The organism is Xanthomonas sp. DAR 80977, assembly GCF_041240605.1.
Classification (GTDB): Bacteria; Pseudomonadota; Gammaproteobacteria; order Xanthomonadales; family Xanthomonadaceae; genus Xanthomonas_A; species Xanthomonas_A bundabergensis.
The window spans coordinates 56,715-168,421 of the sequence record NZ_CP162487.1 but is presented as its reverse complement, the minus strand read 5'-3'; the positions used below and the strand labels follow the sequence as shown (position 1 = coordinate 168,421).

Below are 111,707 nucleotides of genomic sequence, written 5' to 3'. Positions count from 1 at the left end.
CAGGACAGAGTAACTTTATAAGCGAAAACAACCGGTTCAAAATGAACCATTACCTAAACAGACGAGAAATCAAATGTCCTATACAAAAATAACGTTATTCAACAACAAAGGGGGAGTTGGAAAGACTACCATCGCCTTGAATCTTTCTACCGCGATTGCTGAAAAGGGCAAAAAAGTTCTAATGGTCGATGCAGATCCCCAGTGCAATTTATCGGCATTCTGCCTTGAGGAAAACCAACTTGATGATTACCTTAGGAAGAGCGAGGCAGACAAAGGCTCGACAACTATCTGGGACGGGATAAAGCCCATTGTTCTTGGCCGCGGCGATGTTGCGGATATTAGCATTCTAAAAATTTACGATAATGTATTGCTTTTGGTGGGAGACGTTCTAATTTCGCAGTACGAGGAAGAACTTCCCTCAGCATGGACCGACTCCTTCGCGCGTAAATCGCGCGGCTACGATGTAATGAGCGCCCTTTCAAAACTAGTCGACAAAGTTGCCCGAACATATGCCATAGATATTGTTATATTTGATGTAGGCCCTAACGTCGGGCCATTGAATAGAGCGGTACTTCTTGACTCAGATTATTTCTTAGCACCCGTAGGATCCGATCTATTTTCTCTCCGAGCATTAGGCGCCGTTGGAAAGTCCTTACACCGTTGGATTTCAGACTGGAATACGGTCAGATCACTTGCATCAGACTCCGCCAGGTCAACACTACTTCATGGACGCCCCAAATTCGCGGGATACGTAGCCTCTGCCTACAAAGTTAAAACCGGGGGCAAGAGCGCTAAGCCGCATGAGCATTGGGAAGCTAAAATTGGACCGCGGGTGAAACAGAGGGTAGTAGATGTTTTGGCGACACTAGGACCTGATTTTCACGTAGACCCCCCATACAAGCTTGGAGAGGTCAAGCATTTTCAATCTTTGGCGGCTGATGCACAGAAGCTCAAGCTTCCTTTTAGAGACCTAAAAGGCAGGGTCAACCCCGGTCATAACTCGCAGATCCTTAAAGCCGGGCAAGTCTTTGACAAAATTGCTGATGAACTTCTTGCCCGCGCCGGGGGGAAAAAATGATTTCAAGAGCGCACAAATCTGCGTTGGATGCATTTTACGAACAAGAGCACAGAATAAAACTTTTTGCCAATACCGTTCTTCAATTCTTTGTATCGCATCCCAGCTTATCAGCAGATGTTCATTCGGTAAAGTTGAGGGTTAAAGGACGAGAAAATTTGCTTCTAAAACTTCAACGCAAACAAAAAGATGGCGTCACCGTAGACAACTTGAATATATTTAATATAGTGACAGACCTTGCTGGTGTGCGCGTTTTCCATATCCATGCCGCACAATTCGGAGGAATTCATGATGCGATAATGAGTCAAGTTAGAACCGGGGACTGGGTTCTAGGCGAAGATCCGAAGGCATTCAGTTGGGATCCAGAATCTGTGGAATTTTTTAGGGGCTTTGGCTTTGAGCCTGAAATTAGGCCAACCTTTTACACCTCAATCCATTATCTAGTACGACCTAGTGCTGGCTCTGATTTATGTTGTGAGATTCAAGTCCGCACACTTTTCGAAGAGATTTGGGGCGAAGTCGACCACTCTATGAACTACCCTACCCCAGTTAAAAGCATTGCATGCAGAGAACAGTTGAGGGCTCTTTCTAAACTTGTCGGAACGGGAGGAAGGTTAGTTGATTCAATTATCCGATCAAGAGCGGAGGCTGATGAAAATTCAAACGCTACAAATGGCCTGATTAAGAAAGCCATTAAGGCGCCCCCTACGAAGCGTCTGGGAACAGCTAGCAGGCAAAAAAAGTAGGAAAACCTGTGTCATTGTCCACTGCTCCGAAAACCGGGGTCAGAGTGAACTTACGCGGACGACCCCACCACTTTCAGCTGCCCGTCCGCTATACAGATCGCGCCGCTCGCCTGCGCTGCCGAACCACCTGCCGCCACGCGCCACACGGGCTGGTGGAACGGATTCGGGTAGTGCCTCTGGAGCCGGGATGCACGCGACGATCAGCAAGGCGATGGCCAGCGCCCAGGGGATGGGCCATCAGAGCCTGTCGGCCAGCAGCCCAGGGGGTCGGCAGCGGGAGGGGAATGCGCCCAGCGCCAGCGCCGCACCGCGCTTTCCGACATCCAGGGTGTGGGCGATTCACGCCTCCACCTCTGGCGCTCAATCCCCATGTGCTAATGTGGGTTTGTGTGTTTTTGGAGGCCTCCATGAGCCGGTTGACCATCGATCTCAGCGATCAGCAGCACCAGAGCCTCAAGGCGCTGGCCGCGTTGCAGGGCAAGACCATCAAGCAATACGCGCTCGAACGCTTGTTCCCCGGCGATGTGGATGCCGATCGGACGTGGCAGGAATTGAAAGCCGTGCTGGGAGCGCGCATCGACGAGGGACTTGCCGGCAAGGTGTCCGCCAAGAGCGTCGGCGACATACTCGATGAAGAACTGGCCGAGGGCCGCCGCGTTTGACCAAGCGCTACGTCCTCACCGAGGCGGCGGAGGCCGATCTGCGCGGGGTCGTCCGCTACACGATGCAACGCTGGGGCGAACCGCAGGTGCGCCGTTACATCGCAGAGCTGGAACAGGGTATTGCTCGCCTCGCAGAGGGCGACGGACTTTTCAAGGAGCTTGGCGCGCTCTACCCGGCGCTGCGGGTGGCGCACTGTGCACACCACTACGTCTTCTGCTTGCCACGTGAGAACGCCCCGGCGTTGATCGTGGCGATATTTCACGAACGCATGGACTTGATGGCTCGCCTGGCCGACAGGCTGTAGCTTCACTTCCAGGCCGCACCGCTTAGCCCGCGCCCCATCGCCCGAACCGAGCCGACATTTGCCGCCGCCGGCCAACTTCTCGCCCTGTGTGCCAGCAGCCATGCGCATGCGCTGCAGACAGAATTTGGTGCGACTTGCCAAGCGACGTCGCGGTGGCGGATGACAGAAGCCTCTAGCGCGCTTCTGCCCCTGCATACGTCCCCGAGACGGCGCCCAGTGTCCGATTGTGGCCGAGGCCATAGGCAACGTGCTCCCCCTTGAACGCCGTGCCTTCGAGTTTCCCAACATAGGAGTCGTAGCCGTCGCAGACTCCATTGACCAGCAGAAGTTCCAGGTTTTTGCCTTGGAGCTCGTACGCAGGCTTGCGGGTATATCTGGCGGGGTCTTCCAATACCTTGGCCGCCCTCCAGTCTCCGGATAGACACGTTTTTGCCGGCGCATCGGTAAGGCCGATTTTCAGCGTCCGCACCTGGCCCTTGTCCGACGACTCGACGAAGGTGATGACCCCGTGTTTCGGGGCGGCAAAGACGGCGCAGCCTGCCGCGACAGCGAACAGCGCGGTGAGGACGATGAGCTTACGCATGCCGAATACCATCTGAGCAATCCTTTCTGCAGGGTGGCTGGTGTGGATGTGCTATCGGCGCTCAAGTCAGAGAGCGGGCGCGACAGGCGGATGGTAAGACGAAGCTTGGGGTCAGCGCGCACTTCTCCCGGCCGCCATCCACTGCCCGAGCGGTATGGCGATCGGCGCCAGTCCACCAGTTGCGTTGTCCGATTGACGAGTCGCCGGAGCCCGCCACAGAATCCGTTCCCGCCCCACAGTGGGTTCTCTTCGCCGTTGCGCCTCATGCAGCACGCTCCCCCCGGGTACGACTGTCCGTTCTGCGGTATCGCCGCCACGCTGCCCTCCCCTGCGCCGGAATCGGCTGTTGTCCTGGTGGATGCCAACGTGTACGCCTTGGTGCCGACGCACCACTACGCCGGCATCCAAGGCAACTGCCTGGTGATCCCGCGCGGCCACTACGAGAACGTGCTGGACATGCCGGACGAGCTGGGCCACGAGGTCTTCCGCGCCACGCGGCGCCTGGCGCACGCGATGCTGGCGGCCTTCGGCTGCGAGGGCATCTCCACGCGCCAGCACAACGGGCCGGCCGGCAATCAGGATGTGTGGCACTACCACCTGCACGTGTTCCCGCGCTACGCGAACGACGGGCTGCATGCGGGGCAGAAAGTGCCCTACGCCACCGAGCAGCGCATTGCGCTGGCCGCCCGTCTCCGGGCTGCGTTGCCGTAAGCGTGTCCTTCCTTGTGGTGCCGGTCTTCGTGGCGCTGTGCCGGCGCGTGCTGGAACATCAGGGCTACGCGGTGACGCCGCCTGCCGGCTGACGCCGCGCAGGGCGTACCCCTCCGCAACCGGCGGGCCACGTGTACAGCAGTGCGCCCTTCTAATGGCCGGTTGCCGCCGGTTCCGACGTAATGGCAATGCGCCAGGAGCGGCCCTTGCGCGCGCTCCGGCGCTCGGCACCGCTGTGCGCGCTTTGGGTTCGGGCGCTGCTGCCTGCCAGGTGCACCGCGATGGACTTTCGAGCAGGACAGGGGAAAGATGCGCCGAGCTCCGTCTCTCAACGGCCAGGTGTCATGCGCGCCAAACGCTTTCTCGCCGCTTTTCTCCTGGCAGCCCTGGTGGCGGCCGATGCCTCGGCGCACGACGCCATGCACGACCATGCCGCGATGGAGCGGCTGGGCAGCGTCCACTTCTCGACCTCGTGCAATGCGGCGGCGCAGCCGCGTTTCGATCGCGCGGTGGCGTTGATGCACTCCTTCCAGTTCGGCCCGGCGATCGAGGGCTATCGCGCCGTGCTGGAGGCCGACCCCGGCTGCGCCATCGCCTATTGGGGCATCGCGCTGAGCAGCTGGAGCAATCCGTTCGCCGGCTTCAAGTCGCCCGCACAGCTGCAGCAGGGGTTGGACGCCGTCGACGCGGGGCGGGCGCTGAAGGCCAAGACGCCGCGCGAGCGCGCCTATCTCGAAGCGGTGGCCCATCTGTATGTGGACGCCGACCGGCTGGACCAGGACGCGCGCACCTTGGCCTACGAGCAGGCGATGGCGCGGCTGGCCGCCGACTACCCCAAGGACACCGAAGCGCGCATCTTCTACGCCCTGGCGCTGGCCGCCGCCGCCGACCCCGCCGACAAGACCTATGCGAAACAACTGAAGGCAGGCGCGATCCTGGAGACGCTGTTCGCCAGGTATCCCGATCATCCCGGCCTGGCCCACTACATCATCCACGCCTACGACGAGCCGGCCCTGGCATCGCGCGCCGCCGCCGCCGCGAAGCGCTACGGCGCGATCGCGCCGTCCACGCCGCACGCGCTGCACATGCCCTCGCATACCTTCACCCGGATCGGCGACTGGCAGGCGTCCATCGACACCAATCGGGCCTCGGCCGCGTCGGCGCGCGCCGCAGGTCAGCCGGCCGACGAACTGCACGCCAGCGACTACATGATCTACGCCTATCTGCAGACCGGGCAGGACCAGGCCGCCGGGCAATTGGCCGAGGCGTCGGCACAGGTCTTCGCGCGGTTCGATCCGGCCAAGGCGAACGGCGCGGCGCCGGCCTCGGCCGCCTACTTCGCCCGCGCCGCGATTCCGGCGCGCTACGCGCTGGAGCGCCGCGATTGGGCGCAGGCGGCCAAACTCGCACCCGTGCCGAGCCGCTTTCCCTATGCCGATTCGATCACCTATTTCGCCCGCGGCCTGGGCGCGGCGCATCTTAACGACGGCGCCGGCGCACGCGCGGCGCTCGCGGCGCTGGACCAACTCCACGCCACGTTGGCCAAGCAGGGCGAGGACTATTGGGCCGAGCAGACGGACATCCAGCGGCGGGAAGTCGCCGCGCTCCTGGCCCTGCAGGAAGGGCATGTCGCCGACGCGCTGGCGGGCATGCGCCAGGCCGCCGACCTGGAGGACAAGACCCAGTTGGCCTCGGTCACGCCCGGGCCGCTGGCGCCGGCCCGGGAAATGCTGGGCGAGATGCTGTTGGCCCAGGATCAGCCGGCCGACGCACTGACGGCGTTCGAAGCCTCGCTCGTGCAGGAGCCCAACCGCTTCTGGTCGCTGTACGGCGCAGCCGCATCGGCCAGGCAGGCGGGCGGCGGTGCCAAGGCCCACGCCTATTTCCAGAAGCTGCTGGCCATGGCGCAGCACGCGGATCGCCCCGAACGCCCGCAATTGATCGAGGCGCGCCAGCAAGCCCGGCAGTGAAGGCGCCGCGCTGGTGCAACGGAAACGCAGGCCATTGATCCGCGCGCCGATGGCGATCAATCAGCGCCAACTCGCCAGCCATCCGCGGCCTGGCACATGGGGTCGCCATTCCCGCGGGACGCATCGGGCGGTGATGGGACGACGCCCGGTCAGGTTCACCGCCCGCCGCCAGCCGACCTCGCCCGGGTCACGACGTGGCGATGCCCATCTGCCGGCGATGCCGGCTCAGTTCGTCACCGCCTTGCCTGGTTCGCCCTGCTTGGTCGGATAGGTCAGCAGGTAGAGAAGGACCAGGATGCCTGCGACCGGCGCCAGGCTGATCAGCTGCCACCAGGGGCTGAGTCCCGCGTCGCGCAGGCGGCGGGTGCAGGCCGCAAGCCAGGGCAGCAGCACCAGCAGGCCGGCCAACTGCGCCGGCAGTGGGCCGGTCGCGTCGGCGAGCAGCTGCGCGAAGGCCAGCAGCATGGCCACGGCGAGCGCGAACCACCAGAAATCCGCCCGAGCGGTGGTGCCGCCGAAGTCCAGGCCACGCAGCACGCCCTCGCGGATCGCGCCGAGGGCCGGTTGGCCAGGCATCGGGCGGCCCGCCAGCAGGCTCTCCGCAGGCACCTCGAACACGGCCGCCAGCGCCCGCACCGACTCGGCCGAGGCCTTGGCGCCCGATTCGAGCCGCTGGATGGTGCGTAGATTCAGGCCGCTCAGCGTGGCCAGTTGCTCCTGCGACCAGTGGCGGGCGGTGCGCAGCGCGCGCAGTCGGGCAGCATCGAGGAACATCGGCGTCTCGGCATCGGGCTTGGGTGCAGCCATCATCCTGCCGCATCGCGCCATCCCGTGACGACAGCGATGCGACACGGGCACGACAGGACCCCGACAGTGCGCTGTCGGGCGTGCCGTGGACGAGGCCGACGGGGTGGCAGGGCGGCCGGCCTAACTGGGCGGCGCAGTGCCATGGGCGGCGTTCGGCGTGCTCCCGGCATTTTGACCTCCCATACATCCGGCACTGCGCATCCTTGCCCCGACTTCAATACCGGAGCGCTGGAGATGACGAAGTGGATGGGTGCCGCGCTGGCCGCGGCGATCATGATGACTGGCTGCGCCAAGGTGGAGGGCGAGAAGTTCGTCGGCCATTGGGTCATGGGTCAATAACCGCACACTCACCTTGAGTGATATTAGGCACGGATAGACTGCAAAAGCTGACCTGCAGAGCACATCCACCGTCAGGTCGTCCACTCAGATCGCCTGCTGCAGCGCGGAGCCGTAAGCACCGTCGTTGCCCAGCCAATGCCCGTTCTCATCGTGCAGCGTGTAGGTGCTGGTCTTCTCCACCTCGACGCACCTGCTCACCGTGGCCGCTGTAGCCGCTGTAGCCGCTCTTCATCAAAACCGTGCCCGCACGCCTGGCTTGGCTCCTCCGACCCGCGGCGTCGCATGATTAGCGAATGGAGTCCAGAAGCGTCTGAGCTGCCTGCCTTACATGAGCAGCCGGATCATCGAGATAAGGCGTTATTAGGTGAGCTTCATCAGCTGAGATAAGTCCGTCCAATTCATCGATTGCGTTTTCTCGAACGATTGAATCCTCGTCACCTAGCCCACTCATCAACAATGGCAAAGCATCCTTGCCAAGCACTTCCTTTGCATATCGCAGAACAGCGCCGCGAACGTAGGGAGAGGGATGCTTTAGTTGCGACGAAACAGCTTGCCATTCCTTGGCGCCGATATGCCTTAGCCCATCAATCGCAGCAGCGACAACCAAAGCCTCATCGTGATGAAGGAAACTCTTTATTACTGATTCACTCTCGATGGAAGATGCCATTCCCAAACCGCAGATGCCTGAGCGCAGACGCTTACTGGAAAGATCGCCTAATATTGCCTCCAATGCTTGCCTGTGCTCCTTCGCCAACTCCGTAGCTACGACATCATAGAAATCATCATCCCCAAGAACTTCACAGAAGAAAAGGCCCATCAACTCATCGAATGATTTTCCCACTATATTAAGCAATGCGGACATTACCCTCTCCTGTAGATACGACGAATTTCATTTAAACGGCAGGGCGCTACCGAAGGCTTCGCACTTCAGTTCCCAGGCCCGGATCGCCAAGTCGCGTATCGGTTCAACCACCATGCTTGGCGTGCCAGTAATTCCGGCTGCATCATCTCCCCCTAAGTCTAAACTTCCGAAGACTTAATAATTTCAGCCAATCGGCTGCCAATTTCCGGCGGCAAAGAGTGGTTCCACACGTGTTTAATAACACTTATAAATTCTTCATTTTCGGAAATATACAATGACACAAGAGGCAACACGGTCTGGCCATGCGTTCGCAACATCGTTTCTACCGGACCAGCCCCCAAGTTTTCAGTGATCCATGCATCAGATCTATTTGCTTCGTAGATAGACTCGACTACATGCCAAGCCTGTATTGGCTCCAGCGCGATAAGCACTCCAAATTCATGCAGTACCCATTCGCACTCCGAATATTCAGCTGTGTTCTCTGGAGCAGACTGGAGCCTTTTCCATGCCAAAGCGATATCATTAAGGTTATTTTTATTATTCATGGCTTCGGAAATGGTTTTTCAAGAGAAGGCATTTTTGTCCATGTCCAGAGCCCAAAGGATACGCCAAACACCCTTTTGCTTCTGCACTTTGTAGCGCTGCGCGAAGATTTCCTTGCGCTTGTTTGAATTTTTGCTGATGTCCGCGCCAAGACATAGGAACGGTAGCCTAGTCCTAAAAAGATCGAGATGATCTACTTTCATCGCCCAGAAACGATCCTTAACGTTCTGTAGCCAGAATCGAACCAGTTTGTATCGGGCGAAGGCGCAGCGCCCGTCCTCGAGGCGGCGGCGCGAGTCTCGCAGTGCGTTGAAGCGGCGGTCAAGGTGCGGTGGGAGGTGTGAGGCGCATGCACATCCGCCGCGACAGTATCCACCGCCGGCCCCTGGCCTCTTGACCTTCCATACATCCGGCATTCCTCATCCTTGCCGGGACTTCCAAACCGGAGCGCTGGAGATGACGAAGTGGATGGGTGCCGCGCTGGCCGCGGCGATGCTGATGACCGGCTGCGCCAAGGTGGAGGGCGAGAAGTTCGTCGGCCACTGGGTCAATGTGGAATCGCAGGACGACGTGATGGACATCGAGCGCAACGGCGACTCCTTCATGGTGCGCAACACCACGCCGCGGTTCTTCAGCCGCAAGCCCAAGACCGAGAGCTACCCGGCCATCTACAAGGACGACGTGCTGCAGGTCTCCAACGACGGCGAAACGGTGAACTTCGCCATTGACCAGGCCAATGGCCACCTGCGCACCGGCAGCGACGAGTACCAGCGCGTTCCGGCCAAGTGAACGCGAGCGAACAGGGACGCAGGCAATGACTCCGCCTGCGATCCCCCCGCGGCCGAGGATGAACGAGCACGGGCGGTAGGGTGCACGTTCCCGCCTGCCGCCATCATCCCCCGGGCCACAGCCTTGCGAAGTCGAACGACAGCTGCCGGTGGTGCCGGATGGAGAGCAAGTACACCGTGGGGTTGGTCGAAGCGGACGCCTCCACCACCGTGTAGAGCATCAGGGAGTCGCCATGCGGGTAATTGCGCAATGCATCGGGCGCGCCCACCGGCAACGCGGCCAACTGCGCCAACGCCTCGGCCGACTGCGGTGGGTTGTCCAGATGGCGCCGGCCTATGCGTGGGAAACGCCGCAGGTGCGGGATGACCGTGGCGCGCAACTCGGCGAGCAGGTCATCGAAGGCAACACCGGCATCGGCTTCAAGCAAGAATGCCTGGGTGGCGTCCAGGCACGCGAGGAAGCTCGCGGGCAGTTCGACCCGTTACAAGGGTCAGCTGCGCTCCTTGGCCGCGCGCTTGCCAGCGCTTGCCGCGTTGGATGCACTGGTTGCCGCGCGTCGCTGCTGCAGCTGGCCGATGGCCGCGTCCGCTTCGACGGTGCGACCGGCGGCGATGTCGGCCAGGCCGCGCTTGGCATCGTCGATCACCAGCAGGTGGATGCGCTCGCGCTCCAGCCGGTGGTAGTAGTCCAGCCGGTCGGCGTCGATCAGCGCAACGTAGCTCTCGCCGTTCTTGGTGATGATCTTCTCGGCGCCGGCCTTCGCCTGGTCGGCCAACTCGGAGAGGTTGGCGCGTGCAAGGGTGAAGGGCACCACATCGCTGGCGGAAAAGCCCATGGCCGACTCCTGAAATCCGGATTACAGAATTCTGTACGGTCCATCTTGCCATCGCCCCCTGCAGGCCGGCGAGGCGAATTTTTCGCCACCGATGTCTCCTGCGCCGGCGATATCGCGTAACCACGCTTTCTTCGCCCACGATGCTATCCGGCCCGGCCGGGGGATCGCGATAGGCAAACGTGCCGTCCTGCCGTAGGTGATCACGCCATCGCTCCGGTTCGCCTCCATCAGAACAACGCCCCCTGCACGGGCGCGACCGTGGGTGTTTCCGCTGCTTGCGCGGCGGGTGCCGCCTCTTGCTCCCCACCCAACCGCCACGCCAACCCCGAGATCCGCGCGGCATGCCTTGCCAGCGCGCCACGCAACACGGCTTCGCTGGCGGCCAGATGCAACGTGCGCCGCGCGCGGGTGATGCCGGTGTAGACCAGTTCGCGGCTGAGCACGCGGGCGTCGCGCGTGGGCAGCTGCAGCCAGACCTCGTCGAACTCGCTGCCCTGCGCCTTGTGCACGGTCATGGCGAAGGCGCTCTCGTGCGCGGGCAGTGCGGCGGGGTGGAAGCCGCGGACCTGGCCATCGCCCTCGCCTTCGAACCAGGCCACCAGGGCGCCCTGCGCGTCGCGCAGGCAGATGCCGACGTCGCCGTTGAACAGGCCGTGGCGGTAGCTGTTCTCGGTGACCAGCAGCAGGCGGCCGTGGAACCAGGGCGAGGCGGCGCCGAGGCGGCGTGCGCCGGCGCCGCTGTCGGCCAGCAGTTGTTCGATGCGGGCGTTGAGGCCGCGCGCGCCCTGTGCGCCCGCGCGCACGGCGGTGAGCAGGCGCAGGCGCGCGGCGTCGCGCAGGGCGGCGGCCGGGTCTGCGGCATCGGCCAGTGCGCGCCAGTGCGCGAGCAGGGCGTCGCGGCGCGCGGCGAGCGGGTCGTCGCTGTCTTCGTGGAAGTGCACGCCGGCCAGTTCGCCGCTGCGCAGCAGGGCCAAAGCAGTGTCGGCATCGCCGGCGCGCACGGCGTCGGCCAGCGGGGCGAGGGCGAAGCCCTGCGCCTGGCGGTAGCCGCGCAGCAGATGCACGCGATGGCCGGCCAGGCCGCCGCGGTGGGCGTCGCTTTGAGTGTGGCCGAGCAGCGGCTGCAGCGCTTGCGCGTCGTCCGGCTGCAGCGCGTCGCCGGGGCCGGCGGCCTGCAGGATGGCGGCGAGCACGTCGCCGGCTTCCACCGAGGGCAACTGGTCGGCATCGCCAAGCAGGATCAGTTGGGTGCCGTCGGCCACCGCTTCGACCAGCTTGCACATCAGCGGCAGGTCGACCATGGAGGCTTCGTCGACCACGATCAGGTCGAACGGCAGCGGGTTGTCAGCGTCGTGGCGGAAGCGCGGCAGGTCGGGGATCACGCCGAGCAGGCGGTGCAGGGTGCTGGCGCCGGCGGGTAGCGCGGCGGCCAGGGCCGGGTCGATGCCGTGGTCGAGTGCGCGTGCCACCGCCGCACGCAGGCTCTCGGCCATGCGCTCGGCGGCGCGGCCGGTGGGGGCGGCCAGGGCGATGCGCGGGGCGGTGGCCGCGCTGGCCTGCGCCTGCGCGATGCGCAGCAGCAGCAGGCGCGCGATGGTGGTGGTCTTGCCGGTGCCGGGGCCGCCGGTGACCAGCAGCAGGGCGCGGCGCAGGGCCAATGCCGCGGCCTGGGCTTGGCGGTCGGTGGGCTGGTCGGTGAGGCCCGTACCCTCACCCGCCCTTCGGGCACCCTCTCTCCCGCGGGGACTCCCTTCGGTCGCCGGGGGGAGAGGGGAAGCGCCGGCGTTCGGGAATAACTGTGCGAACAGCGGGGCGAGTGCGGCGACGTCGAAGGACGGCAGCGGTTGCGCGGCGAGGCGGCGCAGGCCTTGCGCGAGGCGGCGCTCGTATTCGCGGTAGCGGCGCAGGTAGAGCAGGCCGTGTTCCAGGACCAGCGGGCAGTCGGCGGCGGACGCGTCCTCCGGCGCGGGTTGGGCGATCCAGCGTGAGGCGGCGAGGACGCGTTGCCAGTCGATCGGGTCCGGGAGTTGCGGTGGCGGGCCGTCGCGTGGGTCCAGCAGGACGTTGGCACGGGCCGGGTCCAGGCCGGCGTGGCCGCTGGCCACGGCCAGTGACGCCAGGGCGGCGCCGGCCAGGACCAGGTCGGGGGTTTCTGCGTCCAGGCGGCTCAGGGTTTGGGCGAAGGCGTGGTCGAGGGTGCGCAGGGTGCCGCTGCGGTGGAGGGCGGCCAGGAGGTTGGGTTGGCTCACGGGGTGGGGGCTCCGTGGGCGGACGGACCCTCACCCCAACCCCTCTCCCGCGGGGAGAGGGGCTCAAGCGGGGCGCCGGCGAACTGAGTGTCCGCGGCTTCGACTTGGCTCTGGGCGAAAGCGTGGTCCAGGGTGTGCGGCGTGCCGCTACGTTGCAGTGCGGCTAGTCGGTTGGATCGGTTCACGGGGTGGGGCCTCCGTGGGCAGACGTCCCTTCACCCCAACCCCTCTCTCCCACGGGGACTTCCTGCGGTCGCCGAGGGGAGAGGGGCTTGAGCGGAGCGCCGGCGAACAGGGCGTCGACGGACTCGACCAGGTCCGAGTCGAAGCGCCAGGCGTGGACGCCCGGCGAGGGGTCGCGGGCGGCGTCCAGGCCGCGGCAGAACAGGTAGCGCACGCCGCCGAAGTCGCGGGCGTAGTCGTAGGCCTCGCCCAGGCGGAAGCGCAGCCAGCGGTGCAGGGCCACGGTGTAGATCAGCGCCTGCAGTTCGTATTCGCTGTGCGCCATCGCCCGCGCCAGGGCGTCGGGGTCGTAGCTGGGCAGGCGGTTGGATTTGTAGTCGAGCACGTACCAGCGCCCGTCGTGCTGGTAGGTGAGATCGATCAGGCCGGTCATCAGCCCTTCCAGGCGCTGGCGCGCGCCGAACGCCTGGCGTTCGCCGACCACGCCGAAGCGGTGCAGCAGCGGCAGCAGCGCATCGACGCGGGTGGGCCGCATGGCGAAGTGGAATTCCATTTCGTTGCGGCGCTGCGGTTCGGGCACCGCGGCCAGGCGGGTGCCTTCGGGCAACGCGACGGTGAGGGTGTGGCCGACCAGGGCGGTGAGCATGGCGGCGCCATCCTCCAGTTCGTCCTGCGCGTAGCCGCCGCGTTGCAGCGCTTCCAGCAGCGCCGCGGTCTGCCCGTCCGGCGCCGGCTGGCCAGGGCGCCAGTCGCGCCAGGCGGCGAAGTCGCAGCGTTCGAACACGTCGTGCATGGCCACGCCGAAGCGGTTGCCGGTGAAGCGGCGGTCGAACGCTTCCACGTCCAGCGTCGTCGCCACCGCCTCGCTGGCGGACGGCTCGTCGTTGCCGCCGCTGCCGACCACGGTGGCGCTGGCCATCGGATCGGGGGCGCTGCCGGCATCGGCGTTGGCCAGCTGGGTGAAGCTGTACACCCACCACTCCGGCGCGACATGGCGCTGTGGCACGCGCGCCGGCGGCACCTGGATGGCGTCGGCCATCGGCAGGCGCGGCAGGGTGGCCGGCGGCGGCGTGGTGTCGATGGCGATCGCGCCCGGCGCCGCGGCGGCCTGCAGCGCGTCCAGGTCGCCGACCATCGCCGCCAGCGCGCTGCGCTCGTGCTGGTGGAACGGCCCGGTGGCGATCCACAGCGCGTGCTCGGCGCGGGTCAGGCCGACGTAGAGCAGGCGCGCGTCCTCGGCGCGCTGTTCCTGTTTCCACGCTGCTTCCGCCGTGCTCCAGGCCGGATCATCCTTGCCAGTGTTCCAGTGCAACTGGCGGCCGAGCGGCGGCGCATGCACCACGCAGTGGCGGCCGGCGCCGCGCTCGCTGCGGCCGATGCCGATGTAGGGCAGGAACACCAGCGGATACTCCAGGCCCTTGCTCTTGTGCAGGGTCACGATCTGCACCCGGCGCGCATCCGATTCCAGGCGCAGTTGCTGGGTCTCGTCGTTGTCGTCGGCATTGGCGATGCGCCGCGCCAGCCAGTCGACCAGCCCGTGCGCGCCGAGCGCGCGGGTGTCGGCTTCCTGCAGGGTTTCGGCCAGCTGCAGGTAGTTGGTCAGGCGGCGCTCGCCGTCGACCAGCGCCAGCAGGCGCTGCGCGTGCGCGGCACCGAGGTCGCCGATCAAGGCCAGCGGCCCGCCGCGCTGCCAGCGTTCGCGCCAGTCCAGCGCCTGTTGCTGCCAGCTGCGGTGCCGATCGCCGTTGTGTTCGAGCGCGGCGATGGCGGCGGCGTCCTCGCCGATCAGCACCGTGGCCAGTGCCGCGCGCAGGCGGCTGTCGTCGCCCGGGTCGAGCAGCGCCTGCAGCAGGGTCAGCAGTTCCAGCGCTTCGTCGGTGGCGAACAGGCTCTGCCTGCCGGCGGCCACCGCGGGGATGCCGACCGCCCCCAGCGCCTGCTGGATGCGGGTGGCCTCGCCGTGGCTGCGCACCAGCACCGCGATGTCGCCGGCCTGCACCGCGCGGCCGGCGACGCTGGCGGTGCCGCCGCGGCCTGCCGCCAGCCAGCCGCGGATGGCGGCGACGCAGGCGGCGGTGCACAGCGCGCGCGCGCGGCCGGCGCTCCACGGCTTGGGCTTGCCCTTGTCCGGCGGCGGCGGTTCCGGCGCGCGCCACACGGTCAGCGCCGGGGCGGTGGCGCCGTCGCGCTGCAGCTCGGCGTCGTGGCGCTTGCTGCCCGCCTGCACCGGATGGAAGACGATGCCGTCGGTCAGGAACGCCTGCGCGTAGCCGGCCTGCGCGTACAGCGCGTCGAGCGCGGCCAGCAGCGCCGGGCGCGAGCGGAAGTTGTGGCCGAGCGGCGGCGCCGGTTCGGCGCTGGCGGCGGCGGCCAGGTAGGTCTGCACATCGCCGCCGCGGAAGCCGTAGATCGCCTGCTTGGGATCGCCGATCACGAACAGCGCAGGGTCCAATCCGGCCTCGCGCGCCAGTGCGCCCTCGCCGAACACGCTGGAGAAGATCGACCACTGGCGGTCGTCGGTGTCCTGGAATTCGTCCACCAGCGCGATCGCGTACTGCGCGCGCAGCCGCCGCGCCAGCGCCTCGGCCTGCGCGCCGTGCAGGGCGTGGGCGACGCCATCGACCAGGTCGTCGTAGGTCTGCACGCGGCGCTGGCGCTTGAGCAGGGCCAGCCGCGCTGCCGCGTCGTCGCGCAACGCATGCAGCAGGCGGATGCGGCGTCCGGCGCGCGCCTGCTCCAACCGCGCCAGCGCGGCCAGGTAGCCGTCGATCGCGTGACTCATCGGCGAGGCGGGGGTGCGCCCGACGAATTTCTTGTTGGTGCCGGAGGCCAGTTCCGCGGCCGTGAGCTTGACCAGCTTTGCGTGCGGCGGAAGGCCAGGCGCAGGCGCGGCGGCGAAGCCGTCGCACCAATGCCACAGCGACGCCAGCCATTCGGGCTTGTAGCTGACCTTGCTCAACACGCCGTCTTCGATGGCGGCGGCGATCGCGTCGAAGAACGCGGTGCCGTGCGCGTGGAAGGCGCTGGCCAGTGCGTTGGCCGCGTCCTGCGCTGCGTGCGTGGCCGCGGCGACGTCGTCGGCCAGCGCCGGTGCCGCCGGCAGCAGCTGCGGATGCCGCACCAGCTCGCGCAGGTCGCTTGCCAGCGTGTCCGGGCCGCCCGGCCATAGCGCGACCAGGTCCTCGGCCATCGTCGCGTCGGCGGCGCGCGCGCGCCACAGGTCGGCGGCGACTTCGCCGAGCAGGTCGCGGTCGTTGGCCAGCAGCTCGGGCGCGGCGAAGGTCTGGCCGCTCTCCAGCGCGTGCTCGCGCAGCACCCGCGCGCAGAAGCCGTGGATGGTGAAGATGGCGGCGAGGTCGATTTCCTCCACCGCTTGTTGCAGGCGGCGGCGCAGGGCGGCGGGGGTTTCTTCGCTGGCGGCCAGGTGTGCGGCGAGGATGGCGCGGGTGAGGACGGCGTCCGGCGCGTCCTGTAGGAGCGGCTTCAGCCGCGACCGGTCGTCGGCGATCGCGGTGGGCAACAGGTGGTCCAAGGTCCCGGTCGCGGCTGAAGCCGCTCCTACAGGAGCCGGGGCAGCGTCGGGTACCAGCGTCGCCGCCAGCGCCAGGCGCTCGCGGATGCGGCGGCGCAGTTCCTGGGTGGCGGCCTCGGTGAAGGTGACCGCCAGGATCTGGCCGATGCGCAGGCCGCGCTCGACCACCAGCCGGGTGAACAGGGTGGCCAGGGTGAAGGTCTTGCCGGTGCCGGCGCTGGCCTCGATCAGGCGCACGCCGTGCAGTGGCAGGGTCAGGTACGGGTCGTCGATGCGGACGGCGCTCATTCGGCGTCCTCCTGCGCACCACGCCATTGCCGCCAGCTCTCGGCCAGCCGCGCCGGATCCAGCGCGCTGTCGGCAGCGCCGCGTTCGAGCAGGGAATACAGCGTGTGGCTGGTGGCAGCGAACTCGGCGAAGCGCTGCGCGTCGGCGAACGGGTCGCCGCCGCGATGCACCAGGCGCAGTTCCGGCGTGGCCGCTTCGCTCCAGCCGAAGCTGGCCTGCCACTGCGCGGCCGCGTCCTTGATCGCCTTGTCGAGGTCGTCGTTGCGCGCGGCCTGGTAGTACTTCCAGCTGCTGTACGGGGCGAACGCCAACGGCGCCTGCAGGCCCTGCCGATACAGCCGCAACAGCGCGGCCAGCGCCGCCTGCGCCTGCGCCGGCGACAGCGGTTCGGTGCGGTCGCCGTCCATCGGATGCGGGCCGAGGCCGTCGTCGTCTTCGAAGAAACGCACGAACGGTGCACCTTCGCCGGCGGCGCGCAGCAGCAGCCATTCCAGGCCGTGGCGGATCGCCGCGCGCCCGCCGATCGCACCGACCTGCACCCGGCCCACGCCGTTCGCGTACCAGCCGGGCAGGCGGCCGTGCAGGTCGGTGCCGTCGAGCTGCAGCTGCAGCCGCTGCGACTGCGCCGGCGCGTCGCCGCGCCACTGCGCGAACGCCTGCGCGTACGGGCGCAGCTGGCGCAGGCGCTCGTCGAGCAGGCGCCGGCCCAGCGGGCCGGACGGCAGCAGCGCGCGCGCGCGCAGGCGGGCGTAGAGTTCATCGGTGGCGCCGCTCAGCACCGCTTCCAGCACCTGTTGCTGCAGCTCGTGTTGTTCCAGCCCGCTGCCCGGCGCCAGCAGCGGCTCCAGGTCGCTGTCCTCGCCGGCCGGGTCGGGCAGGCGCATCCCTAAGCGATGGCGCAGGAACTGTCCGGCCGGATCGGCGAACAGGCGGCGCAGGTCGTCGATCGCCAGGCTCGCCGGCACCGCCATGTCATCCGCGGGCAAGGCCGCGGCCACCCACGGCGCCAGCGCCTGGCGCTGCCCGGCCAGGCTGTCCACCGCCGGCCGCCACTGGCGGCGATAGCTGAAGCGGCGCGGGTCGGCGCCGTCCTCGCCGAGCGCACCGAACGCGGCGGCGGCGAACGGTTGCAGCGGATGCCGCACCACGAGGTGTTCGATCGCCTTGGGATCGGTGTGGTACTGCGCGGCGCTGGCCAGCAGTTCGCTGACCAGCACCGACGGCTCGCGCACGCTGCCGTCGCGCGCATCGGCGCCGAGGTAACTGAGGTAGAACACGTCCTGCGCCGAGGCGAACAGCTGCAGGAACAGGAACCGGTCGTCCTCGCGGGTGGAACGGTCGCCGTGGCGGCGGCGCGCGCTGCCCAGTTCGGCGGTGAGGCGGTTGAGGCCGGCGGCCGGGTCGCGGCGCGGGAAGTCGCCGTCGTTCATGCCCAGCAGGCAGATCGCGCGGAACGGCAGCAGGCGCATCGGCACCATGCGGCCGAAGCTGATGCCGCCGGTGAGCAGCGGCGCGCGCGTGTCCGATTCGCCAAGCACCGCGGCGAAATGCGCGCGCACCACCTCGGCCGGAACCTTGCCGGCGTACTCGGCGCGCGCCGCGTCGCGGGCAAACTGGTCGATCAGGCTGCGCAGCCGCTCCAGCGCGCGTTGTGCGCGCGGCGCGGACGGCGCTTGCGGGATCAGCGCATCGAGCAGGCCGAGCAGGCATTCGCGCCAGTCCGCCGGGGCCATCGGCTCGGCCAGCAGCGCCTGGTGGCGGTCGAGCACGCGCAGCAGCCGCAGCAGCGTGTCCAGCGCCAGCAGCGCGCTGCCTTCCAGCTGCGGCCATGGCGCCACGCCGGCGATGTCGTCCTCGGCGCCGCTGGCGTGGCCAAGCAGCAGCCGGTCCAGCGCGAAGCGCCAGGTGTAGGCATCGTCGGCCGGCGCCTGGTGCTGGCGCCGGTGCGCCGCGTCCAGGCCCCAGCGCGCGCCGGCGGCGTGCAGCCAGCCGCGCAGGCGCTCCAGCCCGGTCTCGTCCAGTCCGGCGGCCTCGGCGATCGGCGCGCTGGCCAGCAGGTCGAGGATCTCGTGCAGGCCGAAGCGCGACAGCGGCAGGCCGAGCAGGGTCAGGAACACCTCGGCCAGCGGCTCGCTGGCCAAAGGGCTGGCGTCGGCCAGCGCGTACGGCAGCGCGCCGTCGCTGCCGTGGCCGCCGAACACCGCGTCCAGGTACGGCACGTACGGGTCGATGTCCGGCGACAGCACCGCGATCTCGCGCGACTGCAGCGGCGGATCGAAGCGCGGATCGTCGAGCAGCGCGCGCAGCTGGTCATGCAACACCTGCAACTCGCGCAGGCGGGTGTGGCAGGCGTGCACCTGCAGGCTCGGGTCGGCCAAGTCCACCTGCGGCAGCGGCGCCGGCACGGCCGGCGCGCGGCGGTGGAACAGGTCGCTCTGCATGCGCCGCAGCAGGCTGTCGCCGAGGCCGCCGGCGGCCAGCGGGCGGTGGCCGGAGGCCAGCGGATCGGCGTAGACCGCGATCTCGGCCAGCGGATGCACCACTTCGTAGTCGCCGACCAGCGCCATGAAGTCGCGCCCGGCCGCGCCCCAGGCCTGCAGCAGTGGGTTTTCCTGCACCTGGTCGGCGAACAGGTCGACGGCGCCATCCTCGCGGCGGCGCTGCCACAGCGTCTGCAGGTCGCCCCAATAGCCCTGGGTCGGCGTGGGCAGGTAGAAGTGCAGCGTGCCCAGCCGCGCCTGGGTGGCGAGCACGCGCAGCACGTCGGGCGAGATGTTGAGGATGGCGAAGGCGAACAGCCGCTTCGGCAGGCCTTGCGGCAGCGGGCCGTCGGGCCGCGCGTAGCGGTCCAGGTACTGGCCGATGCGGCGCGCGCGATACTGGCGACCGCCGGCGATCCGGCGCCACAGCCGCGCCTGCGGATCGTCCGCGTCGGCACCGCCTTCCCAGCGCAGCAGCCAGTCGCGGCGCCAGGCCTGGTACTTCTCGAACACGTTGCCCAGCTCGCCGGCCAGCGCCCACGGCTTGAGCGCGTCGCCGTCGGCCAGGTAGCCGGCCAGCGGCGCCAGCGCCGCGTCGCTGCCCAGGTCGGCCTGCAACGCCGCGTACAGCCGCCACTGCGTGGTGGCCATGTCCAGGTCGTCGGCGGCCGGGCCGAGGTTGGCTTCCAGCGCGCGCGCGACGAATTCGCCTGGGGTGAGGAATTCCAGGTTGGCGGCGACGCCGTGCGCGGCGGCCAACGTGGACTGCAGCCAGCGGCGCATCGCCACCTGCGGGATCAGCACCACCTCTGGCGCCAGCAGCGGCTGCTCCGGCACCGGCCGGCGCAGTTCCTCGGCGAGCAGGGCGGCCAGGGTATCCAGCGCGTTGGACGGGTACAGGCGGAAATCGGGCGCGGACGTGGCGTGCATGCGAGCGGCATTGTGCCGGATGCGCGCGTGCGGCGTCGTTGCGGGATGCGCGATGCGGGTTGGCTGATAGCCGCAGTCGCAGGTGGAACTCAGGCGGGCGCTGCCTCGTGCGCCCGACTCCGCGAGACGCTTCGCGCCGGACCCTCATCCCAACCCCTCTCCCGAGGGGGAGAGGGGCTAGCGCTTTTCCTTCTCCCACCGGGAGAAGGTGCCCCGCAGGGGTGGATGAGGGTACGGGCGCAGCCTCGTGCACCCAAACTCAGCGAGACGCTTCGCGCCGACCCTCACCCCAACCCCTCTCCCGATGGGAGAGGGGCTAGCGCTTTTCCTTCTCCCACCGGGGGAAGGTGCCCCGCAGGGGCGGATGAGGGTCCGGGCGCAGCCTCGTCCACCCAACCTCCGCGAGGCGCTTCGCGCCGACCCTCACCCCAACCCCTCTCCCGATGGGAGAGGGGCTATTGCGTCAGTACTTCTTCTCTACGTTGAACATCCAGGTCTGGTCGCTGCCGCTGTCGCCGTCGGTCACGCCGCGGTATTCGACGCGGGTGGACAGGCCCTGCTCGGTGGTGAACACCGCGCCCAGGCCCAGCATCAGCCGGTTGCGGTCGAACACGCTCAGCCCGGTGCGGTACAGCGGGCCGCCGTCGACCAGGTCGGCATAGCTCAGCGTGGCGTCGCCGCGGCCCTGGAAGTCGCGCTGGTACTCCACGCGCAACTGCGGGGTGAACTGGCCCCAGCTCATCTCGCGGCGCCACTCCAGGCGCAGGCCCAGGTTGCCGGTGGTGGTGGACACGTCCATGTCCGCGTAGTGCAGCGCGTAGGGCACCATCGCCGCTTCGCTGTACGCGTCCAGCGTGGCGCGGGCCATGTCCACGCGGGCGTACGGCGTGATCTGCCAGTCGCCATGCTGCAGGTCGGCACCGGTGGACACCGAGCCGATCCACTGGCTGCCGTCGCGGCGTCCTTCGGCCAGTTCGCCATTGCCGGTCACGTAGCGGCGCAGGTCGTAGGACAGCAGCTGGTAGCCGACCATGGTGTCGAAGAAGAAATGCCGGCCCGGATGGAAGCTGGCATACAGCGCCAACGTGTACGCGGTGGCCTTGCTGCGGCTGCCGTTGTTGCCGACATCGCTGTCGTCGCGGCCCCAGCCCACGCCCGCACCCAGCGCCAGCGCATCCGACGCGCGGTAGTCCGCACCCATGCTCAGGCCGTCGGTCTGGAAGTCCACGCCGGCGCGCTGGGACTGCTTGTCCAGGCTGCCGGAGCTGATCGCACCGCCCACCCACAGGCCGAGATCGCCGTTGACCGCGGCCTTGCCGGTCGAGGGCTGCGCCGCCGCATCGGCGGTGTCGGTATCCGCATCCCAGGTTGGCTGGCTGCATGGCTGTGCGCCCAGGCCGCGCTCGGCCTGGCGGCAGTGCGAGGTGGTCTGGAAGCTCAGGTTGTTGTCGAAGCCGCGATCGCCACGGTGGGTCGCCTCCAGCCGGCGCTGGAAGTTGTCGATCTGCGCCTTGGCGAAGCGCCGGGTCGACTCGGCCTGCGCATCGATCAGGCCACGCACTTCCGCATCCAGGCTCGGATCCGGACGCGGCGCGACCACGAACACGATGGCCGCCTCGGCCGAGGTCGCATACGCGTTGGACAGGGTGAAGCGCACCGTGGCCTGGCCGGAGAACGCCGGGTTCGGGGTGAAGGTCATGATGAAGCTGGGGCCATCGGCCGCGGCCGCGGTCGGCGTGCCGGTGCCGGCGACGGACGCACCGCCGCTGCGGGTGATGGTCGCGGTGCCGGCATTGGCCGGGGAGATCGCCACCAGCGCAGCGGCCACGAACGGCCCGCCGGTCGCGTTGCTGGTCAGGTCCACCGCCTGCGCTTCGCCGGACACCGCCGGCATCGTCGCCGACGCCGCCACCGGGCGCGCATTGACGGTGATGGTGACCGTGGCCGGCGCCGAGGTGCCGCCCGGGCCGGTGGCGGTATAGCTCACGCTGTCGGCGCCGACATAGCCGGCCGCCGGCGTGTACACCAGCTGCACGCCATTGACCACCGCGGTGCCGTGGGTCGGCGCGGTGGTCACCGCGATCGTGTCGATGCTGCCGGTGTCGTTGCCGGTCACCGCCAGGGTCAGCGCGGTATCGACCAGCGTGGCGCCGGTGTCGTTCACCGCCACCGGTGCCGGCACCGCCGCGGCGATCGCCAGCGTGTAGGCCTGAGCCGCGGTGAAGCCGTGCGCGTCGGTGACGCTGACGGTGAAGGCGAAGCTGCCGGCGGCGGTCGGCGTGCCCGCGAGCACGCCGGCGGCGGTCAGGGTGAGGCCGGCCGGCAGCGTGCCGGCGCTGACGCTGTAGCCGTACGGCGCCGTGCCGCCGCTGGCGCTCAGCGTCTGGCTGTAGCCGGTGCCCACCGTGCCGGCGGCCAGCGTCGGCGGCGCGATGACCAGCGTCGGCGCGGCGATGCTCAAGGTGTAGGCGTAGCTCACCTGCGCGGCCACGCCGGCCGTGCTGTCGGTCGCGGTCACGGTGAAGGCGAAGCTGCCGGCCACGGTCGGCGTGCCGGACAGCACGCCGCCCGTGGTCAGGGTCAGCCCGGCCGGCAGCGCGCCGGCGCTGATCGCGTAACTGTACGGCGCAGTGCCGCCGCTCGCGCTCAGGGTCTGGCTGTACGCGGTGCCGGCGATGCCGGCGGGCAGGGTCGGCGGCGCGATGGTCAGCGTCGGCGAGGCGATGCTCAGCGAGTAGCTGCGGCTCGCCTGCGCGGCCACGCCGGCCGTGCTGTCGGTCGCGGTCACGGTGAAGGCGAAGCTGCCGGCCACGGTCGGCGTGCCGGACAGCGCGCCGCCCGCGGTCAGGGTCAGCCCGGTCGGCAGCGCGCCGGCGCTGATCGCGTAGCTGTACGGCGCGGTGCCGCCGCTCGCGCTCAGGGTCTGGCTGTAGGCGGTGCCGATGGCGCCGGCCGGCAGCGTCGGCGGCGCGATGGTCAGCGTCGGCGAGGCGATCGACAGCGTATAGGCCTGCGCGGTGCCGAAGCCGTGCGCGTCGGTGACGCTGACGGTGAAGGCGAAGTTGCCGGCCACGGTCGGGGTGCCGGACAGCACGCCGCCCGTGGTCAGGGTCAGGCCCGTCGGCGCCACGCCGGCGCTGATGACGTAGCCGTACGGCGCGGTGCCGCCGCTGGTGCTCAGGGTCTGGCTGTAGGCCGTGCCGATGGCGCCGGCCGGCAAGGTCGGCGGCGCGATGGTCAGCGTCGGCGACACGATGCTCAGGCTGTAGCTCTGGCTCGCCTGCCCCGCGGTGCCGGTGGTGCTGTCGGTCGCGGTGAGGGTGAAGTTGAAATTGCCGGCCACGGTCGGCGTGCCGCTGAGCGCACCGGTCGCGCTGTTGACCGTGACGCCAGCCGGCAACGCGCCGGCGCTGAGCGTATAGGTGTACGGCGCGATGCCGCCGGTCGCCGGGTTGATCGCGGCCGTATACGCCTGGCCGGCGGTGCCGCCGGCCAGGGTGGTGGCCGGCAGGGTGATCGTCGGGCTGGCCACGGTCAGCGTGTAGGCGCGGCTGCCGCTGGTAGGGGTGCTGCCGCTGTCGGTGGCGGTCGCGGTGAAGTTGAAGCTGCCGCTGGACGTCGGGGTCCCGGACAGCACGCCGCCCGGGCTCAACAGCAATCCAACCGGCAACGTACCGGCGCTGACGACGAAGCTGTACGGCGTGGTGCCGCCGCTGGCGCTCAGGGTCTGGCTGTAGGCGCTGCCTGCGGTCGCCGCCGGCAGCGATGCCGGGTTGACCGTCACCACTGCATCGTCGTTGAGGATGGTGCCGGTGCCGGTGGCGCGGGCGATGCTCGCGTTGCTGGCGCCGGACAGGCCGACGCTGAAGGTCTCGTTGGGCTCGACCGCGGTGTCGCCGTTGACGGTGATCGCAACGCCCTGCGCGGTGACGCCCGGCGCGAAGGTCAGCGTGCCGGAGCGCGCGACATAGTCGCTGCCGGCGGTGGCGGTGCCGTCGGCGGTGGCGTAGTTGACCGAGACGGTCTGGCCGCTGGCCGCGCTCAGGCTCACCGTGAAGGTGGCCGTAGTGGTGCCGCTGTTGCCTTCGGTCACGCTGACGTCGTCGATCGACAGCGCAGGCAACGCATCGTCGTTGACGATGGTGCCCTGGCCCTGCGCATCGGCGACGGTGGCGCCGGTGACGTTGCTGACGTTGACGAAGAAGGTCTCGTTCGGCTCGTTGAGCGTGTCGCCGTTGACCAGCACGGTGAAGGTGGCGCTGCTGCTGCCGGCGGGGATGGTCTGCCCGGTGAGGCTGGACGCGACGTAGTCCACGCCCGCGGTGGCGGTGCCGTCGGCGGTGGCGATGTCGAAGCTGACGCCGCCGGCGCCGGCCGGCTGGCTCAGCGAGATGGTGAAGGTGGCGTTGCTGGTGCCGGCATTGCCTTCGCTCAGGGAGACGTCGTTGATCGACAGCGACGGCTGGTCGTCGTTGAGGATGGTGCCGGTGGCGCTGTTCGGCGAACCCACGCTGTAGCCGCTGCCTGCAGCGAGGCTGATCACCACGGTCTCGTCGGGTTCGACGGTGCTGTCGGCGGTCGGATTGATGGTGATGGTGCCGGTGGTCTGGCCGGCGGCGATCACCAGCGGCGAACTCACGGCCGCGTAATCGGTGCCCGAGGTCGCGGTGCCACCGACGCTGAAGGCGACCGACACCGCGCTCTGCGCTGCCTGGTCGAGCGTGACGGTGTAGGTGAGATTGGTGGCGCCGTCCTCGGCCACGCTGGAGGGGGACACCGTGATCGACGCGGTGGGCAGGTCGTCGTTGAGGATGGTCGCGGTCGCGCTGGATGGATTGCCGATGCCATAGCCGCTGCCGCTGGCCACACTGAACACAACCGTCTCGTCGGCCTCCACCGTGGTGTCGGCGACCGGGGTGATGGCGAAGCTGGCCGAGGCGGTGTTCGCGGGCACCACGATGCTGGTCACCGCGCCCGTGTAGTCGGTGCCGTTGGTGGCGGTGCCGCTGCGGGTGAGGTTCACCGTGGTCGCCGAGCTGCTGGTCTGGCTCAGGGTCACCGTGTAGGTGAAGACGGTGCCGCTGTCTTCGTTGGCGCTGGACGGACTCACCGCGATGCTGGCGGACAGCGCCGGGGTGATGGTGATGTTGACGGTGATGGTGTCGCCGGCGCCATCCTCCAGCGGGAAGGTATCGCTGGTGGCGCTATCGCCATTGTGGGTATAGGTGATGATCTGCGTGCCCTGCGCTCCGCTCGGATTGGGGACGACGAGCGTGCCATGCGGGGGCTGTACGCCATTCCAGCCGATACCGATATCGTCAGCTCCTGTGCCATCGCAGGTAGTGACGTCGATCTGCACTGATCCGCCTTGCACCACGGTGGCATTCACCGTTGGGCAATATTGGGACGCCGCCGCTGCGGCCGTGCCGGAATGCAGCGTACTCAACAGCAGCAGCGCAAAAACCAGCGGCCAACGCAAAGCGACGCGCATGCTCGCTGACATACTGGTGCAATTTGTAGACATATTCCATTTCCCCGGAAGATCGCGCCACCCCACTGGCGCCGGCAACGCTCCTGGTGCCTCAGACAGCGCGGATATAGGCCTGCAAAGGCGTATTCCCCTCCACGCTGCGGCGGCATTTGAACAGAAAATTCACATATTGGTAAAGCAACAAATGCGCCCAGGCTGTCTGATTCAGCATTATCAAGACTTGCATCGCGCAAAAGACGTGATTAAGTATTCTGGCGCCAGACACGATGTCCGTCGCTAAACAATCCGGGGGGAGATCCGCATGAGCGAGTTCTTCGTCGGTCAGATCATGCTGACCGGTTTCGTTTTCGCGCCCAAGTATTTTGCGCAGTGCAACGGCCAGCTGTTGCCGGTCAACCAGAACCAGGCGCTGTTCAGCCTGCTCGGCACCCGTTTCGGCGGCAATGGCAGCACCAACTTCGCGCTGCCCGACATGCGCGGACGCACGCCCATCGGCTTCGCGCCCTCGGCCGATCCGAACTGGCAACCTTCGCCACCGCCGCTGGGCCAGAGCGGCGGCGCGGAGAACGTGTCGCTGCTGCCCAGCAACCTGCCAGCGCACAACCACTTGCTGGAATGCACCAACACCGCTGGCAACAATCGCAATCCTGCCGGCCGCTCGTTCGCCAACAACGCCAGCACCTCGGGTCCGGCCACAGCGCTGTACGCGGCTCCTGGCGCGTTGGTGGCGCTGAATCCGGCAACCGCCAGCCCGGCGGGCGGCAGCCAGCCGCATCCGAACCTGCAGCCGTACACCACGATCAATTTCTGCATCGCACTGTCCGGCATCTTCCCTTCGCGCAGCTAGGCAACCGCACTCCAGGCGCGCGGCGCACCACCGACCAGGAAGGACACCATGGCCACTCCATTCATCGGCGAAATCCGTTTGTTCGGCTTCGGCCGCACCCCGCAGGGCTGGCAGGCATGCGACGGTACCCTGCTGTCGATCTCCGAATACGAAACCCTGTTCGTGCTGATCGGCACGCTCTACGGCGGCGATGGGCAGAACACGTTCGCGGTACCGGACCTGCGCGGGCGCGTGCCGCTGCACCAGGGCCAGGGACCGGGCCTGAGCAACTATGTCATCGCCCAGCGCGCGGGCACCGAGACGGTGGCACTGACCGAATTGCAGATGCCGGCGCACACGCACACGGTGGTCGCCACCACCGCCGCGGCAACGGCGACTGCGCCGTCCGGGCTGTTGCCGGCCACGGTCGCCGGCGACGTGTTCTACGTAACCGACGGCACCGGCGCCACCGCGACGCCGATGGCCACGCAATCGACCACATTCACCGGCGGCGGCCAACCGCACGAGAACACCATGCCCACGTTGACGGTGCAGTACTGCATCGCCACCACCGGCATCTTCCCGCAGCAGAGCTGATCCCATTCGGCGTGCCGCGCTGGCCGCGGCGCCCGCCCGTTCCACCGGAGGAATGCATCCATGACCGAACCCTACATCGGCGAAATCCAGCTGTTCGGCTTCGATTTCAATCCCGTCGGCTGGGCGTTGTGCAATGGCGCCACGCTGCCGATCACGCAGAACACGGTGCTGTACTCGCTGCTGGGCGTGGCCTACGGCGGCAATGGCTCCAGCACGTTCCAACTGCCGAATTTCTGCGCGCGCGCCGGCTGCGAACAGGGCCAGGGCGGCGGGTTGACCAACCGCCAGCGCGGCGACGCCTTCGGCAGCATCGGGGTCAGCCTGCTGAGCACGCAGATCCCGCCACACGACCACGGCATCGTCTCGTTCTCGCAGACGGATCGGACCAAGAAAAGCGGCACGCCCGCCAACGGCGCGGGCTTGTCCGCGCTGGGCAGCAGCACGGCACGTCCCTTCGCGACGGTGCAGCAGCCCGAGACGCAGTTCTCGCCGACCGCGCTGCTGCCCACCGGCAACGGCCTGGCGCACGAGAACCGGCAGCCCTACCTGGCGGTGAACTTCTGCATCGCGCTGTCCGGAGACTATCCGGCGTTCGGCTGAGGCCGGCGTCGTGACCGCGGCCGGCTTCCCGGACCGGGGCGATCGCCTCGCCGCGCCGGCGGCGCTGCGCGCGCGCGGCATCGGCCTGCGCTCCGCGCGCGATGCCGACCTGCCCTGGCTGCGCGACCTGTACGCCAGCACCCGCAGCGCGGAACTGGCGGCGGTGCCGTGGCCGGAAGCGGCCAAGCGCGCGTTTCTCGACCAGCAGTTCGCGCTGCAGCACGCGCACTACCTGGCCCACTTCGCCGATGCCGACTTCCTGATCGTGGAGACCGCGCAGGCGCCGCTGGGCAGGCTCTACCTGCAGCGCGGCGCGGCGCGTCACGTGCTGGTCGACATCAGCCTGCTGCCGGCCTGGCGCGGGCAAGGCGTGGGCACCGCGCTGATCGCGCAGGCGCAGGCGCTGGCGGCCGCGGCCGGATGCGCGCTGTCGCTGCACGTGCTGCACGCCAATCCCGAGGCGCAGCGCCTGTACGCGCGCTTGGGCTTCGTCGCCGGCGACGCCAGCGACACCCACCTGGAGATGCATTGGCGCGCCGCCTGCGCGGCGCCGGCGCTCAGCTGAAGATCGCCTGGTACAGGAAGCCGTCGCGCTCGCGCGCCACCGGCACCAGGAAGATGCCCAGTTCGCCCAGCCGCGCGTGCCGCATCCGGTAGGTCTGCTGCGGGAACAGGAACGAGGAGGTATTGCGGAACAGCAGCGAGAACGGCGCGCGCAGCGCGGCGGATTTGGCCGGCAATGGCCGCGCCTCGACCAGCACGAAGGAGATCTCGCCCTCGTTCAACTCCGCGGCGAAGGTCTCGTTCACGCTTCCGGCGAAGTGTTCCAACGTCAACAATTCCATCTATGACTCCCTGTCACGGCGCCATCGCCGCCGTGCATCGTGGCGTGACCCGGCACCGCATTCAAGGCCGGCACCGCAGCGCCACGCGGATCCGGCGGTTCGGCGGTCCCGCCCCGCCCGGTCGGCGCGGGACCGCGCGCGGCGGCGGCGGCAACGGCCGCGCGGCCGTGCCGCGAAGGAGGAGCGTCCGGCCTGCGGGCACAGCCGCTGGAGCAGGGCCGGCGGCCGGTCACCCGAACCAGGAAGCCGGCCAGCCCCGGGTCCAATACACGCTGTTGCATGTACGGCATCCCAGGACCATGCGCACGCGGGCTCGACCGATGCGACAATACTGCACGGCCCAGTTCGGTTAAGTTCAGCGGACTGGTTCAATCCTGTGTTGATTTTCCGTTAAAGGCCGCGATGGCGTCTTCCGAATCCAACTTGGTGCAGCTGTCGGGCGTGCGCATCGACCGTGGCGGCCGCGCGATCCTGCGCGACGTCTCGCTGTCGGTGCCGCGCGGCAGCATCACCGCCGTGCTCGGCCCGTCCGGCAGCGGCAAGTCGACCCTGCTGGCGGCGCTGACCGGCGAGCTGGTCCCGGTCGCGGGCACGGTCGAGGTGTTCGGCCAGCCGCTGCCGCGCGGCAGCCGCGCGCTGCGCGAGACGCGCAAGAGCATCGGGGTGCTGCTGCAGGGCAACGGCCTGCTCACCGACCTGAGCGTGGCCGAGAACGTGGCGCTGCCGCTGCGCGCCCACACCCGCCTGCCCGAGCCGGTGCTGCAACGGCTGGTGGCGCTGAAGCTGCACGCGGTGGGCCTGCTCGCCGCCGCCGACGCCTGGCCGCGCGAGCTGTCCGGCGGCATGGCGCGGCGCGTGGCGCTGGCCCGCGCACTGGCCCTGGACCCGCCGCTGATGATCTACGACGAACCGCTGACCGGGCTGGACCCGATCGCCTCCGGGGTGATCATGAGCCTGATCCAGCGCCTCAACGACACCCTCGGCCTGACCAGCATCATCGTCAGCCACCACGTCCACGAGACCCTGCCGATCTGCGACCAGGCGGTGGCCATCGCCAACGGCGGAGTGGTCTTCGCCGGCACCCCGGACGCGCTGCAGGCCAGCGCCGATCCGCTGCTGCAGCAGTTCCTGCACGGCCGCCCGGACGGCCCGATCCCGTTCGATGCGCCGCCGCGCGCGCGGAGTGCCGCCTGATGGCCTTCGCCGAATCGATCCGCTCGCTCGGCCGCGCCGGGCTGTTCTCGGTCACGGTGCTGCGCGGTTCGCTGCCGACCCGCGATTTCCTGGCCGAACTGGTCCGCGAGATCTACAAGATCGGCGCGCGCTCGCTGCCGATCATCGCCGTCGGCGGCGCCTTCGTCGGCCTGGTGCTGACCCTGCAGGGCTACCGCACGCTGCAGACCTATGGCGCCTCCGATGCGCTGTCCACGCTGCTGGGGCTGTCGCTGTACCGCGAACTGGCGCCGGTGCTGACCGCGCTGCTGTTCATCGGCCGCGCCGGCAGCTCGATCGCCGCCGAGCTGGGGCTGATGCGCGCCACCGACCAGATCAAGGCGCTGGAGCTGATGGCGATCGACCCGGTGGCCAAGGCGGTGGCGCCGCGCTTCTGGGCGGCGGTGCTGACCGTGCCGCTGCTGACCGGCATCTTCTGCTCGCTGGCGATCAGCGCCAGCTACTTCGAGGCGGTGCACGTGCTCGGCCTGGACCGCGGCACGTTCTGGTCGGCGCTGTCGAGCAGCGTGGATTTCTGGGACGACTTCGGCGTGGCGATGCTGAAGTCGGCGGTGTTCGGCGGTACCGCGGCGCTGGTCGCCTCGTACGTCGGCTTCCACGCCGAGCCGACCATCGAGGGCACCTCGGTGGCCACCACGCGCGCGGTGGTGAACGCCTCGCTGCTGGTGCTGATGTTCAATTTCGTGCTGTCGGCGCTGCTGTTCCAGTAAGGGAACCGCGCGCCAAACCCCGCCGTCGCCGGCGGGGAGCTCCCGCCACACCGGCCGCGGCACTGTCGCCGCGGCCCAGATGAATCAACAAGGTAGACACGTTATGGCTATCCGCGGTCCCCGTCTCGAGTTCGCCGTCGGCGCTTTCCTGCTGCTGGGCCTGGCCTCGCTGCTGGTGCTGGCGCTCGCCTCCACCAACCGCCAGTGGGGCTTCGGCGGCGGGCGCTACGAGCTCACCGCCCGCTTCTCGCAGATCGGCCAGCTGCGCCAGCAGGCGCCGGTGAAGATCGGCGGGGTGATCATCGGCCAGGTGGCGAAGATCGAGCTGGATCCGGCCAAGTTCGACTCGGTGGTGACCCTGGCCATCGACGACCGCTACAAGGACCTGCCGGCGGACACCTCGGCCGGCATCCTGACCAGCGGCCTGCTCGGCGAAAGCTACGTCGGCCTGCAGCCCGGCGGCGACCCGGACACGCTCAAGCCCGGCCAGGAGATCGCCTTCACCCAGCCGGCGGTGGACCTGATCCAGCTGGTCGGCAAGTACATGTTCGGCGGCGGCAGCGGCAGCGGCGGTAACGCCGGCGCGACGCCCGCTGCCGCATCCTCCGCGAACACCGCCACTCCCTCTACGGAAACGGAACCCAAGCCATGACCAACACACTGCTTTCCGCCGCTCTCGCCGCCGCCCTGGCCGTCGCCGCCCCCACCGCCGCGCTGGCCCAGGCCGCACCGGCCGCTGCCGCCGCCCAGCAGGGGTCGGCCAGCAAGGTCGTGCTCGACAACAGCACCCGCATCCTGACCACGCTGGAACAGCGCCGCGCCGAGTTCAAGAGCAACAACGCCGCGCTCAAGCAATTCATCAACAGCGAGATGGACAAGTCCTTCGACCGCGACTACGCCGCGCGCCTGGTGCTCGGCGTGCACGGCCGCGGCGCCTCCGACGCCGACGTCAAGCTGTTCGCCGATGCGATGGCCGACAACCTGATGCAGCGCTACGGCACCTCGCTGCTGACCTTCGAAGGCAAGCCGCAGGTGCGGGTGAAGTCGGAAACCCCGCTGCCGGGCGGCCGCGGCGCCAAGGTCTCCACCGAACTGCTGCGCAGCGGCGGCGACCCGATCCCGGTCGACTACCTGGTGCGCAACACCGGCGGCAGCTGGAAGATCTTCGACGTGATGGTGGAAGGCGTGTCCTACGTGCAGACCTTTCGCAACCAGTTCGACACGCCGCTGCGCACCAAGTCGATCCCGCAGGTCGCGGCCGATCTGCGCAACGGCGCGCTGCAGGTGGCACCGGCGAGCAACAGTGGCAAGTGAGCCGCGCCTGCGCCGCGACGGCGACACGCTCGCGCTGAGCGGCGTGCTCGACCGCGCCGCGGCCACCGCGCTGTGGCCGGCGGCGCTGCCGCTGCTGGCCGGCGCGCGTGCGCTGGACCTGCGCGAGGTGGCGCAGGTGGACAGCGCCGGCCTGGCGCTGCTCGCCGAACTGGCCGCACGCCTGCGTGCGCAAGGCCAGGCCGAGGTCGCCATCCATGGCGCCCCGGCCGGCCTGACCGAATTGAGCGCCGCCTACCGGCTGGCGCCGACCCTGGATTTCCAATCTCCCCCGGCGGCGAGCTGACCCCATGAACGTGCTGCGTATCCTCACTTCCCTGGCCCTGGCCGCCGCCCTGGGCGCCTGCGCCGGCACCCCCAAGCGCCCCCCGCCGCCGCCGGCCGCGACCGCTGCGCCGGCGACGCCCGCCGACGCGGCGGTTGCCGACGGCGGCGCAGGCACCACCATGGATGCGTCGCCGGCCGCCGAGACGCAGGCGCCGCCGTCGGCCGCACCGGTCGCCGGCGACGCGATGGCCGCACCGGCGAGCGTGCCGCCGACCGGCGGCGCGGCGACCGCCGCCGAAGACGACTACGCCGCGCTGTACGGCAGCGACCCGTACAACCCGGTCGCCGATGCGACGCTGCCGGCCGGCGTCGCCGTGCCGCAGAGCTACGACCCGTGGGAGAAGTTCAACCGCAAGGTGCACAAGTTCAACAACGTGGTCGACCGCACCGTGGCGCGGCCGCTGGCGCGCGCCTACGTCAACGTGGTGCCGCGGCCGGTGCGGCTGGGCGTGACCAACTTCTTCGACAACCTCAGCTCGCCGCTGACCATGGTCAACCAGTTGCTGCAGGGCCGTCCGCTGCAGGCCGGGCAGACCCTGGGCCGGTTCCTGATGAACAGCACGCTGGGCATCGCCGGCATCTTCGACCCGGCCAGCGACGCCAAGCTGCCGCGGCGCAGCGAGGACTTCGGCCAGACGCTCGGCGCCTGGGGCTGGCGCCGTTCGCGCTACGTGGAGCTGCCGCTGTTCGGGCCGCGCACGGTACGCGACGTGTTCGGCCTGGCCGGCGACGCGCCGCTGTCGCCGCTGCGGCAGATCGAGGAGGACACCGTGCGCATCGGCCTGCAGGGCCTGCAGCTGGTGGACACGCGCGCGCAGCTGCTGTCGCTGGACAGCCTGCGCGACGAAGCGCCGGACGAGTACCAGCTGACCCGCGATGCGTGGATGCAGCGCCGCAGCTACCAGATCGAAGGCGACCTGCGCAGCCACAACAAGCGCCAGGACAACGACCTGCCCGACTATCTGCGCGAGGAAGAGACCAACCCGACCGTGCCGGTGGACGCGATGCCGATCCCGGAGTGGCGCGGCGGCAGCCGCTGAGTCGCGCTGGTTCGGGCGACGCTGAAGAAACCCGGCTGCGGCCGGGTTTTTTTGTGGCTGGATTTTTCCTGCCACCGCCAAGGTAGGCGCATCGCGTCCCAAGCGTTGCTGGGGCACGCCACGTAGCGCAGCACGCGATGGCCGCGACGGATGCCCCGCCCCGTTGGACCCTGCTGTTGCTGTTGCTGTTGCCGTTGCTCCTGCTGTGCTCCTGCTGTTGCTCCTGCTGTTGCTCCTGCTGTTGCTCCTGCTGTGCTCCTGCTGTGCTCCTGCTGTGCTCCTGCTGTGCTCCTGCTGTGCTTCTGCTGTGCTTGTGCTGTTGCTTTGCTTTTGATCTACCGGGTCCCCTCGGCGCGGCAGCCCCGGCGGGCGAATACCCGAAGGGCGACGCGCAGGATGCGCGTCGTTTTTCGCTGGCACATGGGTGAGCCGGATAAAGGCGAAGCACTGCTTCGCCCCGGCGAACGGGCAAGCGCCGCGAGGCGCTTGCCCCGGGCTTGGCCGCGTAGCGGACAAGTGCCATCGAAAAATGCCCGTCGGGGCTGCGGACCCGGAGCGCGCAGCGCGGAGGGCGCGCTGCGGGGTGTGCTTTCTTTTGGTTACTTTTCTTTGCACAAGCAAAGAAAAGTGACCCGCGCCAGCGGAAGCTGTTGCTCTTGCTTCAAAGCTTCAAGATCTCAATGCCAGAACCAAGGCAAACGCTTTCGCCTTGCGGCGAGTCACTTTTCTTTGCTCGCGCAAAGAAAAGTAACCAAAAGAAAGCGCGCCCTGCCTTGCGCCCTCCGCGCTGCGCGCTCCGGGTCCGCGTCCATGACGGGGATTCGCGGAAGGGGCATCCTGCCCCTGCCGCGAACGGCGCACATCCATGTGCGCCGCCCCTTCGGGGTTTTTCCCCGCCATGGCCGCCGCTGCGGAAGGGAACCCGGCAAGTCAAAAGCGACAGCCAAAGCCAAAGCCAAAACCAAAGCCAAAGCCAAAGCAATAACGAAGGCGACGGCGGCGTAGCGGACTGCACGCAACCGCAACTCAACGAGCCAACTGCGTCCCCACTGTAGGAGCGGCTTCGGCCGCGACGAACGGAGCGGGGATTTCCAAAGCTTTCGGCGATCCGTCAGGACGCATGGGCAGCGGCCACCGAAGCCACTCCTATATGCATCCGGATAGCACAGGCATCGCCTTGCGGCAGCGAACGCCGCAAGCCGTTTACGCCAGCGCCGCCTCGAGCGCCGTGCGCAGGCGCGGGTCCTCGGCGGTCACGTCCGGGGCGAAGCGGCCCAGCACCTGGCCGTCGCGGCCGACCAGGAACTTCTCGAAGTTCCACAGCACGCCCGGCGCCGGATTGGGCTCGATGCCATAGCCGACCAGCTTCTCGCGCATCGGGCCTTCACCCTCGGTGTGCGGCTGCGCCTGGATCAGCGCGCGGTACAGCGGATGCGTGGCCTCGCCGGTGACCGCGATCTTGGCGAACATCGGGAAGGTCACGTCGTAGGTGAGCTGGCAGAACTGCTGGATCTCCGCCTCGCTGCCCGGCTCCTGGCCCTTGAAGTCGTTGGCCGGGAAACCGAGCACGTCCAGCCCGGCGGCGTGCTTTTCGCGGTACAGCGCTTCCAGCCCTTCGTACTGCTTGGTCAGGCCGCACTTGGAGGCGACGTTGACGACCAGCAGCACCTTGCCGCGATGCGTGGCCAGCAAAGCGGGCTGGCCGTCGATGGTGGTCAACGGGATGTCGTAGATCGATTGGCTCACGTGCGGCTCCTGCAACAAGATGGAGCGCAAGCATAGGCGCCTGGCCGCACAGCGGCTATCGCGCCGCGACCTGGGCGCGTGCTTCATCCGGGCAAACCGCGCCGCTCCTGTCCGTGCACGGGGCAGGAGCGCGCATGCGTCCACGCCGGAGTCATGACGCTGCCCCGCGCGCTCAGGAGCGGCCTGCGGGTTGGTGATGGCAGACCCAGCGCGCCCCGCTCGGCGCTGGAGCGCGCGCCCTCAGTCGATGCAGACCTGCGATCTGCCCACGCCGCCTTGCACGGCCTGCCGGCAGCCGTAGTTCTCGCTGATGTCGCGCTGGCATACGCCCTGCGCGGCGGCGCCGGTAGGCACCGGCGTGACCGCCAGGCAGTCGCCGCGGCACTGGCTCTTGTCGCTGCACGTCTTGCCGGCATCGGCGAACGGGATCACGCACTTGAGCAGTCCGCGCCGGCCGAGCGGGCGCAGGCTGCCGCCCTGTGCCGTGCACGCCGCGGCGTCGGCCGCAGCGGCGCCATCGCCGCCCGCCTGTGGCGCGGATGCCGCGGGGGTCGCCTGCGGGCTTGGACCGCTACTGCAGGCAGCCAGCAACAGGCAGGACAACAGGGGCATGCACCATCGCATCGACATCGGCGTCTCCATTCGGCCAGGTTTCGGCGCGCAGTATCGCAATGCGCCTGTGGCGAGCGGGTGCATCGGCGGGCGCGATAGCGCCGCGTCCTTGTTCTGGCGCGTGAGATCTCGTCGCCGGTATCGGCGATGGGCAACTCGAAGCAGCGCGCGCGGCACATCGGCCAGCCGCTGCGCCACGCGCCGCGCCGCGCGGCGAGGTGCGTGGCGTGCCCGATACCGCCTATTCCTGCTCGTCGCGTGCCGGATCCTCGTCCGCGTCGGCATCGGCGCTGGGCAGTTCGAGATCCAGCAGTGGCGCGAACTGCGCATCGGCCAGGGTCTCCACCCCGCGCAGGCGGCGCTCGATGGTGCGGGTCTTGCGGCTGGCATCGCCCAGGCTCTTGCCGACGGTGCCGATCTGCTTCTCGGCCTTTTCCAGGATCCCGGCGAACTTGCCGAACTCGCTCTTGACCGCGGCCAGCACGCCCCACACTTCGCTGGAGCGCTTCTCGATGGCCAGCGTGCGGAAGCCCATCTGCAGGCTGTTGAGCAGCGCGGTGACGGTGGTGGGGCCGGCGATGACGATGCGGTGCTCGCGCTGCAGCAGGTCGGCCAGGCCGGGGCGGCGCAGGGTTTCGGCGTACAGGCCCTCGGTGGGCAGGAACATCACCGCGAAATCGGTGGTGTGCGGCGGGGCGATGTACTTGTCGCTGATCGACTTGGCCTGCACCCGGATCGCGCGTTCCAGCTGCGCGCCCGTGGCCAGCACCAGCTCCGGGTCGCCCTGCTCCTGCGCGTCGAGCAGCCGCTCGTAGTCCTCGCGCGGGAACTTGGCGTCGATCGGCAGCCATACCGGCGTGTCCTCGTGGCCGCGGCCGGGCAGGCGCACCGCGAAATCGACCGCCTCGTTGCGCTCCGGGCGCACCCGCACGCCGCGCGCGTACTGTTCCTGGGTCAGGGTCTGCTCGAGGATGTTCTCCAGCTGCACCTCGCCCCAGCCGCCGCGGTTCTTGACGTTGCTCAGCACGCGCTTGAGATCGCCGACGCCGGTGGCCAGCTGCTGCATTTCGCCCAGCCCGCGCTGGACCTGCTCGAGCCGCTCGGAGACCAGCTTGAACGAGGCGTCCAGGCGCGTGTTGAGGGTGGTCTGCAGCTTCTCGTCGACGGTGCCGCGCATCTGCTCGAGCTTGGCCGCGTTGTCGGCCTGCAGTTCCTTCAGCCGCTCTTCCAGGGTGCCGCGCATCTCGCCGATGCGCTGCTCGTTGCGCTGGATCAGTTCGTTGAGCCGCTGGCCGAGCGTGTCGGCGAAGCGCTGCTGCGACTCGGCGCCTTCCAGGCGGGCCTTGCGCGCGTCCTCGACCAGGGTCTCGCGCAGCGCGGTCAGGTGCGCGTCGATGCGCGCGATCAGCTCGCTCTGCTGCTGGCCGAAATGCAGCATGCGCGCGTCCTGCTGCTGGCCGAACGCGTCGAGCTGGCCGCGCATCTCGACCAGGCGCTGGTTCAGCAGTTCGGCCACGCGCTGCTGCGCCTCGCCGGCCTCGACCCGGCCGCGGCGCGCGTCCTCGGTCAAGGCCTCGCGCAGCAGGTCCAGGCGCTGGTCGGTGCGGGTGGACAGGTCGGCGAGATGGCGGGCGAAGCCCTCGCTGCGCGCGTCCTGCTGCCGCGCCAGGCTGTCGAGCTGCTCGCGCAACTCGCCGCGGCCGTTGCGCGATTCCTCGCGCAGGGCCTGCTCCAGCGCCGTGTGGTCGGTCCGCCGCAGCAGCTGCGCCAGCAACAGCACGATGACGGCGCACAGCAGGCCGGCCAGGATCAGGAAATGGGGATCGGTTTGCATGCCGCCAGTGTAGCCGGCCGCGTCTCAGGCGCTGCGCCGGATGCAACGCCGACGGTGACGCAGGCCGCAGTCGCTGCCAGGCACGACCGCATTGCGCCGGCAAGCGCGCCGGTGCACGCTGCACCGCTCGCACCCGGCACACAGTCCATGCTCACCCTCTACGGCAAGTCCTCCTCGATCAACGTGCGCAAGGTGCTGTGGCTGTGCGCGGAACTGGACCTGGCGATCGAGCAGCTGCCCTACGGCGCCGGCTTCGCCGCGGTGGACACGCCGGATTTCCGCGCCTTGAACCCGAACGCGCTGGTGCCGGTGCTGCGCGACGGCGACTTCGTGCTGTGGGAATCCAACAGCATCTGCCGCTACCTGGCGGCGCGCCAGCAGCGCGCGGACCTGCTGCCGACCGCGCCGCAGGCGCGGGCGATTGTCGAGCAGTGGATGGACTGGCAGGCCACCGAACTCAACAACGCGTGGCGCTACGCGTTCATGGCGCTGGTCCGCGACAGCCCCGCGCATCGCGATGCGCAGGCGCTGGCGCAGGGCGTGGCCGGCTGGCACCGGCACATGGGCATCCTCGACGCGCAGCTGCAGCGCACCGGCGCCTATGCGGCGGGCGCGGACTTCACCCTGGCCGACATCGTGCTCGGCCTGTCCACCCAGCGCTGGATGGCCACGCCGATGCCGCGGCCGGCGCTGCCGGCAGTGGCGGCGTACTACGAACGCCTGTCGGCACGCCCCGGCTTCCTGGCGCACGGACGCAACGGCATCCCGTAGCCGTTCCTCGCGCAGCGCGGGCCGCAGCGGCACTGCCTTCGGCGGCGACGATACGTTGGTATAGGCGGGCGATGCGCATGGCCATGAAAAAACGCCGCATGCGCGGTGGCCTGCGCCAGGCCACGTATGCCAAGCTTTGCCGCGTCGCGACGCGGCCGCCCGGCCAGCACGACAAGACCCCGTGCGCTCCCTGCCGCCCGCGTTGGCGACGTGCGGACGCCGTGTCCTGTCGCAGCACCGCCGCCACTGCGTCCACACCCATGCGGCCTGCGTCCGTCGCCAACGCCGCAGCCGCCACGTTCCCGCCTTCTTCCGGAGACCGCCATGGACCCTGACCCGCATCCGCGTGGCGCCATCGCCACGCTCCCGCCTTCGCTTCCCTTTTCACGTTTGCCCGGTACCGACCCGGAGACGTCTCCCCGCCCGCAGGGCTGAGGCGTTCCTTCCGGTGGCGCGCCGGAAGGAGGTTCTCATGCTGTTCTACACGTCCCGTTTCCAACGCGCCCTGCACCGCGCCCTGCGTGCGGCGGTGGCCATGCATCGCGCCGACATCCTGTGCCAGCTGCTCGCCGCCCACGGCGTTCGCGCCTGCGCCAAGGCACTGTCCAACTTCCCCGGGCGCGTGCTGGCCGATGCGCTGTCGCTGCTGCCCGGCGACGACCGCATCCGCGTGCTGGTGCGCCTGTCGCGGCCGGCGCGGCGGCGCCTGCGCCAGCCCGGTCCTGTCGCGGCGACGGTACCGGGCAGGTGGCAAACCTTGCTGGGCTGGTGCTCAGGCGCGACGGCGATGCTGCGCCGCATGCTTGCCACGAATCTGCCGCATCATGCCAAGACCTTGTCGCCCGACATCCGTGCAGGCCTTGCGATGACCCATTCGATCCGCCACCGGTCCCCACGCTGATGGAAGCGCTGCGCCTGTTCAATCTCGCCTCGCTGCTCGACACCCTGGTGAGCCTGTCCACCGCCTTCGCCCTGGGCGCGCTCATCGGCTTCGAGCGGCAGGTGCGGCAGCGCACCGCCGGCCTGCGCACCAATACCCTGGTCGCGGTCGGCGCGGCCATCTTCGTCTCGCTCGGCGACCGCCTGTTCGAGATCCACGGCGGCACCCAGGGCGCGGTGCAGGTGGTGGCCTACGTGGTGTCCGGCATCGGCTTCCTCGGCGCCGGCGCGATCATGAAGGAGGGCGCCAACATCACCGGGCTCAACACCGCGGCCACGCTGTGGGGCTCCGGCGCGGTCGGCGCCTGCGCCGGCGCCGGGCTGGTCGCCGAGGCGGTACTGGCGGCGGTATTCGTGCTGCTGAGCAATACCCTGCTGCGCCCGGTGGTGAACCGGATCAACCGGCGGCCGCTGGAGGAATCCTCGATCGAGGCGACCTACGTGTTCTACGTGATCTGCGCCCGCGGCGTGCACGGCGAGGTGCGCGAGCGGCTGATCGACCTGCTGGAAGCGGCGCACTACCCGGCGCGCGAAGTGGACCAGCATCCGTTCGGCCAGCACGACGTGGAGATCGCCGCGACGCTGTACGCGACCGCGGTGCGCGCCGAGGAACTGGATGCGGTGATCCAGCAACTGGAAGGCGAGCCGGGTGTACAACAGGCGTTCTGGAACGCCGGCGCCGAAGGCTGACGCGTCCGCCACGCCATCCGCCCCTGCCATGACCCCGATGACCCGCTGCTTCAAGTCGCCTTCGCCGCACCGCCGCCTGCTCGCGCTGGCGGCGCTGCTGGCGGCGCTGGGCGCGATCTTCGCCGCCGATACGCTGACCGACTACGGGGTCGCCGCCGCGCTGTTCTATACCTTGGTCATCCTGGTCGCAGTGCGGCTGCTCACCCGCGCGGGCATGCTGCTGCTGGCCGGCGCCTGCATCGCGCTGATCGTGCTCAGCTTCCAGCTCAGCTCCGCCGGCGCGTACCGGGTGGGGGTGATCAACTCGGTCATCAGCATCGTGGTGGTGGCGGTGACCACCTCCATCGCGGTGCAGATGGAACACGCCAAGGCCGCCGCGCACGACGCGCAGGCGCAGCTGCTGCGGCTGGCGCGCGCGCGCAGCCTGGGCAGCCTGACCGCCTCGATCGCGCACGAGGTCAACCAGCCGCTGGCCGCCATCGTCACCAGCGGCAACGCCTGCCAGCGCTGGCTCGGCCAGCAGCCGCCAAACCTGGACAAGGCGCACGCGGCACTGCAGCGGATCCTCGACGACGCCAACCGCGCCAGCGAGGTGATCGCGCGGATCCGCAGCCTCAGCAAGGGCGAGGCGCCGCGCAAGAGCGAGTTCGACCTCAACGCCGCGGTGCTGGAGGTGCTGGCGCTGTCGCGCAGCGAACTGGAGCACAACGCCATCGCGGTGCGGGTGGAACTGGCGCCGGCATTGCCGCCGGTGCTGGCCGACCGGGTGCAGGTCCAGCAGGTGGTGGTCAACCTGTTGTTGAACGCGATGGAGGCGATGGCGCAGACCCCGGCGCAGGCGCGCGAGATCCTGATCGGCACCGCGCCGGAGGACGCGCGTGCGGTGCGGCTGAGCGTGGCCGACGCCGGCGTGGGCCTCTCCGCCGAGGCGCAAGCGCGCCTGTTCGACGCGTTCTGGACCACCAAGCCCGACGGCATCGGCATCGGCCTGAGCATCAGCCGCAGCATCGTCGAGGCCAGCGGCGGACGCATCTGGGCCGCGCCGCGCAGCCCCTGCGGCGCCGTGTTCGGCGTGTGCCTGCCGGCCGCCAGATCCGGAGCGCGCCTATGAACCTGCCCGTGTCCGAGCGCCGCCCGGTGGTGTACCTGATCGACGACGATCCCTCGATCCGCGCCGCGCTGGAAGACCTGTTCGCCTCGGTCGACCTGCAGGTGCACGCGTTCGGTTCCAGCGGCGAGTTCCTGCAGCACCCGCTGGCCGACGCGCCCAGCTGCATGGTGCTGGACATCCGCATGCCGGGGCAGAGCGGCATGGAATTCCACCGGCAACTGCTGGAGGCCGGCTTGACCCTGCCGACCATCTTCATCACCGGCCACGGCGACATCGCGATGAGCGTGGAAGCGATGAAGAACGGCGCGATCGAATTCCTGACCAAGCCGTTCCGCGACCAGGACCTGCTCGACGCGATCCAGCACGGCATCGCCCGCGACCGCGAGCGGCGCCAGCGCGAGGCCGTGCTGGCCGAACTGCGCGGCCGCTGGGCGACGCTGACCCCAGGCGAGCAGGAGGTGACCCGGCTGGTGGTGCAGGGGCTGTTGAACAAGCAGGTCGCCGCGCGGCTGCAGCTCAGCGAGATCACGGTGAAGGTGCGGCGCGGCCAGGCGATGCGCAAGATGAAGGCCGGCTCGCTCGCCGAACTGGTGCGGCTGGCCGAGCGGATCGGGCTGTAGCGCTGGCGCCGGCGGCGCTTGCCGCGCGTCGCGCTGCCGGCCGCGCCTGCCGCCGGCGCGGCATCGGACCGGGCGGCCGGGCATAGCATTGCTGCACCGCATTGGGCGACACTCGCGGGCTTGTCCCGTCGCTCCCCGAGGCCCGCATGTCGTTCCTGTTCCGGCGCAAGTCGCTCGACCTGGTCACCGTCCACGAAGCCGGGCGCCGGCTGGTGCCCACGCTGAGCTGGCCGCACCTGGTGGCGCTGGGCATCGGCGCGATCGTCGGCACCGGCATCTATACCCTGATCGGGGTCGGCGCCGACAAGGCCGGCCCCGCGGTGCTGCTGTCGTTCGCGGTGGCCGGGGCGATCTGCGCCTGCGCCGCGCTGGCCTACGCGGAGATGGCGACGCTGATGCCGGCCGCCGGCAGCGCCTACACCTACAGCTACATCGCGCTCGGCGAGAGCATCGCCTGGGTGGTGGGCTGGAGCCTGATCCTGGAGTACTCGCTGGTGGTCAGCACGGTGGCGGTGGGCTGGTCGGGCTACTTCGTCGGCTTCCTGCAATGGCTGGGCGTGCAGATGCCGCATGCGCTGGTCGCCGGGCCGCATGCCGGCGGCATCGTCAACCTGCCGGCGGTGGTGATCACCTTCCTGGTCGCGGGCATGCTGATGGCCGGCACCAGGGAGAGCGCCACGCTCAACGCGGTGCTGGTGCTGCTCAAGATCGTGGCGCTGGGCGTGTTCGTCGCCATCGCGCTGCCGGCCTTCGACAGCCAGAACCTGCAGCCGTTCATGCCCTACGGATTCCCCAAGACGCTGGGCGGCGACGGCGTGGAGCGCGGGGTGATGGCGGCGGCGGCGATCATCTTCTTCGCCTTCTACGGCTTCGACGCGATTTCCACCGCGGCCGAGGAGACCAAGAATCCCGGGCGCGACCTGTCGATCGGCATCGTCGGCTCGATGGTCGGCTGCACCCTGATCTACGTGCTGGTGGCGCTGGCCGCGGTGGGCGCGATGAGCTTCACCGTGTTCGGCAAGAGTTCCGAGCCGCTGGCGCTGATCCTGCGCGAACTCGGCCATGGCAAGGCCGCCGCGGCGATCGGCGTCGTCGCGGTGATCGCGCTGCCGACGGTCTTGCTGGCGTTCCTGTACGGGCAGAGCCGGATCTTCTTCGTGATGTCGCGCGACGGGCTGCTGCCGCGCGGCCTGTCCAAGGTCAGCGCGCGCACCGGCACGCCGGTGGCGACCACGCTGTTCACCGCGATCCTGGTGGCGGCGCTGGCCGGCGTGGCGCGGCTGGACGAGATCGCCGCGCTGGCCAACGCCGGCACCCTGGCTGCGTTCATCGCGGTGGCCGCGTGCCTGTTGGTGCTGCGCGTGCGCGAACCCGGCCGCGAGCGCAAGTTCCGCACGCCGCTGGCCTGGGTGGTCGCGCCGCTGGCGATCGGCGGCTGCCTGTACCTGTTCTGGAGCCTGCCGTACACCACGCAGAAGTGGTTCGCGCTGTGGAACGCGATCGGCGTGGTCGCCTATCTGCTCTACGGGCGGCGCCACAGCCTGCTGCGGCGCGAGCAGCCGCCGCAATGACAGCGTCCTTCCAGACCCTGCTGGCGCGCCACATCGGCACCGCCTTCGCCCGCCAGATGGCGCTGGCCGACCTGCTCGGCGAGCGCGGCTGGCGCCTGGATCTGGCCGAGGGGATCGCGCACTTCGGCGACGACCTGCACTTCCCGGTGCAACTGCTGGGCAGCGCCGCCGAGGACAGCGCCAGTTGGCTATGGGCCTGGGCCAACACCGCCAGCAACCTGCCGGAGAACCTGCTGGTCGCGGCCAACGCGTTGCGCGAGCGCGGCGAGCGCGACGGCCCCGACGAACTGGCCACGGCGTCGCTGCCGCTGGACGACGACGGCCATGCCATCGCCCTGCTCGCCGCCGCGCTGAGCGCACGCTGCTATTACCGCGGCCCGTACCGCGGCGGCGCGCTGTTCTTCCTGCTCGACGACGTTCCCGCCACGGTGTTCGCGCCGTGCGACGACCCGCGCGTGCTGCGCCTGCTCGGGCAATTGGTCGCGCAGTTCCCGCTCGACCATCGCGCGATGACCGAGGGCTTCCTCGACGACCAGGGCTATGCGCTGCAGCGCGAACCCGGACAGACCATCGCCACGCGCGGCGGCAGCCGGATCACGCTCGCCTTCGACGCGCTGGGCCGCCTGAGCCAATTGCAAGGCAGCCTGGCGCCGCAGCAAGCCTCCACGGCGGCGGCCAAGCCGGCGCCGAAATGGCAGTTCTGGAAGAAATAACAACCGCCACGCTTAGCCCCTCTCCCCCCCGGGAGAGGGGTTGGGGTGAGGGTCCGGCGCGCAGCGACCCGCGGAGGTTGGGCGCACGAGGCTTCGCCCGCACCCTCATCCGCCCCTGCGGGGCACCTTCCCCCGAAAAGGGGGCCATGGTCCCGATGGGAGAAGGGACAAATTGCGCCAGGCCACGGCCTGCCGGTTGCGGTAAATGCATGCCTTGGAACGGATGCGTGCTTCATCCGATCCAAGCAGCAGGCACCGGCACCCACTCAGCGCACCGGCACCGCCGTCCGCCTGAACTCGCTGAAGTAGAACAGCAGCGCGGCCGTGCCGAAGCCGGCGCCGAGCAGCGACAGCCCCGGCCAGCCGGCGTAGGCGAACACCGCCGCGGCCAGCACCGAGCCGGTGGCGCCGCACAGGAACACCGAGGTCATGAACAGGCCGTTGAGGCGGCCGCGCTGCTCCGGCGCCAGCATGTAGATGCTGCGCAGGCTCAGCACCTGGCAGACCTGCACCGCCGCATCCAGCACCAGCGCGGCGACCACCAGCCACGCCAGCGCATGCGCGTGCGCGGCCCAGGCGCCGATGCCGAACGACAGTGCCGCCGCGGCCAGCGCCCAGCCGGTGGCGGGGCGGGTCCAGCCGCGGTCGGCCATGCGCCCGGCCAGCGGCGCGACCAGGGCACCGGCGGCGCCGGCCAGCGCGAACAGCGCGATATGCCGCTGGTCCATGCCGAAGGACTGCGCCAGCAGCAGCGGCGAGCCGGTCCAGAACACGTTGAACGCGGCGAACATCATGCCCTGGTAGAACGCGCGCCGGCGCAGCAGCGGGGTGGCGGCATACAGGCGCGGCAGCGAGGCCAGCACCGCCGCATAGGACGCGCGCTGCGCGGGCCGGCGCTGCGGCAGGCGCCAGCGCAGCACCGCCATCAGCAGCAGCATCATGCCGGCGGACAGGAAGAACACCGCGCGCCAGCCCAGGGTGGCGGCGACGAAGCTGGAGAACGGCCGCGCCAGCATGATCCCGGCCAGCAACCCGCCCATCACCGTGCCGACCACGCGGCCGCGGCTGGCCTCCGGCGCCAGGTGCGAGGCGAACGGCACCAGGATCTGCGTGGCCACCGCGCACACACCGACCACGAACGAGCCGATCAGGAAGCTGGCCGCCGATTGCGACAGGCCGATGCCGACCAGGCCCAGCACCACCCCGCCCAGCAGCAGGATCGCCAGGCGCCGGTTCTCGGCCACGTCGGCCAGCGGCACCAGCAACAGCAGGCCGGCGCCGTAGCCGAGCTGGGTCAGCGCCACGATCAGCCCGGCCAGGCCCGCGTGCAGCCGCAGTTCCGGCGCGATGATGCCGATCAGCGGTTGCGAGAAATAGATGTTGGCCACCGCCAGGCCGCAGGCGGCGGCGAACAGCGCGATCAGGCCGGAGGACAGGCCGGCGGGTGCCGCATCGGCCTGGGAAGCGAGTGGGGACATGGGGGAGCCTGGCAGCGAAGGCGCCACGGTAGGCGCCGACGCCGGCAGACTCAAGCGGTCCCGCCACGACACAGCGTTGCGTCGCGGCTGGGGCGTGGAGCCAGTCCCGGCGGATCTGCCCGGGAATCGGCGGCAGGCCCTGGGGGCACGCGCCGCGCGGACTCAGCCGGCGCGGCGCGACCCGCGGCTTACCACCAGCGCATGCCTTCGAAGGGGTTCCAGCTGGTGCTGCCCTTCTTCCGGTCCAGGTAGTAGGCGTAGTTGGCGATCATGCCGACCAGCACCGAATAGGCCACGCCCAGGCCGTTGACGAACATCCGCGGCAGGAAGAACGACAGCACGCCGATCAGCAGCGAGATGCCGATCAACACGATCGCCTTGCGCCACAGGCCGAGGATGAAGAAGTAGATCCAGCCGAAGAAGAACGCGAAGAAGTTCATGTTGATCTTCAGGCGGTCGCCGAACGAGGGCAGCGCCTTGAACGCCGGCTTGAAGTCGGGCGAGGCCGGTCCGCCGTGGCGGTCGAAGAAGTCGAAGCGGAACTGCCATTTCGGGCTGAGCGGCGCTCGTTCGGGGAGGTTCTGGTGGTTCATGTAGACGCAATTCCTTTTTGTAATCGTTTTCATTGTAGCTGAATAGGCTGGCTCCGCACCAGACATGGCCGTGGCTTTGCACCATTGGGGTGCGCATGGGTGTGCCGCTGCAGTGGGCTGCGCCGTGGCCGGCGATCCGATCCACCTTCGGCGGTGCACGGTCAGGAGTCCGGCGTGCGGACGCGGAAGGTGCCGGGCGTGCGCTCCAGGCGCGCGCTGCGGCGGCCAGGTCACCGTCCCAGGCCGCGTCCGATCCGGATCGCCTCGGCCACGTTCCTGGCCGCCGCGCGCAGGTTCGCCGCCGCCTCGGCCAGCGCCTGCTCCTGCGTGCAAATGCGCTGCACCGCGCCGAACATCGCATCGATGCCATGCGCGTGCAGGTGCTCGGCGCCGGCGCCCAGCCCGCCGACGATGGCCAGCACCGGCTTGCCGTGGCGTTTGGCGATGCGCGCCACGCCGACCGGGGCCTTGCCATGGACGCTCTGGCGATCGAGGCGGCCTTCGCCGGTGACGACCAGGTCGGCGTCGGCCACCAGCGCCTCCAGCCCCAGCGCCTCGGCGACGATGTCCGCGCCCGGGCGCAGCCGCGCGCCCAGGAACGCGACCAGCGCCGCGCCCAGGCCGCCGCCGGCGCCGCCGCCGCGCAAGCCGGCGACCGCGATCCCCAGGTCGGCTTCGATCACCGCGGCGTAGTGGCGCAGGTTGGCGTCGAGCTGCGCGACCAGCGCCGGCGTGGCGCCCTTCTGCGGCCCGAACACCGCCGAGGCGCCGGCGGGTCCGGTCAGCGGATTGTCGACATCGCAGGCGACCTCGATCGCACACTGTCGCAAGCGCGGATCCAGGCCGCCGGCATCGATCCGCGCCAGCGTCGCCAGTGCGCCGCCGCCCACGCCGGGGTCCAGCGCGCGGCCCTGCGCATCCAGCAGGCGCGCGCCCAGGGCCTGCGCCATGCCGGCGCCGCCGTCGTTGCTGGCGCTGCCGCCGATGCCGACGACGATGCGCCGCGCGCCGGCGTCCAGCGCCGCCAGGAGCAGTTCGCCGACACCGTAGCTGGTGGCGGCGAGCGGGTCGCGCCGGGCCGGCGGCAGCAGCGCCAGTCCGCTCGCCGCGGCCATCTCGACGATGGCGGTGCGGCCGTCGCCGCTGATGCCGAAGAAGGCGTCGACCGGCGCCCCCAGCGGTCCGCGCACCGTGCAGCGGACGATGCGCCCGCCGGTGGCCGCGACCAGCGCCGCGACCGTGCCCTCGCCGCCGTCGGCGACCGGCACCTTGCGGTAGCTCCACGCCGGGAACACCTCGCGAAAGCCCGCTTCGATCTGCGTGGCCACCTCGAGCGCGGACAGGCTTTCCTTGAACGAATCCGGGGCGATGACGATCTTCATGGCCGCTCCGATGCTAGCCGATGCCGTGCCGCGGGTTCGGCGCCTGCGGCACTGCGCCGTTCGCTGGCCGGCCGGAATGGGTCTTCGGCCGTCGGCTGGCGCCAGGCCGGGCGCCGCCGCATCGGCGCGACGACGCGGTGCCGTGGCGCTGCCATGCGGCCTGCGCCGACGGCAGCCCTCAGGAAGCTCCGCTGCGCGCCTGCGCGGCCGCCCAGTCCTGCGCCTGCTGCATCACCCGCAACACGTTGCCGCTCCAGATGGCCGCGATCTGCTGCTCGCTATAGCCCTTGCGCAGCAGCCAGGCGGTGATCTTGGGCAGGTCGCTCACGTCCTCCATGCCGGTCACGCCGCCGCCGCCGTCCCAGTCCATGCCGATGCCCACGTGCTCGGGGCCGATCAGCGCCAGCACGTGTTCCAGGTGCGCGAAGAAGTCGTCCAGCGTCGCCTGCCGCACCGGGTACTTGGCGTCCAGCGCCTTCATTTCCTCGCCAAGCCTGGGTCCGTCGGCCAGTCGCAGATGCTCCCAGCCACCGTACCTGGCGATCAACGCCTGCTCGGCGGCCTTGCGTTCGGGGCTGGCGCCGTTGTCGATCAGGTAGCCGCCGTAGGAATTCATCTGGATCACCCCGCCGTGCGCGGCCAGCACCTTCAGCCGCGCATCGTCGATGTTGCGCGGATGCGCATGCACCGCGCGCGCGCCGCTGTGCGAGAGCAGGATCGGCACCGGCGACAGCGCAATCAACTGGTCGAACACCGCATCGGAGGCATGCGACTGGTCGATGACGATGCCGAGTTTCTGCGCCTGCTGCACCAGCGCGCGGCCGGCGGGACTCAAGCCGTGCCATTCCGGCCCCTTCGGGTCGGTGGCCGAATCGGCGAATTCGTTGTTGAGGAAATGCGCCGTGCTCAGCAAGCGCAGGCCCTGCGCGTGATAGAAGCGCAGCAGCGTGGGATCGGCGACCAGCGGGCTGGCGTTCTCCATGCTCAGGTACACCACGCGCTTGCCGGCGGCCTTGAGCCGCGCTGCATCGGCCGGCGTGGTGGCCAGGCCGAACTGCTGCGGGTGCGCCGCCAGCAGCGCATGGATCGCCATCAGGCGCTGCAGCCCGGCATCGCGGTCGTCCAGGTGCGCCTGTGCGCTGCGGTCGCCCTGGCCGGTGTAGATCGCCCAGAACCCGCCGTCCAGCGCACCGGCGACCATGCGCGGATAGTCCACCTGCGCCAGCCGGTTGCCGGCATGCGCACGCATCATGTCGAAATCGCCGCGTTCGAAATTGGCCGGCGTGTCCAGGTGCGAATCCAGGGTCAGCAGCCGCTGCTGCAGCGCCGTGGCGCGGGCCAGCTCGGCCTTGCTGAAGTCGACGGCCTGCGCCGTCGGCGCCGCAGCCAGCACCAGCGAAAGGGAAAGACACAGGGCTCGCAGCTTCATGCGCAAGAACTCTCGGATTGGGCGTCGAGCCGATGATAGCCATGCAGCGACCTCCGGGCCGCGTCGCGGCGGGTAGGTGCAGGCATTGGGGTGGCCGGGCATGGGATCCGGTCCGATCGATCAGCGCGACGTTGCGCGATGCCGGTCAGCCGCGCGCATGCGGCATGCACTGCTCGCCAGGCAACGCCCCCGCTGCCAACAGCGTATTGACCACCTGACCCAAGGTCTGGGTCACCGTCCGCTCCCAGAAATAGGCGGGCATCGCGATCCCGAGCTGCACCTGGATCTCGCCGATCGCATCCTCGACGTCGTAGGCGATGTCGAGCATCTCGAAACGCGGTCCACCGCAGACAACGGCGAATGCATCGTCGGGCAGGAAACAAGGACCAGGCCAACGCAGGCGCCGCGCCAGGATCGCGCCGATCGCGCTCGCCACCCGTTGCCGCGCCCCGCCACCCCACAGATCCAGCAACGCGGCGCTGCGCGCCCGCTGCCGGGCGGACAATCGCCCGAAGAACGCCAGGTCCGGGCCGAGCCATCTGACGCCGATGAAGAATCGCTCGCGCGCGCCGGTCGGCGGATAGTCGGGCGGGTAGCGCAGCGGCGCGGCCGGATCCGGGCAAGCGGTTGGCGTTGGTATGTGCACGGCAGCCCACAGGGATCGTCGTCGCGGAACACGACGCGCCATCAGGCGTTAAGGATGCCGCCTTGGTCGCGCTCGCCGCGAAGCGTAGCGCCCGCGGGCCGGGCGAACCAGCATGCGGGCAGAGCACGCCATGACTGCACGAAGGCCGTGCAGGCGCTACCGCTCGCGTGACGCGATCGGCGCGGCATGCGCGCCGGTACGCACGCCATTGCGCATCATGCCGGCGCCGGCGCCGCGACAGGGGTCCGTCCCGCCCACACCTCCGGCCCGGCCTTGCAATAGCGCGCGATGAACGCCTCCTGCGACGGCATCTGCGCCACCGCGCGGTCGATGGGCTGGCGGATCGCGTCGAGGAAGCGCTGCAGCGCCTGGTCCGGCAACGCGCGCGCCAGCAGGTGGTGCTGCGCCGGCACGATGCCCTGGCCGAGCAGCACGTGGATCCACGAATCCACCCGGAACAGTTCGTCGGCGCCCTGCCAGGCGTGCGCGCGCTCGCGCCAGGCGCGCAGCCGCTGCTGCAGCGACGCGGGCAGCGCCATCTCGCGGCAGGCCTGCCACATCGGTTCGTCGCGCTGGTTGGCATGGTAGTGCAGGATGATGAAGTCGCGCACATGCTCCATCTCGGCGCGGCTGACCTCGTTGTAGATGTCGGTCATCGCCGGGGCGACGCCGTCGCCGGGGAACAGCGTGATCAGCCGCATCACCGCGGCGATGGTCAGGTGGATGCTGGTCGATTCCAGCGGTTCGATGAAGCCGCTGGCCAGACCCAACGCGACCACGTTCTTGTTCCAGGCCTTGAGCCGGCGGCCGCTGCGGAACGGCACCAGCCACGGGTCCTTGATCGGCGGCGCGGCGGCGTCGTGCAGCAGCTTGGCGCGGGCCTCGTCGTCGGACATGTGCGCGCTGGAGAACACCAGCCCGCAGCCGACCCGGTGCTGCAACGGGATGTGCCAGCACCAGCCGGCGGCATGGGCGATGGCGCGGGTATACGGCACCGGCGGCGCCACCGCCTCGGTCTGCACCGCCACCGCGCGATCGCACGGCAGCCACTGCTTCCAGTCCTCGTAGCCGGTGTGCAGGGTCTGCTCGATCAGCAGGCCGCGGAAGCCGGTGCAGTCGATGAACAGGTCGCCCTCGACCCGCGTGCCGTCTTCCAGCAGCAGCGCCTCGACGAAGCCGCTTTCCGGATGCTGCCGCACCTGTTGGATCTTGCCCTCCACGCGCTTGAGCCCGTGGCGCTCGGCGTGGCCGCGCAGCAGCCGCGCGTACAGCCCGGCATCGAAGTGGTAGGCGTAGTTGACCGGCGGCGACTGCTGCAGCGCGAAGCGGTCCGCGCGCGAGGCCACCGTCTCCAGACAGTAGTCGCCCAACTCGGACAGCATCCCGCGCCGCTGCGCCTCCAGCCAGAAATGGTGGAACGCGCAGACCAGAGTGCTCTGTCCGGTGATGCCGAACGGATGGAGGTAGCGCTCGCCGTGCCGGCGCCAGTTCTCGAAGGAGATGGACAGCTTGAAGGTGCCGGCCACGGTGCGCAGGAACTCCTGCTCGTCGATCTGCAGGAAACGGTGGAAGCTGCGGATCGGCGGCACCGTGGATTCGCCCACGCCGACCGTGCCGATCTGCTCGGACTCGATCAGGGTGATGTCCAGCAGCTCGCGGAACTGGTGCGACAGCGCGCAGGCGGCGATCCAGCCCGCCGTGCCGCCGCCCGCGATCACCACCTTGCGTATCTGGCCCATTGCCTCGTCTCTCCTGCGGTCGTGAATGGCGGCGTCAGCGGTTGAGCTTGGCCAGCAGCATCGCGCGCAGTTGCCGCGCGCGCGCGTCGTCGATCGGCCCGAGCAGTTGCCGCGCCTGCGCCGGCAGGTGTTCGCCGGCTCGGTCGGCCGGCCCGAACACGTAGTAGTCGAAGATGTCCCGCCACGCCGCCTTCTCCGCGTCCGGCCGGTCGCGGATCGCCCACAGCGCGTGGTACAGCGCCTGCGTCGGCGTCGGCAGCCAGGCCGGCGCGCTGCTCCACCAGTAGTTGACCAGCACGTTGAACGCCTCCAGGCCCTCCACGTGATGCCACCACAGGCTGGGCAGGAACAGCGCATCGCCGGGTTCGAGCACCGCGCTGCGGCCATGCGCCAGCGCGGCGCGAAAACGTGGGTAGCGCGCGAGATCGGGCGCGGCGAAGTCCACCACGCTGATCGCCTGCCCGCCCGGGGTCGGCTCCAGCGGGCCGGGATAGAGATTGCCGATCTGCTCCGGCGGGAACACGGTGAAGCGGCGCCGGCCGACCGCGCAGCAGGCCAGGTTGTTCGGCGCGTCGTAGTGGCAGGACGCGGTGATGCGGTTGCCGATCCAGATGCTCGGCCGCGCCGGGATGCCGTGCGCGGCGAAGTCCACGTCGTTGCCGTCGCGGAACCCCGGCAGGCTGTCGTCCACCGGCAGCGAGGCCAGGTAATAGGCCGGCGGCCGCGGATGGTCCAGGTGCGCGGCGATCGCGTCCAGCAGGCCATGCAGGTCGCCGCGCCGCACCTCGAAGTTCAGTGCGGTGAAGTCGTCGGTGTAGAACGGCCGCCCGGCGATTTCCGGCGCGCCGTAGGAGTATTGCAACGGGCGGCCGTTGCTGTGCCCGCGCAGCAGGTCCATCGCCGCGCCGGTGCCGCGCAGGCCGGCCTGCACCAGCGCCCAGTCGCGTACCAACCCGCGCAGCACCACCGGCTCGCCGGCGGCGAGCAGTTCGTCCAACGGCAGCGCGCCGGCGCGGCAATCGCTGCGCTCCGCAATCGCCGCCATCGCGTCCACGACGCTCAGGCGGCCTGCCCGGAGACAGCCGCGTCCGTGCCGGCCTGCTGCAGGCGGCGCTGCTTCTCGGCCATCAGCCGGCGCATGTTGTGCAGCGACGCCAGCAACAGGTAGGCGCCTTCCAGGTAGCCGGCGCGGTGCAGCCCATGCAGCGCTGGCGCGTCCAGCGCCGCCAGCCGCTCGCGGTCGATGCCGTACAGCCCGGCCAGCTGCACGTTGTGCGCCTCGCCCAGCTGCACGTCGATGCGCAGCGGCTGGATCAGGCCCAGCGCATCGAACGCGGCGAACATGGCGTTGCCGCCTTCCACGCCGTCGCGGATGCCGCGCAGCACGGTGATGACGTGCTCCAGGTACGGGCTGTGCCCGCCCTGCGGCAGGAACACCCGCTCGCCTTCGCTGAAACTGACCCGCGGATGGTCGAGATCGACGTGGATCACCGGCTCGCGGCGCAACACGCCGTCCTCGTGCCGCTCCTGGAAGCCGATCAGGAACGGGCCCTTGGCGACGATGCCCGGCAGGTACGCCGCATCCCAGCGCGCGCCGTGCAGGAACAGGTTCTCCTGCTGCTCGAAGCCGAGCAGCGCCACCGACTGGAAGCCGCCGCCGCCGGCCGGGTCCTTGCGCAGCAGGATCGGGTACTCGCGCTGCAGTTCGGCGTATTCGGTCGGGAATGCCTGCACCACGCCGCTGGCGTCGCCGAACTCGGGGCCGAAGCGCAGGATCACGCGCAGGTCCTGGTGGGCCACGTTGTTGAGCAGTTCGTATCGGGCCATCTGTACTCCAGCGGGTCGGTGGCGGAACCGGGCGGGCCGCCGGCCGACCGGGCCGGCCGGCGTGCGCCACGCGACCATTGCAGCAAAGCGCTGCGCCCGCAAGACGCGCTGCAGCGCGCGTGCGCCTGCCGCACGCGGCCGCCGCCGCGTGCGTGCCGCCGTGCTCAGAAGTTGTAGCGCACGCCCAGCGTGTAGCGCGGGCTCTGATCCAGCACCTTGATCACCTGCTTCTCCGAGCGGCCGTGCCAGCGCACATCCTCGCTGGTGATGTTGATCGCCTCGAAGCCGACCGACAGGTTGTCGGTGATGGCGTAGCTCACGCTCAGGTCCAGCTGCTGGTACGGCTCGACGTAGTACGGGTTGCGGTTGGAGCCGTTCTGGTTGGCCGCGATCAGGTACTCGTCGCGCCAGTTCCAGGCCAGGCGCGCGCTCCAGCCGTACTTCTCGTACATCAGCATCACGTTGGCGGTGTCGCTGAGGCCGAGCAGCGCGAACTGGTCGCGGTCCAGCACGGTGTTGTCGAAGCCGACGTCGCCCTTGACCAGGGTGTAGTTGGCGTAGACGCCGAACCCGGTATCGCCAAGGAAGTACTGCCCGCCCAGTTCCCAGCCGTGGATCTTGGCCTTGTTCTGGTTGACCGGGCGCGACACGTCGAATTCGTACAGCGGATCGTCCGCCTCGCCGATCAGGTCGTAGGCGTTCTCCAGCGCCAGGGTCTGCGCCGAACTGCCGTTGTAGGCGCCCAGCCCGCCGGTGGCCGCGGCGTTGCGCAGCAGCGCCATCGCCGAGAACAGCGAGGTGTCGTTGGCCGAGCAGGCCGCCGCCACGTCGTTGCCGGCGGCGCCGACCTGCGCGGCGCAGGCACCGCTCTGCAGGAACGCCAGCGCCGCCTGCGCATCCGGCCCGGAGGTGGGATCGCGCAGGCCGTACATGGTTTCGCGGGTGACGCTGGTGCCGATGAAGTTGGACACGCGCTTGTCCCAGAAGGTCAGCGACACGTAGCTGGCGTCGGCGAAGTACCACTCCAGCGCCAGGTCCAGGTTGTTGGATTCCAGCGGGTCCAGGCTCGGGTTCTCGGTGCTGCCGGACGCGCGCGTGGAGGGGTTGATCAGGATCGAGCCGCCCGGCGTGCCCGGGGTCGAGCCGACCACCAGGTTGTTGTACGGCGCACGCGCGATGCTCTGCCCGAACGAGGCGCGGGCTTTCAGCGTGTCGGTGAGGTTGACGCTGAAGTCCAGGTTCGGCAGCACGTAGCTGTAGCTGTGCTTCTCGCTGAACAGCTGCACCTCGTCGGAGCGCAGCAGCTGGAAGTCGTTGTTGGCCTGCCATTCCAGCGCGACCGGGGTGGCCACCTCCGAGGAGGAGATCACGTCGGTCTTCTCGTAGCGCACGCCGATGCGGGTATTGGTGGTCATGCCGCCGAGCTCGCCGTCGAACTCCAGCTGCATGTAGGCGGCGCGGGTCTTCTCCTCGACCTGGTTGTCGGAGCTGAACTGCGGGTTGTAGCGCGTGGTCGCGCCATAGGCGTTGCCCGCCCACAACGCCAGCTGGTCGGCGTTGCCGCGCCAGGCACCCGGCGCGGCGCCGTTGGCGTTGAAGTCCTCGAACAGGCCGGTGATGCCGACCGGCTGCAGCAGCGCCAGCATGCCCGGCTCGTTGCCGGCATTGGCCACGCCCCAGTCGCCCAGCGTCGAATAGGTGTCGCTGATGCGCCGGTTCATCGTGGTCTTGGCGCTGTTGACGCCGAATTGGAAGCGGCCGTTGTCGAAGTCGAACTGGCCGTCGACGCGCCCTTCCTTCACCTCCGTCACCTGGCTCTGGTAGTAGATGCGCAGCACCTGCGAACCGAGTTCGGCCGGGGAGAAATCCTGGTTGACCAGGCCGTTGGTGCCGGCGATGGAATCGGCCGCGGTCGGGTACCAGGTGCGCGCGCCGATCGGCAGGCCGTTGTTGAACCACAGCTCCTGCGCCCACTGTCCGCCGCACTGGGTGCCGGCGGTGCAGTTATTGGTGCCGGCCAGGCTGAAATAGGTGGCGCTGCCGCCGGTGACCGGATCGTTGGGCAGGCTCTGGGTCTTGGAGTCGTGCGCATCGAAGGTCAGGCGCAAGCGGTCGGTGGCCTGCCAGTCGGCATTGAAGCCCAGCGAGCCGAGCTTGTACTTCTGCATGCTGCGCTGCTGCTCCATGCCGAAGTCCTTGGCGCCGTTGGGCACGTCGCGCAGGTACACCGGCGTGGCCACTGCCTGCCCGGTGTCGAACACCAGGTCGGTGAAGCTGTTGGCGCGTTGCAGCCAGATGCCCTGCTCGCCGCGGTCCTCGCGGATCTCGTTGCTCGAGTAGGTGTAGTCCAGGGTCAGGGTCAGGCTGTCGGTCGGCGCGAACTGCACCACCGCCTGGCCGTTGAGCCGCTCGCGCTCGAAGTCGGAGAAGGCGTAGCGCAGGTCGTTGGGCATGCCGTACAGCTGGCCGATCGCCGGCGCGTTCTGCACGTTGGCGTCCGGGCGCAGCGCCGGATCGGTGCCGGTCCAGGGCTGGATGTTCCAGGCGTTCTCGGTGGCCTGCACCGACCCGCCGCGGCGCTTCTGGTAGCTGCCGCTCAGGCCGATGCCCCAGGTCTTGTCCGGGTTGGTGTAGCTGAAGATGCCGGACACTTCCGGCGTGACCTTGTTGTCGAACGGCTGCGAGTCGTCGTACGCGGCCTTGGCGCCGGCGCTGGCGACCAGGCCTTTGTGGTTGAACGGGCGGTCGGTGAGGATGTTGATGGTGGCGCCGATGCCGCCGCTGGGCGCATTGGCGCGGCTGGTCTTGTACACCTCGATGCCGGTGATCGCCTCGGAGGCGAGCTGGGCGAAGTTGAACGCGCGGGTGCCGCCGTCCACGCCGCCGCTGGGCACCGCGCCCGGCGCGCCGAACGCGTCGGCGCCGGGGATCACCCGGCCGTTGAGGGTGACCGCATTGAACTGCGGACCGAAGCCGCGCGCGGTGACCTGCGCGCCTTCGCCGTCGCGGCGCTCGATCGAGATGCCGGTGATGCGCTGCAGCGACTCGGCCAGGTTGGTGTCGGGAAACTTGCCGATGTCCTCGGCGCTGATCGCATCGACCACGCCGGCGTTGTCGCGCTTGATCCCCATCGACTGGTTGAGGCTGTTGCGGATGCCGGTGACGCTGACCGTGTCCAGCGTGGTCGCGTCGGCAGAGGATGACGGCTGGCTCGCCTGGGCCTGCGCCTCGGTCTGCGGCGCCTGCTGGGCGAAGGCCGGATTGATCACCAGCACGCCACCGACGAAGGTGAACATGGCCTTGGAGCGGAACTTCTTCAACTGCTGACGCATCAGAATGTCCTCGGTGCTGGAGCCGGACGGACAACGCCGTCTGCGGCGTACGGCGCGGCGGATGCCCGCGCCGAAGCGGTCCCTGGTACGTGGCGCGCATCGCTGCATGCCTGCATGTGATCCCCTACGTCTCGATCGATGGATGGATCGCGCCTTCCCCCGAAGGGCGCCGGGCGCCATCGCTGCCCGTTCCAACCCGGACGCTGGCCAAGCCGCCCGCTACACAAATGCCGGTACTGAAACCCGAATCGAACCCGTGCGGCGCTGCCGCTGCGGCGCGGGTGAGGCGACGGCCATGGATCCCGGCGCATGGCCGAGAGTGATAGCGCTATCACCCGACGGCGCAAACCTAATCCCGCGTGCCGATGTTTGTCACCGTGCGGCGCAACAAAGCTACGTTATGCGTACATCGGCTGGGATGCAGACCACGATGTAAGCGTTATCAGCACCAGGCGCTGCGCAATCCACGCGGCCGGCGAGCGCGGCCGCGGCTGTCGCCGCGTACGCCGCCGCGTGGCGCAGGCGAGTAGGTGCAACGCGTCGCCGATGCGGCGATCGCGTGATGCGTGCGACGCATTGCGGTGCCCGCAGGGCGTGAATGCATGGCCGACTCGGCGCACACACAGTGCAGACGCCGGTCGGCGCCAGCGCCAGCGGTGCGTCGGCGGACCGCTGGGCGTGGGCGTGGTGACGCGATCTCGCTGCGCGCGGCGGGCGCCAACGCGCAGCGGCGGCTCAGTTCAGCACGCGGCAGAACACCGCTTTCAGATAGCGCGATTCCTGCACGTGCGCCATGAACGGATGGTCGGCGCCGGCGCCGGCCACCTTCAGGATCTGGATCGTGCGGCCGGAGAAGTACGCGGCGCGGCGCAGCATGTCCAGGAACTCGTGTTCGGCGACCAGGCCGGTGCAGGAGAACGTGGCGAACAGGCCGCCCGGCGCGACCACGCCCAGCGCCAGCTTGTTCATGTCCAGGTACTTCTTCAGCGCCGGGATCACCTGGTCGCGGTCGCGGGTCATCTTGGCCGGATCCAGGATCACCACGTCGTAGCGGTCGCCGCGCGCGGCGGCATCGCGCAGGTACGGGAAGATGTCGGCCTGCACCAGCTTGAGCCGCACGTCGTTGAGCTTGGCGTTGCCCTTGGCGATCTCGATCACGTCCTCGTCGATGTCCACGCCGACCACCTCGTCGGCGCCGCGCACCTTGGCGTAGACGGCGAAACCGCCGGTGTTGCAGCACAGGTCGAGCACGCGCTTGCCGGCCACCTGCTGGCTCAGCCACTGCCGGTTCTCGCGCTGGTCGGCGAAGAAGCCGGTCTTGTGCGCGCCGGCCGGGTCGGCGCGGAAACGCACGCCGTATTCGCTGATGATCGCCGGCTCCGGGCGCTCGCCGCTGCTGGACACCGGCCGGTAGTCGAAGCTCTCCTGCTTCTGCACATGCTCCTCGGCGAAGCTGTAGAAGCGCGCGCCGGGGAACTGCGTACGCAGCGCGGCATAGATCCACTCGCGGTAGCGGAACATGCCGGCGCTGAAGAACTCCACCACCAGCAGGTCGCCGTAGCGGTCCACCACCAGCCCGGACAGGCCGTCGCCCTCGGCATGCACCACGCGCCAGGCATTGGACACCGCGTCCAGCTTCAGCACGTCACGGCGCAACGACACCGCCTCGGCGATCTTGCGCGCGAACCAGGCTTCGTCGACCGCGACCTCGGGATCGATCTCGAGGATGCGCACGGCGATGCGCGAATGGCCATTGTAGAAACCGCGGCCGATCCACTCCCCGTCCACGCCGACCACGTCGACGAGGCTGCCCGGCTTGGGCTTGGCGGCGGGCTTTTCGACCAGTTTCTGGAAGATCCACGGGTGGCTGGAGCGCCAGGCGTTCTTGAGGCGGACTACGGGCAGGGGGGTATTCATGAACGCCATTGTATCCGCCCCGATTGACGCCACCGCCGCCAGCCGCAAGAATGGGCGCAGAAGGGGAGTAGCTCCCAACGTTGTCGCCGTCAATTCGAGCCCGCGGGCTCCGGTGCAACGGCAGCCAGACCACCGGCTGCGAGCGAGACCTTCGCCGCAGTGGCGAAGGCATTCCCCGGAACGACCCCATCGTTTCCGTCCAGGACGCCTCGCCGCAACGGCCCGAGGTTCAACCTTCACTGACGGGAATTCCCCATGCAAACGATAGGCAACGTGTGGTTGTGGAGCGGTTTCGCGATCGTGGTGATCGCGGCGCTGCTGGCGGATCTGGTGCTGATGCGCCACGGCGGCCCGCACAAGGTCACCTTCAAGGAAGCGCTGTGGTGGAGCCTGGGCTGGATCGCCCTGGCGCTGGCGTTCAACGCCGGGCTGTGGTGGTACCTGCGCGAGACCATCGACGTGGCCACCGGCAATCAGTACGGGCTGGAGTTCCTGACCGGCTACCTGGTGGAGAAGTCGCTGGCGGTCGACAACATCTTCGTGTTCCTGATGATCATGAGCTACTTCGCGGTGCCGGAGGAGCAGCGCCAGCGCGTGCTGGTGATCGGCGTGCTCGGCGCGATCGTGCTGCGCGCGATCATGATCTTCGCCGGCTCGGTGCTGCTGACCAAGTTCCACTGGCTGCTGTATGTGTTCGGCGCGTTCCTGCTGCTGACCGGCGTGAAGATGTGGTTCTCGGCGGGCAAGGAGCCGGACCTGGAGGCCAACCCGGTGCTGCGCTTCATGCGCAAGCACCTGCGCCTGACCCCGCAGTACCACGGCAACGCGCTGAGCGTGACCCAGGAAGGCAAGCGCTGGTTCACCCCGCTGTTCGCGGTGCTGATGCTGATCGCCATCACCGACGTGATCTTCGCGGTGGACAGCATCCCGGCGATCTTCGCGATCACCACCGACCCGTTCCTGGTGCTGACCTCCAACGTGTTCGCGGTGCTGGGCCTGCGCGCGATGTTCTTCCTGCTGGCGGGCATGGCCGACCGCTTCCACCTGCTGCCGTACGGGCTGGCGATCGTGCTGGTGTTCATCGGCACCAAGATGCTGATCATCGACCTGTACAAGATCCCGGTGCTGGTGTCGCTGCTGGCGGTGGCGCTGGTGATCGGCGCGACGGTGGTGCTGAGCCTGCTGCGCCCGGCCAAGCCGGCGCACTGAGGCCCGGAGACCGGCACGATCACGGCCGCGGATTGTCCCGCGGCCGTGGCCAGTCCCTCCCATCGGCGGCGCCTTGCCTTGGACGACAGGCGCCGCCATCCAGGGACCATGGACACCTCTTCGCTCCCCTCGCCCCCGCCCGACGACCCTGCGCAGGCGCAGGACCGCTTCGACCGGGCGCGGCTGCTGCGCGCCTTCAACGCCAGCCTGGCCCTGGTCGCGGTGCTGGTGGCGGTGTTCGCCAACCAGGGCCTGTTCGACTGGCGGCCGTGGTCGGTGGGGCCGCAGCAGGCCGCCGGCCTGCTCGGCGTGCTGACCGCGCCGCTGCTGCACGGTTCGCTGGAGCACCTGGCCGCCAACGCCGGCGCGCTGCTGATCCTGGGCACGCTGGCCGGCAGCGTATACCCGCGCGCCACCCTGGCCGCGCTGCCGTTGCTGTGGCTGGGTTCGGGCCTGGGCGCCTGGCTGCTCGGCGACCCCGGCAGCCACCATCTGGGCGCCAGCGGGGTGACCCACGGCCTGCTGTTCCTGGTGTTCGTGCTCGGCCTGCTGCGCCGCGACCGCGCCGCGATCGCCGCCAGCATGATCGCGTTCCTGTTCTACGGCGGCATGCTGGTGACGGTGCTGCCGCACGAGGCCGGCGTGTCCTGGCAGTCGCACCTGGGCGGCGCGCTGGGCGGCGCCGTGGCGGCGCTGCTGCTGCGCCACCGCGACCCGCTGCCGCCGCGCAAGCGCTACAGCTGGGAAGACGAGGACGAGGAGACGCTGGCGCCGCTGGACCAGGAACTGGAACCGCCGCCGCCGGCACAGGTGCCGGTGCTGTGGCAACCGCCGCCGGCGCCGCGCGGCGTGGTGCTGCGCTTCCCGCCGCGGCCGGAACGCGACGAGGGCTGAGGCATCCGCCGCCGGCTGGGTTGCCTTCGCGGCACAGCAGGCCGCTGCCTGCCCACCCCGGTCAGCGCATTTCAATTCAGGCGTTCGAGCTGTTGCAGGAGCGACTTCAGTCGCGACGGGCGTTACCGATAGAGCCTGTCGCGACTGAAGTCGCTCCCACAGTGTCGTCACCCAGGAATCAAAGAAGACAGGCAGCCCCGGAGCCTCCTGCGCCCCACCTGCCGCCGCGCAGCCTGCCGCCCTGCAGCGCGCGCCGTACACTGGCCGATCCGCCGTTGCACCGCCCGAGGCCGCATGTCCGCATTCCCCGCCTTCCGTCTCCGTTCTGCTGCCATTGCCTTGCTGGCGGTCGCGCTCTCCGCGTGCAGCACGCCGGCCACGCGCGCGCCGGCGCAGGCACCGGCAATGGCCGCGGCCGAGCCGGGCAAGGCGGTCGGCTACCTCGCCCCCGCCGCGGTCCCGGCCAGCCTGCAGCTGCTGCCGCCGCCGCCGGCCGAGGGTTCGCCCGGGCTGGCGCTGGACCAGGCGGTCAACCGCGAGGCGCTGGCGCTGCGCGGCAGCGCGCGCTGGCAACAGGCGGCGCACGACGCCGACCTGGACTTCCCTGCCGGCGCCGGCCAGTTCGCCTGCGCGCTGGGCGTGGCCATCGATGCGCAGCGCACCCCGCACCTGTACGCCCTGCTGGAACGCAGCCGCATCGACGCCAGCGCCGCGACCAAGGCGGCCAAGAACCAGTACCGGCGGCCGCGACCGTTCATGCTCAACCGGCAACCCGTCTGCACCCCGGAGGACGAGGACGGGCTGCGCCACAGCGGCTCCTATCCCTCCGGGCACAGCGCCATCGGCTGGGCCTGGGCGCTGATCCTGGGCGAGATCGCACCCGAGCGCGCCGACGCCCTGATCGTCCGCGGCCGCAACTACGGCGAGAGCCGGCTGGTGTGCAACGTGCACTGGCAGAGCGACGTGCTGGCCGGCCGTTTCATGGGCGCGGCGACGGTGGCGCGACTGCATGCCGACCCGGCGTTCCGCGCCGACCTGGACGCGGCGCGCGGCGAGATCGCGCGCGCGCAGGCGCAGGGCGCGGCGCCGGAACAGGACTGCGCGGCGCAGGCGCAGACGCTGCAGGTGCGGCCGCCCGGCGCGCTGTAGCAGACGGCCGGTGGCGCCAGCCACGGGTCACCGGCAACGAGACACGGACCGCGTTGCCGCATCCGCACCGGCCTCGCCCGCCAGCGCACTGCCCTGCCGCACCCCGCACCCCGCACCCCGCACCCGCATTGCCTGACGCCAGCTGTACGGCGATCGCGATGGCGCCTCGCCCTGTCACATTTGTGCCTTCAGATGGCCGGTCTCCCCCGCAGTGGATCCCCGCCATGGTTCGTCGCCCCCCCCGTTTCCCCCTGCTCGCCGGCCTCGGCCTGGCCGTGGCCGCCGCGATCGCCGCGCCGTCCCTGCTGCAGGCCAAGCCGCCTGCCGCGCCGGCGGCCACGCCGATGGCCGCGGCCAAGGCCACTGGCTACCTGACCCCGTCGCAACTGCCCGACAGCCTGTTGCTGGTGCCGCCGCCGCCGGCCAAGGGTTCGTCCGGGCGCGCGCTGGACGAGGCGGTGAACAAGGAAGCGCTGGCGATGCGCGGCAGCCCGCGCTTCGCGCTGGCCGCCGAGGACGCCGAACTGCACTTCCCCGGCGCCGCCAACCATTTCAGCTGCCCGCTCGGCATCCAGGTCAGCGCCGAGCGCACCCCGCACCTGTACACGCTGCTGCAGCGCGTGGCCGAGGACGCCGGCGATGCCGCGGAGAAGGCCAAGGCCTACTACCACGTGCCGCGCCCGTTCATGGACAACGGCCTGGCCAGCTGCACGCCCGCCGACGAGGCCGAGCTGCGCCCGAACGGTTCCTATCCGTCCGGCCACACCTCCATCGGCTGGGCCTGGGCGCAGGTGCTCAGCGAGGCCGACCCGGCGCGCACCGATGCGCTGATGGCGCGCGGCCGCAGCTACGGCGAGAGCCGCATCGTCTGCAACGTGCACTGGCAGAGCGACGTGCTGGCCAGCCGCATCGTCGGCGCGGCGACGGTCGCCAGGCTGCAGGACAACCCGCAGTTCCGTGCCGACCTGCAGGGCGCGCGCAAGGAGATCGCCGCGGCGCGCGCGCAGGGCCTGACACCGGCCAAGGACTGCGCCGCGGAAGCCAGGACGCTGCAGGTGCGGCCGGCGAGCGCGCTGTAGGCGATGCGGTCGCGCGCGTGCCTGGTGTTCGGTCGCGGCTGAAGCCGCTCCTACAGAAGCGCGCGCCTGGATCGGCGCAAGCGGTACGCACGCTGTTGTAGGAGCGGCTTCAGCCGCGACGGGTTTCGCTCCAGGCACGCCACCCCGGTTCGTCGCCACCGAAGCCGCTCCTGCAGGAAACATCCGGCGAACAACCGGCCCCATGCCTTTGGGCAGATGCGAAGCGACCGCGGCGGCGGGCTAGACTCGCCGCAGATTTCCGCCAAGGACCTGCAGCCATGACCCAGTGGTATTTCCTGACCGGCAGCGAACAGACCCGCTCCGGCCCGTTCGATGACGCCGATGCCGTCGCCTTCGCCCGCAACAACCCAAGCGCGCTGGCCTGGCGCCAGGGCCAGAGCGGCTGGAAGCCGGCCAACCAGATCGACGAACTGCGCGGCGCGAGCGCCGCCGGCCTGCCGCCGGACCTGCCGCCCCCGCCCGGCGGCGGCCGCGCCGACGACATCGACTACCGCATCGTCGGCCACGAAATGCAGTTCGTGGAGATCGAGCTGGACCCGGGCGAGAGCGCGGTCGCCGAGGCCGGCGCGCTGATGTTCAAGGACGCCGTAGTGCAGATGGACACCGTGTTCGGCGACGGCTCCGGCCAGGGCGGCGGGCTGATGGGCAAGCTGTTCTCCGCCGGCAAGCGCCTGGTCACCGGCGAGAGCCTGTTCACCACCGTGTTCACCCACCAGGGCCAGGGCAAGGCCAAGGTCGCCTTCGCCGCGCCGTATCCCGGCACGGTGCTGGCGATGAAGCTGGACCAGCACGGCGGCCGCCTGATCTGCCAGAAGGACAGCTTCCTGGCCGGCGCGCGCGGGGTCTCGCTGGGCATCCACTTCCAGCGCAAGATCATGACCGGCCTGTTCGGCGGCGAGGGCTTCATCATGCAGAAGCTGGAAGGCGACGGCTGGGTGTTCGTGCATGCCGGCGGCTGCGTGGTCGAGCGCGAGCTGGCCGCCGGCGAGCGCCTGGACGTGGACACCGGCTGCGTGGTCGCGTTCCACTCCAGCGTGGACATGGACGTGCGCGCGGTCAGCGGCATCAAGAGCATGTTCTTCGGCGGCGAAGGCATGTTCCTGGCCACGCTGACCGGCCCGGGCAAGGTGTGGCTGCAGTCGCTGCCGTTCTCGCGCCTGGCCGGACGCATGTTCGCCGCCGCGCCGCAGGGCGGCGGGCAGAACCGCGGCGAAGGCTCGGTGCTCGGCGGCCTGGGCCGGATCCTGGACGGCGACAACAACTTCTGAGGCGGCTGCGTGGCCGGCGTTGCCGCAGTCGCGGCGATGGCGGCCGGTGCGGGCGGCAGCTGCCATGGCGTGCGCCATCGCCGCGACTGCGAGCGACCTTCCACCAAGTGGGCCATGATCCCGACGGACGCAGGGAACAGCCGCAGCCCGCCTTGGCCCCTCTCCCCTCGGGAGAGGGGTTGGGGTGAGGGTCCGTCGCGACGCGTCCCGCAGAACTGGAAGCAAGGCGCCGCACCGCCCGCTGCATCCACGACCAGATTGCGCAAGCCGCGTGGCTCCCCCGCACACGGCGGCGTGGCGTTCGCCAGCCGCGGTGCGCCGCGCCGGCGCAGGCCACTGCATGACCTCCGGTCGTGGGCGGTGCAGGCCGATCCCGGTATGCTCGCGCCGGCTCCGCCCTCTCCTTCCTCGACGCCGCACCCATGACCGCCTTCCGTTCCCCGCGCCTGCTCCTGTCCCTGTTCCTGTTCGGCCTGCTCGCGGCATGCGGCGGCGAGCCCAAGCCGGCGCCGCCGGCACCGGTGGTGGTGGGCCCGGCGCCGACCGCCGCGGCCAAGCCGCTGCGCATCGGCATCGCCCTGGGCGGCGGCGCGGCCAAGGGCTTCGCCCATATCGGCGTGATCAAGATGCTGCAAGCCAACGGGCTGGAGCCGGTGGTGGTGTCCGGCACCAGCGCCGGCAGCGTGGTCGGCGCGCTGTACGCCAGCGGCATGGACGCGTTCCAGATGCAGCAGGCCGCGGTGGCGCTGGACGAGAGCAGCATCCGCGACATGCGCCTGTTCTCCGGCGGCCTGGTGCAGGGCCAGGCGCTGCAGGACTACGTCAACGCGCAGCTCAAGAACCGCCCGATCGAGAAGCTCGGCAAGCCCTTCGCCGCGGTGTCCACGCGCCTGGAAGATGGCGAGCGCACCGTGTTCGTGCGCGGCAACGCCGGCCAGGCAGTGCGCGCCTCGAGCAGCATCCCCGGCGTGTTCGAACCGGTGACCATCGGCAAGTTCCACTACGTCGACGGCGGCGTGGTCAGCCCGGTGCCGGTGGACGCCGCGCGCCAGCTCGGCGCCGACTTCGTGGTCGCGGTGGACATCTCCAGCAAGGCCAGCGGCAAGAACCCGGCCGGCATGCTCGGCATCGTCAACCAGTCGATCGCGATCATGGGCCAGCGCCTGGGCCAGCAGGAATTGGCGCGCGCCGACATCGTGATCCGGCCCAAGGTCAACGACATCGGCGCCGCCGATTTCGCCCAGCGCAACGCCGCCATCCTGGAAGGCGAGAAGGCCGCGCTGGCGGCGATGCCGCAGATCAAGGCCAAGCTGGCGCAGCTGCAGCAACAGCGCGCGGCGGCCGCCGCGGCCGCGGCCAAGGCCGCGCAACCGGCGCCGCCGCCGTGCGAGCCGCGCTCGCGCCTGGGCCGCCTGATCGGCCGCGACGATCCGTGCAAGAAGCAGGAGTGAGCTAGCCCCTCTCCCACCGGGAGAGGGGTTGGGGTGAGGGTAAGGCGCGAGGCATCTCGCGGAGTTTGGGGTGCACGAGGCTTACGCCCGTCCCCTCATCCGCCCCTTCGGGGCACCTTCTCCCGCAGAGAGAAGGGAACCGCCGCCGCCGTGCCGATCCTCAGTAACGCCAGCGCAGGGTGAAGCTGACGAAACGCGGCTCGCCGTAGTTCTGGTAATCCAGATTCGCCCAGTACTTCTTGTCCAGCGCATTGCGTACCGCCAGCGTCGCGGTCCACTGCGCGCTCAGCTGGTAGTTCGCGTTGAGGTGCACCAGCGTGTACGCGTCCTGCACCACGGTGACCGCGGTCTCGGCGCCGCTGCCGCCGCCGACCGGGCGCGGGATGTTGTAGCCGCGCACCGCGCTCTGCCAGCTGAGCCCGCCGCCGATGCTCAGGCGCTGCCAGGCGCCCGGCAGGCGCACCTGGGTGGACAGCTGCAGGTAGTCCTCCGGCAGGTTGGCGTAGATCGCGTCGGTGGGCGCGCGGGTGACCTTGGCGCGGGTGTAGCCGGCGTTGAGCGTCCAGCCCGGGCGCAGCTCGCCATTGAAGTCCAGTTCCCAGCCGCGGCTCTTGGTGCCGTCGACGCCGATGTAGGCCGAACTGCCGTCGGGCAGCGAGGCCTCCGGCTGGCTCATGTCGCGCACCGCGTAGTTGTCCTGCCGCGCCTCGAACAATGCGGCGCCGAGCAGCGCGCGGCCGCCGAACAGCGTGGCCTTGAGGCCCGCTTCGCGGTTGGACCCCTGCACCGGCGCCAGCAGGTTGTTGTCCTTGTCCTTGTAGTTCTGCGGATTGAAGATCTCGGTGTAGCTGGCGTAGGCGGAGATGTCCGGGGTGAGCGTGTAGACCAGGCCGACGTATGGCGTCACTTCGTCGCTGACCCGGTAGCGCCCGCTGGTGCCGGTGTAGACGCCGCTGGCGTTGAAGTTGTGCGTGCGCGTCGTCCACGAACTCAGCCGCGCGCCGGCGATCAGCGACAGCGGCTCGGCCAGGCGCAGGCGGGTGGATGCGTACACGCCGCGCTGGGTGGTGCGGGCCACGCGCGAGGCGCCGGTGCGCGCGTAGGTGATCTCGGAAATGTCGCCGTCCCAGTCGTAGACGTTGGGGATGTAATAGCAGCGCTCGCGCCCGCAGGTGGCCCAGTCGCCGGGATAGCGCAGCGCCAGGGTGGAGGTGGTCGACTGCAGGTCCTGCCAGCTGCCGCCGACGACCAGATCGTGGTCGCGGCCGAACAGCGGGAACGTGCCGGACAGGTACACGTCCGCGCCGTCGCGCCTGTCCGCGGTCTCGCCGGCGGCGGCGCGCAGGTAGATGCCGCTGCCGTCGCGCGTGTCCGGGTAGCCGCTGCCGTACACGCGCAGGTTGCGCACGTCGCCCTCGGTGCGGGCGACGTTGACCTTCAGCAACCAGTCCTCGCCGAAGCGTTGCTCCAGGTTGGCGAAGGCGGTATGCGTGTCGCGCTTCCAGTACGCCCACTTCGGCGCCAGGTTGGTCGAGCTGGGCAGGTCGGCGAAGGAGCCATCGGCGGCGAAGTACGGCACCGTGCCCCAGGTCGAGCCGACCGGGTCGTTGTCCTGGCGCTGGTAGCCGACGGTCACCGTGGTGGACTCGGTCAGGTCGCCTTCCAGCACCGCCATGCCCGACATCTTCTGCTCGCGGTAGTGGTCGTAGTAGTAGTCGCGGTCCTGCCAGGCGGCGACGAAGCGGCTGCGGAAGCGGCCATCGTCGCTGAGCGGCGCGGTCACGTCGGCCTGGGTGCGGCGGAAGTCCCAGCTGCCGGCGGTGGCCGCGAACGACGCATCGAAGGTCTTGCCGGGGCGCTTGCGCAGCATGTTGACCGTGGCCGAGGGAATGCCCGCGCCGCTGAGCAGGCCGTTGGCGCCGCGGATCACCTCGACGCGGTCGTAGAAGACCATGTCGTATTCCTGGTTGGTGGAGCCGCTGTAGGTGGGCAGGCCGTCGACCTGGAAATCGGTGATCTGGAAGCCGCGCGCGAAGTACAGCGGGCGCTGCGTGTCGTAGAAGGACACGTTGACGCCGGTGACGTTGCGCATCACGTCGTTGATGCTGAACAGCGATTCCTCTTCCAGCCGCTGCAGCCCGAGCACGCTGACCGACTGCGGTGTCTCCTGCAGCGTCAGCGGCAGCCGCGTGGTGGTCGACGGCTGCGCGCGCGAGGGGCTGCCGCTGACCTCGACCTTGTCCAGCGTGGTGGGCTGACTGGCGTCGGCCTCGGCGGCGCGCAGCGGCACGGCGGCAGCGGACAGGACGGACAGCAGGGCGAGGTGCAGCAGGTGGCGCGGAACGGAGCGGGTCATGGAATCGGCGTCGTCGTTGGGCGGCGGCACCAGCGCTGGCGCGCCACCGGGAGGGGGAGGGGAAACGAACGGGCGCAGACGGGCTCCACGGCACGGATATCCGGCATGGCTGGCCCAGGGTCGGGGCTGGCGGGATCGAGCGGGAGGCGCTGGGCCGGTTGCGGCCGTCGCGGACGCAAATGTAAATCGTTAGCAACAACTTAACAAGCGCTGTCACACTTCGACACGGATCGCCGCCGCCCGGACGGGCTCAGCCGCGCGGCAGCGGCAGGCCGGCGAAGTCCTTGACCGTGCGCAGCACGAAGCTGGAATTGACGTCGGCCACGCCGGCGGCATTGAGCAGCTTGTCCAGCAGGAACGCGGAGAAGTGGGTCAGGTCGCGCACGTAGACGTGCAACAGGTAGTCCATGTCGCCGGTCAGCGCATGGCAGGCGACCACTTCGTCCCAGCCCTGCACGCTGTCGGCGAAATGGGCGATGCCGCTCTGTCCATGCTTTTCCAGCTGCACGCGCACGAAGGCCTGCAGGCCCAGGCCGATCGCGCCGGGCACCAGCCGCGCCGCGTAGCCGGCGACCACGCCCTCGGCCTCCAGCCGCTGCACCCGGCGCAGGCAGGCCGACGGCGACAGGTTCACCTGCGCGGCCAACTCGGCGTTGCTGGCGCGGCCCTGCCGCTGCAGCAGGGCCAGCAGGCGCAGGTCGGTGCGGTCGAACAGGGCCGATTCGGTCATTTATTGCTCTGCAACATTGATTCGACGCAACGATCTTGCGCCCAGCGGCCGGAATCGCGCAACTTCGCAAGCCCATTGCGTGGCTTGGCGCCTACCATCGTGGTCATTCCCCTCCGGAGCGCCGACCATGGACACCGCACCGCGCCGCGTCGAACACCAGCAGACCGACAAGGGCTATGTGCCGGTCTACACCACCGCCGTGGTCGCGCAGCCGTGGGACAGCTACAGCGCCGACGACCATGCCACCTGGGGCACCCTGTACCGGCGCCAGCGCGAACTGCTGGTCGGCCGCGCCTGCGACGAATTCCTGCAGGCGCAGGACGCGATGGGCATGAACCCGCAGGCGATCCCGCGCTTCGAGCAGCTCAACGAGGTGCTGGGCGCGGCCACCGGCTGGACCCTGGTCGGGGTCGAAGGCCTGCTGCCGGAGCTGGATTTCTTCGACCACCTGGCCAACCGCCGCTTCCCGGTGACCTGGTGGATCCGCCGCCCCGAGCAGATCGACTACATCGCCGAACCAGACCTGTTCCACGACCTGTTCGGCCACGTGCCGCTGCTGATGAACCCGCTGTTCGCCGACTACATGCAGGCCTACGGACGCGGCGGGGTGAAGGCGCACGGCATCGGCCCGGAGGCGCTGCAGAACCTCACCCGCCTGTACTGGTACACGGTGGAATTCGGGTTGATCGCCAGCGCCGATGGCCTGCGCATCTTCGGCGCCGGCATCGTCTCGTCCAAGGGCGAATCGCTGTACGCGCTGGAATCGGCCGCGCCCAACCGCATCGGCTTCGACCTGGCGCGGATCATGCGCACCCGCTACCGCATCGACAGCTACCAGAAGACCTACTTCGTCATCGACAGCTTCGAGCAGTTGATGCAGGCGACGGCGCCGGACTTCACCCCGCTCTACGCGCAGCTGGCCGGCCAGGAGCACGTCGCCGCCGGCGACGTGCGGGCCGGGGACCGCGTGTACCAGCGCGGCAGCGGCGAGGGCTGGAGCCGCGACGGCGACGTGTGATGTCGCAGCGGGCAGCGCAGCCGGGGCGTGCGCTGCCGACGTGCGGGCTCAGTCGTCGCCCAGGACCGCGATGCCGGTGACGCTGGCCGGTTTCCGGTTGCAGCCGTTCAAGTAGGTGTAGACGGCGGCATCGGTCAGTTCGCGCCCATTGATCGGCGGCGTGGTCAGCGCGAACGGCCCCGACGCGGTCCCGGGCAGCGGCGCATTGACCACGCTGCGCGCCGGAACGCAGGCCAGGATGTAGTTCCTCAGCGTCGCCACCGATGGCCGCGCGCCGGGGCCGTCGAATGCGAATTCGAGATTCCAGGCGCTGTTGGCCCGTGCTTGCGGGGCGAGCACCAGGCCCTGCACCAGCAGGCAGGCGGCATAGAAGGACGTGCGGCGGATGGACGTGTTCATGGCGTTTTCCTGTTGTCGGCAAAGGGGCGCTGCGCGGATGCAGCCGCGGTGCGGCCGCGGTGCGCGGCGACTGCGACACTAGGCGCCGACCGCGCCCCTGCCACTCGGCCAGACCCTGAGATCGTGCGGCGCAGACGCCGATGCCTGCCGCGGCCGGTCCCGTCTTCGCGGTGCCGCGTTGGCCGCGACGCCATGTACGGCGGCGACATGCGCGCGCTCAGCGCCGTTGCGTGCGCTCGTGCTCCAGCGTCAGCGCGCGCGCCCACAGCGCCTCGATGATCGCGGTGTACACGGACATCTGTTCGTCGCCCAGCGACGTGTTGGTGAACACGATCACCCCGATCCGCTTGTCCAGATCGCTCAGCATCTCCGTCTTCACCCCGGGATCGGATCCGCCGTGGCCGATGCGGGTCACGTCGAACTTGGTCGACCAGAAGATGCCGGAGTTCTTCTCGTCCAGCGCCACGTTGTCCGGCTTGTTGGCCGCGGTGTACTGGAAGCGCAGCATCTCCCGCACCGAGCGCCGCTGCAGGATCCGCGCGCCATCGTAGGCGCCGTCGTTGAGCAGGGCGAGGAAGAACCGGGACAGGTCCGCCACCGAGGTGCGCACGCCGCCGTCCGGATAGGTGGTGCCGCCGTACAGCGGGATCGGGATCGATAGCCCGTTCTGCGCGACATACAAGCGTGCGTGGCGCTGTTCTGGCACGTCGGACAGGAACCAGGCCGTGTTGCGCATGCCCAGCGGCGCGAAGATGTGTTGCCGGGTGTAGACGTCGAGCCGTTCGCCGACCGCGCGCTCGACGATGTAGCCCGCCAGCCCGGCGCCGATGTTGGAGTATTCGCGGTGCGTGCCCGGCCTGGCCTGCACGAAGTTGTCCTGCGCATAGCGTGGCCGGCCCGGGGTGAAGTAGTCCGTCAGGAAGCTCGCCAGCGACTCCGGCGAATCGCCGCCGTAGTGATAGGTGCGCTCGTAGACCGCCCAACGATCGGCGATCGAGGAGGTGTGGGTGGCGAGTTGCCTGAGCGTGATCGGCACATCCGGAAACGACGGGTTGCGCACCTCGAACGGCAGGTAGGTGTTGATGTCCGCATCCAGCGACAGCTTGCCGTCCTGCACCGCGCGCATCAGCGCCGCGCCGGTGACGGTCTTGCTGATCGAGCCGATGTTCATCACCGTGTCCGGCGTGAATGCGATCGCGCGCTCGCGATCGGCGAAGCCATAGCCTTTCGTCCACAGCAGGCGCTTGTCGACGATGATCGCCGCGCCGACGCCGACCATGCCGCCCTCGCGCATCCGCTGCTCGATGACCCGGTCCAGTCGTTCGGCGGCCATCGGCGCCGGGTCCTGTTCGCCGGCTGCGGCCTGGCCACACAGCAGCCCGAGCACCATCGCCATCGCTGCCGCCCTCCTTCTAGCCTTGCGCATCGTCCCGATCCTTCCGCCACGCGGGTCGTGACGCCGGACCGGATGTTAGGGGGCGGCATCGCCGCTGCGCCACCGCGCTGCGACGAAGCGGGCCAATGGCGCGACGAAACCGCCGCGGCGCGCGCGATTCAGGGCTGCGGCGCGGCCGGATACGCCACCATCACCACCAGGTCGTCCTCGCCCACCTGCTGCAGCGCGTGCGTGCTGCCCGGCCGAATCAGCAGCGCATGGCCGGGGCCGACCGCGTATTGCGTGCCGTCCAGCGCGTACAGGCCGTGCCCGCTGACGATGTAGTAGATCTCGTCCTTGTCGTGCAGGTGCAGGCCGATGCCGGCGCCCTTGTGCAGCACGCGCTTGCGCAGCACGAATGCCAATCCCTGCGCATCGGCGAAGAACGGATAGGCGGTGGTCTGGCCGGGGCCGCCGTGCGGGCCGGGTTGCGTTCGGGCGAGGTCGCGCTCCTGCATCACCAGCGCCGTCGACGGTGTCGCTTGCGTCGCCGGGGCATGCGGCGCCGGCACGGCGGCGCCCGCCGGCATGCCGCAGTCGATGTCGCGGCGCAGCTGCGTCTGCAGCGCCGGCTGCAGCGCCGCCCAGTCGCGCACCACCAGGCAGGCCACCGCGGCCGCGCCGGCGTGGCTGAAATGGGTACCGTCGGCCTTGCCCTGTTCCGGCACGAACAGGAAGTACGGCCTGGCCGCCTGTTCGCCCAGCGCGCGGATCCAGGCGCTGCTGCTGGCGTTGAGATCGATCAGCGGCACCTGCTGCTCGGCGGCCAGGCGCTGCACCGCCTGGGTGTAGAGCCCATGCGTGTCGAGCAGCGAGCCGAAGTCGTAGAGCAGGCGCGCGGCCGGGGTGAGCAGGATCGGCGTGGCGCCCTTGTCGCGGGCCAGCGCCACGTAGCGCGACAGGAATTGCGGGTAGGCCTGCTGCGGATCGTCGTAGCGGCTGGGGTCTTCGACCTTGGCGTCGTTGTGGCCGAACTGGATCAGCAGCACGTCGCCGCGGCGCAGGTCCCTGGCGATCGCGTCGAGGCGGCCTTCGGCGATGAAGCTGCGCGCGCTGCGCCCGCCCTTGGCGTGGTTGCGCACCTGCCAGGCGGCCGGATCCAGGTAGCTCTGCAGCGCCTGGCCCCAACCAGCCTGCGGCGCGCGCTCGGGGCCGTAGTCGGCGGCGGTGGAGTCGCCGGCGATGAACACGCGTTGCGGCTCGGCGCAGGCGATTCCTGCGCCGAGCGACAGCAATACGGACAAGAGCAGGCGCATGCTGGGCTCCGGTGCGGTGTCCGCGCTTGCGCCGCCACCGCTGTCACGGCGGGCGGGGCGAGGCGACAGGAAAGCGCGGTGCGGGTTGGTCGAACCGTTAGGCCCTCACCCCAACCCCTCTCCCGCGGGAAAGGGGCTCGATGCGGTCAGGCCGCCGCGGCTTCGGGCTTGCCCAGCACGCCGGCGACGAAGGCGCGGATCTGCGCATCCTGCGCGTTGTCGAAGAAGCACTGCTGGAAGCGCTCGCCGCCGACCGCCTGCTTGACCAGCTCCGGATCCAGCGCGCGCAGGCCGTCCAGGTAGGACTTGGCGGTTGCCTGCTTGACCTGCGCCAGGATGCCGGCATTGGCCTGCTGCGATTCGCGGCGCTCGGCCGGATAGCCCATGCCGCGCTCGCCGCTGAAGGCCTTCTCGAAGATGTAGCGCACGTTGATCTCCGCGCCCCAGCCGTAGCCCTTGGCGAAGGCCAGCGCCAGCGCGTTGCCGTTGTTGACCTGGGCGAACAGGTAGGCGTCGGTCGGCTCGATGCAGTAGCCGCAGAACACGCCCGGGTAGGCGTTGAGCGACATCATCGCGCCCTGGCCGGTGCCGCAGCCGGCGACGACGAAATCCACCGCCTTGGAATTCAGCAGCAGGCTGGCGACGATGCCCAGGTGGATGTAGGTCAGGCGATGGTCGTTGTCGCCGTCCATGCCGACGTTGAACACGCTGTGGCCCTGCTCGCCGGCCACGTCGTTGAGCTGCTGCAGGATCGCCGGGTTCTTGCCGGCCTGGCTGAACTCATTCATCAGTGCGATTTTCATGGGTGTCTCCGATTGCGGGGGAAAGGGTGTTGGGTGTGATCGATGCGGTGCGTGTGGTGCCGACCTTCATTTGCATCTGGTTGGTGTGCGTGCGGGCCGACCCTCATCCGCCCTGCGGGCACCTTCCCCCGCAAAGGGGGCCATGGTCCCGATGGGAAAAGTGCCGCTTCTGCAGCCAACACGTGCGGTGTCAGCGCGCCAGCCAGCCGCCGTCGACCGGGATGATGGTGCCGTTGACGTAGTCCGAGGCGCTGCTGGCCAGGAACACCGCGGTGCCGCCCAGGTCTTCCGGCACGCCCCAGCGCCCGGCCGGGATGCGTTCCAGGATCGACTGGTTGCGCGCCGCGTCGGCACGCAGCTGCGCAGTGTTGTCGGTGGCCATGTAGCCGGGCGCGATGGCGTTGATGTTCAGGCCCTTGGCGCCCCACTCGTTGGCCAGCAGGCGGGTGATGCCGGCGATGCCGGACTTGCTGGCGGTGTAGGAGGGCACGCGGATGCCGCCCTGGAACGACAGCATCGAGGCGATGTTGATGATCTTGCCGCTGCCCTGCGCGATGAAGTGGCGGCCGGCGGCCTGCGACATGAAGAACGCGGACTTGATGTTGACGTTCATCACGTCGTCCCAGTCCTGCTCGCTGAAGTCCACCGCATCGGCGCGGCGGATCAGCCCGGCGTTGTTGACCAGGATGTCGAGGCGGCCGAGCCCGGCCAGGGTCTCGTCGAGCACGCGCTGCACCGGCTCGATGCTGATCAGGTTGGCCTCGATGGCGACGAAGCGGCGGCCCAGCGCCTTGACCTTTTCTTCGGTCTCGGTCGGCGCCTGGATGCCGGCGGCGGCGATGTCGGCGCCGGCCTGCGCCAGCGCCAGGGCGATGCCCTGGCCCAGGCCGGTATTGGCGCCGGTGACCAGTGCGACCTTGCCTTCGAGACTGAACGGGTTCGTCATTGCGGGTGCTCCCTAGGATGCTGCGGATACGGTGGGGGGCGGCGCGCATGGCGCGCGCGGCGGCTTACTTGAGCTGGCAGATGTCCAGCACGTGCATGTCGGTGTAGTCCAGGTTCTCGCCGCCCATCGCCCAGATGAAGGCGTAGTTGCTGGTGCCGGCGCCCATGTGGATCGACCACGGCGGCGACACCACCGCCTCGTCGTTGCGGATCACGATGTGGCGCTGCGCCTCGGGTTCGCCCATGAAGTGGTAGACGCGGTCGTTGGCGCCGAGGTCGAAGTAGAAGTACACCTCGCTGCGGCGGTCGTGCAGGTGCGGCGGCATGGTGTTCCAGACGCTGCCCGGCTTGAGCACGGTCAGCCCCAGCAGCAGCTGCGAGGACTGGCAGGTGGCCGGCACGATGTACTGGTAGATGGTGCGCTCGTTGCTGGTTTCCAGCGCGCCGCGCTCCAGCGCCACCGCGTCCTTGATCGACAGCTGCTTGGTCTGGAAGCGCGCATGCGCCGGGGTCGAGGCCAGGTAGAACCGCGCCGGGTTGGCCGCATCGTCGGAAGCGAAGCTGACGTCGCTGCTGCCCATGGCCACGTACAGCCCGTCCTTCGGCCCCAGCGTGTAGGCGGTGCCGTCCACGGTCACCGTGCCGCTGCCGGCGCCGACGTTGATCACGCCCAGCTCGCGGCGCTCCAGGAACGGGTGGCCGGCGGCGGAGGCCGGCTCGGTCTGCTGCGGCAGCGCCACCGGCTTGCTCACCGGCGCGGCGCCGCCGAGCACGAAGCGCTCGTAGTGGGTGTACTTCAGCGTGACCGCGTCGTCGGCGAACAGGCCGTCGAGCAGGTAGAGGTCGCGCAGCTGGTCGTTGCTGGCGCCCTTGATGGCATCGGGATGGGTGGCGTAGTGGGTCTTGCAGTACAGGGACATGGGGATCTCCGGGGCAAGCAGGGACACGCGGCAGCCCGCATGAGGGCATTCTAGCGACTCTGGTAAACCGGTGTCATTGCGCAGTGCACGAAAGGCTGGGATTCGGGATTGGGGATTCGGGGCCAGCGGCGGAGAGTTTGGAAGCGCAATCGGCGCCGCGCGCCGCTGGCACTGCAGGACACGGCGATGTATCGGGCAGGCGGATCTTCTTGGACGGTTGCCGCATCCCGTCTGGAGCAAAGCCCCCTTTGGTAAAGGGGGCGCGCCGAAGGCGCGGGGATTCGGCAGGCTCGGCGCCGGGGCCCAAGGTTCTGCAAAGCAGAACCTTGGGGGCAACTGCCCGCGCAGCGGACAGTTGCCGCGCTCAGTCTTCCGGCGGCTGGCAGGAGTCGCGCACGATCAGGTGCGGGCGGACGCTGGCGATCGCCAGTGCCGGGGTGCCTTCGGGCTGGATCAGCATCGCCGCGGCGGTGCGGCCGGTGTCGCGGGTGTGGCGGCGCACCGAGGTCAGCGACGGCCACAGGCGCGAGGCCAGCGGGCTGTCGTCGTAGCCGATGATCGACAGCTGGCGCGGGATGTTGATGCCGGCGCGCAGCGCGACCTTGTACACGCCGGCCGCCATCTCGTCGTTGCCGGTGAAGATCGCGCTCGGGCGCTGCTTGCCGAGCAGCAGTTTCTCGGCCGCGGCCACGCCGGATTCGAAGGTGTAGCCGGCCTCGACGATGCGCTCCGGCGGCAGTTCGATGCCGCGCCGGGTCAGCGCGTCGATGAAGCCGGCGGTGCGCTCGTGCGCGGAGCGGTAGGCGCTGGGACCGGTGATCAACGCGATCTCGCGGTGGCCCAGCGACAGCAGGTAGTCGGCGGCCTCGGCGGCGCCGTCGCGGTCGTGGGTGACCACCATCTGCGAGGTGTCGTCCAGCGGCAGCGAGGCGATGCGGGTGTAGCGCACGCCGATGCCGGCGAGCATGTCCGCCAGCGCCTGGTCTTCGGAGGCGCGCGGCACCAGGATCACCCCGTGCAGCTTCTGCTGCTGCACGAACCGGCGCACGCCCTCGATGTAGCCGGGGCTGCGGCTGTCGCAGGGGTGCACCACCAGTTCGAAGCTGGAGCCGCGCAGCGCGTCCAGCGCGCCGTACTGCATGTCCACGATGTACTGCGCGGTCGGGTTGTCGTAGACCATGCCGATCAGGAACGAACGCCGGAACGCCAGCCCGCGCGCCAGCGGGTCCGGCGCGTAGCCGACCTCGCGCATCAGCGCCTCGACCTTCTCGCGGGTGTCTTTGCGCACCAGCGGCGAGTTGTTGATGATCCGCGAGACGGTCTTCTTCGACACCCCGGACAGGCGCGCGATGTCGTTGATCGTCGCCGCCTTGCCGTGGACGGAGGCGGAGACATCGGCGGAAGTGGGTTTGCTCGGCGCCATGGACGGAAAACCGGACGGAAGAGGTCGGATTCTACCGGTAGTCATGTTCACTCCAGCGCGCGGTAGCGGAATTGGCGGAAATGCACCTTTCCATTTCCGGCGGCGTACAGCGCCGGCTTCAGCGCCAGGAACTTGCCGGCGACGTTGTGGTGGTAGCCGGACACTTCCATCTGCACCGGGTACTTGGTCCAGGTGCTGCCGTCGCGGCTGCTGTGGATGGTGACGATGTGGCGGTCGTTGCGCACCCGCAGCCACAGCCGGCCGCCGGTGGCGCTGGGCGCCAGCTGCGCCGGGCGCTCCTCGCCATAGCGGTGCATGACCAAGGCGTCGCCGTTGCTGCCCACCCCGGCGTACAGGCGCTCGCTGTAGAACAGCAACGCGCCGCCCTGCGCGCCGGGTTCGATCTCCATCTCCACCTCGAACTCGTAGGCCCGGTCGGTGGCGATCACGGTCAGCGGCGAACTGTCGCGCGGCGCGCGGCCCTTGCCCTGCACGCTGAGCGTGCCGTCGCCGAAGGACAGGCGCCGATCTTCGTCGCGGCCCGGGTTGAAGAACGCCCACTGCGGGCCGAGCCGGCCGCCGCGGAAATCGTCCGACAGCGCCAGGCCGTGCGGCAGCGCCTGCCCGCTGGGTTTCTTCAACGGCGTGCCGAGGTCGCCGCCCTTGGCCACGAACCAGCCGTCGGCGGTCCATTCGATCGGATCCAGCAGCGCCTGCCGGCCCAGCGTCCAGTAGCCGTTCTCGTAGCCGTGGTAGAGCATCCACCAGCGCCCGTCGGTGCCTTCCACCAGGGTGGCATGGCCGCGCGACCACCAGGGTTCGGCCGCGCTTCGGGTGCGGGTGATCGGATTGTTCGGCGCGTTGCGCCACGGCCCGTGGATCGAGCGCGAGCGCGCGGTGATCACCATGTGCCCGGTGGGCGGGCCGGCGGTGCCGCCCACTGCCGTGGTCATGTAGTACCAGCCGTTGTGGCGGGTGATCTTCGGCCCTTCCTGCGCATAGGCCTCCACGTCCCAGCTTTCCGGGTATGTCCAGCCGTCGTAGACGTGTTTGGGCGTGCCGATCACCTGCAGCCCGTCGTCGGACAGCTGCACGTAGTCGCCGCCGCTCAGGAACAGGTAGCGCTTGCCGTCCTCGCCCACCGCGTGGCCGGGGTCGATGTACTTGCCCAGGCCGATGTCGATCGGCGCGCTCCATGGGCCTTTGATGTTATCCGCCCAGACCACGAAGTTGCTGCGCTGGCCCTGCTCGCCGCGCCGCGCCGGGAAATAGATGTAGTAGCGCGTGCCGTGCTTGACCAGGTCCGGCGCCCAGATCGCGCCGACGTTCTCGCGGATGGCGTGGCCCAGCGGCTGCCAGTTGACCAAGTCGCGCGAGTGCCAGATCGGCAGGCCGGGGTAGGCATCGAACGAGGACAGGGTGAGGTAGTAGTCGTCGCCGTCCTTGAGCACCGAGGGATCGGGGTGGTCGCCGGCCAGTACCGGATTGAGGAAGCGGCCGTCGCCCTGGTCGGCGATGCGCTGGTGCTCGATGCCGCGCTTCCAGTCGGCCGCCGCGGCCAGCGTGCTGGCGGCGAGCAGGCCGGCCAGCAGCAGCCAGCGCAGACGGGAGGAGACGGTATGCGAGGTCATGCGGTGCACTCCTTGTTCGTGCCGCAGCGGCGGCATGCGGCGCGGCGCATCAGGCGCGCAGTGCGCGCGGCAGCCACAGCGACAGCTCCGGGAAGAACGCCACGATCAGCAGCACGCACAGCGCCGCCAGCCAGAACGGCCAGATCGTGCGCATGCTCTGGGCGATGGTGATCTGGCCGATCGAGGTGCCGATGAACAGCACCGAGCCGATCGGCGGGGTGATCAGGCCGATACCGCCGGCCAGCACCATCACCAGGCCGAAATGGATCGGGTCGATGCCGTAGGCCTTCACCACCGGCAGGAAGATCGGCGTGCAGATCAGGATCTTCGGCGCCAGGTCCATGAACATGCCCAGCAGCAGCAGCATCACCACGATCATCAGCAGCACGGTGTTCTTGCTGTCGGCGATCGACTGCAGGAACTTCACCGCCGCCGCCGGCACCTGCAGGTAGGCCAGCAGCCAGCCGAACACCGCCGCGGTGGCGATCACGAACAGGATCACGCCGGTGGTGCGCGATGCGTGCGTGACCGCGGCGAAGAACTCGGCCCAGCGCAGCTGCCGGTACAGCACCGCGGTGACGATCAGCGCGTACACCACCGCGATCGCGGCGCTCTCCACCGCGGTGAAGATGCCGGCGCGGATGCCGACGAAGATCAACGCGACCAGGCCCAGCCCGGGCAGCGCGCCGATCAGGCGCAGCGCCACCGCGCGCCAGCCCGGGAACGGCTCGGTGCCGTAGCCGCGATGGCGCGCCACCGCATAGCCGGTGATCATCATCGCCACGGTCATCAGCAGCGCCGGGAAGATGCCGGCCGCGAACAGGTCGGCGATCGACAGGCCGCCGCCGGCCGCGGCCGAGAACAGGATCAGGTTGTGCGAGGGCGGCACCAGCAGCGCCACCAGCGCCGCGGTCATGCTCACGTTGACCGCGTAGTCGCGGTCGTAGCCGCGCTTGATCATCTGCGGGATCATCGTGCCGCCGACCGCCGACACGTCGGCGATGGCCGAGCCGGACACGCCGCCGAAGAACAGCGAGGACAGCACGCTGACCTGGCCCAGGCCGCCGCGCATGCGCCCCACCAGCGAGGACGCCAGCGCGATCAGGCGTTCGGAGATGCCGCCGCGCAGCATCAGTTCGCCGGCGAAGATGAACAACGGAATGGCGATCAGCGACGCCGAGCCGCTACCGGCGGAGATCTGCTGCACCAGCACGATCGCCGGCAGGTCCAGGTAGAAGATGGTCGCCAGCGCCGCGGCGCCCAGCGCATAGGCCACCGGCACGCCGATCAGCAGCAGCAGCACGAACAGCCCGAGCAGGATTGCAATGGCCATGGATCAGTTCACTCCTTCAGCGGTGGCCGGGCGCAGCACCTGCCACGCCTGGTACAGCGCGAACACGCTCATCAGCGCGCCGCCGATCGACAACGGCAGGTAGTTGATGCTCTGCGGCAGCGCGGCGCCGGCCATCTTGATGTCCAGCCCGTCCAGCAGCAGCACGCCGCCCCACCAGGCGATGACCAGGCCGATGGCGACGATCATCAGCGGGCGGATCAGGTCGATCGCGCGGCGCACGTGGGCGTGCATCTTCTCGGCCAGCAGGAAGAAGCCGAAGTGGCGCCGGGTATGCACGCCGGCGGCGGCGGCCATGCTCATCGCGGTGCTCAGCAGCAGCAGCGTCACCGGCTCGGTCCAGCTCGGCGAATCGTTGAGCACGTAGCGGGTGAACACCTGCCAGCCCTGCACCACCACCAGCCCGAGCAGGGCGGCGGCGGCGACGCCGATGGCGAGGTTGGAAATCCGGTCCAGCAGCCGCTGCAGCGGCGCCACCGGGACGGCAATGGCGGGGTCGGTCATCGGCATGGCCTCAGGCGAAATCGCGGATGCGGCGGTACAGGGCTTCGATCTCCGGCTGCCGCCGGTATTCGGCCAGCAGCGGTGCGGCGGCCTTGCGGAAGGCGGGCATGTCGACCTCGTTGACCTCCACGCCGTAATCGATCACTTCCTGGCGCGCCTGCGTCTCGGACGCGTCCCACAGTCGGCGCATCACCGCCACCGATTGCCGCGCGGTCTCCACCACCAGCGCGCGGTCGCCGGGCGACAGCGCCTGGAAGCTGTTGCGCGACATCACCAGCACGTCCGGCGCGTAGGAATGCTCGCTCTGCGACCAGTAGCGCGCCGCCTCGAAATGGCGGCTGGACTGGAAGCTGCGCATGTTGTTCTCGGCGCCGTCGATCATGTGCGTCTCCATCGCCGAGAAGGTCTCGCCCAGCGACATCGGCGTCGGATTGGCGCCGAGCATGCGCATCAGCTTGAGGAAGATGTCCGACGAGGCCACGCGCAATTTCAGGCCGTGCAGGTCTTCGGGCCGCTGCAGCGGATGCTTGGTGTTGTAGAAGCAGCGCGCGCCGGAATCGTAGATGGCCAGGCCGACCAGGTCGCGCTGCTCGAAACTGGCCAGGATGCTGTCGCCGACATGGCCGTCGATCGCGCGGCGCAGGTGCGGCACCGAATCGAACACGTACGGCAGGCACAGCGCCTGGGTCAGCGGGAAGGTGTTGTTGAGCGCGCCGGAATAGACCCGGGTGATGTCGATGGCGCCGAAGCGGGCCATGTCGATCGCCTCGGCTTCGCGGCCGAGCTGGCCGGAGTGGTACTGGCGCAGCTTCAGCCGCCCGCCGGTCTGCCGCTCCAGGGTCTGCCCGAACCAGCGCACCGCCTCCACGGTGGGATAGTCGGCCACGTGCACGTCGGTGGCGGTGAGCAGCCGGCCGCCGCCGCCGGCCTGCGCCAGCGTGCCCAGCGGCGCCGCCGCGGCCGCGGCCAGGCCTGCTCCCAGGAAACCTCTACGAGTGATCATGCTGCGCCCTCCCGCGCGTCGTCGGCGTGCCGCGGCTCAGGCCGCGACCGCCCTGCAATGAAGTTCGCCATAGCCGTCGAAACGGATCGTCGCGTGCTGGCCGATGGCGATGTCGTGGATGCCGGTGGCATTGCCGGTGGCGATCAGGTCGCCGCGCCTGAGCGGCCGGCCGCGCCGCGCCGAGCGCGCCAGCGCGAACGCGAACGCGGTGCGCAGCCCCCCCGGCAACAGGGTGGCACCGCCGCTGCCGACGCGTTGGCCCTCGATCAAGGTTTCCGCCAGCAGCGCGGATTCGTCCAGCGTGGTCCAGTCGGCGACCTGCGGCCCCAGGATCAGGCCGTTGTTGTTGCCGAAGTCGGAGATCACCACGCGCGGACCCAGCTGGTTGATCGTGGCCAGCGGACTGCTGGCCACTTCCACGCCGATGAACAGCGTGGACGGCACCTGCGCGGCCTGCTCGGCGGTCCAGTGCAGCTGGTCGGCCGGCACGTCCGCGTCCAGCCGCATCACGTACTCGGCCTCGACCGCGCCGAAGCCGCCGGCGAACACCGGGATGTCCGTTGTTCCACCGGTGGCATTCCAGAGGTTGCGGGCGAAGATCGGGCCGAGCAGGCGCTCGTCGCCGGAATGGTCGCGGCGCTCGGCGGCGATGTAGCCGACCTTCCAGCCGATCACCCGGTCCGGCCACTGCGCGATCGCCAGGTCCTGCACGCGGTAGGCGGTTTCCAGGTCGTCGGGGATGGTGCCGGGGAAATCGGGCAGCGAACGGCCCTGCTGGCGGGCCTGCACGAAGCGGGCCGCGATGTCGGCCAGCGCGGGCGGTGGCGTGTCCGAAGGACCGGAATGAGTGCTCAAGGGCATCTCCGCAAGAAGGTGGGGGATCGGAAAATTGCTGCGCCGCTCATCGACAGCGCGTTGCGCAGTTGTATATGGTAAACCGGTGTCATTGGCAATGTGCGGTGCGGCAAAAAGCCGGGATTGGGCATTAGGGAGTGGGGATTCGCTGCAGCGCTGCGACCTGATCCCTTCTGCAGGACCCGTCGCTTGCGCGGCGCCGCGCGAGCGGATTAGCTGCACATCCTTGACCTGGGAGGGCGACGGATGCGGAACACGACGACAACGGGACGCGCCGGCGTGGCGCATGCGGATGCGGCCGACGACTGCATCGACGACGACGGCCGGCAGCGCCGGGCCTCGCGCCCGATCCTGGGGCATGCGGCCGGCGCACTGGCGCTGGCCTGGCGCCGTCGCCGGCTCGGTGCGCTGGGCGCTTTGCTGGCGCTGGCGCTCGGCGGCCCCGCGCTCGCCGCCGAGCACCCGAGCGGCGAAACCGCCGCCGAGCAGGCGGCGCGCATCCCGCTGTGGCCGGGGCCGGCGCCGGGTTCCGCGCCCGGCCCCGAGCAGGCGCGCATCGTCGAGCGCAGCGACGATCCGGCGTTGCCCGACCGCGCCCTCAGCGGCCGCTACCAGCCCTATCTGGTGGTGTACCGGCCGAAGACGCCGAACGGCAGCGCGCTGCTGGTCGCGCCCGGCGGTGGCTACGCGCGCATCGTGCTGGACAAGGAAGGCACCGCCTTGCTGCCGATCTTCGCCGAACAGGCCGGCATCACCCTGTTCGTGCTGCGCTATCGGCTGCCCGATGCGGAAGCGGCGGGCGCTGACGCGGCGGCGCAGCGCGATCTGCCGCTCGCCGATGCGCAGCGCGCGCTGCGCCTGATCCGCGCGCGCGCCGCCGACTACGGCGTGGACCCGCACCGGGTCGGCACGATCGGCTTCTCCGCCGGCGGCCATGTCGCCGCCAGCCTCGGCACCCGCTACGACGAACGCGTCTACCCGCCACGCGATGCGATCGACCGGCTCAGCGCACGGCCGGACTTCCTGCTGCTGCTGTACCCGGTCATCGACATGGGCAGCGGCACCGCGGCGCATACCGGTTCGCGCCTGCGGCTGCTCGGCCGCCACCCCGATGCCGCCACGATGGCCGCCTACTCGCTGCAGAACCGCGTGATCCCGGCGATGCCGCCGACCTTCCTGGTGCACGCGCAGGACGACCGGGTGGTGCCGGAGGAGAACAGCCTGCTGTTCTACCAGGCGCTGCGCCAGGCCGGGGTGCCGGCGGAACTGCACCTGTTCGCGCACGGCGGCCATGGCTTCGGCACCCGCGGCATCGCCGGCCTGCCGCTGGCGGCGTGGCCGACGCTGGCGCTGGCGTGGATGCGCAGCGTGCAGGGCGGTGCGGACGCGCTGGCGCCGATTCCGCCCAACGCGCCGAAGCAGTAGCAGGCACCGCCGCGATGCCGTGCAGCACACCGCCATGACCTGGCGCCCGAACACCGCCCACATCCGGGCGCCCCGCGCGGCGCTCGCTACGGGCTTGCCGCGCTGCACCCAGCCGACCCTTTCCGCTACCGGCCCGGGCCTTCGCCCGTGGCCGGCGGCGCTTGCCCACGGATCCCGTTACGCATGACCACGCCCGCCACCCTCCCGCCTGCCGGCCCTGCCGCCGCTGCATCCGCGGCACCCGACGACCACGGCCGGCGCCGCTTCCTGCACGGCAGCGCGCTCGGTGCGCTGGCGTTGAGCGGCGCCTTGCCTGGCGGCAGCGCCGGCACCGCGCCCGCGCCCGCCGATCCGGACGCGCCGCTGGCGCGCACCCGCAGCGGGCGCATCCGCGGCTATCGCGACCAGGGCGTGCAGGTGTTCAAGGGCATTCCCTACGGCGCCGACACCGCGCCGCGCCGCTTCCAGCCGGCGCTGCCGGAGCAACCCTGGCGCGGCGTGCGCGATTGCAGCGGCTACGCCGCCTCCGCGCCGCAACTCAAGCTCGACCCGGTCAGCGAGGACTGCCTGTTCCTCAATGTGTGGACGCCCGCCCTGCGCGACGGCGCGAAGCGGCCGATCCTGTTCTACATCCACGGCGGCGCCTACAACAACGGCTCCGGCAGCGACCCGCTGTACGACGGCGTGCGCCTGTGCCGGCGCGGCGACGCGGTGGTGGTCAGCGTCAACCACCGCCTCAACGCCTTCGGCTACCTGTACCTGGCGCAGCTCGGCGGCGCCACGTTCGCCGCGTCCGGCAACGTCGGCCAGCTCGACCTGGTGCAGGCGCTGCACTGGGTGCGCGCGCATGCGGCCGAGTTCGGCGGCGATGCCGGCAACGTCACCGTGTTCGGCCAGTCCGGCGGCGGCGCCAAGATCGCCACGCTGATGGCGATGCCGGCCGCGCAAGGCCTGTTCCACCGCGCCTGGACCATGAGCGGCCAGCAGGTCACCGCCGCCGGCCCGCGCGCGGCCACCCAGCGCGCGCAATTGCTGCTGCAGGCCTTGCAGCTCGATGCCACGCAACTGGCAGCGCTGCGCACCCTGCCGCTGCAGCGCCTGCTCGAGGCCACGCGCACCCGCGATCCGTCGCGGGTGGAGAACACCGGGCTGTACCTAGGGCCGGTGCTGGACGCGCAGGTGCTGCACCGGCATCCGTTCTGGCCGGACGCGCCGGCGCAGTCGGCGCAGATCCCGATGGTGATCGGCAACACCCACGACGAGACCCGCGCCTTCCTCGGCAACGACCCGGCCAACTTCGCGCTGAGCTGGGACACGCTGCCGGCCAGACTGGAGCAGGAGCAATTCGTGGACCTGCTGCCGCAGGTGGTGATCGCCGAGTACCGGCGGCTGTATCCGCACTACACGCCGAGCGAGGTGTTCTTCGCCGCGACCACCGCCGGGCGCTCGTGGCGCGGCGCGATCGAGGAAGCCGAGGCGCGCGCGCGGCAGGGCGCGCCGACCTGGGCCTATCAACTCGATTGGGGCTCGCCGCTGGACGGCGGCAAGTTCGGCGCGTTCCACACCCTCGACATCCCGCTGGTGTTCGACAACATTCGCCAGCCCGGTTCGCGCACCGGCGACGGCGCCGACGCGCAGCGCATGGCCGATGCGATGAGCCAGGCGCTGCTCGCCTTCGCCCGCCACGGCGATCCCAACCATGCCGGACTGCCGCGCTGGGAACCGTATTCGCTGGCCCGGCGCGAGACCATGCTGTTCGACGCCGACAGCCGCCTGGCGCACGACCCGCGCGGCGGCGAACGCCGCCTCTACCAGCAGGTGCCGTTCGTGCAGCGAGGGACGTTCTGAGGCGGCGCAACCAGCCGCAGCGCGCGGCACGTCAGTTACCGGAGTAGACCCAGTAGAGCCTGGACGTCCGGGTATCGTAGGCCATGAAGCCCTCTCCCTTGGAGGACACGGTTCTGGGACCAAGATAGCCCGCTTCGCTGTACAGGACGGTGACCACGAAACGCGGCGATTTCAGCGCAGGAAGTTCCGGACATCCCCACTCTCGCTTGTTGTACTCGACAAGACGATCGAAGCTTTCACTCTGCGAGTCGCCGAATGGAGCATGGTGCCAATGTCGTTGCCATGCATCCTTGCTGGCCCAATAGGCATCGGGAATCTTCGCTACATCCACGACATAGGTGTAGCTGATGCCGTCGAGAAATCCTTCATCCCGGCAGGATTGCGGTATCCCGCGCAAGGAGGTGACCTGGGCGAGCCCGCTGCGTTGCAGTTGATCGCGCATCGCGCCGACGGCCTTGTAGTTGTGCAGCATCATGGCCACCGTCTGCAGCTGCACGATCGCCCCCGCAGGGATCACCAGCCACAGCCCGAGAACCCGCAACGGCTTGACCAGACCCATCGATCACCTCGGTGAAGGGCTATGCACGCGCCCTAGCATCACATGCCGTGCCGGCCCGGGCTACCAGCCCGTATCCTCGGCCAGCACCACCTGGTTGCCGCCGCCGATGCGCGCGCGCTGCAGCAGCGCTTCGGCGCGTTGCATCAGCGTGGCAGCGGTGTCGTCAGGCGCGGCAAGCAGCGCGCCGACGCTGACACCGAGCTGTTCGTTGGCCATGTCGGCATGCGCGATCGCCAACAGTTCGACCATGTCGCGCAGCGCCGGCGCCACCTGGCGCAGGTGCGCGCCGCTGGCGTCGTACAGCACCAGCGCGAAGCGGCCGTCGTCGATGCGCATGGTCACGTCCATCGGCCGCAGCAGGCATTGCAGCACCTCGGCCACGTCCACCACCGCGCGGTCGGCCTCGCGCGGGCCGTAGCGCTGCACGAAGGCGGCGTACCCATCCAGTTCGACCAGGATCAACGCCAGCCCGCGCTGCAGGCGCCGCGTCTCGGCCAGCGCCACCGCCAGGTGTTCGTCGAAGCGGCGGCGGTCGCCCAGGCCGGTGAGCGCATCGCGCAAGGCCTCGTCGTCGCGGACCCGGCGCTGCAGGAAGCCTTCGCGGCGCGAATGCTCGCGCAGGTAGCCGCCGGCCGCGCCGATCGGCACCGCCGTCCACAGCAGCCATTGCAGCCGCAGGTAGTCCGCCTGCGCGCTGCCGTCCAGCAGCAGGTGCGCGGCCGCGGCGCTGATCGCGCACAGCGTCAGCGCCACCGCCACGCTCTGCCACAGCGCCATGCCCAGCGGGAAGAAGCCGGCGAAAATCACCAGGGTCATCACCGCGGCGGCATAGCGCAGTTCCTGCGGCGGATAGCCGATGCTCGACAGCACCAGCCCGGTGCCGCCGACCAGCAACAGCAGCGCCGCCCGGCCCGGCCCGTGCGCCTGCGCGCGATGGATCGCCACCGCCACCCACAGCAGCGCCAGCAAGGTGGCCGCGCGCACCGCCACCGCGTAGCCGACCAGCCCGGTGCTGCCGGTCCAGCCGAAATGCAACGCGTCCCAGGCCAGCAGCAACAACGCGATCAGCACGCCCAGCGAGGCGGCCACGCGCTGCGCGAAACCCATCGTCGATGCGGTATAGCGGCGATACGCCAGCTCCAGCGGCGGATCGAAGCGCAATGCGGCGAAGCCGCTACGCAACTGCCTGGCGTAGGCCTCGCCGGACGGAGCGTCGGGCGGTCCTTCGTAGCGTTGGTGCATGCAATCCCCTGTACGCGGCAGCGCGGAACAGAACGTGGTGGCGGTCACAAAAATTACCGTGCGACGCCCAGCGCCAACGCTGCAGACTTCGACTTCCACGTACATGAGAAATCACTGGCGCGCGATTGTCCACTTTTCGCGGCCAGGCATGCGTGCGATGCGCAGCGCGCGCCAGCCGCTGCATGGCGCGCGCACACGCGGCGGCTGGCACACGGCCGAGCGTGCCGCCGGTCGTCGCGGCGGCCCGAGCGGCCGCCGCGCTGCAGCGCTCAGGGCTTCGCCGGCAACGCCCAGACGCTGTTGGGATCGCCGTTGCGGCCACGGCGATGGGTCGCGCGCGCCATCTGCCAGTACGCCCAGGCCAAGGCCAGCGCGCAGCCATCCACCGCCAGCAGCAGCGGGCTGCTCCATGGCGCCTCCCAGCCGCCGGCGCCGCGCAGCGCGGCCAGCGGCACCAGCGCGGTCAGGACCGCGCAGGCCAGCAGCAGTTCGTAGGCGCCGCGCGCGGTAGGACGCAGCAGCGCCCAGGCCAGGCCTAGCCCGAACACGGCGTAGTACACGTGGCGCTCCTGCCCCGGCGGCAACAGGCGCGCGGCGACGAACAGCGCCGACACGCCGGCCACGCAGCCCAGGCACACGCCGACCGTGAGCCGCGCCAGCGCATGCGTGCGCCATGGCTGCGCCGCCTGGCGCCGCTTGCGCCGCGCCTCCACCCATAGCAGGTTGCCGCTGTAGAACAGGAACGCGCCGCCCAGGCCGAGCAGGAAGTACAGCCACTGCAGCGGCGCGCCGCCGAAGTTGGCGAAATGCAGCGCCTGCAGCCCGCGCAGCGAGGCCACGCCCGGCGACATGCTCTGCGGCGCCAGCACCCGCAGTACCTTGCCGGTGGCCGCTTCCATGGCCACGCCGGCGAGCGTGTTGAGCCGGCGCTGCGACTGGTGGCCGTAGATCTCCACCCGCGCGTTGGCGTCGCCGGCGTCGTGGAAGGACAGGCTCTCCGGCACGAAGCCGGGGCTGGCGGCGCGCGCGCGCGCCAGCAGTTCCGCCACCGGCAACGGCGGCGCCTTCACCTGCGCCGGCTGTACGTGCGGGGTCAGTTCGAAATCCGGCTCCAGCACCTGCATCAGCTTGCCGTCGAACACCAGGTACTGGAACGGCGCCAGCAGCAGCACACCCAGGGTCAACACCGCCCCGGACCAGGCGAAGATCACGTGGAACGGCAGCGACAGCATGCCGATCGCGTTGTGCGCGTCCTGCCACAGGCGCTTGACGTTGCGTCCCAGGCGCAGCGCGAACAGGTCCTTCAGGAACACCGGCGCGTACAGCACCACGCCGCTGACCAGGGCCAGGCCGTAGAGGATGCAGACCACGCCGAACAGGTAGGTGCCGAAGGTGCGCGGCAGCCCGGCGGTGAAATGCAGGTCGTACAGGAAATCGGCGAAGCCGCTGCGCTGCGGCAGCTGCACCAGTCGCCCATCGGCATCGCGCTGGAACTGCACCGCGCCGCCGAACGGCTGCGCCGCCGGCCCGAACGCATACAGCCGCGGCTGCGCACCGTGCTCGCCCGGCAGCATCAGCGAGAACGATTCGGCCAGGGCCGGATGCCGCGCCAGCACCGCATCGGCCAGCGCCTGCGCCGCCTGTTCCGGGGCCTGCGTGGCCGGGGCGGCGGCGGCGGCCGGACGCGGCCAGTCGTTGAGCTCGTGGGTGAACACGGTGATCGCGCCGGCATAGAAGGCGATGAACAAGGCCATGCCGGCGAGCAGGCCCATCCAGCTGTGGGCCGAGAGGAACTGGCGCAGGGTCGCCGCCTTCATGGCGTCACCTGCACCAGGCCGGCGGCCTTCAACGCGTACAGCGCACCGTGGCACAGCAGCGTGGCCGCGCCCAGCCACAGCCAGGCGCGCGCGCCGCTGCGGAACACGAACGCCAGCGACATCGCGCCGATCCACAGCGGGAACACCAGCAGCAGCCACGGCAGCGTATGCACCTGCAGCGCGCCCGGCCACAGCAGCACGCACAGCCCGACCACGCCCACCGCCAACGGCAGGCCGAGCACGATCGCCGCCAGCCACCTAGCCCACATCGGCACGACCTCCGCGCAGCTGCCGCCAGGCATCCAGGTACGGCAACGCGACCGCGGCGAGCATCAGCGCGGCCAGCGCCGCGAACGTGCCGGCCCATACCCCGAGCGCGGCGATCGCCGCGGCCAGCGCCAGCACGCTCGACACCGCACCGGCCACGCGCAACGCGCGCGCATGCCGGCGCCAGCCCGGACGCAGTCGCTGGTGCGCGGTGGCCAGGTAGAACGCCAGCGCCGCCAGCGGCGCGGCGAGCAGGTACGCGGCGGTGGTCAGTGCGTGCATGGCCATCGCGGCTTACCAGCGCGCCTCGAAGCCGATGCCGACCACGCGCGGCGCGCCGAGGATGGCGATCGGCTGGTCCGCCCAGCGGTACTGGATGTACTGCCTGTCGAGCAGGTTGTTGGCGAACACCCACGCGCTCCAGTCCAGGTTCTCGTAGCCGAACTTGGCGTTGAGCAGCGTGCGCGAGGCCAGCCGCGGCGCATCGCTGCCGATGTCGGTGTAGACCTTGTCGCGGAAGTTGGCGTTGAGGTTGGCGACCCAGCCAGCACCGAAGCGCCAGTTGCCGCCGACGGCCGCGGTCCAGCGCGGCGCGTAGGCGAACTCGCGGCCGGAATAGTCGGTGATCTCGGCATCGGCCACGGTCTTGAACTCGTCGAAGCGGGTGCGCGAATAGCCCAGCGACGCATACCAGTCGAAGCCCTCGCCGAGCCGGTGGCTGGCCTCCAGCTCGAAGCCGTACAGGTGCGCACGGCCGGCGTTGACGGTGTTGTAGTCGTAGTCGTTGAGGCCGAAGAAGGCGAACACCTGCTTGTCCTTCCAGTCGATGTAGTAGGCGTTGGCGTTGACGCTCAGGCGCCCGTCCAGCCACTGCGAACGCAGCGAGGCCTCGTAGTTCCAGGTGTATTCCGGGTCGTAGGCGAAGGCCTGGCTGCGCGCGGTGTTGAAGCTGGAGCCGCCGGAGCGGTAGCCGCGCTGCACCACCAGGCTCGCGGCCAGGTCCGGGCTCCATTCGTAGCGCGCGCCGAGCTTGGGCAGGAACGCGCTGAAGTCGCGCTGGTTGTCCGGCACCTCGCCGCTGGCCGCATCGACGATGCCGGCCACGCCCGCGTTGATCGCGTTGATCGCCTGGTACAAGGCGGTACCGGGGCTGGCGAAGCTGGCGGCGTTCGGATAGGTGCCAACGAAGGTCGCGGTGGTGCTGGAGGCCATCTCGTAGCGCTGGCGGTCGTAGCGCACGCCGCCGATCAGCGAGAAGCCGCCGCCCACATGCCATTGCCCGTCGGCGAACAGCGCGCGGTTCTCCGAGGTGGTCGGCGCATCGCTGACGTACAGCACCGGGATCACCGGCAACGCCCGGCCGTACGCGGCCGAGATCGCCGCGGCGTTGGCGGCCGGGAAGCCGGCGCCGGTCAGCAGGCGGGTGATGGTGGCGAGCGGGGTATTCACGTCGAGGCGGTTGACCACGTCGTTCTGGGTGTCGTGCTTGGCCCAGTACAGCCCGAACAGGCCGTCCACGGCCTGGCCGTCGTAGTTCAGGCGCACTTCCTGCGAGGCGGTACGGGTGGTGGCCAGGCGCCTGGCGTAGGCGACCTGGGCGGCGCTGCGGTCGCCGTCCCAGATGCTGTCCATGTCCACCTCGTTCCACGCCGTCACCGCCGACAGCGACCAGGCCGCATCGATCGCGTAATCGACGTTGAGGGTGGCGATGTCGCTGTCGGTCTGGCTGCGGTTCGGGGTGTTGTCGTGGTTGGTGCGGCGCTTGAAGTAGTCCGCCTCGTCGGTGGGCACGTACACGTACAGGTACGGCCCGTTGCGATGCGCCTTGGTGTAGCCGAGCTGGACCTTCAGCCCCTCGATCGCCGACGGCGTCCACAGCAGCTTGCCGCGGTAGGTCAGCGCGTGCTGCGCATCGTCGGAGGCCTGGCGCGTGTCGTTCCAGCTGTAGCCGTCGAAGCTGCGCTGCTCGACCGAGGCGCGGAACGCCAGTTCGTCGGCGACCAGCGGACCGCCGAACGCCGCGGCCAGGGTGCGGTCGGACGGATCGGAGGCCAGCACCCGCACCTTGCCCTCCCAGTCCATGGTCGGCTCGGCGGTGCGCAGGATCACCGCGCCGGCCAGCGCGTTCTCGCCCTGCAGCGTGGACTGCGGCCCGCGCAGGATCTCCACCTGCTGCAGGTCCCACAGGCTCAGCGGCGCCGAGCTGATCGCGTTCTGCGGCAGCGCCGCGCCGTCGAGGTAGACCGTGGCCAGCGGCGCATCGCCGCCGCCGTCGATCTCGCGGATGCCGCGGATGGTGAAGCCGGTGTCGCCGTAGGTCTGCGCCACGTTGGCGGTGCGGTTGAGCACCTCGTAGAGGTTCTGCAGGTTCTCCTGCTCGATCCGCGCCTGGGTGGTCACCGCCACGCTGCTGGTGGTGTCCTGCAGGGTGCGCGCGCGCTTCTCGCCGGTGACGACGATGCGGTCCAGGGTGGTGGGATCGGTCGCGTCCGCCTCGTCGGCCAGCGCAGGCGCTGGAGCATGCAAGGCCAGGACGGCGGCAATGGAAACAGACAACGGCAACAAGTGGACGCGCACGCGCATCGCTCCGTGGAAAGAAGATCGGACGGAGGCATGGCGACGGCTGTGCCTGGCTGCCGGACCCGGCAGCGCTGGGCGCGGACTTTAACAGAGCGTGAAGACGGCGGCTACAGGAAGAGTTGGGGGTGGCTGTCAGCGGCAGACCCTGGCCACAACCAGCTGTGGTGGGACTGGAATTCCGCGCGGCTGACCGCTACTTGGCGCCAACAGGCTCCTGCCGAAGCCTGCGCGGAAACCTCAACGCGAGGCGATCAATGCCAGTGCACGTCGACCGACAGACCGACGATGCGCGGCTCGTTGTACACCGCCGCCATGTAGTTCTCGATCACGCCCTTGAGGTTCTTCTCGTTGGTGATGTTGCGCGCGAACGCCGCCACTTCCCAGGCGCCGTAGTCGCCGCTGTAGCCCAGCTTCAGCCCGCCCTCGAAGTTGCCCTTGGAGGTGAACTCCACCGAGTCGTACAGCACGAAGTTGGTCTTGCCCTGCTTGTTCCAGTCGGTGGCGACGAAGAACGCGCCGCCGTCGGCGACCGGGATGTCGTAGCGCGCGGCCAGGTTCACGTTGTAGGTCGGCGCGTTCGGCAGCGGATTGCCGTCGATCTGGGCGAAGGTGTTGGCGCCGACCTTGATCGTCGGGTCTTCCACCGTGCACACCACCACGCCGTTCAGCGCGCACACCTGCGCGTACACGCGCTTGTCCTGGATCTCGCTGTGCAGCAGGCTCAGGCCGGCGCTCAGCGACAGGTTCGGGATCGGGCGCCAGTCCAGGTCGGCTTCCAGGCCGTAGGCCTTGGCCTTGTCGGCGTTGAACAGCACGCCGTTGCCGTTGGAGTCGTTGCCGTTGAGCTGGATGTCGTCGACCGTGTAGGTGAAGCCGGTGACGTTCAGGCGCAGCCGGTTGTCGAACAGGCTGCTCTTGATGCCCGCTTCCCAGGACAGGATGGTCTCCGAGTCGGCGGTGGTGAAGTCGGAGTTGAACACCGCCGAGCGGCCCTGGATGGTCGGGCCGCGGAAGCCGCGGGCCACCTTCGCATACACGCTGACGTTGTCGTCGATCGCGTACATCGCGCTGAAATCCCAGCTCGGCTGGGTGTCGGCCATGCGCACGTCGCGGCGGCCGCGGTAGGTGACCACGCCGGCGGCGGTGTCGGCGGTCTTGAGCAGCCTGGTTTCCTTGCTGTCGCGGGTCTGGCGCACGCCCGCGGTCAGGGTCAGCGCGTCGGTGGCCTTGTAGGTCAGCTGGCCGAAACCGGCCCACGAGGTGTTGCTGTTGCGCAGGCGCACCCAGTTGTTCGGATTGCGCGCGGCGGTCTGCAGGAAGTAGGCGCGCTGGTAGAAGTCGGTGGTGTCCTTGCCGTCGAAGTAGAACGCGCCGGCCTGCCACTGCAGCGCCGCGTCGCCTTCGCTGGCCAGGCGCAGCTCCTGCGTGTACTGGTCCAGGTCGCGCACCTGGCCCATCGACTGGCCGTAGCCGTTGGCCACGCCGTTGACCGGGTAGTTCGCCGCCGCGCCGCCGTCGGTGTCGCCGCGGCTGTACCCGGAGGTGGTCTCGTAGGCGCTGATCGAGGTCAGCGACACGCCGCCGAAGTCGTACACCGCCTTGAGCGAGCCGCCGTGGGTCTTGTACGCCTGCGGGTTGTCGTGCGCCTCGTCGTAGGCCACCTGGTCGCGCGGCACGTCCACCTTGTTGGAACCCTTGGTGACGGCATTGCGCAGGAACAGCGTGGAGGTGCCGTCGTAGTCGCGGGTATGCGCCGAGGCCAGCAGCGAGAAGTTCTCGCTCGGCTTGAGCAGCAGCTGCAGGCGCGCGTTGCGGTCGTCGTAGCCGCCCATCGCGTCCTTCTTCGGCGTCACCGTGCCGTCGGCGCTGGGGCCGCTGTAGGTGTTGTCCACCCAGTCGTCGCGGTGCTGGTACAGCGCCGACAGGCGGAACGACAGCACGTCGTTGATCGGCCCGCCGAAACCGCCGTCGAGCGAGGTGGTGCCGTAGCTGCCATAGCTGGCGCTGAGCCGGCCGCTGTAGTCCTCGCTGGGCTTGATGCTGTCGAACTTGACGATGCCGGCGGTGGTGTTGCGGCCGAACAGCGAGCCCTGCGGGCCGCGCAGCACTTCCACCTGGTCCAGGTCGTAGACCGGGTTGGACTTCAGCACCACGTGCTCCAGCACCACGTCGTCCTGGATGATCGACACCGGCTGCGAAGCGCCGAGGTAGAAGTCGATGTTGCCCAGGCCACGGATGTAGAAGCGCGGGAAGATGCGCCCGGTGGTGGTCTCGGCGTAGAAGCTGGGCACGCGGCCGGACAGCGCCAGCAGCGTGTCGTCGCCGCCGGCGGTGTAGTTGCGCATCGCATCGCCCTGCACCACGCCCACCGACACCGGCACTTCCTGCAGGTTCTGCTCGCGGTGCTCGGCGGTGACGGTGATGGTGTCCAGCGAGGTCGCCGCATCGCCCGTGGCGTTGCGCGCGGCCTGCGGCGCGGTGCCGGCCAGCGACGGCGCCGTGTCCTGCGCGACCGCCGCGGTAGCGATCGACGCCAGCAGCAGGCCGGCGCAGGCCTGGGCCAGGCGGTTGCGGGCCAGCGCGCCGGACAGGCGCGGCGAACGCGCGGCCGGGCGGCACGCGGAGAGACGGGGATGCAGCAACATGGCGATTCCTTTTGGGCGCTGGATGACGATTCCGTTCGGCTTGCGCAGCAGCCCGCGACGGTGCGCCATGGGATGGCGTAGCGCGGCACGATATGTCATCCATGTTGCAAGTCCGTGGCACGCCCGGCATGCGCGTGATGGCATGCGCTCGAGGTCCACGGTCCGCCTTGTCGGCGGGTCCCGTTCTTACCGCGTCAGTCGCTATCGACTCCGACCACCGTCAGCAGCAACGGCGGCGCGCCCTCGCCCTGCGCCACTTCCGACAACATGCCGGTGACGCGCACGATCTGCCCGGCGCCCTCCTCCTCCAGGTGCGCGGCCTGGTCCTTGCTCAGCGCCAGCCGCAGGCGGCGCACGTCGTCGTGGCGCGGTGCCTGCCCGGCGGGCGAGGCCGCCACGCAGACAGGTGTCGGCAACAGCAGCACCTCGCCGGCCGGATCGGCCGCCGCCGCGTGCCGTTCCAATTTGCCGGACAGCGTGACCTTGATCGGGCCATAGGGCAGGCAATGCATCTGCGCCTGCGCCAACGGCGCCGCGCCGAGCGACAGGCAGGCGAACAGGAACACGGTGCGCAGCGACATGGGATGTATCCGTGGACGGGAGGCGGGCAAGGATACGGGAGCCGCATGACCGCTGCGCGTTGGCAGCGGGCGACGGCTTCAGGCGCCGGTGCGACGCTCGACATGCCGCTGGATGGCCGCGATGCCCGCCTCCATCCGCTGGCGCGCGGCCGGGTTCGCGGAATGCACGCGGATGGCCGGCGGCAGGAAGCCACGCGTGACGACGGCCTCCTCGATCCAGGCAACGACGGCGTACCCCGTCCCCCGCTGGTCGTCGCCGAGATCGTGGTCGAGGCTGATTTTGGCCACGCCACCGCGCTGCAGAAGTGCGATCGCCTTGTCGGGCCAGTCCACCCATGTCCAACCGGGCGGGGTTGATCTTTCGTCGTCCAGATAGATGCGCATGGAGCGGCCTTTGCCGTTAGTGCCTGAATCTCGAGCCGGTCCGCAGACCACGATGGACTTGAGCGACGTCCTAGACCTCTCGGCCGTTGAGCGCGCGTGCAGCCGCCTCCGCATCGTCCCTGACCTCGAACAGGAACGTAAGGGTGCAGGAACCGAACTCCCGCTCCAGCTCCTGCATCCGAACCGGATGGTTGCCGAAGCGGAAGCGGCCCGAGTCGGCGGCGCCGTACGGCAACTGATAGACACCGTAGGAGCGTGGTTGGGTGAGAGGGCCATCCGCTTTGACACTGGATGGATCGATGGCGCGCTTGACGATCTGTAGCAACGTGTCTGACATGCGAGACCTCGCGATGGCTAGCTCGCCTTAGCGCCTGGACCCGCCACGGAAATTCCGAGCATGCGCGTGATGGGACCGGTCACGAGGACGCCGAGGATCGCGCTCGGTGTTCCCCAGAACAGGACCGCGACATAGACCATGGATGCCCCACCGCCGGTGTAGGGGCGTACGCAATCGGTGTAGTACGCCAGCCCCAGCCATGGCGCGAACAGCAGGCAGCCACCGACGGCCCGCAACGGATTGGCCGTCGCCAGCGCGATGACTGGCGCCAGCAGGGGAACGAGCAGGAACATTCCCAGTGCAGCCAGGAATTCCCTGAAGCCGTGTTGGTAGCAGGCAACGCTATTGAAGGCTTGCAGAGCCACGACGCCGAGGATGGCGACGAGACCATAAGTCACTGCGAGACCGCGATTGATCAGCATGGACGTTGCGCCTGGAGCAGGCCGACCCGCGCAACGGAATCGGCTTGGTTGAAGGGTTGGACAGCATCCGCTTACAACAATCCAACTGGTACGGCATCTTGGCCACGACCATGTCATGACTCGGCCCAACCGGGATACGCCGATTCACCGGCGATCACTTCCCCTGTTTGGCCGCGGGTGCGAGCCGCGCCTTGCGCAGTATCCGCTCCGACCGCATGACATGCAGCATAAACACCTTATGCCCATCGAAGCGGTAGAAGACGCGACAAGGTGGCTCGACGATCTGACGATAACGCGAGCGTCCCAGTTCCGGTGGGCGGCTACCGCTCTCCGGATGGTCCACCAATTGCCCGACATGCGCCAACACACGCTTGACGAACTCGGACGCGGCGATCGGGTCCTCCAGTGCGATGTAGTCGGCGATCGCGTCCAGGTCGCCAAGTGCCGGCTCCGACCAGACTATTTCAGCCATCTGGCCAGGCGTTTCTTCGCTTGGGCATGGCTCGCCACGCGCCCTTCGGCGATCGCCTGTTCGCCCCGGGCAATGCCTTCGAGCACGGCCATGCGCTGCTGCATGAGCTGGTAGCTCTCCACGTCCACCAGATAGGCACTGGGCAGACCGTGCTGGGTGATCAGGATGGGCTGCTTGTCCCGCTCGATGTCCGCGAGGAGCTCGGTGGCCTGGCGTTTGAGAGTCGTGACGAGTTCGGTGCGCATGAAGTGACACTACAGTATCACTTTGCGCCGTACAAGCAGGCGGCGCAAGGCCTGCCGCCGAGGCGATATCGGAAACGGCGCCGGGATAACGGACCATCGAGCACGGTCGTTCGCGGCGCTCGATACGCCTTCCCACAATAGAGGCGGTCTTGGGGGAGACGGATGTTCGATCGTGAATCCTGTTGCCTTGCGCCCGTCAGCCACCCGGCGGCGTGTCTTCGAAGCGGAGCCTGGCGCCATCGATCAGCGGCTTGTAGGGTTCGGCGAGCGAAAGCTTCAGGTCCGCCCAGAATGTCATTTCCCTGGCCTGCGGCGGCATCTTGGCGAAGGGCGCCTTTACGCCGAACAGGAACGTCGAGGGATCGCCGGCGAGGACGAAGCGCTGGAGTTCCTTGAGTTGGCGCACGCCCTCCGGGTTCAGCGCCAGCACATAGGTCGAGACCGGCACATCCGAACGGAACAGGCCACCCGAACGCGTCTCGCGTGAGGTGCCGAGCAGCGACAACCCCATCGAGGCGGACTTGTTGCCGGACGCCCCCTCGAGGCGCAACGTCAGGCGTGCAGCGGGAACGTCGACCTCGTAGCCTTCCGGGACGGACAGCCGCACCCGTACCTGGGCCGGATCGGTCTGCGCGAGCATGCGCGGCGACAGCGACGCCAGACTCAGTGCGGTGGACAACGGGATGGACGCACACCCCGCGAGCGCCATGGTCGTTGCCAGAAGCATCCCTGCAAGCGCGCGCATGGTGTCTCCTTTCGATCGAGGATGGAGAGGGTGTTGTAACGCTGACCTGCTGGCCGGGAAAGCCGCCTAGCGCCACGTGGAATAGGTAATCACACGGGCATGCTCGAATCGTCCGCGCGCGTCCGTGTCCATGTCGATGACATAGCCCGATTGCCTCAGCGCCGATTGCTCCGTACCGATGACGCACCGAAGATGTTGCGACGCCGTTTCTTTGCAGGCGTCGAAGAAGTAGTCGTCCGAACCGCGAACCGCCGATCCTGCGAGATGGCGGTTCAGGCCATGCTCCACCTGCTCCGCCTCATAGGCCCGATAGGGCCGATCGAACGGGAGTCCCGATGCCGCATACACAAGCTCCCACGGGGTCTCGCATGCACAAGGCGTGGGGGAATAGCCGACGAGCAGAAATCCGACGGCACACGCCGTGACGGTTGCTGCTCCGAGAACAGGGATGCGTCGCTGCATGTCGCTGGCGCCTAGGTGGACGGATGACGCGATGGTTGCCGATGCACGCTTCCGCGAAGCGGTGCCAGGAAGGCCGCCCCAACGCAGACGAGCAGCGTCGGAAGTGCATTCATCGCCACGCGTACGATGTCCATCTCTACCCCGTCACCATTTCCCAAAATACGACGAAATGTCGAAATAGATCTCTCGCTCTTCGCCGGATGGCAGCGAGATCGTGATGAGATCCATGGCCGGCGGCCCGGACAGAAGCGACTGCGCTGTGACCTGCGCACCGGGGTAGTACCGGTTGAGCCAGTCCCTTTGCGCCTTCATGCCCTGTTCTTCGCTGTGCGCAGTGGAAAGGTCCACCGCAAGTGCAGGGGAGGAACCATCCCCATGCGTGACGATCGCCCGCGGAGGCGAGGCGGATTGGCACGCCGCAAGCCCTGTCGAAACGATGACAGCCAACACTGCACGCCACATGCGATTCCCCATGGGTGACCCCGATATCCCTAGACCGCTCAAAACCAGCCGTACCCCACGGCCGGACAAGGCTGCCTTGCGTCAATCGGTGACCGCAGGCGGCTGGAGCTTTTTACCACACGTGGAACAGAACGCGTCGCGGCCCGACACCTCATGCCCATTCACGCATCTCTGTCGCAACAGCAGGCCAGGTGCACGGTAGGCCGAATAGAGAATTGCGAAGGCCGCACCATAGAACACCAGCCAATGTCCGGAAAATGCACGGATGGCGGAAACCTCATCGAAGTTCTTGAGACCATGCCGCGATTCGCCGGTCGCCATGACCCAGAAGAAGTTCGCCACCGCATAGGCGAACAGTACGTAGCCCGTATAGCGCATCCATGGCGGGCAGCCGGACAACACTGTCTTCCAGTACTCGCGTTGCGGCCTTCCTCGATTGGCGCGAGCGGCGACCAGCACGGCAGGAAACCATACGACGAAGATGCCGATGTGCAGCGACCACACCAGTTCACCGCCCGGAACCCGGAGTCCGAGCAGGGAGGCGACGTGTACGCCGAGGCTCAGCAGCAGCCCGACCGCTGCCAATGCCATGAAAGGTAGGAGGAGTCGCGCCATCGTTACACCCGATTGATACCTGACAGCTGAGTCGGTGGAATCGCTTTATAGCCTGGAACGAATGCGTTGCCAGATGGTGCAACGGTCGCTGCGCGAAGCGGCGTGGGCTTGACCAAGTGTCAGGCCGCGCGGGCACGCACCTGCACGACGTTGCCTTCCGGGTCATGCCCATCCAGGTGGAGCTGCTCGCGCCAGCGCCACGCGGACGCGATCGGCTTGAAGGCGCCGCCCGACGCCTCCGCGGCGGACCGGGCATGCTCCAGGCTCTCCACCAGGAACGAGCCCTTGAGCGGCGTCTCGGTTCTGACGTGGAGCGACAGGGATTCGGGAGCGTGCGCCCTGTCGCCGGCCATGCGGACCACCGCGATCTCGTAATGGGGGTTCCCCAGCACCACGAACGCATCGCCCTGCTCCACAAGCGCGAGCGAGAGCGTGTTCCTGTAGAAGTCGGCGACCCGCTCGATGTTCCTGGCGTAGATCACGGTGAGGGCGTGGATGGGCTGGGAGGTGCTCATGGACCTGGCTCCGGTTCGAATGCGTGATCCGGCGGCCCAAGGCCGCACCGCGTGCAAGATCGCTCACATCCTCGACGACAGCGACCAGCCCGGAGAGTGTACCGACGCGGTGGCGGCGGCACCGAATCGCTTCGGCTTCCTCCATGATAATGCACCGCCCTTGGCCCACACTACCGAACCACCCTTGGAGTGATCGAGATGCACAGAGCCTGGCTGCTTGGCCTGCTGGCGGTATCGGCGTTGGCGCATGCCGCGCCGGACGACGAGGACGCGACCACCTGCCGCAATGGCCTGTTCGCCAACAGCCCGGCCGGGTTCGCGCTCGCCAAGGTCGCCGTGCCGCGGTTGTATCTGCTCGACGACAGCGACGGCTGCCCGGCCAAGGGCGAGGCGGTGTGTCGGCAGCGCGCGTACGTGGTCAAGGGCGACGTGGTGGTGCTGGCGCAGCGGCGCGGCGGATTCGCCTGCGCGTTCTATCCGAACAAGGTCGGCGGCAGCGCCGGCTGGGTTTCGCAGGAAAGCGTGCAGTCGCTACCGAGCGCGGCCGACCCGACACCGCAGGCCTGGAACGGCCGCTGGCACGATGGCGACAATGAGCTGCAATTGACCGCCAACGGCGACGGCAGCGTCACCGTCAATGGCGATGCCTACTGGCCCAGCGCCAATCCGGATCCGGAGCAGAGGCCCGGCGGCCCGAACATAGGCGCCGTCACCGCGCGCGGCTATCCGGAAGGCAACCGGGTCGAGGTCAGCGATGACGAGTGCAAGGTCCGCCTGCACCTGCTCGGCGACCTGCTGGTGGTCGCGGACAACCTGCAGTGCGGTGGCGCGAACGTGAGTTTCGGCGGGGTATACCGGCGGGAGGCGAGGGAGCAGCAGTGAGGTTGCCGCCAGGTGGTAGCCACGGACGTGCCGCCTGCACTCGCTGTCAGGCCGCTGCCGTTACGTGCACCGCGCGACGAAGTTTCGCGCGGTAGCTCCAGGCGAAGCACAGTGCCACGGGATACCCCAGCACCCGCAGGGGGTTGAGGAAGTGAATCCAGTAGGGCCGGCCATACCAGCGGGCGATGCGGTTTCGCAGGTATTGATCGCTGTAGCCCCAGTCTGGCATCAGCATCCACAGCATCAATGGAAAGACAAGAAAGGCGTCCACCGCGAAGGATGCGCAGATGTCCCTGTAGAACAGCCGGTCGACCTCGTCCAGGTCACCCATGCCAATACCCCCCTTTTGTACCAGCGCCTGGCATTCCGTCTCGTCGATCCCGATCTCGGTCCAAGCGTAGGAGATGATTTCCCAAACGGTGCGAACGTCCATGAGTGATTCCCCCCGAGGAACCTGGCCCGCTGTCGGCCATGCAAGCGCGGCGTGGTTCGATCCTCGCCTAGGCTCTGGCGACCGTCAATCCTCGCAAGGCACCGGGCTAAGGAACTCTGCGCATGCGCTCGGAGGAATGGCAGCTTGCGTGACAGCCACGTCACCTGCGCGCACGTAGGAAAATCAGGAAGGCCATCAGCGATAGGCCGAGCGCTACCCAGACCAAGCCTAAGATCAGGTTGTACAGCGGCTGCCCAAGGAATGTGAGCATCGCCTGCTCGAGGCCACAGCTGCGGCGGCAGGGACCGATTCCCGTCGGATGCAAGAACAGCATGATCGCGCCGTAGCCGACCACCGCAGACCCAAGAAGACAGCCTAATGCTAGTACGAAGAGCGAAGGCCGCTTACTGGTGAGGTTCGACGGATTTTTTCCCATGGTGCTTGGTGCCTGAGTAAGCCATGCCGTGACGCGCTCTTGGCCTGAATATTAAAACTGGGGTCTGCGAATACTGGGGTCAGAGTGCACTTTCTAGTCTGCAGGACATAAAAAAGTGCACTCTGACCCCATTTTTCTGTTCCACTTACTGATCTGGATAGGCGCGTTTGCCGCCACTGCCCACATTGCGTTAGGTGAGGCCCCGTGCGACTAGCGAGCCAACAATTCCACCTGCGAAAGCGAGCATACCCCCGCCCCAAAGGCCCAATAGGCCCTTATACCTGTACGCAAGTATGGCGCGCTTAGCCTCGACCATTGCGGCGCTGTCTTCCGGGCGTATGAAGCGTTCCGGGAAGAACCAAAGGTCAAGCTTCTGTGCGTTGATCAAATCCGCCTCATTCCACTTCCGTTCGGCGAAAGCAACAGCGGACATACGCGATTCGAGTTTTAGCCCTTTCACCCATGTTAGCGCGACAATTACTAGGCCGGGAGCCGCGCCAAGCAAGGAGTAGATTGTTGCATTTGCCATTTTCGCTTTCTCTCACACGCCTTGGGTGAAACGGGGTCATGGTTAATTCTCAGGACTACAAAGCATAGAGAAAGATCACTTTTACTCTGTCTTCTCTTGGGCTTCAGCACCTGACAGCTGAGTTAAGCCGCGCTACGAAGCGGCGTCGACTTGGACGAATTGTGAGCGCTTATCTTATCGCGCGCCGGCGTGAACATGAGCGGTGTATGGTGATGCCCGGTTTCGGCCGGCCACAGTTCGCCCGGTAGCGTGATGCGCTTGCCGAGCTGAGGCCGGAATAGATCGTATTGTCCGGATTCCAGGAAGAGTTGCAGCCGGCTGGTCGAGATGACGCTTTGATCGGAATCGAGCACGCATACCGGCGCCGACAATCTCAGGACGAAATAGGTTTCCGGCGCGTCGCCGCTCTGCACGCTTTCGTAGTTGGGCGGGCCTGCGAACGTGACGCGCTCGAGCACGCCTGTGAGCCGGACCACCAACGGCTGACCGGGCAGGCACTGGGCGTCCGCGGCGCTCGATACCGCAGGGAGCAACATTAGCAAAAGGACGAGGTGTCGGAGCAAGGGAGCTAACCGCTATTGGACCGTTTGGACACGGTATAGGACGATCCTCGCCAAGTCCTTGATTGCCGTCAATCGGTCGAAGGACCCCATGGTTGCTTGCCTTTGCCAGCCTGGCATGCGGCAACTGGGTCAGACACTGTGTACGCGGGGAATGCGTCCGCTCAGGGCGCGAGGATCTCGTGCGATTGCGACGCGACCAGGCGATGCAGCGGGAACTGTTTAGTGCCGGTAGGCGTTGCGCTCTTGCTCATGGGAACCTGGCTGCAGTGGCAGGCCAGGATGCAAAACCACCAACGTCCGCTTGCTGCGTTGCTTCTGGTCTGGACCCTGCTATCGGCGTTTCCAGCCGCCGTTCAGTAGCACTTCGCCGTTGCGTCCAGGAAGAACTGCACGTCATGCGCCTGGCACCAGGCCTCCAGCTCGGCCTTGAACACCGGCCACAGCGCTTGCGCCCACGCCGGCGCGCTCTGCGCCCAGGCGTGCTCGGTGGGCGCGAACACGGTCGACACGCCCATCGTGAAGTCCAGCACGAACGCACCACCCGGGCCGGTGCAGACCAGTTCTTCTTTCCAGCGCGGTTGGAATTGGAATGTGCTCATGGGCAATGATTGATTGGAGCGATCCTCGACCAGCGGCTGTCGGCCGTCAAGGATAGACCCTGAAAAGAGAGGCCAGGCTGACTTCCTTTCAAGTGAACTTGGCCACGTTCTTGCCGTCCTATACTCGCAGGCCCGCAGACTATGAACGGAAGGGCCCGATCATGACCGATCGCACGCGCCGAGATCTCATCATTGCCGCCACCGCGTTGGCTTCCGGCGTGGTGGCCGCCAGCTCCCGCGCGGCCACGCCCACGTCGGCCAACAAGGCGGCGTTCCCGCCGGTCGTGCACCACGTGTTCTTCTGGCTGAAGAACCCGGATTCCAAAGAGGATCTAGCCAAGCTGCTAGCCGGTTTGCGAACGTTGGCCGGCATCGACACTGTACGCGGTATCCACATCGGCGTGCCGGCGGAGACCGAGCAGCGCGGCGTCGTCGATGGCAGCTACAGCGCCTCGGAACTCCTGTTCTTCGACGATGTGGCCGGACAGAACGCCTATCAGGTCCATCCCGTTCACAAGCAGTTCGTCGCCGAGTGCGAGCACCTGTGGCAACGCGTGGTCGTGTATGACGTCAAGGCCGCCGCGCCGTAGCGCGTTTGCGACTAGAAGTGCACTCTGACCCCATACTTTGGAAATGTGCTCAGGTTGACTTCTTAAGTGAACTTGGCCCTGAGGTTCTGCAAATCCTATAAGGAAGCCTATGAAAGCCTCGACAATTGGCTTAGTCGTGGTAGCAAGTGCCGTGAGTGCGATCGTCGGCGGCGTGGTGGGCGGTAGTTATTCACTTTCGCGTACCGAAGCGTCTGCCGCCGCCTGGCACTGGTTGGACGCATCGGCCATGCTCGCCAACGCCAACGGATCGCCGAAGGACGCGGAGCAGCAGCGGGATTCGCTGAACGCGAACTTCGTGGCGCAAACTCGCTTGCTGGCAAGCACTCTGGGTGAGGTGAAAGACGATGCTCTGCAGGCTCGGGTGATCGAGCGGGCCAAGGCGCTCTCTGCCCATCCCGATTCGATTGCCGAAACATCGCTGACCTTGGAGCAACGGAAAGAAGCGTTGACGGCGCTCTCCTGTCTTGCCGGGGTCACCGATGGTGAGTCCCTGCAACGGTGTGCAAAGGGCTGATTCGATTACAAGCGAGAAGAAGCGAAGAATCGTTCCTTCTTTAGCTTGGCCGCATCGCGAAACACAGCCTGTTCAGTCCTTGCCGACCAAGCTCACCACCAGTTCGCCGTCGCGCACGCGCACGTGCAATTTCTTGCCGATAGCGAAGCCCAGTTCTTCCATCCAGCGGCCGGCCAGGCGCAATGCGGGCATGCGCTTGCCGTTGGCGGCATGGCCGCAGCCCACGGTGCAGTGCTGCGGCGGTCGCGTACGGCGCGGGGCGCGTTGCTGGCGGGCGAGATCGGCAGCGTCGGCTGCGGCGATCTGTTCGGGCGTCAGCATGGGAATTAGCTCGGAATCGACGATGGTCCAGTTCGGGCAGCAGGTTGCCTTGCGCGTGGCACGCTTGCGCGCAGGGGCGGGACGGGATGACGGTGGATGCATGGCGAAGCCCTCCTTGACGGCCAGAAACCGCCGCCAACCGGCGACGGGATGTCGGGAGGTTAGAAACCGCTAAGAGACGGCGGGCGTATTTCCCCGAAGGGTGTTGTATTAGCCGCCCTCCCGACGTAGATATCGCGTCGGCTTGTACCTGAGCAACAGGCACAAAAAACCCACCGGTTTGTCGGAGGTGGGTACCGCTCTTAGAGGAGTTTCTACGCTCCTTGGGGATAAAGATTGCTACTGGCTTCATTGGATGTCAAGCCGTGGAAGAGCACGTCGCAGAGGTAAAAGTGAACCTGACCCCGGTATCGTCGCACGCAAGAAAAGTGCACTCTGACCCTGTTTTTCGAAGCCGCCTAACACCTGGGTAGGCCGCGCAGCGAAGCGGCGTCGGCTTGAACGAATTGTTAGCTGACGGCCTATGTCCTCGATTTCTCGATTAGGTAGTTCGCAAAGGCTGTACACGCAACCAGCATGAACTTGGAGTCCGCGAACGTGAGCGACGGTTCTTCGAGCATTGCATGCCTGATTCCCCCAGAGTCCGAGGTGTAGCCGTAAAGCTTAGCCAGCGCCGAACGTAAGGCGGGGTGAATCACACCCTTGTCTTCAAGTGGCTTAAGCGTTTGACCCAATGTGGCAGATGAGTCTCCAGTGAGTTCCTTGCAAAGCGACTCGAGTGCGCTGATGGACTCTTTAATTGAGTTGCGGTGATCAGGGGCAGCCCGATCAGACAACATCTGGAGTGCAGCTTTGAAGTGTCTGACCGCGCCGGCATTGAGCTGACGACTGCCTAATGCTTGCTCAATGCTCTCTAGCTCCTCGGGCGCAGTTATTGGTGTGATGCACCCTTCAATAATCCGATATCCCGAAAGGTGCTCCTCAAGCACGCGATTGGCGAACCTCTGAAGTGATGCTTCAATACCGTCCGGAGCGTACAAAATGACGAACTCAATAAGGTCGTAGCACTCATTCCAGCTTGCCTTGAAGTACCACTCCCTGATGAACTCGACCGCGTCTTCGAAGTACTTTGGCGAGTGATCGACTGGCACGTGGAAGAACCTGTGCCAAAGCTGATAGACAAGCAGCTGGAGATTTGACTTCTTTACGTGCCCGTAATCGAGTCGGTTCTCGAATGTCGACCAGACAACGATGTGCAGTGCGTCCCAAAGAGCGTTACGCAGCGGTGGATCTATATCCTGAGTCTGGATCAGGCTCTTGACTGGCTTTAGACCCATTCGTTCAGAAAACGACATACCCTCGCCCCTGTCAGCTAATACCTAAGTTATGCGGCGCCGCGAAGCGGCGTCGGCTTGAATGAATTGTTAGCCACCGCTCTCGAGGATACCCATGAGGATACGAACATCGCGAACGATACGCTCGTGCGGACCAGAGTGGTTTCTGGGGCGATCATAGATGACTTTTGGTGAGAGGCGTACGCGAACACGAAGCTCCGGCTTGCGGCCATTGTGGTAGAGGTTCCAAAGACTCTGGTGCAGTTGGTAAAGAAAGCACGACAACTGCCACATCTCCTCTACTTTGCCCTTACCGTAAAGGCTTTGAACGTTTGCATGGCCGTGCGCTTGACGGTGCGCCAAGTATTGGTGCCGTACTGGCATGATTGCTCGATCGTAAACAAGTCGGCGCCTAGCCACGGCACGCCGAATGCGCCGAATGTCACTCGAGTTGAGAACGTGTGCATTAGCTACATAGTGCTTCAGCCGGGCAGGATCTGAGAAGCTGCCCGCTGCCTTTCTCGCGGCTAATGAAACGCGAGAGAACACACTCATATCGTGCTCCATTGAGGCAATTAGTGCCTCAATGTTGTAGGGCGACTTAAGGTCGAACACGCGCCCCAGAGCAACATACGCGGAGGACTGAAATGACGCGTAACAAGTGCGCCAGAAGGTCGGAGTGCGATTCAGGGCCCTCAGTAAGTTCTTTGATTTCGACGCCGCATGCTGGATTGCCATCTCCGCGTACACGTAGCTAGCAATCACGGTCACCTCGAGATCGAGGTTGTTGAGCTGTTTCTCAAAGTCGTGAACTGGTCGCATGCGGTGCCTAACGCTTGAATAAGCCGAGCCGTGTAGAGCTTTCGGCTTGAATGAGTTATTAGAGCGCACCCGCGGATGGTGCAGGGCGCTCGAACTTCTTGAGCTTATAGACCAGAAGCCGAGCCCCACTCTCATCCACAAACTCCTCATACATAACGGTCGAGTCTCGGTAGTGCAAGTCGATGCGGTTCAGAACTTTGCGCAACGAAGCCAGCATCAACTCAACCCGCTCACGACTGACTCCGCTAAGAGGGTTGGATGCGCGGTCAGTAAGGTAGTCGTGGTCTTGGTGCGCAATGCGCTTGTTGCGATGCTCACGTGCAAACTCGGCCGCAGCCACAGCGTGCGCGCAGAGGTCCGCAATTTCCCCTTTAAGCACAGGGTCGCTGATCAAGGCGGGTAGTGACTGGATCGTCAGATTCTTACTTTTTCCGGTCTTAGGAGGATCAGTCATCCTGGATATACCGAGCAGGACGCTGTCCCAAATTTCATCTTGAACAATCTTGAAAAATAGGCCAGCCGTCCGATTTAGTAGGTAAACGGTCTCGCTGTCCGTGCCGAATAGCTGACGATACTGCTGCCAGACAATATGGAGCTCCACGAGTTTTCGGTAGAGCTGAAAGAACGCAGCGCCTAGATCCTCACCCATGGATGAGATGTAATCGCTTTTGATTTCTGCTTCAGTCCGCGTACTGATCATCTGTGTGCTCTAACGTTTGAGTTAAGCGGCGCCGAAGCCGTCCACCTTGAACGAATTGTTAGGGCGTAATTACTTGCGCGACAAGTAGGCAAGTCCTGCAAGGGTCATGCTGCCGATCACCGCCATTGCACCAACAACTGCACCTTTAGCAAAGCCAGCTTCTTGGCCACGAACGTATCCCTTTTCCTCGCCAGCCGTGTAGGCTTTGAATTCGCCCGTGCGATCGGCAGACGAAATGAAATCTTCCGCTGCTTTGGACATTTCAGGCTCTTTCATCATACGCTCGAGTAGAGCTTTCGCTGCTTCCGGAGTAAGTCGACTCAGATCTGCAAACTCTTTCAACTTTTCCGAATTATTAAGTATGTCTTTTGCATTATTTGGGATGTCGCTCACTTTGAGCTCCTTTCGATTGGTGAGAACTGCGCTGTAGCCCTAGCACCTGAGTTAAGCTGCAGAAAAGGGGTCAGGTTGACTTTATAAGTGAACCCGACCCCGTTACTTGTTTAATGGCTAGTCTTCCCATTAGCTATGAAGACAAGCCAACCTAAAACTCCAATACATGCAGCCAACATAATTAGCGCAACCCACCACAGGTCAAACGGCTCTGCGCGACGAGCTACCAGGGTTCCAGCAATATATGTAAATCCGATTAGTCCGGAAAAAAGCGATGAAAGCAATAAGACTTTTAGGCCACCGCTGTCCAAATTTAAAAGAGACGCCAGTATGACGAATACCAGCAAGCCAACCATAAAAGCTAGCAGCGAGCTTGCAAATTGGGTTAAGCGCTCCTCCATATGGTCAAGGCTAGACGCTAGGAAGCGAAGATTCACATTAAATCTGCTGAGCACGGTGATTGTGCAGCCAATCGCCAAATAAACAAAAAACACCAGGCCGAACGCATTGAATGACATGAAGTCACTTAATAGGTCTGACGCCCAATGCGCCTTAGACCAGCCTCGCTCCGTAGCCTTCGCTTGCCAGACCAGGAACAAACCGACAATCAACCCACAAAAGCCAAAGAAGGGTAGATCCTTCCTCAGCTCTGCCTGGAGACGTGAAAGAGCTTCTTTTACCTCACGGTCCATTTTCAGGTTCCTGGCGCGCTAGCATAGTATTTAGCCAACTGCGAAGCAGCATCAGATAATGTGTCGAATCCCGGATAACGGCTTACTCACGCGGCAAATATGACGACACCATCGACCTAATTTGCTCGGCATGGTTGTAGATGTCATCTGGCGATTCGATGTTGACAATCTCTTCTTCCTTGTTCTGATTGAACAAACCGAGCTTGAGCTTTTCCAGATTGTTAAAGCGTAACCTGCAAATGGGCCTTCTGTTGTTGTCGTCAAGGAGAATCGCGCAGTAGCTCATCGCATCCCGCATGACGATACGCTTGGTGCTGACCAGCTCCCGCACGATTGCGCGAACGATATGGAACCCCTCCACCTCTTCCTGAGACGTTACCGACTGCGGCTCTGCCGTGGATGGCGGAACCGCCGCCTCTGCTGTGGCAGCGACTGGCGCCTGAACAAGGTCGGGAACCGATAGGGACTCCGGCGACATAGCGCCTTTCAGCCGCTCGTTTATTTTCTCGCCAACGAGCTGCTCGAAAGCGCGGCGAGTGATAAACGTGAACTGATCTCTCACTGCTGGCGTGAATCTGCGCGTCCCGATTAGATCTGAAGAAACAAGCCGCACGAACTCTTCGGATGGTTGCGCCATCCATTCGGCGAGGCGTGTCTGAATGGCCCGCGTATATTTCAGCTCGTTCGCCGTGGTCAGTATCGCGTCCAGATCGAATGCGGTCTTCGCGAACTTTTTGAGTTCATCGACATCGCGTTCCTTGAAGTCGAGGATGTTGAACTCGAAGAATGGCTTTTCGTCCATCTTGTTGGGCTGCTCCAGATCGGTGAAGAACCGATAGAGCAATCCATTGGTGAGCACGCCAAAGCGCGCTTCGGTCACATGGAAGTAGCGAAAGAGTTGCGCCGCATGGTTGATGCTTAGGTCACCGCCTGCTTTCTTGCACTCGAACAAGATGATTGGCTTGCCGTCGCGCAAGATGGCGTAATCGACCTTCTCGCCTTTCTTGGTGCCGATATCGGCCACGATCTCTGGCGTGACTTCGAGTGGGTCGAAGACGTTGTATCCAAGGATCTGGATCAGAGGCATCACCATTGCGTTCTTGGTGGCCTCTTCGGTTTGAATCATCGCGCGCGTGCTAACGATACGCGCAGCGAGCAGGCGCAGTTGGTCAATAAAGTCCATGGATGTCCCTTCCCCCCGAATTGACGATCCCGTTGTATCACGACTTGCAGCGGCGCTGGGAGACAAATGGCGTCACTCTCAAGCGACGCGTTCGACTCTTCCCGCCAACTGCATTATTGGTGTTCGTTACCTGCTTATAGACCTCTCGATCAAGGCAGCTGCGTCGAGTTATTGAGTTGCGTAACCTCTGCAATCTCATTTTCCGTCACCACCCGCAATCGGCCGCCCTTGGCGCCACTGCGAGGTACCACTAACCGCACATTCGCAGTCCGCGGCTCCAAATCCCGCGGCGCCTCCAAAGCAGCAAACGCCACCCGCGCCAGTTCCCGGCCACGCGCGTCTTCCAGCACCACGAATCCCGCCGGCGCATCCGCATGGCCCAGGCTGTGCACGGTGACCTCGATGGCGTCGCCAGTCACCCGCACATCGCCACGCCCGATTCCCAGATCCGGCCGCTGTTCGACCGGCACCGCGGCAGGCGCGATCAATTCAAATTCCATCACCACCGTCTTGCCGGCCGGGAATTCCACGTCCACCGCCCCGCTCTTCTCGAACGCGAATTCGCGCGTGGCGGGCTTGCCGTCGATGCGTCCGTCGCCATCGCGATCGAGGCCCGAACGCATGCGCCATTGCCCGGCGGCGACGTTCCAGCCGGTCATCTGCGCCCGCTGCAGCTTGCCGCTGGTGTTGTAGCCAATGACGGTGAAGCGGTCCTGGCGCGGTTTGGGCAGCAGCAGGGCGACCTGCACGGCGCCTTCGGGGTCGGCGAAGCGCCAGCTGACGGTGTGGCCGGGGTAGGTCTGGTTGCGCTTGAGGGCCACGCCGCCCAGGCGGGCGCGCTGCAGGTTCACGGTGGGCGATTCGACGCGGTCGCTCCACCAGTGGCCTTCGGTGTTCATGTAGAAGCTCTGCAGCTTGTCGCGGGTCTCGGCGCGGTACAGGGTTTCCAGCCAGCGGGGGTCGCCGTTCTGTTCCCAGGCGACATGATTGGCGAAGTCCGGGGTGTCGCCAGCGTTCGCGTCGGCCGCCGCCTTGGCGAGGTCGGCGCCCCAACTGTCGCGCTTGCCGAGCACGTCGAGGACGTTTTCGTTGAGCAGCGACAGGCCGTTGGGGCCGGCGTTGGCCACGCGGTAGTCGATGGGCTTGAGGTAGCGCGCCTCGCCGGTCCAGCGGTAGGCGGCCCAGAAGGTGTGCAGGGTGTCGGCGCCGCCGCTGCCTTCGAACAGGTCGCCGCCGCGGGTCTTGCCGGTTTTCCAGTTGATCTCGTTGGGCAGCGCCCATTGGCCCTTGGCGTTGGTGTAGGCGTGGGCCAGGTAGCCGTCGGCCAGGCCGGTGACGATGCGGCGGCTGTTGGGATCGGCGTTGTAGCCGCCGAGCAGCATGGCTGGGTGCAGGATCGGGAACGAGTAGGGTTTCTGCCACTGCCAGTTCGGCTCGCGGTAGACCTTGCGCCCGCCGAACCAGTTGCTGGCGAACAGCAGGTGGCCTTGCGGGTTGACCTGGATGATGCGGTCGAAGGCCTTCACCGTGCGCATCAGCCGCTCCACCGTCAGCGGGTCGCCCCAGTTGAGGTAGAGCATGGCGCTGTTGATGTTGATGCCTTCCTCGTAGGAATGCAGTTCGTCGGTCTCGATGGTGGACAGGCCGTCGGTGAACATGCCGTTGCGGTAGTTGGCGTCGGACAGCGCGGTGAGCGAGGCGTTGAGCTTGTCCGGGTCCACGCCCATCAGGGCCACGCCGGGCCATTGCTGGGTGAGGTCGGAATCGTCGGAGATGCCGCCGCCGAAATCGCCGTAGGCCACCTGGCGCTGGTCGATCCACCAGTTGATATAGCGGCGCGTGGCCTTGAGGTCTTCCAGCTGCCAGAACGCCCAGGCCGGCACGCCCTTGGGCGGGGTGGGCAGCTGCACCGGCAGCGCGCCCTGGTTGCCGTAGCTGATGTCGTTCCAGTATTCGCGGCCGAGCGCGTTGTCCGGGTCCACGCGCAGCAGGTCGTTGATGTCGGCATCCAGGCGCGCGTACAGCAACTGGCGCTTGGAGGTGGTGTGTTCCTCGACCAGGAAGCCCCAGTTGTCCTTGACCTGGTTGAAGCGGTCGGCGATGTGTTCGGCCTTTGCCTGGTCGCGCGGCTTGAACAGCAGGCGGATCTGCGTGCCGTCCAGCGCGCGCGCATCGAAGCCCGGCGCGGCGGAGGCGATGCTGAGCATCAGGCTGTCGTTGCCGAGGATGCGGTCGCGCAGGTCCAGCCACAGCGTGCGCGCCTGGCCGGGTTTGACCGACACCGACACGTCGAGCATGTCGCGCGCCGGCCAGATCGGGTCCTTGACGCGGAGGTTGAGCGGGATCAGGCCATCGTGGGTGGCGGGCAGGTCCAGCGCCGGCAGGTCGATGGCGATGCCGTCCATGCCGTCGTGCATGTTCTCCCAGCCGTAGGACCAGCTGCGCATCAGCGGTTGGTCCGGCGGGGCGTCGCCGAGGCTGGAGGGGATCAGCACGTGCACGATGGGCAGCGGCGGCGTAGCGGGTTTTTCA

The 111,707-nt window shown here is 68.2% G+C and carries 105 protein-coding genes (1 of these 105 only partly in view); 36 read left to right on the top strand and 69 right to left on the bottom strand.

Translation table 11 applies throughout. The annotated features are described in order from the left end of the window. The first annotated feature begins 73 nt into the window (after window positions 1-73). The 4 genes from AB3X10_RS00770 (at window position 74) to AB3X10_RS00755 (ending at window position 2,788) form a co-directional block, all read left to right on the top strand. Window positions 74-1,078: a ParA family protein gene (locus tag AB3X10_RS00770; RefSeq protein WP_369978217.1), complete on the top strand. Its 1,005-nt coding sequence runs from the start codon at window positions 74-76 to the stop codon at window positions 1,076-1,078. A gap of 23 nt (window positions 1,079-1,101) precedes the next feature. Continuing rightward, complete coding sequence (locus AB3X10_RS00765) at window positions 1,102-1,821, top strand: RelA/SpoT domain-containing protein (protein WP_369978215.1); 720 nt, start codon at window positions 1,102-1,104, stop codon at window positions 1,819-1,821. Between the two features lie 407 nt (window positions 1,822-2,228). After that, entirely contained in the window at window positions 2,229-2,483 is a 255-nt protein-coding gene (locus AB3X10_RS00760) for an antitoxin (protein WP_039008653.1), read from the top strand. Further along, window positions 2,480-2,788, top strand: coding sequence for a type II toxin-antitoxin system RelE/ParE family toxin (locus tag AB3X10_RS00755; protein WP_369978213.1), 309 nt, complete (start codon window positions 2,480-2,482; stop codon window positions 2,786-2,788). The genes AB3X10_RS00760 and AB3X10_RS00755 overlap by 4 nt, the downstream gene beginning before the upstream one ends. 172 nt (window positions 2,789-2,960) lie before the next feature. On the opposite strand, the gene AB3X10_RS00750 is transcribed toward AB3X10_RS00755, so the two are convergent. After that, complete coding sequence (locus AB3X10_RS00750; protein WP_369978211.1) at window positions 2,961-3,371, bottom strand: hypothetical protein; 411 nt, start codon at window positions 3,369-3,371, stop codon at window positions 2,961-2,963. 264 nt (window positions 3,372-3,635) lie between these two features. On the opposite strand from AB3X10_RS00750, the gene AB3X10_RS00745 reads away from it, so the two are divergent. Together AB3X10_RS00745 and AB3X10_RS00740 are read left to right on the top strand one after the other, a co-directional pair. Continuing rightward, a complete protein-coding gene (locus AB3X10_RS00745; protein WP_369978209.1) occupies window positions 3,636-4,082 on the top strand; it encodes an HIT family protein in 447 nt (148 codons plus the stop codon). Between the two features lie 182 nt (window positions 4,083-4,264). Further along, window positions 4,265-6,052, top strand: a complete 1,788-nt coding sequence (locus tag AB3X10_RS00740; RefSeq protein WP_369978208.1) for a hypothetical protein — start codon at window positions 4,265-4,267, stop codon at window positions 6,050-6,052. A 225-nt stretch (window positions 6,053-6,277) separates the two neighbouring features. On the opposite strand, the gene AB3X10_RS00735 is transcribed toward AB3X10_RS00740, so the two are convergent. The 4 genes from AB3X10_RS00735 to AB3X10_RS00720 form a co-directional block, all read right to left on the bottom strand. Next, window positions 6,278-6,910 carry a DUF805 domain-containing protein gene (locus AB3X10_RS00735; RefSeq protein ID WP_369978206.1) on the bottom strand — a complete coding sequence of 211 codons (633 nt, stop codon included), beginning with the start codon at window positions 6,908-6,910 and terminating at the stop codon, window positions 6,278-6,280. Between the two features lie 574 nt (window positions 6,911-7,484). Further along, window positions 7,485-8,060, bottom strand: coding sequence for a HEAT repeat domain-containing protein (locus AB3X10_RS00730; RefSeq protein ID WP_369978204.1), 576 nt, complete (start codon window positions 8,058-8,060; stop codon window positions 7,485-7,487). Between the two features lie 158 nt (window positions 8,061-8,218). Next, on the bottom strand, window positions 8,219-8,605 hold the full coding sequence (locus AB3X10_RS00725; protein ID WP_369978202.1) for a DUF6869 domain-containing protein: 387 nt from the start codon (window positions 8,603-8,605) through the stop codon (window positions 8,219-8,221). A gap of 18 nt (window positions 8,606-8,623) precedes the next feature. Continuing rightward, window positions 8,624-8,806, bottom strand: a complete 183-nt coding sequence (locus tag AB3X10_RS00720) for a hypothetical protein (protein WP_369978200.1) — start codon at window positions 8,804-8,806, stop codon at window positions 8,624-8,626. Between the two features lie 253 nt (window positions 8,807-9,059). Here AB3X10_RS00720 and AB3X10_RS00715 point away from each other — a divergent pair, with 253 nt between their 5' ends. Beyond that, on the top strand, window positions 9,060-9,392 hold the full coding sequence (locus tag AB3X10_RS00715; RefSeq protein ID WP_369978198.1) for a hypothetical protein: 333 nt from the start codon (window positions 9,060-9,062) through the stop codon (window positions 9,390-9,392). A gap of 103 nt (window positions 9,393-9,495) precedes the next feature. On the opposite strand, the gene AB3X10_RS00710 is transcribed toward AB3X10_RS00715, so the two are convergent. From AB3X10_RS00710 to AB3X10_RS00685, 6 genes are all read right to left on the bottom strand, one after another. Beyond that, a complete protein-coding gene (locus AB3X10_RS00710; protein ID WP_369978197.1) occupies window positions 9,496-9,819 on the bottom strand; it encodes a type II toxin-antitoxin system RelE/ParE family toxin in 324 nt (107 codons plus the stop codon). Between the two features lie 63 nt (window positions 9,820-9,882). Then, window positions 9,883-10,227, bottom strand: coding sequence for a type II toxin-antitoxin system Phd/YefM family antitoxin (locus AB3X10_RS00705; RefSeq protein WP_369978195.1), 345 nt, complete (start codon window positions 10,225-10,227; stop codon window positions 9,883-9,885). Between the two features lie 227 nt (window positions 10,228-10,454). After that, entirely contained in the window at window positions 10,455-12,476 is a 2,022-nt protein-coding gene (recD, locus tag AB3X10_RS00700; RefSeq protein WP_369978194.1) for an exodeoxyribonuclease V subunit alpha, read from the bottom strand. 181 nt (window positions 12,477-12,657) lie between these two features. Beyond that, window positions 12,658-16,479 (bottom strand): exodeoxyribonuclease V subunit beta, encoded by a 3,822-nt coding sequence (gene recB, locus AB3X10_RS00695; protein ID WP_369978192.1) that lies wholly within the window; start codon window positions 16,477-16,479, stop codon window positions 12,658-12,660. Further along, window positions 16,476-19,889, bottom strand: a complete 3,414-nt coding sequence (gene recC / locus AB3X10_RS00690) for an exodeoxyribonuclease V subunit gamma (protein WP_369978190.1) — start codon at window positions 19,887-19,889, stop codon at window positions 16,476-16,478. The genes recB and recC overlap by 4 nt, the downstream gene beginning before the upstream one ends. A gap of 463 nt (window positions 19,890-20,352) precedes the next feature. Further along, window positions 20,353-25,413 (bottom strand): putative Ig domain-containing protein, encoded by a 5,061-nt coding sequence (locus AB3X10_RS00685; protein WP_369978188.1) that lies wholly within the window; start codon window positions 25,411-25,413, stop codon window positions 20,353-20,355. A gap of 268 nt (window positions 25,414-25,681) precedes the next feature. Here AB3X10_RS00685 and AB3X10_RS00680 point away from each other — a divergent pair, with 268 nt between their 5' ends. The 4 genes from AB3X10_RS00680 to AB3X10_RS00665 are packed head-to-tail and all read left to right on the top strand — an operon-like array spanning window position 25,682 to window position 27,968. Next, a complete protein-coding gene (locus AB3X10_RS00680; RefSeq protein ID WP_369978186.1) occupies window positions 25,682-26,227 on the top strand; it encodes a phage tail protein in 546 nt (181 codons plus the stop codon). A gap of 48 nt (window positions 26,228-26,275) precedes the next feature. Further along, window positions 26,276-26,803, top strand: a complete 528-nt coding sequence (locus AB3X10_RS00675; RefSeq protein ID WP_369978185.1) for a phage tail protein — start codon at window positions 26,276-26,278, stop codon at window positions 26,801-26,803. Window positions 26,804-26,863: 60 nt separating this feature from the next. Further along, on the top strand, window positions 26,864-27,403 hold the full coding sequence (locus AB3X10_RS00670) for a phage tail protein (RefSeq protein WP_369978184.1): 540 nt from the start codon (window positions 26,864-26,866) through the stop codon (window positions 27,401-27,403). Between the two features lie 10 nt (window positions 27,404-27,413). Then, window positions 27,414-27,968, top strand: coding sequence for an N-acetyltransferase family protein (locus AB3X10_RS00665; RefSeq protein ID WP_369978182.1), 555 nt, complete (start codon window positions 27,414-27,416; stop codon window positions 27,966-27,968). Here the strand turns inward: AB3X10_RS00665 and AB3X10_RS00660 are convergent. Beyond that, entirely contained in the window at window positions 27,961-28,248 is a 288-nt protein-coding gene (locus AB3X10_RS00660) for a DUF6916 family protein (protein WP_369978181.1), read from the bottom strand. The genes AB3X10_RS00665 and AB3X10_RS00660 overlap by 8 nt on opposite strands. A 402-nt stretch (window positions 28,249-28,650) precedes the next feature. On the opposite strand from AB3X10_RS00660, the gene AB3X10_RS00655 reads away from it, so the two are divergent. The 6 genes from AB3X10_RS00655 (at window position 28,651) to AB3X10_RS00630 (ending at window position 32,890) form a co-directional block, all read left to right on the top strand. Next, window positions 28,651-29,442, top strand: a complete 792-nt coding sequence (locus AB3X10_RS00655) for an ABC transporter ATP-binding protein (RefSeq protein ID WP_369978179.1) — start codon at window positions 28,651-28,653, stop codon at window positions 29,440-29,442. Further along, window positions 29,442-30,191 (top strand): MlaE family lipid ABC transporter permease subunit, encoded by a 750-nt coding sequence (locus AB3X10_RS00650; RefSeq protein WP_369978177.1) that lies wholly within the window; start codon window positions 29,442-29,444, stop codon window positions 30,189-30,191. The genes AB3X10_RS00655 and AB3X10_RS00650 overlap by 1 nt, the downstream gene beginning before the upstream one ends. A 103-nt stretch (window positions 30,192-30,294) precedes the next feature. After that, entirely contained in the window at window positions 30,295-30,843 is a 549-nt protein-coding gene (gene mlaD, locus AB3X10_RS00645; RefSeq protein ID WP_004425475.1) for an outer membrane lipid asymmetry maintenance protein MlaD, read from the top strand. After that, the gene (locus AB3X10_RS00640) at window positions 30,840-31,505 is read left to right on the top strand and encodes an MlaC/ttg2D family ABC transporter substrate-binding protein (protein WP_369978174.1); all 666 of its coding nucleotides are present in this window, start codon (window positions 30,840-30,842) and stop codon (window positions 31,503-31,505) included. The genes mlaD and AB3X10_RS00640 overlap by 4 nt, the downstream gene beginning before the upstream one ends. Then, window positions 31,495-31,809 carry an STAS domain-containing protein gene (locus tag AB3X10_RS00635; RefSeq protein ID WP_369978172.1) on the top strand — a complete coding sequence of 105 codons (315 nt, stop codon included), beginning with the start codon at window positions 31,495-31,497 and terminating at the stop codon, window positions 31,807-31,809. Before AB3X10_RS00640 ends, AB3X10_RS00635 begins: the two co-directional genes overlap by 11 nt. Window positions 31,810-31,813: 4 nt before the next feature. Next, window positions 31,814-32,890 (top strand): VacJ family lipoprotein, encoded by a 1,077-nt coding sequence (locus AB3X10_RS00630; RefSeq protein WP_369978171.1) that lies wholly within the window; start codon window positions 31,814-31,816, stop codon window positions 32,888-32,890. A gap of 1,203 nt (window positions 32,891-34,093) precedes the next feature. Here AB3X10_RS00630 and AB3X10_RS00625 read toward each other — a convergent pair. The 3 genes from AB3X10_RS00625 to rmuC form a co-directional block, all read right to left on the bottom strand. After that, window positions 34,094-34,636, bottom strand: coding sequence for a glutathione peroxidase (locus tag AB3X10_RS00625; protein WP_369978169.1), 543 nt, complete (start codon window positions 34,634-34,636; stop codon window positions 34,094-34,096). Between the two features lie 240 nt (window positions 34,637-34,876). Next, window positions 34,877-35,266: a hypothetical protein gene (locus AB3X10_RS00620; RefSeq protein WP_369981987.1), complete on the bottom strand. Its 390-nt coding sequence runs from the start codon at window positions 35,264-35,266 to the stop codon at window positions 34,877-34,879. 223 nt (window positions 35,267-35,489) lie between these two features. Continuing rightward, entirely contained in the window at window positions 35,490-37,082 is a 1,593-nt protein-coding gene (gene rmuC, locus AB3X10_RS00615) for a DNA recombination protein RmuC (RefSeq protein ID WP_369978167.1), read from the bottom strand. Window positions 37,083-37,229: 147 nt separating this feature from the next. Between rmuC and AB3X10_RS00610 the strand changes: the two genes are divergently transcribed. The 7 genes from AB3X10_RS00610 to AB3X10_RS00580 all read left to right on the top strand — a co-directional run bounded on the left by AB3X10_RS00610 (window position 37,230) and on the right by AB3X10_RS00580 (window position 43,497). Continuing rightward, window positions 37,230-37,853, top strand: a complete 624-nt coding sequence (locus tag AB3X10_RS00610) for a glutathione S-transferase family protein (protein WP_369978165.1) — start codon at window positions 37,230-37,232, stop codon at window positions 37,851-37,853. Window positions 37,854-38,325: 472 nt separating this feature from the next. After that, window positions 38,326-38,754, top strand: a complete 429-nt coding sequence (locus AB3X10_RS00605) for a hypothetical protein (RefSeq protein WP_369978163.1) — start codon at window positions 38,326-38,328, stop codon at window positions 38,752-38,754. Further along, a complete protein-coding gene (locus AB3X10_RS00600) occupies window positions 38,754-39,482 on the top strand; it encodes an MgtC/SapB family protein (protein ID WP_369978162.1) in 729 nt (242 codons plus the stop codon). The genes AB3X10_RS00605 and AB3X10_RS00600 overlap by 1 nt, the downstream gene beginning before the upstream one ends. Window positions 39,483-39,510: 28 nt before the next feature. Continuing rightward, the gene (locus AB3X10_RS00595) at window positions 39,511-40,593 is read left to right on the top strand and encodes a sensor histidine kinase (protein ID WP_369978161.1); all 1,083 of its coding nucleotides are present in this window, start codon (window positions 39,511-39,513) and stop codon (window positions 40,591-40,593) included. 8 nt (window positions 40,594-40,601) lie between these two features. Next, a complete protein-coding gene (locus AB3X10_RS00590) occupies window positions 40,602-41,213 on the top strand; it encodes a response regulator transcription factor (protein ID WP_369981985.1) in 612 nt (203 codons plus the stop codon). A gap of 146 nt (window positions 41,214-41,359) precedes the next feature. Further along, a complete protein-coding gene (locus AB3X10_RS00585) occupies window positions 41,360-42,784 on the top strand; it encodes an amino acid permease (RefSeq protein WP_369978159.1) in 1,425 nt (474 codons plus the stop codon). Further along, window positions 42,781-43,497 (top strand): DUF6882 domain-containing protein, encoded by a 717-nt coding sequence (locus tag AB3X10_RS00580; protein WP_369978157.1) that lies wholly within the window; start codon window positions 42,781-42,783, stop codon window positions 43,495-43,497. The genes AB3X10_RS00585 and AB3X10_RS00580 overlap by 4 nt, the downstream gene beginning before the upstream one ends. Before the next feature lie 266 nt (window positions 43,498-43,763). On the opposite strand, the gene AB3X10_RS00575 is transcribed toward AB3X10_RS00580, so the two are convergent. The 10 genes from AB3X10_RS00575 to AB3X10_RS00530 form a co-directional block, all read right to left on the bottom strand. Beyond that, window positions 43,764-44,975, bottom strand: coding sequence for an MFS transporter (locus AB3X10_RS00575; RefSeq protein WP_369978155.1), 1,212 nt, complete (start codon window positions 44,973-44,975; stop codon window positions 43,764-43,766). 188 nt (window positions 44,976-45,163) lie between these two features. Then, window positions 45,164-45,568, bottom strand: coding sequence for a DUF2628 domain-containing protein (locus AB3X10_RS00570; protein ID WP_369978153.1), 405 nt, complete (start codon window positions 45,566-45,568; stop codon window positions 45,164-45,166). Window positions 45,569-45,798: 230 nt separating this feature from the next. Next, a complete protein-coding gene (locus AB3X10_RS00565; protein WP_369978151.1) occupies window positions 45,799-46,950 on the bottom strand; it encodes a glycerate kinase in 1,152 nt (383 codons plus the stop codon). Between the two features lie 178 nt (window positions 46,951-47,128). Then, window positions 47,129-48,379, bottom strand: a complete 1,251-nt coding sequence (locus AB3X10_RS00560) for a dipeptidase (protein WP_369978150.1) — start codon at window positions 48,377-48,379, stop codon at window positions 47,129-47,131. 145 nt (window positions 48,380-48,524) lie between these two features. Then, window positions 48,525-49,067, bottom strand: coding sequence for a hypothetical protein (locus tag AB3X10_RS00555; protein ID WP_369978148.1), 543 nt, complete (start codon window positions 49,065-49,067; stop codon window positions 48,525-48,527). Window positions 49,068-49,240: 173 nt separating this feature from the next. After that, window positions 49,241-50,764 (bottom strand): tryptophan halogenase family protein, encoded by a 1,524-nt coding sequence (locus AB3X10_RS00550; RefSeq protein ID WP_369978146.1) that lies wholly within the window; start codon window positions 50,762-50,764, stop codon window positions 49,241-49,243. A gap of 34 nt (window positions 50,765-50,798) precedes the next feature. Beyond that, window positions 50,799-51,809, bottom strand: a complete 1,011-nt coding sequence (locus tag AB3X10_RS00545; RefSeq protein WP_369978144.1) for a cupin-like domain-containing protein — start codon at window positions 51,807-51,809, stop codon at window positions 50,799-50,801. A 14-nt stretch (window positions 51,810-51,823) separates the two neighbouring features. Beyond that, window positions 51,824-52,591, bottom strand: a complete 768-nt coding sequence (locus AB3X10_RS00540; RefSeq protein WP_369978142.1) for a SapC family protein — start codon at window positions 52,589-52,591, stop codon at window positions 51,824-51,826. Window positions 52,592-52,755: 164 nt separating this feature from the next. Then, complete coding sequence (locus AB3X10_RS00535; RefSeq protein WP_369978140.1) at window positions 52,756-55,923, bottom strand: TonB-dependent receptor; 3,168 nt, start codon at window positions 55,921-55,923, stop codon at window positions 52,756-52,758. 735 nt (window positions 55,924-56,658) lie between these two features. Beyond that, a complete protein-coding gene (locus AB3X10_RS00530; protein WP_369978138.1) occupies window positions 56,659-57,840 on the bottom strand; it encodes a class I SAM-dependent rRNA methyltransferase in 1,182 nt (393 codons plus the stop codon). Between the two features lie 255 nt (window positions 57,841-58,095). Here AB3X10_RS00530 and AB3X10_RS00525 point away from each other — a divergent pair, with 255 nt between their 5' ends. From AB3X10_RS00525 to AB3X10_RS00500, 6 genes are all read left to right on the top strand, one after another. Continuing rightward, a complete protein-coding gene (locus AB3X10_RS00525) occupies window positions 58,096-59,049 on the top strand; it encodes a TerC family protein (RefSeq protein ID WP_369978136.1) in 954 nt (317 codons plus the stop codon). A gap of 108 nt (window positions 59,050-59,157) precedes the next feature. Further along, the gene (locus tag AB3X10_RS00520) at window positions 59,158-59,943 is read left to right on the top strand and encodes a rhomboid family intramembrane serine protease (protein ID WP_369978134.1); all 786 of its coding nucleotides are present in this window, start codon (window positions 59,158-59,160) and stop codon (window positions 59,941-59,943) included. A gap of 294 nt (window positions 59,944-60,237) precedes the next feature. Beyond that, complete coding sequence (locus AB3X10_RS00515) at window positions 60,238-61,092, top strand: acid phosphatase (protein WP_369978132.1); 855 nt, start codon at window positions 60,238-60,240, stop codon at window positions 61,090-61,092. 224 nt (window positions 61,093-61,316) lie between these two features. Next, a complete protein-coding gene (locus AB3X10_RS00510) occupies window positions 61,317-62,171 on the top strand; it encodes an acid phosphatase (RefSeq protein ID WP_369978130.1) in 855 nt (284 codons plus the stop codon). Window positions 62,172-62,449: 278 nt separating this feature from the next. Further along, entirely contained in the window at window positions 62,450-63,460 is a 1,011-nt protein-coding gene (locus tag AB3X10_RS00505; protein WP_369978129.1) for a TIGR00266 family protein, read from the top strand. 422 nt (window positions 63,461-63,882) lie between these two features. Next, window positions 63,883-64,911: a patatin-like phospholipase family protein gene (locus AB3X10_RS00500; protein WP_369978127.1), complete on the top strand. Its 1,029-nt coding sequence runs from the start codon at window positions 63,883-63,885 to the stop codon at window positions 64,909-64,911. Window positions 64,912-65,071: 160 nt separating this feature from the next. On the opposite strand, the gene AB3X10_RS00495 is transcribed toward AB3X10_RS00500, so the two are convergent. Both AB3X10_RS00495 and AB3X10_RS00490 read right to left on the bottom strand, forming a co-directional pair. Next, window positions 65,072-67,267 (bottom strand): TonB-dependent siderophore receptor, encoded by a 2,196-nt coding sequence (locus AB3X10_RS00495; RefSeq protein ID WP_369978125.1) that lies wholly within the window; start codon window positions 67,265-67,267, stop codon window positions 65,072-65,074. Window positions 67,268-67,517: 250 nt separating this feature from the next. After that, window positions 67,518-67,997 (bottom strand): Lrp/AsnC family transcriptional regulator, encoded by a 480-nt coding sequence (locus tag AB3X10_RS00490; RefSeq protein ID WP_369978123.1) that lies wholly within the window; start codon window positions 67,995-67,997, stop codon window positions 67,518-67,520. A gap of 127 nt (window positions 67,998-68,124) precedes the next feature. On the opposite strand from AB3X10_RS00490, the gene phhA reads away from it, so the two are divergent. Further along, window positions 68,125-69,015 (top strand): phenylalanine 4-monooxygenase, encoded by an 891-nt coding sequence (gene phhA, locus AB3X10_RS00485; protein ID WP_369978122.1) that lies wholly within the window; start codon window positions 68,125-68,127, stop codon window positions 69,013-69,015. A gap of 48 nt (window positions 69,016-69,063) precedes the next feature. Here the strand turns inward: phhA and AB3X10_RS00480 are convergent, their stop codons facing one another. The 12 genes from AB3X10_RS00480 to AB3X10_RS00425 all read right to left on the bottom strand — a co-directional run bounded on the left by AB3X10_RS00480 (window position 69,064) and on the right by AB3X10_RS00425 (window position 81,546). Then, window positions 69,064-69,414, bottom strand: a complete 351-nt coding sequence (locus tag AB3X10_RS00480) for a hypothetical protein (RefSeq protein ID WP_369978120.1) — start codon at window positions 69,412-69,414, stop codon at window positions 69,064-69,066. 217 nt (window positions 69,415-69,631) lie between these two features. Next, on the bottom strand, window positions 69,632-70,810 hold the full coding sequence (locus AB3X10_RS00475; protein ID WP_369978118.1) for a serine hydrolase domain-containing protein: 1,179 nt from the start codon (window positions 70,808-70,810) through the stop codon (window positions 69,632-69,634). A 158-nt stretch (window positions 70,811-70,968) separates the two neighbouring features. After that, a complete protein-coding gene (locus AB3X10_RS00470) occupies window positions 70,969-72,105 on the bottom strand; it encodes a GDSL-type esterase/lipase family protein (RefSeq protein WP_369978116.1) in 1,137 nt (378 codons plus the stop codon). A gap of 146 nt (window positions 72,106-72,251) precedes the next feature. Next, window positions 72,252-72,908 carry an RpiB/LacA/LacB family sugar-phosphate isomerase gene (locus tag AB3X10_RS00465; RefSeq protein ID WP_369978114.1) on the bottom strand — a complete coding sequence of 219 codons (657 nt, stop codon included), beginning with the start codon at window positions 72,906-72,908 and terminating at the stop codon, window positions 72,252-72,254. 190 nt (window positions 72,909-73,098) lie between these two features. Further along, complete coding sequence (gene kduD, locus AB3X10_RS00460) at window positions 73,099-73,854, bottom strand: 2-dehydro-3-deoxy-D-gluconate 5-dehydrogenase KduD (protein WP_309919824.1); 756 nt, start codon at window positions 73,852-73,854, stop codon at window positions 73,099-73,101. Between the two features lie 64 nt (window positions 73,855-73,918). Beyond that, window positions 73,919-74,773 carry a 5-dehydro-4-deoxy-D-glucuronate isomerase gene (gene kduI, locus AB3X10_RS00455; RefSeq protein WP_369978111.1) on the bottom strand — a complete coding sequence of 285 codons (855 nt, stop codon included), beginning with the start codon at window positions 74,771-74,773 and terminating at the stop codon, window positions 73,919-73,921. Window positions 74,774-75,137: 364 nt separating this feature from the next. Continuing rightward, window positions 75,138-76,196: a LacI family DNA-binding transcriptional regulator gene (locus tag AB3X10_RS00450; protein WP_369978108.1), complete on the bottom strand. Its 1,059-nt coding sequence runs from the start codon at window positions 76,194-76,196 to the stop codon at window positions 75,138-75,140. A gap of 47 nt (window positions 76,197-76,243) precedes the next feature. Next, window positions 76,244-77,827, bottom strand: a complete 1,584-nt coding sequence (locus AB3X10_RS00445) for a family 43 glycosylhydrolase (protein WP_369978106.1) — start codon at window positions 77,825-77,827, stop codon at window positions 76,244-76,246. A 49-nt stretch (window positions 77,828-77,876) separates the two neighbouring features. Further along, on the bottom strand, window positions 77,877-79,160 hold the full coding sequence (locus tag AB3X10_RS00440) for a TRAP transporter large permease (RefSeq protein ID WP_369978105.1): 1,284 nt from the start codon (window positions 79,158-79,160) through the stop codon (window positions 77,877-77,879). A gap of 3 nt (window positions 79,161-79,163) precedes the next feature. Then, a complete protein-coding gene (locus tag AB3X10_RS00435; RefSeq protein WP_369978104.1) occupies window positions 79,164-79,682 on the bottom strand; it encodes a TRAP transporter small permease in 519 nt (172 codons plus the stop codon). Window positions 79,683-79,692: 10 nt separating this feature from the next. Beyond that, window positions 79,693-80,685 (bottom strand): TRAP transporter substrate-binding protein, encoded by a 993-nt coding sequence (locus AB3X10_RS00430; RefSeq protein ID WP_369978103.1) that lies wholly within the window; start codon window positions 80,683-80,685, stop codon window positions 79,693-79,695. Between the two features lie 36 nt (window positions 80,686-80,721). Further along, window positions 80,722-81,546: a 2-keto-4-pentenoate hydratase gene (locus tag AB3X10_RS00425; protein ID WP_369978101.1), complete on the bottom strand. Its 825-nt coding sequence runs from the start codon at window positions 81,544-81,546 to the stop codon at window positions 80,722-80,724. Between the two features lie 240 nt (window positions 81,547-81,786). On the opposite strand from AB3X10_RS00425, the gene AB3X10_RS00420 reads away from it, so the two are divergent. After that, window positions 81,787-82,965 (top strand): alpha/beta hydrolase, encoded by a 1,179-nt coding sequence (locus AB3X10_RS00420; protein WP_369978099.1) that lies wholly within the window; start codon window positions 81,787-81,789, stop codon window positions 82,963-82,965. A 183-nt stretch (window positions 82,966-83,148) separates the two neighbouring features. Continuing rightward, the gene (locus tag AB3X10_RS00415; protein WP_369978097.1) at window positions 83,149-84,813 is read left to right on the top strand and encodes a carboxylesterase/lipase family protein; all 1,665 of its coding nucleotides are present in this window, start codon (window positions 83,149-83,151) and stop codon (window positions 84,811-84,813) included. A 31-nt stretch (window positions 84,814-84,844) separates the two neighbouring features. Here the strand turns inward: AB3X10_RS00415 and AB3X10_RS00410 are convergent, their stop codons facing one another. From AB3X10_RS00410 to AB3X10_RS00325, 18 genes are all read right to left on the bottom strand, one after another. Continuing rightward, the gene (locus AB3X10_RS00410; RefSeq protein ID WP_369978095.1) at window positions 84,845-85,372 is read right to left on the bottom strand and encodes a hypothetical protein; all 528 of its coding nucleotides are present in this window, start codon (window positions 85,370-85,372) and stop codon (window positions 84,845-84,847) included. A gap of 60 nt (window positions 85,373-85,432) precedes the next feature. Further along, window positions 85,433-86,614 carry a GGDEF domain-containing protein gene (locus tag AB3X10_RS00405; RefSeq protein ID WP_369978093.1) on the bottom strand — a complete coding sequence of 394 codons (1,182 nt, stop codon included), beginning with the start codon at window positions 86,612-86,614 and terminating at the stop codon, window positions 85,433-85,435. Between the two features lie 269 nt (window positions 86,615-86,883). Next, window positions 86,884-88,431 carry a PepSY-associated TM helix domain-containing protein gene (locus AB3X10_RS00400; RefSeq protein ID WP_369978091.1) on the bottom strand — a complete coding sequence of 516 codons (1,548 nt, stop codon included), beginning with the start codon at window positions 88,429-88,431 and terminating at the stop codon, window positions 86,884-86,886. Beyond that, a complete protein-coding gene (locus tag AB3X10_RS00395) occupies window positions 88,428-88,700 on the bottom strand; it encodes a hypothetical protein (protein WP_369978090.1) in 273 nt (90 codons plus the stop codon). The genes AB3X10_RS00400 and AB3X10_RS00395 overlap by 4 nt, the downstream gene beginning before the upstream one ends. Beyond that, the gene (locus tag AB3X10_RS00390) at window positions 88,690-88,980 is read right to left on the bottom strand and encodes a hypothetical protein (RefSeq protein ID WP_369981983.1); all 291 of its coding nucleotides are present in this window, start codon (window positions 88,978-88,980) and stop codon (window positions 88,690-88,692) included. Before AB3X10_RS00390 ends, AB3X10_RS00395 begins: the two co-directional genes overlap by 11 nt. A gap of 12 nt (window positions 88,981-88,992) precedes the next feature. Continuing rightward, the gene (locus AB3X10_RS00385) at window positions 88,993-91,275 is read right to left on the bottom strand and encodes a TonB-dependent receptor (protein ID WP_369978088.1); all 2,283 of its coding nucleotides are present in this window, start codon (window positions 91,273-91,275) and stop codon (window positions 88,993-88,995) included. Between the two features lie 254 nt (window positions 91,276-91,529). Further along, window positions 91,530-93,923: a TonB-dependent receptor gene (locus AB3X10_RS00380; protein ID WP_369978086.1), complete on the bottom strand. Its 2,394-nt coding sequence runs from the start codon at window positions 93,921-93,923 to the stop codon at window positions 91,530-91,532. Between the two features lie 194 nt (window positions 93,924-94,117). Beyond that, window positions 94,118-94,504: a hypothetical protein gene (locus AB3X10_RS00375; RefSeq protein WP_369978084.1), complete on the bottom strand. Its 387-nt coding sequence runs from the start codon at window positions 94,502-94,504 to the stop codon at window positions 94,118-94,120. 78 nt (window positions 94,505-94,582) lie between these two features. Next, window positions 94,583-94,888: a cyclic-phosphate processing receiver domain-containing protein gene (locus tag AB3X10_RS00370; RefSeq protein ID WP_369978082.1), complete on the bottom strand. Its 306-nt coding sequence runs from the start codon at window positions 94,886-94,888 to the stop codon at window positions 94,583-94,585. Window positions 94,889-94,958: 70 nt separating this feature from the next. Then, window positions 94,959-95,225, bottom strand: a complete 267-nt coding sequence (locus tag AB3X10_RS00365; RefSeq protein ID WP_369978080.1) for a hypothetical protein — start codon at window positions 95,223-95,225, stop codon at window positions 94,959-94,961. Between the two features lie 17 nt (window positions 95,226-95,242). Further along, complete coding sequence (locus tag AB3X10_RS00360; protein ID WP_369978078.1) at window positions 95,243-95,647, bottom strand: Na+:solute symporter; 405 nt, start codon at window positions 95,645-95,647, stop codon at window positions 95,243-95,245. 154 nt (window positions 95,648-95,801) lie between these two features. Beyond that, the gene (locus AB3X10_RS00355) at window positions 95,802-96,119 is read right to left on the bottom strand and encodes a type II toxin-antitoxin system RelE/ParE family toxin (protein WP_369978076.1); all 318 of its coding nucleotides are present in this window, start codon (window positions 96,117-96,119) and stop codon (window positions 95,802-95,804) included. Further along, window positions 96,107-96,364 carry a type II toxin-antitoxin system Phd/YefM family antitoxin gene (locus AB3X10_RS00350; protein ID WP_263111662.1) on the bottom strand — a complete coding sequence of 86 codons (258 nt, stop codon included), beginning with the start codon at window positions 96,362-96,364 and terminating at the stop codon, window positions 96,107-96,109. Before AB3X10_RS00350 ends, AB3X10_RS00355 begins: the two co-directional genes overlap by 13 nt. A 196-nt stretch (window positions 96,365-96,560) precedes the next feature. Then, the gene (locus tag AB3X10_RS00345; RefSeq protein WP_369978074.1) at window positions 96,561-97,109 is read right to left on the bottom strand and encodes a hypothetical protein; all 549 of its coding nucleotides are present in this window, start codon (window positions 97,107-97,109) and stop codon (window positions 96,561-96,563) included. Window positions 97,110-97,175: 66 nt separating this feature from the next. Beyond that, window positions 97,176-97,571: a hypothetical protein gene (locus AB3X10_RS00340; RefSeq protein ID WP_369978073.1), complete on the bottom strand. Its 396-nt coding sequence runs from the start codon at window positions 97,569-97,571 to the stop codon at window positions 97,176-97,178. Window positions 97,572-97,715: 144 nt separating this feature from the next. Continuing rightward, window positions 97,716-98,021, bottom strand: a complete 306-nt coding sequence (locus AB3X10_RS00335; RefSeq protein WP_369978071.1) for a hypothetical protein — start codon at window positions 98,019-98,021, stop codon at window positions 97,716-97,718. 93 nt (window positions 98,022-98,114) lie between these two features. After that, the gene (locus tag AB3X10_RS00330; protein WP_369978069.1) at window positions 98,115-98,648 is read right to left on the bottom strand and encodes a hypothetical protein; all 534 of its coding nucleotides are present in this window, start codon (window positions 98,646-98,648) and stop codon (window positions 98,115-98,117) included. A 119-nt stretch (window positions 98,649-98,767) separates the two neighbouring features. Continuing rightward, window positions 98,768-99,163 carry a VOC family protein gene (locus AB3X10_RS00325; RefSeq protein ID WP_369978067.1) on the bottom strand — a complete coding sequence of 132 codons (396 nt, stop codon included), beginning with the start codon at window positions 99,161-99,163 and terminating at the stop codon, window positions 98,768-98,770. A 198-nt stretch (window positions 99,164-99,361) separates the two neighbouring features. On the opposite strand from AB3X10_RS00325, the gene AB3X10_RS00320 reads away from it, so the two are divergent. After that, entirely contained in the window at window positions 99,362-100,045 is a 684-nt protein-coding gene (locus tag AB3X10_RS00320) for a hypothetical protein (protein WP_369978065.1), read from the top strand. Window positions 100,046-100,091: 46 nt separating this feature from the next. Here AB3X10_RS00320 and AB3X10_RS00315 read toward each other — a convergent pair whose 3' ends face one another. The 4 genes from AB3X10_RS00315 to AB3X10_RS00300 form a co-directional block, all read right to left on the bottom strand. Further along, window positions 100,092-100,478, bottom strand: coding sequence for a hypothetical protein (locus AB3X10_RS00315; protein ID WP_369978063.1), 387 nt, complete (start codon window positions 100,476-100,478; stop codon window positions 100,092-100,094). Window positions 100,479-100,638: 160 nt separating this feature from the next. Further along, window positions 100,639-100,914, bottom strand: a complete 276-nt coding sequence (locus AB3X10_RS00310; RefSeq protein WP_369978061.1) for a hypothetical protein — start codon at window positions 100,912-100,914, stop codon at window positions 100,639-100,641. A gap of 651 nt (window positions 100,915-101,565) precedes the next feature. Then, window positions 101,566-101,901, bottom strand: a complete 336-nt coding sequence (locus AB3X10_RS00305) for a DUF4431 domain-containing protein (RefSeq protein WP_369978059.1) — start codon at window positions 101,899-101,901, stop codon at window positions 101,566-101,568. Window positions 101,902-102,359: 458 nt separating this feature from the next. Beyond that, window positions 102,360-102,605 carry a hypothetical protein gene (locus AB3X10_RS00300; protein ID WP_369978057.1) on the bottom strand — a complete coding sequence of 82 codons (246 nt, stop codon included), beginning with the start codon at window positions 102,603-102,605 and terminating at the stop codon, window positions 102,360-102,362. Between the two features lie 161 nt (window positions 102,606-102,766). Between AB3X10_RS00300 and AB3X10_RS00295 the strand changes: the two genes are divergently transcribed. Both AB3X10_RS00295 and AB3X10_RS00290 read left to right on the top strand, forming a co-directional pair. Further along, on the top strand, window positions 102,767-103,195 hold the full coding sequence (locus AB3X10_RS00295) for a Dabb family protein (protein WP_369978055.1): 429 nt from the start codon (window positions 102,767-102,769) through the stop codon (window positions 103,193-103,195). A gap of 109 nt (window positions 103,196-103,304) precedes the next feature. Further along, window positions 103,305-103,730, top strand: a complete 426-nt coding sequence (locus AB3X10_RS00290; RefSeq protein ID WP_369978053.1) for a hypothetical protein — start codon at window positions 103,305-103,307, stop codon at window positions 103,728-103,730. 72 nt (window positions 103,731-103,802) lie between these two features. Here AB3X10_RS00290 and AB3X10_RS00285 read toward each other — a convergent pair whose 3' ends face one another. The 8 genes from AB3X10_RS00285 to AB3X10_RS00250 all read right to left on the bottom strand — a co-directional run. Continuing rightward, entirely contained in the window at window positions 103,803-104,153 is a 351-nt protein-coding gene (locus tag AB3X10_RS00285; RefSeq protein WP_369978051.1) for a SymE family type I addiction module toxin, read from the bottom strand. Between the two features lie 419 nt (window positions 104,154-104,572). Next, entirely contained in the window at window positions 104,573-105,406 is an 834-nt protein-coding gene (locus AB3X10_RS00280) for an AbiJ-NTD4 domain-containing protein (protein ID WP_369978049.1), read from the bottom strand. Between the two features lie 69 nt (window positions 105,407-105,475). Continuing rightward, window positions 105,476-106,207: a hypothetical protein gene (locus tag AB3X10_RS00275; RefSeq protein ID WP_369978047.1), complete on the bottom strand. Its 732-nt coding sequence runs from the start codon at window positions 106,205-106,207 to the stop codon at window positions 105,476-105,478. A 58-nt stretch (window positions 106,208-106,265) separates the two neighbouring features. Continuing rightward, on the bottom strand, window positions 106,266-106,904 hold the full coding sequence (locus tag AB3X10_RS00270; RefSeq protein ID WP_369981981.1) for a hypothetical protein: 639 nt from the start codon (window positions 106,902-106,904) through the stop codon (window positions 106,266-106,268). A 72-nt stretch (window positions 106,905-106,976) separates the two neighbouring features. Beyond that, on the bottom strand, window positions 106,977-107,300 hold the full coding sequence (locus AB3X10_RS00265; protein ID WP_369978045.1) for a hypothetical protein: 324 nt from the start codon (window positions 107,298-107,300) through the stop codon (window positions 106,977-106,979). 110 nt (window positions 107,301-107,410) lie between these two features. Then, entirely contained in the window at window positions 107,411-107,992 is a 582-nt protein-coding gene (locus tag AB3X10_RS00260) for a hypothetical protein (protein ID WP_369978043.1), read from the bottom strand. 82 nt (window positions 107,993-108,074) lie between these two features. Continuing rightward, entirely contained in the window at window positions 108,075-109,175 is a 1,101-nt protein-coding gene (locus AB3X10_RS00255; protein ID WP_369978041.1) for a type I restriction endonuclease, read from the bottom strand. Window positions 109,176-109,324: 149 nt separating this feature from the next. Further along, window positions 109,325-111,707 carry the 3' portion of a LamG-like jellyroll fold domain-containing protein gene (locus tag AB3X10_RS00250; RefSeq protein ID WP_369978039.1) on the bottom strand. The gene runs 1,445 nt beyond the window's last position, so only the last 2,383 of its 3,828 coding nucleotides appear in the window; its start codon lies beyond the right edge, outside the window; its stop codon occupies window positions 109,325-109,327.

What these genes read in the sequence shown, in the direction of transcription:
- AB3X10_RS00565 (WP_369978151.1), bottom strand. Translation starts at nt 46,950, where the DNA reads ATGAAGATCGTCATCGCCCCGGATTCGTTCAAGGAAAGCCTGTCCGCG.
- AB3X10_RS00470 (WP_369978116.1), bottom strand. Translation starts at nt 72,105, where the DNA reads ATGCGCCTGCTCTTGTCCGTATTGCTGTCGCTCGGCGCAGGAATCGCC.
- AB3X10_RS00310 (WP_369978061.1), bottom strand. Translation starts at nt 100,914, where the DNA reads ATGGGAAAAAATCCGTCGAACCTCACCAGTAAGCGGCCTTCGCTCTTC.
- AB3X10_RS00285 (WP_369978051.1), bottom strand. Translation starts at nt 104,153, where the DNA reads ATGCATCCACCGTCATCCCGTCCCGCCCCTGCGCGCAAGCGTGCCACG.
- AB3X10_RS00345 (WP_369978074.1), bottom strand. Translation starts at nt 97,109, where the DNA reads ATGCGCGCGCTTGCAGGGATGCTTCTGGCAACGACCATGGCGCTCGCG.
- AB3X10_RS00360 (WP_369978078.1), bottom strand. Translation starts at nt 95,647, where the DNA reads ATGCTGATCAATCGCGGTCTCGCAGTGACTTATGGTCTCGTCGCCATC.
- recC (WP_369978190.1), bottom strand. Translation starts at nt 19,889, where the DNA reads ATGCACGCCACGTCCGCGCCCGATTTCCGCCTGTACCCGTCCAACGCG.
- AB3X10_RS00655 (WP_369978179.1), top strand. Translation starts at nt 28,651, where the DNA reads ATGGCGTCTTCCGAATCCAACTTGGTGCAGCTGTCGGGCGTGCGCATC.
- AB3X10_RS00370 (WP_369978082.1), bottom strand. Translation starts at nt 94,888, where the DNA reads ATGCGCATCTATCTGGACGACGAAAGATCAACCCCGCCCGGTTGGACA.
- AB3X10_RS00290 (WP_369978053.1), top strand. Translation starts at nt 103,305, where the DNA reads ATGAAAGCCTCGACAATTGGCTTAGTCGTGGTAGCAAGTGCCGTGAGT.
- AB3X10_RS00445 (WP_369978106.1), bottom strand. Translation starts at nt 77,827, where the DNA reads ATGACCTCGCATACCGTCTCCTCCCGTCTGCGCTGGCTGCTGCTGGCC.
- kduD (WP_309919824.1), bottom strand. Translation starts at nt 73,854, where the DNA reads ATGACGAACCCGTTCAGTCTCGAAGGCAAGGTCGCACTGGTCACCGGC.
- AB3X10_RS00605 (WP_369978163.1), top strand. Translation starts at nt 38,326, where the DNA reads ATGCTGTTCTACACGTCCCGTTTCCAACGCGCCCTGCACCGCGCCCTG.
- AB3X10_RS00510 (WP_369978130.1), top strand. Translation starts at nt 61,317, where the DNA reads ATGGTTCGTCGCCCCCCCCGTTTCCCCCTGCTCGCCGGCCTCGGCCTG.
- AB3X10_RS00340 (WP_369978073.1), bottom strand. Translation starts at nt 97,571, where the DNA reads ATGCAGCGACGCATCCCTGTTCTCGGAGCAGCAACCGTCACGGCGTGT.
- AB3X10_RS00280 (WP_369978049.1), bottom strand. Translation starts at nt 105,406, where the DNA reads ATGTCGTTTTCTGAACGAATGGGTCTAAAGCCAGTCAAGAGCCTGATC.
- AB3X10_RS00620 (WP_369981987.1), bottom strand. Translation starts at nt 35,266, where the DNA reads ATGTCGATGCGATGGTGCATGCCCCTGTTGTCCTGCCTGTTGCTGGCT.
- AB3X10_RS00425 (WP_369978101.1), bottom strand. Translation starts at nt 81,546, where the DNA reads ATGCCCTTGAGCACTCATTCCGGTCCTTCGGACACGCCACCGCCCGCG.
- AB3X10_RS00740 (WP_369978208.1), top strand. Translation starts at nt 4,265, where the DNA reads ATGGCAATGCGCCAGGAGCGGCCCTTGCGCGCGCTCCGGCGCTCGGCA.
- AB3X10_RS00275 (WP_369978047.1), bottom strand. Translation starts at nt 106,207, where the DNA reads ATGCGACCAGTTCACGACTTTGAGAAACAGCTCAACAACCTCGATCTC.
- AB3X10_RS00540 (WP_369978142.1), bottom strand. Translation starts at nt 52,591, where the DNA reads ATGGCCCGATACGAACTGCTCAACAACGTGGCCCACCAGGACCTGCGC.
- AB3X10_RS00255 (WP_369978041.1), bottom strand. Translation starts at nt 109,175, where the DNA reads ATGGACTTTATTGACCAACTGCGCCTGCTCGCTGCGCGTATCGTTAGC.
- AB3X10_RS00435 (WP_369978104.1), bottom strand. Translation starts at nt 79,682, where the DNA reads ATGACCGACCCCGCCATTGCCGTCCCGGTGGCGCCGCTGCAGCGGCTG.
- AB3X10_RS00660 (WP_369978181.1), bottom strand. Translation starts at nt 28,248, where the DNA reads ATGGAATTGTTGACGTTGGAACACTTCGCCGGAAGCGTGAACGAGACC.
- AB3X10_RS00585 (WP_369978159.1), top strand. Translation starts at nt 41,360, where the DNA reads ATGTCGTTCCTGTTCCGGCGCAAGTCGCTCGACCTGGTCACCGTCCAC.
- AB3X10_RS00715 (WP_369978198.1), top strand. Translation starts at nt 9,060, where the DNA reads ATGACGAAGTGGATGGGTGCCGCGCTGGCCGCGGCGATGCTGATGACC.
- AB3X10_RS00600 (WP_369978162.1), top strand. Translation starts at nt 38,754, where the DNA reads ATGGAAGCGCTGCGCCTGTTCAATCTCGCCTCGCTGCTCGACACCCTG.
- AB3X10_RS00355 (WP_369978076.1), bottom strand. Translation starts at nt 96,119, where the DNA reads ATGGCTGAAATAGTCTGGTCGGAGCCGGCACTTGGCGACCTGGACGCG.
- AB3X10_RS00465 (WP_369978114.1), bottom strand. Translation starts at nt 72,908, where the DNA reads ATGAAAATCGCACTGATGAATGAGTTCAGCCAGGCCGGCAAGAACCCG.
- AB3X10_RS00350 (WP_263111662.1), bottom strand. Translation starts at nt 96,364, where the DNA reads ATGCGCACCGAACTCGTCACGACTCTCAAACGCCAGGCCACCGAGCTC.
- AB3X10_RS00410 (WP_369978095.1), bottom strand. Translation starts at nt 85,372, where the DNA reads ATGGGTCTGGTCAAGCCGTTGCGGGTTCTCGGGCTGTGGCTGGTGATC.
- AB3X10_RS00375 (WP_369978084.1), bottom strand. Translation starts at nt 94,504, where the DNA reads ATGTCGCTGCGCACCGTGTTCCTGTTCGCCTGCCTGTCGCTCGGCGCG.
- AB3X10_RS00560 (WP_369978150.1), bottom strand. Translation starts at nt 48,379, where the DNA reads ATGAAGCTGCGAGCCCTGTGTCTTTCCCTTTCGCTGGTGCTGGCTGCG.
- AB3X10_RS00545 (WP_369978144.1), bottom strand. Translation starts at nt 51,809, where the DNA reads ATGGCGGCGATTGCGGAGCGCAGCGATTGCCGCGCCGGCGCGCTGCCG.
- AB3X10_RS00610 (WP_369978165.1), top strand. Translation starts at nt 37,230, where the DNA reads ATGCTCACCCTCTACGGCAAGTCCTCCTCGATCAACGTGCGCAAGGTG.
- AB3X10_RS00685 (WP_369978188.1), bottom strand. Translation starts at nt 25,413, where the DNA reads ATGTCTACAAATTGCACCAGTATGTCAGCGAGCATGCGCGTCGCTTTG.
- AB3X10_RS00420 (WP_369978099.1), top strand. Translation starts at nt 81,787, where the DNA reads ATGCGGAACACGACGACAACGGGACGCGCCGGCGTGGCGCATGCGGAT.
- AB3X10_RS00760 (WP_039008653.1), top strand. Translation starts at nt 2,229, where the DNA reads ATGAGCCGGTTGACCATCGATCTCAGCGATCAGCAGCACCAGAGCCTC.
- AB3X10_RS00670 (WP_369978184.1), top strand. Translation starts at nt 26,864, where the DNA reads ATGACCGAACCCTACATCGGCGAAATCCAGCTGTTCGGCTTCGATTTC.
- AB3X10_RS00680 (WP_369978186.1), top strand. Translation starts at nt 25,682, where the DNA reads ATGAGCGAGTTCTTCGTCGGTCAGATCATGCTGACCGGTTTCGTTTTC.
- AB3X10_RS00260 (WP_369978043.1), bottom strand. Translation starts at nt 107,992, where the DNA reads ATGGACCGTGAGGTAAAAGAAGCTCTTTCACGTCTCCAGGCAGAGCTG.
- AB3X10_RS00570 (WP_369978153.1), bottom strand. Translation starts at nt 45,568, where the DNA reads ATGAACCACCAGAACCTCCCCGAACGAGCGCCGCTCAGCCCGAAATGG.
- mlaD (WP_004425475.1), top strand. Translation starts at nt 30,295, where the DNA reads ATGGCTATCCGCGGTCCCCGTCTCGAGTTCGCCGTCGGCGCTTTCCTG.
- recB (WP_369978192.1), bottom strand. Translation starts at nt 16,479, where the DNA reads ATGAGCGCCGTCCGCATCGACGACCCGTACCTGACCCTGCCACTGCAC.
- AB3X10_RS00295 (WP_369978055.1), top strand. Translation starts at nt 102,767, where the DNA reads ATGACCGATCGCACGCGCCGAGATCTCATCATTGCCGCCACCGCGTTG.
- AB3X10_RS00595 (WP_369978161.1), top strand. Translation starts at nt 39,511, where the DNA reads ATGACCCCGATGACCCGCTGCTTCAAGTCGCCTTCGCCGCACCGCCGC.
- AB3X10_RS00390 (WP_369981983.1), bottom strand. Translation starts at nt 88,980, where the DNA reads ATGCACGCACTGACCACCGCCGCGTACCTGCTCGCCGCGCCGCTGGCG.
- AB3X10_RS00330 (WP_369978069.1), bottom strand. Translation starts at nt 98,648, where the DNA reads ATGGCGCGACTCCTCCTACCTTTCATGGCATTGGCAGCGGTCGGGCTG.
- AB3X10_RS00535 (WP_369978140.1), bottom strand. Translation starts at nt 55,923, where the DNA reads ATGCGTCAGCAGTTGAAGAAGTTCCGCTCCAAGGCCATGTTCACCTTC.
- AB3X10_RS00675 (WP_369978185.1), top strand. Translation starts at nt 26,276, where the DNA reads ATGGCCACTCCATTCATCGGCGAAATCCGTTTGTTCGGCTTCGGCCGC.
- AB3X10_RS00505 (WP_369978129.1), top strand. Translation starts at nt 62,450, where the DNA reads ATGACCCAGTGGTATTTCCTGACCGGCAGCGAACAGACCCGCTCCGGC.
- AB3X10_RS00520 (WP_369978134.1), top strand. Translation starts at nt 59,158, where the DNA reads ATGGACACCTCTTCGCTCCCCTCGCCCCCGCCCGACGACCCTGCGCAG.
- AB3X10_RS00725 (WP_369978202.1), bottom strand. Translation starts at nt 8,605, where the DNA reads ATGAATAATAAAAATAACCTTAATGATATCGCTTTGGCATGGAAAAGG.
- AB3X10_RS00395 (WP_369978090.1), bottom strand. Translation starts at nt 88,700, where the DNA reads ATGTGGGCTAGGTGGCTGGCGGCGATCGTGCTCGGCCTGCCGTTGGCG.
- AB3X10_RS00745 (WP_369978209.1), top strand. Translation starts at nt 3,636, where the DNA reads ATGCAGCACGCTCCCCCCGGGTACGACTGTCCGTTCTGCGGTATCGCC.
- rmuC (WP_369978167.1), bottom strand. Translation starts at nt 37,082, where the DNA reads ATGCAAACCGATCCCCATTTCCTGATCCTGGCCGGCCTGCTGTGCGCC.
- AB3X10_RS00495 (WP_369978125.1), bottom strand. Translation starts at nt 67,267, where the DNA reads ATGACCCGCTCCGTTCCGCGCCACCTGCTGCACCTCGCCCTGCTGTCC.
- AB3X10_RS00440 (WP_369978105.1), bottom strand. Translation starts at nt 79,160, where the DNA reads ATGGCCATTGCAATCCTGCTCGGGCTGTTCGTGCTGCTGCTGCTGATC.
- AB3X10_RS00450 (WP_369978108.1), bottom strand. Translation starts at nt 76,196, where the DNA reads ATGGCGCCGAGCAAACCCACTTCCGCCGATGTCTCCGCCTCCGTCCAC.
- AB3X10_RS00320 (WP_369978065.1), top strand. Translation starts at nt 99,362, where the DNA reads ATGCACAGAGCCTGGCTGCTTGGCCTGCTGGCGGTATCGGCGTTGGCG.
- AB3X10_RS00730 (WP_369978204.1), bottom strand. Translation starts at nt 8,060, where the DNA reads ATGTCCGCATTGCTTAATATAGTGGGAAAATCATTCGATGAGTTGATG.
- AB3X10_RS00530 (WP_369978138.1), bottom strand. Translation starts at nt 57,840, where the DNA reads ATGAATACCCCCCTGCCCGTAGTCCGCCTCAAGAACGCCTGGCGCTCC.
- kduI (WP_369978111.1), bottom strand. Translation starts at nt 74,773, where the DNA reads ATGTCCCTGTACTGCAAGACCCACTACGCCACCCATCCCGATGCCATC.
- AB3X10_RS00575 (WP_369978155.1), bottom strand. Translation starts at nt 44,975, where the DNA reads ATGTCCCCACTCGCTTCCCAGGCCGATGCGGCACCCGCCGGCCTGTCC.
- AB3X10_RS00550 (WP_369978146.1), bottom strand. Translation starts at nt 50,764, where the DNA reads ATGGGCCAGATACGCAAGGTGGTGATCGCGGGCGGCGGCACGGCGGGC.
- AB3X10_RS00480 (WP_369978120.1), bottom strand. Translation starts at nt 69,414, where the DNA reads ATGAACACGTCCATCCGCCGCACGTCCTTCTATGCCGCCTGCCTGCTG.
- phhA (WP_369978122.1), top strand. Translation starts at nt 68,125, where the DNA reads ATGGACACCGCACCGCGCCGCGTCGAACACCAGCAGACCGACAAGGGC.
- AB3X10_RS00405 (WP_369978093.1), bottom strand. Translation starts at nt 86,614, where the DNA reads ATGCACCAACGCTACGAAGGACCGCCCGACGCTCCGTCCGGCGAGGCC.
- AB3X10_RS00415 (WP_369978097.1), top strand. Translation starts at nt 83,149, where the DNA reads ATGACCACGCCCGCCACCCTCCCGCCTGCCGGCCCTGCCGCCGCTGCA.
- AB3X10_RS00325 (WP_369978067.1), bottom strand. Translation starts at nt 99,163, where the DNA reads ATGAGCACCTCCCAGCCCATCCACGCCCTCACCGTGATCTACGCCAGG.
- AB3X10_RS00750 (WP_369978211.1), bottom strand. Translation starts at nt 3,371, where the DNA reads ATGCGTAAGCTCATCGTCCTCACCGCGCTGTTCGCTGTCGCGGCAGGC.
- AB3X10_RS00380 (WP_369978086.1), bottom strand. Translation starts at nt 93,923, where the DNA reads ATGTTGCTGCATCCCCGTCTCTCCGCGTGCCGCCCGGCCGCGCGTTCG.
- AB3X10_RS00580 (WP_369978157.1), top strand. Translation starts at nt 42,781, where the DNA reads ATGACAGCGTCCTTCCAGACCCTGCTGGCGCGCCACATCGGCACCGCC.
- AB3X10_RS00475 (WP_369978118.1), bottom strand. Translation starts at nt 70,810, where the DNA reads ATGGCGATGGTGCTCGGGCTGCTGTGTGGCCAGGCCGCAGCCGGCGAA.
- AB3X10_RS00430 (WP_369978103.1), bottom strand. Translation starts at nt 80,685, where the DNA reads ATGATCACTCGTAGAGGTTTCCTGGGAGCAGGCCTGGCCGCGGCCGCG.
- AB3X10_RS00490 (WP_369978123.1), bottom strand. Translation starts at nt 67,997, where the DNA reads ATGACCGAATCGGCCCTGTTCGACCGCACCGACCTGCGCCTGCTGGCC.
- AB3X10_RS00705 (WP_369978195.1), bottom strand. Translation starts at nt 10,227, where the DNA reads ATGGGCTTTTCCGCCAGCGATGTGGTGCCCTTCACCCTTGCACGCGCC.
- AB3X10_RS00640 (WP_369978174.1), top strand. Translation starts at nt 30,840, where the DNA reads ATGACCAACACACTGCTTTCCGCCGCTCTCGCCGCCGCCCTGGCCGTC.
- AB3X10_RS00500 (WP_369978127.1), top strand. Translation starts at nt 63,883, where the DNA reads ATGACCGCCTTCCGTTCCCCGCGCCTGCTCCTGTCCCTGTTCCTGTTC.
- AB3X10_RS00720 (WP_369978200.1), bottom strand. Translation starts at nt 8,806, where the DNA reads ATGAAAGTAGATCATCTCGATCTTTTTAGGACTAGGCTACCGTTCCTA.
- AB3X10_RS00515 (WP_369978132.1), top strand. Translation starts at nt 60,238, where the DNA reads ATGTCCGCATTCCCCGCCTTCCGTCTCCGTTCTGCTGCCATTGCCTTG.
- AB3X10_RS00365 (WP_369978080.1), bottom strand. Translation starts at nt 95,225, where the DNA reads ATGTCAGACACGTTGCTACAGATCGTCAAGCGCGCCATCGATCCATCC.
- AB3X10_RS00650 (WP_369978177.1), top strand. Translation starts at nt 29,442, where the DNA reads ATGGCCTTCGCCGAATCGATCCGCTCGCTCGGCCGCGCCGGGCTGTTC.
- AB3X10_RS00525 (WP_369978136.1), top strand. Translation starts at nt 58,096, where the DNA reads ATGCAAACGATAGGCAACGTGTGGTTGTGGAGCGGTTTCGCGATCGTG.
- AB3X10_RS00770 (WP_369978217.1), top strand. Translation starts at nt 74, where the DNA reads ATGTCCTATACAAAAATAACGTTATTCAACAACAAAGGGGGAGTTGGA.
- AB3X10_RS00630 (WP_369978171.1), top strand. Translation starts at nt 31,814, where the DNA reads ATGAACGTGCTGCGTATCCTCACTTCCCTGGCCCTGGCCGCCGCCCTG.
- AB3X10_RS00315 (WP_369978063.1), bottom strand. Translation starts at nt 100,478, where the DNA reads ATGGACGTTCGCACCGTTTGGGAAATCATCTCCTACGCTTGGACCGAG.
- AB3X10_RS00300 (WP_369978057.1), bottom strand. Translation starts at nt 102,605, where the DNA reads ATGAGCACATTCCAATTCCAACCGCGCTGGAAAGAAGAACTGGTCTGC.
- AB3X10_RS00400 (WP_369978091.1), bottom strand. Translation starts at nt 88,431, where the DNA reads ATGAAGGCGGCGACCCTGCGCCAGTTCCTCTCGGCCCACAGCTGGATG.
- AB3X10_RS00555 (WP_369978148.1), bottom strand. Translation starts at nt 49,067, where the DNA reads ATGGCGCGTCGTGTTCCGCGACGACGATCCCTGTGGGCTGCCGTGCAC.